Source organism: Bacillus sp. NPDC094106 (genome assembly GCF_044764345.1).
Taxonomy (GTDB): Bacteria; Bacillota; Bacilli; order Bacillales; family Bacillaceae_G; genus Bacillus_A.
This window is the reverse complement of the sequence record NZ_JBIWHY010000004.1, coordinates 166,733-282,075: the sequence shown is the minus strand read 5'-3', so window position 1 is coordinate 282,075 and position 115,343 is coordinate 166,733. Positions and strand designations below refer to the sequence as shown.

General features: G+C 36.4%; 122 protein-coding genes, 1 tRNA gene, 5 pseudogenes, 2 riboswitches and 1 other annotated feature (2 of these 131 running past the window's edge). Of the genes and pseudogenes, 99 read left to right on the top strand and 29 right to left on the bottom strand.

Translation table 11 applies throughout. The features are described 5' to 3' along the window. The 6 genes from adhE to ACIQ7L_RS08275 form a co-directional block, all read left to right on the top strand. A protein-coding gene (gene adhE, locus ACIQ7L_RS08300) for a bifunctional acetaldehyde-CoA/alcohol dehydrogenase (RefSeq protein WP_400568101.1) crosses the window boundary here: on the top strand, positions 1 to 800 show its end. The gene continues 1,804 nt to the left of window position 1, outside the view; the window shows 800 of its 2,604 coding nt (coding positions 1,805–2,604); its start codon lies beyond the left edge, outside the window; it ends in the stop codon at positions 798 to 800. 126 nt (positions 801 to 926) lie between these two features. Then, complete coding sequence (locus tag ACIQ7L_RS08295; protein WP_400568099.1) at positions 927 to 1,154, top strand: YrhC family protein; 228 nt, start codon at positions 927 to 929, stop codon at positions 1,152 to 1,154. 167 nt (positions 1,155 to 1,321) lie between these two features. Next, positions 1,322 to 2,269, top strand: coding sequence for a helical backbone metal receptor (locus ACIQ7L_RS08290; RefSeq protein WP_400568098.1), 948 nt, complete (start codon positions 1,322 to 1,324; stop codon positions 2,267 to 2,269). A 5-nt stretch (positions 2,270 to 2,274) separates the two neighbouring features. After that, on the top strand, positions 2,275 to 3,303 hold the full coding sequence (locus tag ACIQ7L_RS08285) for a FecCD family ABC transporter permease (RefSeq protein ID WP_400568188.1): 1,029 nt from the start codon (positions 2,275 to 2,277) through the stop codon (positions 3,301 to 3,303). Next, complete coding sequence (locus ACIQ7L_RS08280; RefSeq protein WP_400568096.1) at positions 3,290 to 4,108, top strand: ABC transporter ATP-binding protein; 819 nt, start codon at positions 3,290 to 3,292, stop codon at positions 4,106 to 4,108. Before ACIQ7L_RS08285 ends, ACIQ7L_RS08280 begins: the two co-directional genes overlap by 14 nt. Continuing rightward, positions 4,075 to 4,470, top strand: coding sequence for an ankyrin repeat domain-containing protein (locus ACIQ7L_RS08275; protein WP_400568095.1), 396 nt, complete (start codon positions 4,075 to 4,077; stop codon positions 4,468 to 4,470). Before ACIQ7L_RS08280 ends, ACIQ7L_RS08275 begins: the two co-directional genes overlap by 34 nt. Positions 4,471 to 5,023: 553 nt before the next feature. Here ACIQ7L_RS08275 and ACIQ7L_RS08270 read toward each other — a convergent pair. Beyond that, positions 5,024 to 5,779 carry an HAD family hydrolase gene (locus ACIQ7L_RS08270; protein ID WP_400568093.1) on the bottom strand — a complete coding sequence of 252 codons (756 nt, stop codon included), beginning with the start codon at positions 5,777 to 5,779 and terminating at the stop codon, positions 5,024 to 5,026. Between ACIQ7L_RS08270 and ACIQ7L_RS08265 the strand changes: the two genes are divergently transcribed. Together ACIQ7L_RS08265 and ACIQ7L_RS08260 are read left to right on the top strand one after the other, a co-directional pair. Further along, the gene (locus ACIQ7L_RS08265) at positions 5,765 to 6,856 is read left to right on the top strand and encodes a LacI family DNA-binding transcriptional regulator (protein WP_400568092.1); all 1,092 of its coding nucleotides are present in this window, start codon (positions 5,765 to 5,767) and stop codon (positions 6,854 to 6,856) included. The two genes, ACIQ7L_RS08270 and ACIQ7L_RS08265, sit on opposite strands and share 15 nt — an antisense overlap. Before the next feature lie 4 nt (positions 6,857 to 6,860). After that, positions 6,861 to 7,367 carry a GNAT family N-acetyltransferase gene (locus tag ACIQ7L_RS08260; RefSeq protein ID WP_400568090.1) on the top strand — a complete coding sequence of 169 codons (507 nt, stop codon included), beginning with the start codon at positions 6,861 to 6,863 and terminating at the stop codon, positions 7,365 to 7,367. Between the two features lie 11 nt (positions 7,368 to 7,378). On the opposite strand, the gene ACIQ7L_RS08255 is transcribed toward ACIQ7L_RS08260, so the two are convergent. After that, positions 7,379 to 8,146, bottom strand: coding sequence for a CPBP family intramembrane glutamic endopeptidase (locus ACIQ7L_RS08255; protein ID WP_400568088.1), 768 nt, complete (start codon positions 8,144 to 8,146; stop codon positions 7,379 to 7,381). Between the two features lie 72 nt (positions 8,147 to 8,218). Between ACIQ7L_RS08255 and ACIQ7L_RS08250 the strand changes: the two genes are divergently transcribed. Both ACIQ7L_RS08250 and ACIQ7L_RS08245 read left to right on the top strand, forming a co-directional pair. Further along, entirely contained in the window at positions 8,219 to 8,677 is a 459-nt protein-coding gene (locus ACIQ7L_RS08250; protein WP_400568086.1) for a GNAT family N-acetyltransferase, read from the top strand. A gap of 96 nt (positions 8,678 to 8,773) precedes the next feature. After that, entirely contained in the window at positions 8,774 to 9,151 is a 378-nt protein-coding gene (locus ACIQ7L_RS08245) for a MaoC family dehydratase (RefSeq protein WP_400568084.1), read from the top strand. 59 nt (positions 9,152 to 9,210) lie between these two features. Here ACIQ7L_RS08245 and ACIQ7L_RS08240 read toward each other — a convergent pair whose 3' ends face one another. Further along, positions 9,211 to 9,756, bottom strand: coding sequence for a helix-turn-helix domain-containing protein (locus ACIQ7L_RS08240; protein WP_400568082.1), 546 nt, complete (start codon positions 9,754 to 9,756; stop codon positions 9,211 to 9,213). Between the two features lie 156 nt (positions 9,757 to 9,912). Between ACIQ7L_RS08240 and ACIQ7L_RS08235 the strand changes: the two genes are divergently transcribed. Continuing rightward, complete coding sequence (locus ACIQ7L_RS08235) at positions 9,913 to 10,317, top strand: DoxX family protein (protein WP_400568080.1); 405 nt, start codon at positions 9,913 to 9,915, stop codon at positions 10,315 to 10,317. A 22-nt stretch (positions 10,318 to 10,339) separates the two neighbouring features. Continuing rightward, positions 10,340 to 11,197, top strand: coding sequence for a VOC family protein (locus ACIQ7L_RS08230; protein WP_400568079.1), 858 nt, complete (start codon positions 10,340 to 10,342; stop codon positions 11,195 to 11,197). Positions 11,198 to 11,213: 16 nt separating this feature from the next. On the opposite strand, the gene ACIQ7L_RS08225 is transcribed toward ACIQ7L_RS08230, so the two are convergent. Continuing rightward, on the bottom strand, positions 11,214 to 11,528 hold the full coding sequence (locus ACIQ7L_RS08225; RefSeq protein ID WP_400568077.1) for a 4a-hydroxytetrahydrobiopterin dehydratase: 315 nt from the start codon (positions 11,526 to 11,528) through the stop codon (positions 11,214 to 11,216). After that, positions 11,506 to 13,263 (bottom strand): aromatic amino acid hydroxylase, encoded by a 1,758-nt coding sequence (locus tag ACIQ7L_RS08220; protein WP_400568075.1) that lies wholly within the window; start codon positions 13,261 to 13,263, stop codon positions 11,506 to 11,508. The genes ACIQ7L_RS08225 and ACIQ7L_RS08220 overlap by 23 nt, the downstream gene beginning before the upstream one ends. A 161-nt stretch (positions 13,264 to 13,424) precedes the next feature. Beyond that, positions 13,425 to 13,652: a binding site (T-box leader), on the bottom strand. A gap of 96 nt (positions 13,653 to 13,748) precedes the next feature. Between ACIQ7L_RS08220 and ACIQ7L_RS08215 the strand changes: the two are divergent. Then, positions 13,749 to 13,952, top strand: a pseudogene (locus ACIQ7L_RS08215) (translocation protein TolB); the annotation flags it as partial. A 125-nt stretch (positions 13,953 to 14,077) separates the two neighbouring features. On the opposite strand, the gene ACIQ7L_RS08210 reads toward ACIQ7L_RS08215, so the two are convergent. Together ACIQ7L_RS08210 and ACIQ7L_RS08205 are read right to left on the bottom strand one after the other, a co-directional pair. Beyond that, a complete protein-coding gene (locus tag ACIQ7L_RS08210) occupies positions 14,078 to 14,200 on the bottom strand; it encodes a DUF4023 domain-containing protein (RefSeq protein ID WP_097896987.1) in 123 nt (40 codons plus the stop codon). Between the two features lie 202 nt (positions 14,201 to 14,402). Then, entirely contained in the window at positions 14,403 to 14,741 is a 339-nt protein-coding gene (locus tag ACIQ7L_RS08205; protein WP_400568073.1) for a phosphoglycerate mutase, read from the bottom strand. A gap of 128 nt (positions 14,742 to 14,869) precedes the next feature. Here ACIQ7L_RS08205 and ACIQ7L_RS08200 point away from each other — a divergent pair. Beyond that, a pseudogene (locus ACIQ7L_RS08200) lies at positions 14,870 to 15,076 on the top strand (histidine phosphatase family protein); the annotation flags it as partial. Position 15,077: 1 nt separating this feature from the next. Continuing rightward, positions 15,078 to 15,251, top strand: a pseudogene (locus ACIQ7L_RS08195) (DoxX family protein); the annotation flags it as partial. A gap of 41 nt (positions 15,252 to 15,292) precedes the next feature. Here ACIQ7L_RS08195 and ACIQ7L_RS08190 read toward each other — a convergent pair. Both ACIQ7L_RS08190 and ACIQ7L_RS08185 read right to left on the bottom strand, forming a co-directional pair. Beyond that, entirely contained in the window at positions 15,293 to 16,159 is an 867-nt protein-coding gene (locus ACIQ7L_RS08190; RefSeq protein ID WP_400568186.1) for an alpha/beta fold hydrolase, read from the bottom strand. Positions 16,160 to 16,195: 36 nt separating this feature from the next. After that, the gene (locus tag ACIQ7L_RS08185; protein WP_400568071.1) at positions 16,196 to 17,035 is read right to left on the bottom strand and encodes a GNAT family N-acetyltransferase; all 840 of its coding nucleotides are present in this window, start codon (positions 17,033 to 17,035) and stop codon (positions 16,196 to 16,198) included. A gap of 389 nt (positions 17,036 to 17,424) precedes the next feature. On the opposite strand from ACIQ7L_RS08185, the gene ACIQ7L_RS08180 reads away from it, so the two are divergent. Both ACIQ7L_RS08180 and ACIQ7L_RS08175 read left to right on the top strand, forming a co-directional pair. Beyond that, positions 17,425 to 18,810, top strand: coding sequence for an alkaline phosphatase (locus ACIQ7L_RS08180; protein WP_400568070.1), 1,386 nt, complete (start codon positions 17,425 to 17,427; stop codon positions 18,808 to 18,810). A gap of 58 nt (positions 18,811 to 18,868) precedes the next feature. Then, the gene (locus tag ACIQ7L_RS08175) at positions 18,869 to 19,348 is read left to right on the top strand and encodes a Cif family virulence factor (protein WP_400568068.1); all 480 of its coding nucleotides are present in this window, start codon (positions 18,869 to 18,871) and stop codon (positions 19,346 to 19,348) included. A gap of 180 nt (positions 19,349 to 19,528) precedes the next feature. Here ACIQ7L_RS08175 and ACIQ7L_RS08170 read toward each other — a convergent pair whose 3' ends face one another. After that, positions 19,529 to 20,533, bottom strand: a complete 1,005-nt coding sequence (locus ACIQ7L_RS08170; protein ID WP_400568066.1) for a saccharopine dehydrogenase family protein — start codon at positions 20,531 to 20,533, stop codon at positions 19,529 to 19,531. Between the two features lie 347 nt (positions 20,534 to 20,880). After that, positions 20,881 to 21,531, bottom strand: coding sequence for a GTP pyrophosphokinase (locus tag ACIQ7L_RS08165; RefSeq protein ID WP_400568064.1), 651 nt, complete (start codon positions 21,529 to 21,531; stop codon positions 20,881 to 20,883). A gap of 550 nt (positions 21,532 to 22,081) precedes the next feature. Here ACIQ7L_RS08165 and rpmG (ACIQ7L_RS08160) point away from each other — a divergent pair. From rpmG (ACIQ7L_RS08160) to ACIQ7L_RS08145, 4 genes are all read left to right on the top strand, one after another. Next, complete coding sequence (gene rpmG, locus ACIQ7L_RS08160) at positions 22,082 to 22,231, top strand: 50S ribosomal protein L33 (protein WP_001265619.1); 150 nt, start codon at positions 22,082 to 22,084, stop codon at positions 22,229 to 22,231. A gap of 93 nt (positions 22,232 to 22,324) precedes the next feature. Beyond that, positions 22,325 to 23,818 carry a YcdB/YcdC domain-containing protein gene (locus ACIQ7L_RS08155; protein ID WP_400568061.1) on the top strand — a complete coding sequence of 498 codons (1,494 nt, stop codon included), beginning with the start codon at positions 22,325 to 22,327 and terminating at the stop codon, positions 23,816 to 23,818. Between the two features lie 117 nt (positions 23,819 to 23,935). Beyond that, complete coding sequence (gene sigK, locus ACIQ7L_RS08150; RefSeq protein ID WP_400568059.1) at positions 23,936 to 24,649, top strand: RNA polymerase sporulation sigma factor SigK; 714 nt, start codon at positions 23,936 to 23,938, stop codon at positions 24,647 to 24,649. 304 nt (positions 24,650 to 24,953) lie between these two features. After that, positions 24,954 to 25,751 carry a phosphatidylserine decarboxylase gene (locus tag ACIQ7L_RS08145; protein ID WP_400568057.1) on the top strand — a complete coding sequence of 266 codons (798 nt, stop codon included), beginning with the start codon at positions 24,954 to 24,956 and terminating at the stop codon, positions 25,749 to 25,751. 148 nt (positions 25,752 to 25,899) lie between these two features. On the opposite strand, the gene sda is transcribed toward ACIQ7L_RS08145, so the two are convergent. Beyond that, a complete protein-coding gene (sda, locus tag ACIQ7L_RS08140) occupies positions 25,900 to 26,055 on the bottom strand; it encodes a sporulation histidine kinase inhibitor Sda (protein WP_141523183.1) in 156 nt (51 codons plus the stop codon). A gap of 246 nt (positions 26,056 to 26,301) precedes the next feature. On the opposite strand from sda, the gene ACIQ7L_RS08135 reads away from it, so the two are divergent. The 8 genes from ACIQ7L_RS08135 to ACIQ7L_RS08100 all read left to right on the top strand — a co-directional run bounded on the left by ACIQ7L_RS08135 (position 26,302) and on the right by ACIQ7L_RS08100 (position 31,458). Next, complete coding sequence (locus tag ACIQ7L_RS08135; protein ID WP_400568055.1) at positions 26,302 to 26,814, top strand: YqeG family HAD IIIA-type phosphatase; 513 nt, start codon at positions 26,302 to 26,304, stop codon at positions 26,812 to 26,814. A 3-nt stretch (positions 26,815 to 26,817) separates the two neighbouring features. After that, positions 26,818 to 27,924: a ribosome biogenesis GTPase YqeH gene (yqeH, locus tag ACIQ7L_RS08130; RefSeq protein ID WP_400568053.1), complete on the top strand. Its 1,107-nt coding sequence runs from the start codon at positions 26,818 to 26,820 to the stop codon at positions 27,922 to 27,924. A 15-nt stretch (positions 27,925 to 27,939) separates the two neighbouring features. Beyond that, a complete protein-coding gene (gene aroE / locus ACIQ7L_RS08125; RefSeq protein WP_400568051.1) occupies positions 27,940 to 28,773 on the top strand; it encodes a shikimate dehydrogenase in 834 nt (277 codons plus the stop codon). Between the two features lie 4 nt (positions 28,774 to 28,777). Beyond that, complete coding sequence (gene yhbY / locus ACIQ7L_RS08120; RefSeq protein WP_400568049.1) at positions 28,778 to 29,068, top strand: ribosome assembly RNA-binding protein YhbY; 291 nt, start codon at positions 28,778 to 28,780, stop codon at positions 29,066 to 29,068. A gap of 162 nt (positions 29,069 to 29,230) precedes the next feature. Next, the gene (locus ACIQ7L_RS08115) at positions 29,231 to 29,800 is read left to right on the top strand and encodes a nicotinate-nucleotide adenylyltransferase (protein WP_400568048.1); all 570 of its coding nucleotides are present in this window, start codon (positions 29,231 to 29,233) and stop codon (positions 29,798 to 29,800) included. Next, positions 29,790 to 30,359, top strand: a complete 570-nt coding sequence (gene yqeK, locus ACIQ7L_RS08110) for a bis(5'-nucleosyl)-tetraphosphatase (symmetrical) YqeK (RefSeq protein WP_097896967.1) — start codon at positions 29,790 to 29,792, stop codon at positions 30,357 to 30,359. Before ACIQ7L_RS08115 ends, yqeK begins: the two co-directional genes overlap by 11 nt. Then, complete coding sequence (gene rsfS, locus ACIQ7L_RS08105; RefSeq protein WP_400568047.1) at positions 30,356 to 30,709, top strand: ribosome silencing factor; 354 nt, start codon at positions 30,356 to 30,358, stop codon at positions 30,707 to 30,709. The genes yqeK and rsfS overlap by 4 nt, the downstream gene beginning before the upstream one ends. After that, entirely contained in the window at positions 30,709 to 31,458 is a 750-nt protein-coding gene (locus ACIQ7L_RS08100) for a class I SAM-dependent DNA methyltransferase (protein ID WP_400568045.1), read from the top strand. Before rsfS ends, ACIQ7L_RS08100 begins: the two co-directional genes overlap by 1 nt. Positions 31,459 to 31,630: 172 nt before the next feature. On the opposite strand, the gene comER is transcribed toward ACIQ7L_RS08100, so the two are convergent. Beyond that, positions 31,631 to 32,458 carry a late competence protein ComER gene (gene comER / locus ACIQ7L_RS08095; protein WP_400568043.1) on the bottom strand — a complete coding sequence of 276 codons (828 nt, stop codon included), beginning with the start codon at positions 32,456 to 32,458 and terminating at the stop codon, positions 31,631 to 31,633. A gap of 78 nt (positions 32,459 to 32,536) precedes the next feature. Between comER and ACIQ7L_RS08090 the strand changes: the two genes are divergently transcribed. The 3 genes from ACIQ7L_RS08090 to ACIQ7L_RS08080 all read left to right on the top strand — a co-directional run bounded on the left by ACIQ7L_RS08090 (position 32,537) and on the right by ACIQ7L_RS08080 (position 36,285). After that, complete coding sequence (locus ACIQ7L_RS08090; protein WP_400568041.1) at positions 32,537 to 33,136, top strand: helix-hairpin-helix domain-containing protein; 600 nt, start codon at positions 32,537 to 32,539, stop codon at positions 33,134 to 33,136. A gap of 63 nt (positions 33,137 to 33,199) precedes the next feature. After that, positions 33,200 to 33,757, top strand: a complete 558-nt coding sequence (locus tag ACIQ7L_RS08085) for a ComE operon protein 2 (protein ID WP_097896962.1) — start codon at positions 33,200 to 33,202, stop codon at positions 33,755 to 33,757. 173 nt (positions 33,758 to 33,930) lie between these two features. After that, positions 33,931 to 36,285 (top strand): DNA internalization-related competence protein ComEC/Rec2, encoded by a 2,355-nt coding sequence (locus ACIQ7L_RS08080; RefSeq protein WP_400568039.1) that lies wholly within the window; start codon positions 33,931 to 33,933, stop codon positions 36,283 to 36,285. On the opposite strand, the gene ACIQ7L_RS08075 is transcribed toward ACIQ7L_RS08080, so the two are convergent. Then, positions 36,282 to 36,416: a YqzM family protein gene (locus ACIQ7L_RS08075; protein ID WP_001001652.1), complete on the bottom strand. Its 135-nt coding sequence runs from the start codon at positions 36,414 to 36,416 to the stop codon at positions 36,282 to 36,284. The two genes, ACIQ7L_RS08080 and ACIQ7L_RS08075, sit on opposite strands and share 4 nt — an antisense overlap. Positions 36,417 to 36,750: 334 nt before the next feature. On the opposite strand from ACIQ7L_RS08075, the gene holA reads away from it, so the two are divergent. Beyond that, positions 36,751 to 37,761 (top strand): DNA polymerase III subunit delta, encoded by a 1,011-nt coding sequence (holA, locus tag ACIQ7L_RS08070; protein ID WP_400568037.1) that lies wholly within the window; start codon positions 36,751 to 36,753, stop codon positions 37,759 to 37,761. 77 nt (positions 37,762 to 37,838) lie between these two features. Here holA and rpsT read toward each other — a convergent pair whose 3' ends face one another. Further along, positions 37,839 to 38,096 (bottom strand): 30S ribosomal protein S20, encoded by a 258-nt coding sequence (rpsT, locus tag ACIQ7L_RS08065; protein ID WP_001274013.1) that lies wholly within the window; start codon positions 38,094 to 38,096, stop codon positions 37,839 to 37,841. 181 nt (positions 38,097 to 38,277) lie between these two features. Here rpsT and gpr point away from each other — a divergent pair, with 181 nt between their 5' ends. From gpr to ACIQ7L_RS07900, 33 genes and pseudogenes are all read left to right on the top strand, one after another. Further along, positions 38,278 to 39,381: a GPR endopeptidase gene (gene gpr, locus ACIQ7L_RS08060; RefSeq protein WP_400568035.1), complete on the top strand. Its 1,104-nt coding sequence runs from the start codon at positions 38,278 to 38,280 to the stop codon at positions 39,379 to 39,381. A 19-nt stretch (positions 39,382 to 39,400) separates the two neighbouring features. After that, complete coding sequence (locus tag ACIQ7L_RS08055) at positions 39,401 to 39,742, top strand: YqxA family protein (RefSeq protein ID WP_400568033.1); 342 nt, start codon at positions 39,401 to 39,403, stop codon at positions 39,740 to 39,742. Positions 39,743 to 39,952: 210 nt separating this feature from the next. Beyond that, positions 39,953 to 41,776 (top strand): elongation factor 4, encoded by a 1,824-nt coding sequence (lepA, locus tag ACIQ7L_RS08050; RefSeq protein WP_400568031.1) that lies wholly within the window; start codon positions 39,953 to 39,955, stop codon positions 41,774 to 41,776. A gap of 140 nt (positions 41,777 to 41,916) precedes the next feature. Then, positions 41,917 to 42,291, top strand: a pseudogene (locus ACIQ7L_RS08045) (winged helix-turn-helix transcriptional regulator). Between the two features lie 51 nt (positions 42,292 to 42,342). Beyond that, positions 42,343 to 43,482 carry a radical SAM family heme chaperone HemW gene (gene hemW, locus ACIQ7L_RS08040; protein WP_400568029.1) on the top strand — a complete coding sequence of 380 codons (1,140 nt, stop codon included), beginning with the start codon at positions 42,343 to 42,345 and terminating at the stop codon, positions 43,480 to 43,482. A 133-nt stretch (positions 43,483 to 43,615) separates the two neighbouring features. Next, positions 43,616 to 44,647, top strand: coding sequence for a heat-inducible transcriptional repressor HrcA (hrcA, locus tag ACIQ7L_RS08035; RefSeq protein ID WP_400568027.1), 1,032 nt, complete (start codon positions 43,616 to 43,618; stop codon positions 44,645 to 44,647). Between the two features lie 111 nt (positions 44,648 to 44,758). Then, on the top strand, positions 44,759 to 45,328 hold the full coding sequence (gene grpE / locus ACIQ7L_RS08030; RefSeq protein ID WP_400568025.1) for a nucleotide exchange factor GrpE: 570 nt from the start codon (positions 44,759 to 44,761) through the stop codon (positions 45,326 to 45,328). A 26-nt stretch (positions 45,329 to 45,354) separates the two neighbouring features. Beyond that, complete coding sequence (gene dnaK, locus ACIQ7L_RS08025; protein WP_400568023.1) at positions 45,355 to 47,190, top strand: chaperone protein DnaK; 1,836 nt, start codon at positions 45,355 to 45,357, stop codon at positions 47,188 to 47,190. Positions 47,191 to 47,414: 224 nt separating this feature from the next. After that, the gene (dnaJ, locus tag ACIQ7L_RS08020; RefSeq protein ID WP_400568021.1) at positions 47,415 to 48,515 is read left to right on the top strand and encodes a chaperone protein DnaJ; all 1,101 of its coding nucleotides are present in this window, start codon (positions 47,415 to 47,417) and stop codon (positions 48,513 to 48,515) included. A 28-nt stretch (positions 48,516 to 48,543) separates the two neighbouring features. Continuing rightward, entirely contained in the window at positions 48,544 to 49,482 is a 939-nt protein-coding gene (prmA, locus tag ACIQ7L_RS08015) for a 50S ribosomal protein L11 methyltransferase (protein ID WP_097896951.1), read from the top strand. Positions 49,483 to 49,628: 146 nt separating this feature from the next. Next, a complete protein-coding gene (locus ACIQ7L_RS08010) occupies positions 49,629 to 50,378 on the top strand; it encodes a 16S rRNA (uracil(1498)-N(3))-methyltransferase (protein WP_400568019.1) in 750 nt (249 codons plus the stop codon). 6 nt (positions 50,379 to 50,384) lie between these two features. Continuing rightward, positions 50,385 to 51,737 carry a tRNA (N(6)-L-threonylcarbamoyladenosine(37)-C(2))-methylthiotransferase MtaB gene (gene mtaB, locus ACIQ7L_RS08005; RefSeq protein ID WP_400568018.1) on the top strand — a complete coding sequence of 451 codons (1,353 nt, stop codon included), beginning with the start codon at positions 50,385 to 50,387 and terminating at the stop codon, positions 51,735 to 51,737. A gap of 145 nt (positions 51,738 to 51,882) precedes the next feature. After that, positions 51,883 to 52,548, top strand: a complete 666-nt coding sequence (gene deoC / locus ACIQ7L_RS08000; protein ID WP_400568016.1) for a deoxyribose-phosphate aldolase — start codon at positions 51,883 to 51,885, stop codon at positions 52,546 to 52,548. Positions 52,549 to 52,957: 409 nt separating this feature from the next. Then, positions 52,958 to 53,131 carry a 30S ribosomal protein S21 gene (gene rpsU / locus ACIQ7L_RS07995; protein WP_000048061.1) on the top strand — a complete coding sequence of 58 codons (174 nt, stop codon included), beginning with the start codon at positions 52,958 to 52,960 and terminating at the stop codon, positions 53,129 to 53,131. 15 nt (positions 53,132 to 53,146) lie between these two features. Then, positions 53,147 to 53,590 (top strand): GatB/YqeY domain-containing protein, encoded by a 444-nt coding sequence (locus ACIQ7L_RS07990; RefSeq protein WP_400568014.1) that lies wholly within the window; start codon positions 53,147 to 53,149, stop codon positions 53,588 to 53,590. Between the two features lie 108 nt (positions 53,591 to 53,698). Beyond that, the gene (yqfC, locus tag ACIQ7L_RS07985; RefSeq protein WP_097896947.1) at positions 53,699 to 53,992 is read left to right on the top strand and encodes a sporulation protein YqfC; all 294 of its coding nucleotides are present in this window, start codon (positions 53,699 to 53,701) and stop codon (positions 53,990 to 53,992) included. Positions 53,993 to 54,114: 122 nt separating this feature from the next. Further along, positions 54,115 to 55,314: a sporulation protein YqfD gene (gene yqfD, locus ACIQ7L_RS07980; RefSeq protein ID WP_400568012.1), complete on the top strand. Its 1,200-nt coding sequence runs from the start codon at positions 54,115 to 54,117 to the stop codon at positions 55,312 to 55,314. Between the two features lie 3 nt (positions 55,315 to 55,317). Further along, a complete protein-coding gene (locus tag ACIQ7L_RS07975; RefSeq protein ID WP_400568011.1) occupies positions 55,318 to 56,277 on the top strand; it encodes a PhoH family protein in 960 nt (319 codons plus the stop codon). A gap of 260 nt (positions 56,278 to 56,537) precedes the next feature. Further along, a complete protein-coding gene (locus ACIQ7L_RS07970; protein ID WP_400568184.1) occupies positions 56,538 to 58,682 on the top strand; it encodes an HD family phosphohydrolase in 2,145 nt (714 codons plus the stop codon). After that, positions 58,679 to 59,149, top strand: a complete 471-nt coding sequence (gene ybeY, locus ACIQ7L_RS07965; RefSeq protein WP_097896943.1) for an rRNA maturation RNase YbeY — start codon at positions 58,679 to 58,681, stop codon at positions 59,147 to 59,149. Before ACIQ7L_RS07970 ends, ybeY begins: the two co-directional genes overlap by 4 nt. Further along, complete coding sequence (locus ACIQ7L_RS07960) at positions 59,146 to 59,499, top strand: diacylglycerol kinase family protein (RefSeq protein WP_335359209.1); 354 nt, start codon at positions 59,146 to 59,148, stop codon at positions 59,497 to 59,499. Before ybeY ends, ACIQ7L_RS07960 begins: the two co-directional genes overlap by 4 nt. Positions 59,500 to 59,570: 71 nt before the next feature. Beyond that, positions 59,571 to 60,002, top strand: coding sequence for a cytidine deaminase (locus tag ACIQ7L_RS07955; RefSeq protein ID WP_400568182.1), 432 nt, complete (start codon positions 59,571 to 59,573; stop codon positions 60,000 to 60,002). Further along, positions 59,995 to 60,900, top strand: a complete 906-nt coding sequence (gene era, locus ACIQ7L_RS07950; RefSeq protein WP_097896940.1) for a GTPase Era — start codon at positions 59,995 to 59,997, stop codon at positions 60,898 to 60,900. The genes ACIQ7L_RS07955 and era overlap by 8 nt, the downstream gene beginning before the upstream one ends. Positions 60,901 to 61,010: 110 nt before the next feature. Continuing rightward, positions 61,011 to 61,154 carry a YqzL family protein gene (locus ACIQ7L_RS07945; protein WP_000883924.1) on the top strand — a complete coding sequence of 48 codons (144 nt, stop codon included), beginning with the start codon at positions 61,011 to 61,013 and terminating at the stop codon, positions 61,152 to 61,154. A gap of 33 nt (positions 61,155 to 61,187) precedes the next feature. Then, the gene (recO, locus tag ACIQ7L_RS07940; protein ID WP_400568004.1) at positions 61,188 to 61,934 is read left to right on the top strand and encodes a DNA repair protein RecO; all 747 of its coding nucleotides are present in this window, start codon (positions 61,188 to 61,190) and stop codon (positions 61,932 to 61,934) included. Positions 61,935 to 62,041: 107 nt separating this feature from the next. Beyond that, positions 62,042 to 62,674 carry a transcriptional regulator CcpN gene (ccpN, locus tag ACIQ7L_RS07935; RefSeq protein ID WP_097896938.1) on the top strand — a complete coding sequence of 211 codons (633 nt, stop codon included), beginning with the start codon at positions 62,042 to 62,044 and terminating at the stop codon, positions 62,672 to 62,674. 29 nt (positions 62,675 to 62,703) lie between these two features. Next, a complete protein-coding gene (locus ACIQ7L_RS07930) occupies positions 62,704 to 63,516 on the top strand; it encodes a pyruvate, water dikinase regulatory protein (RefSeq protein WP_400568002.1) in 813 nt (270 codons plus the stop codon). 356 nt (positions 63,517 to 63,872) lie between these two features. Further along, positions 63,873 to 64,331 (top strand): YaiI/YqxD family protein, encoded by a 459-nt coding sequence (locus ACIQ7L_RS07925; RefSeq protein ID WP_400568001.1) that lies wholly within the window; start codon positions 63,873 to 63,875, stop codon positions 64,329 to 64,331. 38 nt (positions 64,332 to 64,369) lie between these two features. Beyond that, positions 64,370 to 66,166, top strand: coding sequence for a DNA primase (gene dnaG, locus ACIQ7L_RS07920; RefSeq protein WP_400567999.1), 1,797 nt, complete (start codon positions 64,370 to 64,372; stop codon positions 66,164 to 66,166). 59 nt (positions 66,167 to 66,225) lie between these two features. After that, positions 66,226 to 67,347 carry an RNA polymerase sigma factor RpoD gene (gene rpoD, locus ACIQ7L_RS07915; RefSeq protein WP_097896934.1) on the top strand — a complete coding sequence of 374 codons (1,122 nt, stop codon included), beginning with the start codon at positions 66,226 to 66,228 and terminating at the stop codon, positions 67,345 to 67,347. A gap of 384 nt (positions 67,348 to 67,731) precedes the next feature. Continuing rightward, positions 67,732 to 68,088 carry a cytochrome c550 gene (cccA, locus tag ACIQ7L_RS07910; RefSeq protein ID WP_097896933.1) on the top strand — a complete coding sequence of 119 codons (357 nt, stop codon included), beginning with the start codon at positions 67,732 to 67,734 and terminating at the stop codon, positions 68,086 to 68,088. Positions 68,089 to 68,257: 169 nt separating this feature from the next. After that, positions 68,258 to 68,965, top strand: a complete 708-nt coding sequence (locus tag ACIQ7L_RS07905) for a tRNA (adenine(22)-N(1))-methyltransferase (RefSeq protein ID WP_400567997.1) — start codon at positions 68,258 to 68,260, stop codon at positions 68,963 to 68,965. Then, complete coding sequence (locus tag ACIQ7L_RS07900) at positions 68,962 to 70,083, top strand: Nif3-like dinuclear metal center hexameric protein (RefSeq protein ID WP_400567996.1); 1,122 nt, start codon at positions 68,962 to 68,964, stop codon at positions 70,081 to 70,083. Before ACIQ7L_RS07905 ends, ACIQ7L_RS07900 begins: the two co-directional genes overlap by 4 nt. Positions 70,084 to 70,131: 48 nt before the next feature. On the opposite strand, the gene ACIQ7L_RS07895 is transcribed toward ACIQ7L_RS07900, so the two are convergent. Both ACIQ7L_RS07895 and vrrA read right to left on the bottom strand, forming a co-directional pair. Next, positions 70,132 to 71,082: a 4-hydroxy-3-methylbut-2-enyl diphosphate reductase gene (locus ACIQ7L_RS07895; protein ID WP_400567995.1), complete on the bottom strand. Its 951-nt coding sequence runs from the start codon at positions 71,080 to 71,082 to the stop codon at positions 70,132 to 70,134. An 89-nt stretch (positions 71,083 to 71,171) separates the two neighbouring features. Continuing rightward, positions 71,172 to 71,828, bottom strand: a complete 657-nt coding sequence (vrrA, locus tag ACIQ7L_RS07890; protein ID WP_400567993.1) for a VrrA/YqfQ family protein — start codon at positions 71,826 to 71,828, stop codon at positions 71,172 to 71,174. A 372-nt stretch (positions 71,829 to 72,200) separates the two neighbouring features. On the opposite strand from vrrA, the gene ACIQ7L_RS07885 reads away from it, so the two are divergent. Next, positions 72,201 to 73,511, top strand: coding sequence for a DEAD/DEAH box helicase (locus ACIQ7L_RS07885; RefSeq protein ID WP_400567991.1), 1,311 nt, complete (start codon positions 72,201 to 72,203; stop codon positions 73,509 to 73,511). A 409-nt stretch (positions 73,512 to 73,920) separates the two neighbouring features. Continuing rightward, positions 73,921 to 74,817 (top strand): deoxyribonuclease IV, encoded by an 897-nt coding sequence (locus ACIQ7L_RS07880; RefSeq protein ID WP_097896927.1) that lies wholly within the window; start codon positions 73,921 to 73,923, stop codon positions 74,815 to 74,817. An 18-nt stretch (positions 74,818 to 74,835) separates the two neighbouring features. On the opposite strand, the gene ACIQ7L_RS07875 is transcribed toward ACIQ7L_RS07880, so the two are convergent. Continuing rightward, positions 74,836 to 75,090, bottom strand: a complete 255-nt coding sequence (locus ACIQ7L_RS07875) for a DUF2624 domain-containing protein (RefSeq protein WP_097896926.1) — start codon at positions 75,088 to 75,090, stop codon at positions 74,836 to 74,838. 150 nt (positions 75,091 to 75,240) lie between these two features. Here ACIQ7L_RS07875 and ACIQ7L_RS07870 point away from each other — a divergent pair, with 150 nt between their 5' ends. From ACIQ7L_RS07870 to ACIQ7L_RS07855, 4 genes are all read left to right on the top strand, one after another. Then, positions 75,241 to 76,119, top strand: a complete 879-nt coding sequence (locus ACIQ7L_RS07870) for a YitT family protein (RefSeq protein WP_400567988.1) — start codon at positions 75,241 to 75,243, stop codon at positions 76,117 to 76,119. Between the two features lie 173 nt (positions 76,120 to 76,292). Beyond that, the gene (locus ACIQ7L_RS07865) at positions 76,293 to 77,066 is read left to right on the top strand and encodes a metal ABC transporter ATP-binding protein (protein WP_400567986.1); all 774 of its coding nucleotides are present in this window, start codon (positions 76,293 to 76,295) and stop codon (positions 77,064 to 77,066) included. Next, positions 77,063 to 77,896, top strand: coding sequence for a metal ABC transporter permease (locus tag ACIQ7L_RS07860; RefSeq protein ID WP_400567985.1), 834 nt, complete (start codon positions 77,063 to 77,065; stop codon positions 77,894 to 77,896). Before ACIQ7L_RS07865 ends, ACIQ7L_RS07860 begins: the two co-directional genes overlap by 4 nt. Positions 77,897 to 77,909: 13 nt before the next feature. Continuing rightward, entirely contained in the window at positions 77,910 to 78,323 is a 414-nt protein-coding gene (locus ACIQ7L_RS07855) for a Fur family transcriptional regulator (protein WP_097896922.1), read from the top strand. 181 nt (positions 78,324 to 78,504) lie between these two features. Here the strand turns inward: ACIQ7L_RS07855 and ispG are convergent, their stop codons facing one another. From ispG to ACIQ7L_RS07840, 3 genes are all read right to left on the bottom strand, one after another. Beyond that, entirely contained in the window at positions 78,505 to 79,605 is a 1,101-nt protein-coding gene (gene ispG / locus ACIQ7L_RS07850; RefSeq protein WP_400568180.1) for a flavodoxin-dependent (E)-4-hydroxy-3-methylbut-2-enyl-diphosphate synthase, read from the bottom strand. 165 nt (positions 79,606 to 79,770) lie between these two features. After that, positions 79,771 to 80,118, bottom strand: coding sequence for a hypothetical protein (locus tag ACIQ7L_RS07845; RefSeq protein ID WP_400567984.1), 348 nt, complete (start codon positions 80,116 to 80,118; stop codon positions 79,771 to 79,773). A 64-nt stretch (positions 80,119 to 80,182) separates the two neighbouring features. Then, complete coding sequence (locus tag ACIQ7L_RS07840; RefSeq protein WP_400567982.1) at positions 80,183 to 80,950, bottom strand: DUF1189 domain-containing protein; 768 nt, start codon at positions 80,948 to 80,950, stop codon at positions 80,183 to 80,185. A gap of 326 nt (positions 80,951 to 81,276) precedes the next feature. On the opposite strand from ACIQ7L_RS07840, the gene ACIQ7L_RS07835 reads away from it, so the two are divergent. The 14 genes from ACIQ7L_RS07835 (at position 81,277) to glcK (ending at position 95,339) form a co-directional block, all read left to right on the top strand. Further along, positions 81,277 to 81,350: transfer RNA gene (locus tag ACIQ7L_RS07835), tRNA-Ile, on the top strand. Between the two features lie 224 nt (positions 81,351 to 81,574). Continuing rightward, positions 81,575 to 82,186, top strand: a complete 612-nt coding sequence (gene sodA / locus ACIQ7L_RS07830) for a superoxide dismutase [Mn] (protein ID WP_016116345.1) — start codon at positions 81,575 to 81,577, stop codon at positions 82,184 to 82,186. Between the two features lie 135 nt (positions 82,187 to 82,321). Next, positions 82,322 to 83,599: an MFS transporter gene (locus ACIQ7L_RS07825; protein WP_400567980.1), complete on the top strand. Its 1,278-nt coding sequence runs from the start codon at positions 82,322 to 82,324 to the stop codon at positions 83,597 to 83,599. Between the two features lie 109 nt (positions 83,600 to 83,708). Next, complete coding sequence (locus tag ACIQ7L_RS07820) at positions 83,709 to 85,811, top strand: peptidoglycan D,D-transpeptidase FtsI family protein (protein ID WP_400567978.1); 2,103 nt, start codon at positions 83,709 to 83,711, stop codon at positions 85,809 to 85,811. Between the two features lie 306 nt (positions 85,812 to 86,117). Beyond that, positions 86,118 to 87,035 carry a PstS family phosphate ABC transporter substrate-binding protein gene (locus tag ACIQ7L_RS07815; RefSeq protein ID WP_400567976.1) on the top strand — a complete coding sequence of 306 codons (918 nt, stop codon included), beginning with the start codon at positions 86,118 to 86,120 and terminating at the stop codon, positions 87,033 to 87,035. 27 nt (positions 87,036 to 87,062) lie between these two features. Further along, positions 87,063 to 88,013 (top strand): phosphate ABC transporter permease subunit PstC, encoded by a 951-nt coding sequence (pstC, locus tag ACIQ7L_RS07810; RefSeq protein ID WP_400567973.1) that lies wholly within the window; start codon positions 87,063 to 87,065, stop codon positions 88,011 to 88,013. A gap of 1 nt (position 88,014) precedes the next feature. Next, positions 88,015 to 88,881, top strand: a complete 867-nt coding sequence (pstA, locus tag ACIQ7L_RS07805; protein WP_400567972.1) for a phosphate ABC transporter permease PstA — start codon at positions 88,015 to 88,017, stop codon at positions 88,879 to 88,881. Positions 88,882 to 88,910: 29 nt separating this feature from the next. Continuing rightward, positions 88,911 to 89,726: a phosphate ABC transporter ATP-binding protein gene (gene pstB, locus ACIQ7L_RS07800; protein WP_400567970.1), complete on the top strand. Its 816-nt coding sequence runs from the start codon at positions 88,911 to 88,913 to the stop codon at positions 89,724 to 89,726. 71 nt (positions 89,727 to 89,797) lie between these two features. Continuing rightward, positions 89,798 to 90,454 carry a phosphate signaling complex protein PhoU gene (gene phoU / locus ACIQ7L_RS07795; RefSeq protein WP_400567968.1) on the top strand — a complete coding sequence of 219 codons (657 nt, stop codon included), beginning with the start codon at positions 89,798 to 89,800 and terminating at the stop codon, positions 90,452 to 90,454. A gap of 268 nt (positions 90,455 to 90,722) precedes the next feature. After that, positions 90,723 to 93,077: a sugar phosphate nucleotidyltransferase gene (locus tag ACIQ7L_RS07790; protein WP_400567966.1), complete on the top strand. Its 2,355-nt coding sequence runs from the start codon at positions 90,723 to 90,725 to the stop codon at positions 93,075 to 93,077. 70 nt (positions 93,078 to 93,147) lie between these two features. Beyond that, entirely contained in the window at positions 93,148 to 93,297 is a 150-nt protein-coding gene (gene rpmG / locus ACIQ7L_RS07785) for a 50S ribosomal protein L33 (RefSeq protein ID WP_001265618.1), read from the top strand. Positions 93,298 to 93,455: 158 nt separating this feature from the next. After that, entirely contained in the window at positions 93,456 to 94,034 is a 579-nt protein-coding gene (locus ACIQ7L_RS07780) for a 5-formyltetrahydrofolate cyclo-ligase (protein WP_400567964.1), read from the top strand. Positions 94,035 to 94,135: 101 nt separating this feature from the next. Then, complete coding sequence (locus tag ACIQ7L_RS07775) at positions 94,136 to 94,336, top strand: YqgQ family protein (protein WP_400567962.1); 201 nt, start codon at positions 94,136 to 94,138, stop codon at positions 94,334 to 94,336. 19 nt (positions 94,337 to 94,355) lie between these two features. Beyond that, positions 94,356 to 95,339, top strand: a complete 984-nt coding sequence (gene glcK / locus ACIQ7L_RS07770; RefSeq protein ID WP_400567960.1) for a glucokinase — start codon at positions 94,356 to 94,358, stop codon at positions 95,337 to 95,339. Between the two features lie 109 nt (positions 95,340 to 95,448). Here the strand turns inward: glcK and ACIQ7L_RS07765 are convergent, their stop codons facing one another. After that, the gene (locus tag ACIQ7L_RS07765) at positions 95,449 to 95,622 is read right to left on the bottom strand and encodes a DUF2759 domain-containing protein (protein ID WP_097896906.1); all 174 of its coding nucleotides are present in this window, start codon (positions 95,620 to 95,622) and stop codon (positions 95,449 to 95,451) included. A gap of 169 nt (positions 95,623 to 95,791) precedes the next feature. Here ACIQ7L_RS07765 and ACIQ7L_RS07760 point away from each other — a divergent pair, with 169 nt between their 5' ends. Then, complete coding sequence (locus ACIQ7L_RS07760; protein ID WP_400567958.1) at positions 95,792 to 96,421, top strand: MBL fold metallo-hydrolase; 630 nt, start codon at positions 95,792 to 95,794, stop codon at positions 96,419 to 96,421. 9 nt (positions 96,422 to 96,430) lie between these two features. Then, positions 96,431 to 97,543, top strand: a complete 1,113-nt coding sequence (locus tag ACIQ7L_RS07755) for a class I SAM-dependent methyltransferase (protein WP_400567956.1) — start codon at positions 96,431 to 96,433, stop codon at positions 97,541 to 97,543. A gap of 152 nt (positions 97,544 to 97,695) precedes the next feature. Here ACIQ7L_RS07755 and ACIQ7L_RS07750 read toward each other — a convergent pair whose 3' ends face one another. From ACIQ7L_RS07750 to ACIQ7L_RS07740, 3 genes are all read right to left on the bottom strand, one after another. Continuing rightward, on the bottom strand, positions 97,696 to 97,986 hold the full coding sequence (locus tag ACIQ7L_RS07750) for an ArsR/SmtB family transcription factor (RefSeq protein WP_097896903.1): 291 nt from the start codon (positions 97,984 to 97,986) through the stop codon (positions 97,696 to 97,698). 432 nt (positions 97,987 to 98,418) lie between these two features. Continuing rightward, positions 98,419 to 99,582, bottom strand: coding sequence for a cystathionine beta-lyase (gene metC / locus ACIQ7L_RS07745; RefSeq protein ID WP_400567954.1), 1,164 nt, complete (start codon positions 99,580 to 99,582; stop codon positions 98,419 to 98,421). Continuing rightward, a complete protein-coding gene (locus tag ACIQ7L_RS07740) occupies positions 99,579 to 100,691 on the bottom strand; it encodes a methionine biosynthesis PLP-dependent protein (RefSeq protein WP_400567952.1) in 1,113 nt (370 codons plus the stop codon). The genes metC and ACIQ7L_RS07740 overlap by 4 nt, the downstream gene beginning before the upstream one ends. A 93-nt stretch (positions 100,692 to 100,784) precedes the next feature. Then, a riboswitch (SAM riboswitch) is annotated at positions 100,785 to 100,897 on the bottom strand. Between the two features lie 200 nt (positions 100,898 to 101,097). Continuing rightward, a riboswitch (SAM riboswitch) is annotated at positions 101,098 to 101,208 on the top strand. A 71-nt stretch (positions 101,209 to 101,279) separates the two neighbouring features. On the opposite strand from ACIQ7L_RS07740, the gene ACIQ7L_RS07735 reads away from it, so the two are divergent. The 7 genes and pseudogenes from ACIQ7L_RS07735 to ACIQ7L_RS07705 all read left to right on the top strand — a co-directional run bounded on the left by ACIQ7L_RS07735 (position 101,280) and on the right by ACIQ7L_RS07705 (position 109,896). After that, complete coding sequence (locus tag ACIQ7L_RS07735; protein ID WP_400567950.1) at positions 101,280 to 103,112, top strand: bifunctional homocysteine S-methyltransferase/methylenetetrahydrofolate reductase; 1,833 nt, start codon at positions 101,280 to 101,282, stop codon at positions 103,110 to 103,112. Continuing rightward, positions 103,112 to 106,513, top strand: coding sequence for a methionine synthase (gene metH / locus ACIQ7L_RS07730; RefSeq protein WP_400567949.1), 3,402 nt, complete (start codon positions 103,112 to 103,114; stop codon positions 106,511 to 106,513). The genes ACIQ7L_RS07735 and metH overlap by 1 nt, the downstream gene beginning before the upstream one ends. 19 nt (positions 106,514 to 106,532) lie before the next feature. Next, a pseudogene (locus ACIQ7L_RS07725) lies at positions 106,533 to 107,592 on the top strand (undecaprenyldiphospho-muramoylpentapeptide beta-N-acetylglucosaminyltransferase). Between the two features lie 50 nt (positions 107,593 to 107,642). Beyond that, positions 107,643 to 107,951 carry a DUF3966 domain-containing protein gene (locus tag ACIQ7L_RS07720; RefSeq protein WP_400568178.1) on the top strand — a complete coding sequence of 103 codons (309 nt, stop codon included), beginning with the start codon at positions 107,643 to 107,645 and terminating at the stop codon, positions 107,949 to 107,951. A 96-nt stretch (positions 107,952 to 108,047) separates the two neighbouring features. Continuing rightward, a complete protein-coding gene (locus ACIQ7L_RS07715; protein WP_400567947.1) occupies positions 108,048 to 108,425 on the top strand; it encodes a nucleoside 2-deoxyribosyltransferase in 378 nt (125 codons plus the stop codon). Beyond that, complete coding sequence (locus ACIQ7L_RS07710) at positions 108,425 to 109,402, top strand: HD domain-containing protein (protein ID WP_400567945.1); 978 nt, start codon at positions 108,425 to 108,427, stop codon at positions 109,400 to 109,402. The genes ACIQ7L_RS07715 and ACIQ7L_RS07710 overlap by 1 nt, the downstream gene beginning before the upstream one ends. A 2-nt stretch (positions 109,403 to 109,404) precedes the next feature. Next, positions 109,405 to 109,896, top strand: coding sequence for a hypothetical protein (locus ACIQ7L_RS07705; RefSeq protein ID WP_400567944.1), 492 nt, complete (start codon positions 109,405 to 109,407; stop codon positions 109,894 to 109,896). A 37-nt stretch (positions 109,897 to 109,933) separates the two neighbouring features. On the opposite strand, the gene ACIQ7L_RS07700 is transcribed toward ACIQ7L_RS07705, so the two are convergent. Next, on the bottom strand, positions 109,934 to 110,245 hold the full coding sequence (locus tag ACIQ7L_RS07700; protein ID WP_400567942.1) for a hypothetical protein: 312 nt from the start codon (positions 110,243 to 110,245) through the stop codon (positions 109,934 to 109,936). 251 nt (positions 110,246 to 110,496) lie between these two features. On the opposite strand from ACIQ7L_RS07700, the gene ACIQ7L_RS07695 reads away from it, so the two are divergent. From ACIQ7L_RS07695 to ACIQ7L_RS07685, 3 genes are all read left to right on the top strand, one after another. Continuing rightward, entirely contained in the window at positions 110,497 to 110,700 is a 204-nt protein-coding gene (locus ACIQ7L_RS07695) for a DUF3912 family protein (RefSeq protein WP_400567940.1), read from the top strand. Positions 110,701 to 110,988: 288 nt separating this feature from the next. Further along, the gene (locus ACIQ7L_RS07690) at positions 110,989 to 111,129 is read left to right on the top strand and encodes a hypothetical protein (protein WP_400567938.1); all 141 of its coding nucleotides are present in this window, start codon (positions 110,989 to 110,991) and stop codon (positions 111,127 to 111,129) included. A gap of 115 nt (positions 111,130 to 111,244) precedes the next feature. Further along, positions 111,245 to 112,132, top strand: coding sequence for a DMT family transporter (locus tag ACIQ7L_RS07685; RefSeq protein ID WP_400567936.1), 888 nt, complete (start codon positions 111,245 to 111,247; stop codon positions 112,130 to 112,132). A 90-nt stretch (positions 112,133 to 112,222) separates the two neighbouring features. Here the strand turns inward: ACIQ7L_RS07685 and ACIQ7L_RS07680 are convergent, their stop codons facing one another. The 3 genes from ACIQ7L_RS07680 to ACIQ7L_RS07670 form a co-directional block, all read right to left on the bottom strand. Next, a complete protein-coding gene (locus ACIQ7L_RS07680) occupies positions 112,223 to 113,617 on the bottom strand; it encodes an L-cystine transporter (protein ID WP_335360275.1) in 1,395 nt (464 codons plus the stop codon). Between the two features lie 109 nt (positions 113,618 to 113,726). Further along, positions 113,727 to 113,969, bottom strand: a complete 243-nt coding sequence (locus ACIQ7L_RS07675) for a DUF2626 domain-containing protein (protein ID WP_097896888.1) — start codon at positions 113,967 to 113,969, stop codon at positions 113,727 to 113,729. Between the two features lie 138 nt (positions 113,970 to 114,107). Beyond that, positions 114,108 to 114,803, bottom strand: coding sequence for a helix-turn-helix transcriptional regulator (locus ACIQ7L_RS07670; RefSeq protein ID WP_400567934.1), 696 nt, complete (start codon positions 114,801 to 114,803; stop codon positions 114,108 to 114,110). A 205-nt stretch (positions 114,804 to 115,008) separates the two neighbouring features. On the opposite strand from ACIQ7L_RS07670, the gene comGA reads away from it, so the two are divergent. Then, on the top strand, positions 115,009 to 115,343 hold the 5' portion of the coding sequence (gene comGA / locus ACIQ7L_RS07665; RefSeq protein ID WP_097896886.1) for a competence type IV pilus ATPase ComGA. The gene runs 709 nt beyond the window's last position; only the first 335 of its 1,044 coding nucleotides appear in the window; its start codon is at positions 115,009 to 115,011; the stop codon falls past the right edge of the window.

Below are 115,343 nucleotides of genomic sequence, written 5' to 3'. Positions count from 1 at the left end.
CAACAACATCAGGTACAGGTTCAGAAGTGACACCATTTGCGGTTATTACAGATAAAAAGAACAATATAAAATACCCGCTTGCTGACTATGAATTAACACCAGATGTAGCGATTGTTGATCCGCAATTTGTAATGACGGTACCACCGCATGTAACAGCAGATACTGGAATGGATGTATTAACACATGCCATTGAAGCGTACGTATCTATCATGGCAAATGATTATACAGATGGTTTAGCGTTAAAAGCAATTGATCTTGTGTTTAAATATTTACCAAGAGCATATAAAGATGGCAATGACGAAGAAGCACGTGAGAAAATGCATAATGCTTCAGCAATTGCTGGGATGGCGTTTGCGAATGCGTTTCTTGGTATTAACCATAGCTTGGCACATAAAATTGGACCGGAATTTCATATTCCGCACGGCCGTGCGAATGCAATCTTAATGCCGCATGTCATTCGCTATAATGCAATTAAACCGAGAAAACATGCACTGTTCCCAAAATATGAGCACTTTGTTGCAGATGAGCGTTACGCACATATTGCAAGAATGCTTGGGCTTCCAGCACGTACAGTAGAAGAAGGCGTGGAATCATTAGTACAAGCCATTATTGCTCTTGGAAAAGAATTAAATATTAATATGAGCATTGCTGGACAAGGTGTTGAAAAAGAAGCATTTGAAGCGGTTGTTGATGTACTTTCTGAACGAGCATTTGAAGATCAATGTACAACAGCGAATCCAAAATTACCGCTGATTTCAGAGCTGAAAGAAGTGTATATGCAAGCTTATAAAGGTGTATAGAAAATTTGAAAGAGCCGTTTAGCAGCGGCTCTTTTTACTTTGGAAAACTTTTCCCTTACTGGTTGTATTTACTTGCCTCTGAAACTATTAGAATATGATACAGTGAGAAAGAGGAGTGGTAGATGTATGAAAGAATTACAACAGAAAATAGCAGATTATATTCGCTTCGGTCAAGTTCTTCTTGCAGTAGGAACATTTTTAATGATAGGTTTATTGCTTCCTAATGAGGGAAGAGAAACGATGCAATTCTTGGCGATGATGGGTGTCATTGTTTTGTTTTTAGGTATATCATTTTTCTTTTTCAAACGTGCTAAAGAGTTGCGAAATCGGTTAGAGGAGAGCGAATATGAATAAGATTGATAGATGAAACGCTACAAAAAGAGTGAAACTTTTTGTAGCGTTTTTTTCGTATAAGTAAAATTTTGTAGGAAATGTATACGCTTTATATTGACAATGATAATCGTTATCGATTAAAGTGGAGTAGAAGTTAATGATTATCATTATCAATTAGAGGTGAAGAAATGAAAAAATATATACCGCTGTTTACAGTGATTTGTTCTATTTTCTTCTTACTGATTGGTTGCAGCGCAAAGGACAACGAAAAAGCGTCCGCAACAAAAACAGACAAGGAAAAACAGCAAATCGAGATTACAGACTTCTCGGATAGAAAGATAACATTTGATAAGGCGCCAAAAAGTTTTGCTACGCTGAGTGTCGGTGATATGGATATTATTCATGAATTAGGTGGCAAGGTCATTGGGCGTCCTGATACAAAATTAACACTTTCTGAAGACTTAAAGAAAGCGCAAGTGATTGGGAATGCACATCAACCAAACTTTGAACAGATTGCTAGTTTAAAGCCAGATCTTCTTGTAGCAAATAATGGGTTCCAAAAAAATATCCCAACAGTTGAGGGACAAGGAACAAAAGTAATGATTTCCTCAGCAAATTCTGTAAAAGATATTGAGAAAAGTATTGAAATATACGGAACATTAATGCAGAAGGAAGAGAAAGCAAAAGAATTAAATCAAAAAATAAATGATCAAATGAAGAAATATGAGAAAAAGAGTGATGTAAAATCATTGCTAGTTTACGGAGCACCAGGTACATATTTAGCAGCATTACCAAATTCTTTATCAGGTGATATTTTAGAAAAAACAGGTGGTAAAAATATTGCCGCGGACTTTCCAAAAATGAAAGAATATCCGCAATACGCACAGCTAAGTGTAGAACGTATTATTGAAGCAAATCCAGATGTTATTTTCTTAATTACACACGGCGATCCTGTTGGAGTGAAAAAAGCATTTGAAGGTGAAATGATGAAAAACGAGGCGTGGAGAAACTTAGAGGCGGTGAAACAAAACCGCGTTGTTATTTTACCGCCAGATTTATTCGGCTCAAACCCTGGAACGAAGGTAACTGAGGCAATGGACTTTATGTATAAAAGTATACAAGATGTAAGGAAATGATGGACATGCAGCGTGGTGTAGTAGTGAAAGAAAAGGCACATCCTTTTGCAAAGAAAAGATGGATATTAATGGTTAGTTTAGTTTTATTAACCGCCCTTGCCCTTTTTTATGGAATTATCGCAGGGAGTTTATCCTTTTCATTACAAGACATTGTAACAGGTATACAAGATGAGAGCTCAACGGTACACCGAATTGTGTGGGATCTTCGAATACCGCGTGTACTCGTTGGATTTATTGTAGGGACATGCTTAGCGGCATCGGGATCTTTACTGCAAGGGGTTATGCGAAATCCCCTTGCTGATCCTGGAATCATTGGCGTTTCATCAGGAGCTGGACTCGTTGCGATCATTATTATGATTTTATTTCCACAGCATATGGCATTTCTTCCGCTTGGAGCGTTTTTAGGAGCTTTTATTACAGCGATGGTGATTTATGCTTTATCATGGCAAAAAGGAGCGCCGCCTTCGCGCATTGTATTAGTGGGTGTTTCGATAAATGCCTTAATAGGTGCTGCAACTTCAGCGTTAATGTTACTTCATAGCGATAAAGTGCAATCTGTATTACCATGGCTCGCAGGTGGAATTGGTGGTGTAAGCTGGGCACATTTTAACATGATTATTTATTATGCAATCTTCGCCATTATTTTAGCATTCTTTGGCATTAAGCATATTCGTGTGCTTATGCTTGGAGATGAAATGGCAAAGTTACTTGGGCACAATGTAGAACGTAGTCGTTTTTTCTTAATCGTAGTAAGTACACTATTAGCTGGAATTGCGGTAAGTGTTTCTGGACTTATTGGATTTGTTGGGCTAGTTGTGCCTCACATGTTACGTCTGTTAGTCGGAAATGATTATCGGTATTTATTACCGTTGTCTTGCTTAGGTGGTGGGGTATTACTTGTTTTTGCAGATGCAATTGCAAGGAGTTGGTTTGACCCGATTGAATTACCTGTTGGAATTTTACTATCATTCCTAGGTGGACCATTCTTCTTATATTTAATTCAGAGAGGAGGAAAACAAAGTGCTTTCCGTTAAAACGGTGTTTTATGAGCATTCAGAACGATTTCAAATTCAAAATATGAATGTACATATTAAAGCTGGTGAAATTGTGAGTTTAATTGGTCCAAATGGTTCAGGTAAGTCTACACTGTTACGTTTAATAGCAAGATTGCTTAATCCTGGCACGGGTGAAATTATTTTGGATAGAAAAAACATTCATACAATGAAAAGTGCAGATGTTGCGAGAAAGTTAGCAATGCTGCCGCAAATGCAGGATTATCAGCCAGATTTAACAGTTAAGGAATTAGTGGAGTTCGGAAGACAACCTCACAAATCATGGAACAGTCGTTTAAATAAAGAAGATGAAGACATTGTGAATTGGGCATTGGCTGTTACAAAGTTAGAAGGATATGAATATCGGCTCCTGCAATCTTTATCAGGCGGGGAAAGACAACGTGCTTGGATTGCAATGACACTAGCGCAGCGTACAAATGTATTATTGCTAGATGAGCCGACAACCTTTTTAGATATTGTCCATCAGTTAGAAGTAATGGAGCTTGTTAAACGATTAAATGAAGAGTTTGGGATGACGATTGTAATGGTTCTTCATGATATTAATCAAGCGGCTCAGTATAGCGATCGTTTACTCGTTTTAAAGCAAGGAGAAATCCAATATGATGGAGTACCAGAATGCGTGTTATGTCATCAAATGTTTCAGCATATCTTTGGCATTGAGGCCGATATTTTTCAAGGAAGTGAAAAAATATTTTTTACTCCAAAACGAATTTGTGAAAAAGGAGAAGAACTATGCAAACAGAGAAAAGTATTAACACTGAATTAGTAAGAGAATTTGTTATGGCGGCTCATGGAGACTTTGAAAAAGTACAAGATCTTTTAGAGGAACATCCAAGTTTGCTTCATGCTTCTTATAATTGGGGCGGCGCTGATTGGGAAAGTGCTTTAGGAGCAGCTGCGCATGTAGGCCGCAGAGATATTGCCCTGTATTTATTAGAAAAAGGAGCAAGAATGGATATTTTTGCTGCAGCGATGCTTGGAGAACTGGAAATTATTCAAGCAATTTTAGTGGCGCAACCAGAGGCAGTGCGTACATCGGGTCCGCATGGTATTCCACTTCTTCAGCACGCAAGGATGGGCGGAGAAGAAGCCCATCGTGTTTTCGAATATTTAACAGCTCTTACTTAAATTACTACAAATGCTTCTTATGTGCGGTAAACCTTCCACTTAACAGATTAGAAGGTTTACCGTCCGTTAGAACAGAATACTCTATATATCCATTTTGATTTTCCAACATATAAGTCACGGCTATGAAGAACAAAAGGTGATCTACACTCGTTTTCTCTCTTTGTTTTCACCTGGCATGGGGCAGGAAAAGGATCTGACCGCTTCTATGCATGGCTGGATTCTCTCTCCCACCTAAAAAGAAAGGTTTTATGTCGATTTTTCAATTTGTACTTATATAGTATATAATCGAAAATCTACCCCGCCCTCAGAGTTGTAGTTTTCTTGATACTAGTTATGATATATATAAATCCATTTTCATTTTTCGACATCTAAATCCCTGTGATGCAGAATAAAAAGTAATCTCCACTTGTTTGCTCTTTCTGTTTTTACTTCGCATGTGGCAGAAAAAGGCCCTGACCGCTTCTATGCATGGCCAGATGCTCTCTCCCACCTAAAAAGAGGGGGTTTATGTCGTTTTTTTAATGGATATAGATGCAGTAGACAAATTTTTTGTCTACTGCTTTTTTTTCGTTAAAACTTGTATATCACTATAGTCTGTAATGATAAAATCCGCATAAGGCATTAATTCTTCTATAGCATGCTTATGATTAGCGATACCTACAGCAATACTTCCAGCCTCTTTGGCCATTTTGACATCTACAACAGTATCGCCAACCATCACTAGCTCACTTGGGCGAATATCAAGTTGCTTACATGCTTTTATAATCATTTCTGGATGCGGCTTTCCGTTATCTACATCTTCTGGAGTAAAGAGAAAATGTAGAGGCGGTATGTTAAGTAAATCAATACATTTTTTTGTTCTCAATTTATTATCTGAGGTAAGAATACCTGTATATATTTCTTCTTCTTGTAAGGAATATATACAGTCGGCCGCCCCATGTATAGGATGAAAAGCTTCTGTAACACATAACTGTTCATTGCTATCCTTAAAAATAGTAGTGGCAAGTTCTTTACAACGGTGCCATGGATATTTTGTAATTTGATATAAGAGGCTTGCAACAACAATCATTTCCTCTTCCTCAGATGCGACTGCTAATAGACCTTTGAAATCAACTTGGTTAGGGGGAGTAAATCCAACCGCTTTTTCCCAAAGTAGTTGGTATTCTTCGCCAACAATTTGTGAAAATTTCTGTTTTCGCAGTCTATCAATTTCTTGCCAAAACGGAATAGCTTGAAACAATGTACCATCTTTATCAAAGGCAATCGCTTTTGTTTCAATAACCTCTCCTGAAATTTGAATTTTTCCCATATTTTATGTCACCTCGTTTATAATAGATGTAAAGCTTACCATAAACTGTACACTCTGAAATCCATTACAGGTCAAGGGGGGATTAAGATTTCTACCATTGAAGATATCGCTAAATTAGCTGGAGTGTCTAAAGCAACTGTTTCCCGTGTAATCAATCATCATCCATATGTGCGTCCGGAATTAAGGGCAAGAGTGCAAGCGATTATTGATGAAAAGAATTATGTACCGGTAGCGACAGCGAAAGATTTACGACGTCTGCAAACAAACTTAATCGGTGTAGTTGTACCAAATTTACATCACCCTTTTTTTAGTCAATTAATTCAAGAGTTAAGTGATATTCTAAAAATAGATTGCTATGATATTGTAATCTTACAATCAAATTATGAAATAGAGAGAGAAAGAGAATTTTTACAATATATTAGGACGAAGAAGTTAGATGGACTGATCTTTACTACACTCTCTTTACCAATGAAGGAAATAGAACATGCAATAACTTCAGGAGCAATTGTTATTTGTAATGAACATGTTGAAACAGAAATGGTATCTACGGTTCAATTCGATGAAGAATTAGCGGGATATATAGGAACGAAGCACCTTTTGGAAAAAGGGTATACACGTATAGGATTTTGTTACGATACATTAAAAAGTAAAGCGCAGAGACAAAGATATCAAGGATATAAAAAGGCTTTAAAGGAGTATGGTCTACAGCTACAGCAAGAATGGATATTTCCAAATTGTTTTGGATTGAAGGACGGAAAAAAGGTGATACATAGCATCCATTCCATGCAAAACACGCCAGATGCAATCTTTACAGGCAGTGATGAAATAGCTGCTGGCATGATTATGACAGCACAAAGATTGAACATTTGTATTCCGCAAGATTTTGGTGTTATAGGATTTGATAATCAAGAACTTTCGATGATGATGAATCCTAATATAACGACAATACAAACTTCTATTAAAAGCATGGCCAAAACTTCCATTGCTTTATTGCATAAACAATTACAAGGAGAACCTGTACAACAGATTCGATTGCCTATTTCAGTTATAGTAAGAGAATCTACGAGAAAGGAGTAAGGGAATGTTTCATACAGACCGTTTACAATTTCGTAAGTATACGATGGATGACTTAGAGTTTTACGCTTCCTTATGGCAAAATGAGAAAGTGATGCGCTATATTGGGAGTGGGACTCCCAAAACATATATGCAGTGTAAAAAAAGCCTCGAAAGCTGGGTTCTTCCAGGTTATAAAAATGGTCTAGGATTATTTTTGATGATCGAAAAGGATACGGGGACACCAATTGGGCATGCAGGGCTTGTAAGGCAGCAAGTAGAAGGGAAAGAAGAAATTGAAATTGGCTATTGGTTACTTCCAGAATATTGGGGGAAAGGATATGCAAAAGAAGCAGCGACAGCATTTCGGGATTACGGCTTCCAAGCATTAAGACTAAATAAGCTCATCTCTCTTATTAATCCGGATCATCCGGCTTCTATCTTTGTTGCCCGAAAAACAGGAATGAGTTATGAGAAGACAGCATCATTTCATGGAATAGATGTTCTTGTATATGCAATTAAAAGAACAGGATAAATCCTGCTCTTTTAAAGAATGAGACCACTAAATACCATTAATATATTTAAAACTACATGCCATATAATAGCTGGTATTATACTCTTTGACTTCACAACAATTCCTCCATAAAATACACCAGCTAAAATGAATGCAGTGCAAATACTCCAAGGAAAACCTAAAGAGTAATGTTGTAAACCAAAACCGATGCTTGTAAGTACGACAGCACATTTTTCACCAAGCTGATTTGAAAAATGACGCAGTAAGATTCCTCGCCAAATACATTCTTCTAGTACACCATTGATAATCGAAAACAATAAAGAAAATAACAAAATATGTTGTATGTAAGACCATTCTTTTTGCAGTAGAAAAGGTGTAAAGGTGATGATGTTAATAGAAATTGCGATGATAAGAAACATATAAATTTTCGCTTGATGAGGTCCACTCCAAATAAAAGGCATACGTAAAGTATTATTCCACTGTGGTGGATGCCAATTTAGAGATATCCGCTGTTTGCGTGCAAGAGCATTTAAGAGAAATGGCACAAAAACAAGAAGTAGGCAAAGACGTTTTACAATAATCGTTAGTTCTCTTGAAGAAAATGAAATTTGATTCATAGCAGATAAATAAAGGGAAAATCCAATCCCAAATAAAAGAGCAGTCCATACAAAATGATGATAATGTTGCTTTTTAAGTAAAGGAAGTAATATAAGAAGCCATAGACTAAAAAATACTATATTAGTAGTTTGCACGGTAATCATAAGAAGTGTAAAAGAAAATAAACATAATAATTTCCCCATCTTTTTCTCCTTTTAAAAAGGTAATATTTAACTCTTAAAGAATAGTATATAACAATAAAAGGGGGAATGGGATTGTATATTTATCATAATGGGCTCATTATTCGAGAAGGAACGACAGGTGTACCAGCTTATGCAATTAAAAGTTTATTCGAAGATGCAGGCTGGAGTAACAATAGCATTCCATCTTGGCAAATTGAAAAATTTACGATAGCATTTGAAAATTCCACGTGGGTTTTTACGATTTGGGACGATGAAGAAATGATTGCGATGGTTCGTGTCATTTCTGACCAGATAATGGCTGCCAATATTATGGATTTAGTTGTGAAGTGTGAATATAGAGGAAAAGGATTAGGAAAGAAGCTCGTTTCCCTTTGTATGCAGAAACTACCCCATGGAGATTGGTTCGCCCATACATCTGCTAATAATTTTGATTTTTATCGTAGTTGCGGATTTGAAGTGCGAGATTTATCACAGAATGGGACATGTGCTTATTACGGTTATCATGAAGCGAAAAAGCAGGGACATCGATAGAAAGATTAAAAACTATAAAATGAACAATCATTCATTTTATAGTTTTTTTATGTTAATATTATAAAGAAAATTCAGAAATTTAAAAGGGGGATAAAAATGAATATAAAAGTCGGGGATACATTTCAGTATGAAAGAACATTTACAGAAGAAGAAGTTCTTGAATTTGCTCATCTTACAGGTGATAAAGGAAGACACCATATGGAACATGATGAGCAAGGGCGTTTAATGGTGCATGGTTTATTAACTGCAAGTATAGGAACAAAAATTGGTGGGGACGTACATTACATAGCAAGGGAATTGGTAAGTGAATTCATCAGGCCTGTTTTTGCAGGAGATACAATTACTTGTGATGTAACTCTTACAAGTATCGAACAAATGGAGGGGTATAAAAAGGTATCTATAGAGTCGATGTATCGTAATCAAAAAGGGAAAGAAGTATTAGTAGGATCAAGCCATGGAATTATAAGAGAATAATACAAAAAGCCTGTTTTTCATTTTTGAAAACAGGCTTTTTGTATTGTTTGCATTGCTGTTTAATATACACGCTTTCGATTTTCAGCATGGCTGGAGATAAGTAATAATGCAGATTCTTCGCCAATATTGCGCACAATATGCGGTACACATGCACTCCAGGAAAAAGAATCACCTTCTTCTACAATTGCAATATCTTCTCCGTGCTGCACTTCTAACTTTCCACGTAACACAAGATGACATTCTTCACCTTCATGAGCATTTGGTATGTTTTCTTTTGGGAATCCAACTGGAATTTCTACTAAAGATAAACGAAGACCACCTTGTTCAGCAACATGCTCAATTCTCTGCTCATCTTTTCCGTATACACTGTATTTTCGCTCTTCTTTTTTTACAATTTTCATGCGATCTTTTTGTTCAAGTAACAAATAAGGGAGAGGAACGTTTAAAAAATTAGAAATGGTTTCTAAAGTTGAAATGGATGGCGAGGTTTTATTATTTTCAACCTGACTCATAAAACCTTTAGAAAGTCCTGTTCCTTCACAAATTTGGGCGATTGTGATGCCTCTGCGTTGACGAATTTCACGTATTGCAGAACCAATGTTCATAAAATCAATCTCCTTTTTGTAAACAACTATTTGTATCATAGCAAAAAAATTATATTTTTTCTCAAGAAAAATGAATTGACGAATAAAAAAAATTATTGTATGTTTTGTAATGAGAATAAAAGTTTTGTATTACAAAACAATAAAGGAGAGAAAGAAATGAATCAACAAATTGGTAATTTAATTATTCGTATCGTGTTAGGGATAACATTCTTCATGCACGGTTTAACAAAATTCCAATCAGGAATTGACAATATTGCAGGATGGTTTACAAGTATTGGTTTACCAGGTGGCCTTGCGTATGGCGTAGCAACAGCAGAATTAGTCGGTGGTCTATTATTAATTGTCGGTTTAGGTGTAAGATATATCGGGTTATTATTTGCATTAGTTATGGTTGGAGCGATTATAAAAGTAAAATGGTCAGCTGGTTTACTAGGAGATGGAAAGAATCCTGGATTTGAATTAGAACTTGCATTATTAGCAATGGGTCTTTACTTATTTGTTGCGAAAGCTGATGGTTTTGTAGATAATTTCTTAAAAGCCACTGTATTAAAAAAAGACTAATTGAACCTGGGGGTATAACAATATGAGCTTTCAACTTCATCCAAATACAACACTCGGCGTTGTTCATCTACACGTATCGAATACACAAAAGTCAATTGCATTTTATACAGATGTATTACGAATGAAAGTGATCAAAGAAGAGGAAACGATCGTTACGTTTGGTAATGAAGATAATGAACCCCTTCTTATAATAGAAGAGAAAGAGAATGCTCTTCCAAAGCAAAGAGGCCGCACTGGTTTATACCATTATGCAATCTTATTGCCAAGCAGAAAGGATTTAGCAAACATCCTTCTTCATCTTGTACAAAAGGTATATCCGTTACAAGGCGGAGCAGATCATTACTTTAGCGAAGCTATTTATTTGTCTGACCCGGATGGAAATGGAATTGAAATTTATCATGATCGTCAAAGAGAAGTGTGGCGTGATGAAGAGGGAGAGCTTCCATTTGTTAGTAACCCATTAGATGGTGAAGGATTATTACAACAAGGAAGTGCATGGAATGGGTTTCCAGGTGGTACGGTAATGGGACATGTTCACTTCCATGTAGCTGATTTAGAAGAAGCAAGACGTTTTTATGTGGATGGACTTGGATTTGAAGTAACAATCCCAGCTCGTAATGGTGCATTGTTTGTTTCAGCCGGTGGATATCATCACCATATTGGTTTTAATACATGGCAAGGTGAAGGGATACCACAGCAAATGCCAAATTCTGTTGGCTTGAAATATTTCACAATTGTACTAGCTGATGAGAAAGAAAAAGAGCAAGTATGTGAAAGCTTAAAATATATTGGCGCTATTGCGACGTACAAAGATGGAATACTACAAGTAGAGGATCCATTTGGTCACTGTATTCATTTCATTATAAAAGGAGAAGCCTAAATAAGGCTTCTCCTGTTTATTTTCTTATAATTGCTTTTTCATTTTGTAAAAAGAGTTCATCAAATTGTTTTGCTAGCTCAAAATCAAGTTTTGTTAAGCCTTTTGCATTCCATGATGACAAAGTGATAATGACTGCTTTATACTGGATAAGGATAAATGGATGGTGATTATGTTCTTCTGATAGTTTGGCGGCTTCAGAAACAAATTCGACACCTTTTAAGTAGTCGGAAAACATATATTTTCTTTCAATCCATTTTTCATCTTTCACTGTCCATTTATCTAACTTCATCAATTCCTCTTGTACTTCTTCATCTGTTAGGCGTTGCATCATTTTTCACATCCTTTATTGGAAGTAGGGTAAGTCCATTATGAATTAAACGTTGTACAGATTCGTTTTCTGTAAAAGCAGAGAGCTGCTCTTGTAATGCAGCAGATGTTTCGTGTCCTTTGTTATGTTCTAAAAGCAATTCTAAAATTTCAAGGCGAAGCAACCATTCTTTTGCGTAGAACTTATTTAATACTTCTTGAATGGCTACTAACTGTTCTACATGTGAATCTTGTAATGCTCCTTCGTTTCGAATATCACGAACCGTTTGATACATGCGATCAAGTTCCGTTAATGCAAGTGGCGTGGGTTCTTCTTCTTTTTCTTTATCCATCTGGAAGAATGCGGCTGTATCTGCTGCGCCCGGGAATACAGAAGTAATTTTTGAACCAACTGCCATATCAAATGCTCCCCATGAAGCAGCGAATAATAGACGATCTTTGTAGACAACTGTGCAATCTATAAATGAGATAAGAGCAATCTTCTCATCGTTTTTCACAATGTCTGTTACGGTTCCTTTTACATGAACACCGCTTGTAAAGGAAAGTTCGGCATGATTACCGATAAGAATGCCTAATGATTGTAATGTTTCTGCTGTACAGTCCTCTAATGCGATATTACCTTCTAACAAACCAACCGGTGTGCCAAATCCATCTTGGTGTACAGCTATAGAATGATTCGCTAGTTGTTGATTGTTTAGCGCTAATGCGGTTGGTGTACTTGTTTTCATGTAAATCACTTCACCAGCATCATTTTGAATTGTTTCTGTAAATGTGCCTGTAATTTGTAACCCGCTACTTAGTTCAGCTGTTGCTGTATTTTCAGAGCGGATTGCTTTTTCTAAGCCCTCTGTGTCTCCTGTCTTGAAAGCCATTGTTTCAGAGAACTTTTCAAGCGCTTCTGTTAATTCTTCAAATGACTCACAAACAAATAGTTGAGGCTGCATTTTCGTCACATCATATGTCGTTTTTGTGCAATCCTCAATTGAGAATGGAACCTTTTTTACAGCGTCTGTTAAACAATATTTGCTCTCACCGACGGAGGAAAGAAGGCCAGCACCGTAAATTTTAGGATTATTTATATCTCCAATTAATCCATACTCGACCGTCCACCAGAATAGACGAGAAATTTGTTCTGCCTCTGATAATCCAGAAACAAGTTTTTGTTTTTCGATTACCTTTCTTTCGGCAGCTTCAACTTCTTCAGGTGTAGAAGTTGGACTTTCTTTCACGATTGTTAGCGTACGCACTGCTTCAAAAGCGTCATGTTCTTCCTTTGTTGAGAAAGCTTTTGCTCCAATTTGTCCAAATCGTTTTACATACTTTGCATATGTAGGATCAAGTAAGATTGGTGCATGACCAGCCGCCTCATGAACAATATCAGGAGCTGGTGTATATTCGATATTCTCTACTTTACGAATATCTGTTGCGATCGGTAATAAACCATGACCTTGGAAATCAAAGAATGCTACGCCAGGGATAAGTCCATCAATTGTTACTGCGCCCCAGCCGCTTGGTGCTAAGCATTCATTCATTTCTTCAACCTTTGGAATTGCATCTATATTAATACCAGATGATTGTAGTCCGTTGACATAGGCTGGATGGGCAACATCTTTGAGGAAACTATGATTTTGTCTCATAATGTAACGCCACACAGCGTGGTTAACTGGTGTGTACTGATCATAATGTTGCTTAGATACAAATGGTTTTAAATGTGATGGAATTTCTATTTTCTTTGTCATTGATACATCCTCCTTTTTTATCTGTAAACATTGCTACGGTTTCTTTTGCATATATCACCACCTTTCAATCATTGTAAGCGCTTATAAAATTTTATCATAAGATTCGGAATTATTTAACATTTCTTTTGTGAGAAACAGAAAAAGCCCCTATCGGAAACTCCGATAGGGGCGAAAAAATCGCGGTACCACCCTATTTGTAAGCAAGAATGTGCTTACTTCTCAGTTATTGATAACGGAAAAATCCGTCTCTTCCTTCATGCATAAATAGCACTATGAAAAAGAAGCTCCAGAATTGTAATTCGCACTTGTATATGTACTGATTCACACCAATTATCAGCTCTCTGAGACAGGGATATAAGTTACTACTGCGATTCTTTCAACGCGTAATATATGAATTTGTTTAAAAAATTGTCAACAATAATTTTATTCAAATAAAAAATGCAGGGAATGATAAGGTGGATGAGCGATAGGAGGATCGAAGAAAAATGTGGAAGCACCTTATTGTTTCTATTACCTGCATTTACTGTTTATGTGAAGCTGTGCCTACTGTTCAAGCTGAGGCAAACGAGATAAAAGTAGCATTTATTCGTGGTCATAATCTGTGGTTGAAAATAGATGGAAAAGAAAAACAAATAACAAAAGGAGAGTACATAACAAAGCCAAAATGGTCACATGATGGGAAATGGATTGAAAATATAGATGTACTGGGGAGTTATTATGAGATGTGGAATTGGGATGATGTTGTTTCTATAAAAGAGAACTAAAAAATGGATTCACCTAAAATTATTTTAGGTAAATCCATTTTTGCTGATGATTATTTGTGTGTTTTATTTGGTTTCTTTTTTCCAGGATTCCCTTTACCTTGATGTTTTCTGTTTTGTTCGTCTTTTGCTTGTTTCTCTTGTATTGTGTCTAAAAAGTCGTTTGAGTTACTCATTGATATATCCTCCTCAGAGTTTCGTTTTATCCCGCTATTTGCGGGCAGTAAGACCCCCACCTCAAAATTCAGCAAAAGCAAAGAAGTTAGGTGGGGGATGAAGAAAACCCCCACTGATTAAAGTTTCACTTTATCTCTGTTACTATAACCATTTGGGAGGAAAATCATGAGTTTGAAATGATGGATTAATGGAAGAACAGGCTTAAGCGCTCAATTTTTTTCGATAATACAAATAAAAAACTCCATACATGATGAAAAGTATAATTAAAACTTGTAACTCGACATTTTCTTTTAAAATTGTTGCCAAAGGATCTGGTAAGTAAGGTGATTTTTCTCCTCCACTTAAACCTAATAATTTATTAAAAAGGCTAATTATACAAAACATAAAAATTCCTGACCAACTCGCTATAATTGCTTTATGCTTAATTTTTTGTTCTCGCTCATCATCTTTAATCCAAGGATTAGCAGTTTTATCACTACTAAAAACTCCATTTATGTATCCCCATATCATCATACCGATAAAATAAATAAGCCATTTCATCTTTGTGAACCCTCCTAAAAAAATAAATGATGTAAAAAAGGTTTTACATCATTTATCATAATAATTTCCAAAATGTGTGTCAAATGTTTTTTACATTTGTGTTTACCATTGTACTAAAAAATATTGTGGAAGGAATTCAGAGGATGATAGAGAAGAAAGAATTTAGGAATATTGCAGATCAATTCATCAATTGGTGCTGTACATTAAAGGCAAAAAGAATCTATGTTGTTTCACATGATGGAACAATCACGGCATATAGGCAGTACTTACAAAAGCAAGCGCTAACCAGAGAAGACTTTTTAGAAGAAACGGGTATATATGAAATGAACTTATGAAATGAACTTTTCCTATATGTTTAGTGGGTCTCTAGGTGTAAATCCACAAATGGTTATTTTATCTATGTTCGTTCTTGTCTCTGGTATGAATGCTGGAAAACTTGGAATCGATGGCTGGATTGTACCCAAATTACTAGGTTCAAAAACGCACAGACGACAAAAACCAGCTGCTTAATATATAAAACGGGTATCTCGAAGATGTGATACCCGTTTTTGTTACTTCGTTGTTTGGACTGGATTCTTTTCGAAAAATTCTTTTACATATCCCATAAATTCCTCTGGTTCTTGGCGAAATGGTGCATGATAACCGTTTTCTATAACGTGGAAAGTACTGTTTTTTAAGAACTGATGATAGGATTCGCCTTCTGTAACAGGGACACTATCGTCATGTCTTCCCCAAATAATTAAAGTCGGAGCTTGAATTTCATTAGCATTAATACGAAGACGGTTGGCCCATAGCGTGTTTTTCATTTTTGTATAGTGTTCTGTGTCATCCCGCTTAAATTTTACTTTGCTTTCATCATAATTTGTAATAGAAGAAACTGTATGTAAATCGCTCGATAGCTGAGGCTTTGGTGAGCCTTTTTTATTCGTTAACGATCTAATCCCTGTGGCGTCCGTTAAAATAAGATGGGTCACTGCATCGGGATATAAGTATGTTAAATTTAGAGAAATTTCTCCTCCCATGGAGTGACCAAGGACTGAAAATGTATCGTAGCCTAGTTTTTTCATTAACTTATAATATAAGTTTGCTTGATTTGGGAAAGTATATTGAAAATCCATTGGTTTAGACGAACGCCCAAATCCTAAAATATCAACAGCAATAATGGTATGATCTTTTGCTAATTCGGAATAAATATCACGAAAGCCGTTAGATGATCCGTCGAATCCATGAAGCATAAGCAATGGTGGTTTCTTTTTTCCAATTTGTTTGAAATAAATAGTTTGTCCATCTATTTCGACCATTTTTTCATCGGTAGTTAATTTGGTTGCAATTGTATCTTTTACTTGTTTTGCTTGTTCTACTGGCTTTTCTGCTATACTGCATCCCGCTAATAGGATAAGAGCGAGGCAACTCACCATATAAGATTTCATTCGATTCAAATAGGCGTCCCCTTTCTAACATAACGCTGCATCTATCATAGCAAATAGCATATCGCGATTTCCAGAGAGGTGTCTTCCATTTTTTATCATAAGAGGTGAAAGTAGTGTTTCTTGGAAATTTTCTGCTTGAAGGTATTTACGAAATGTAAATTGTGAATGTGGAACATCAATGCGGATTGCTCCATTCCAAGCGTTACAAAGCATTTGTAATAACCGTATAGCATCTTCCTCCTGTTTGGCAATCATGGGGGTAATGCATAATACATCCCCTTTTTGTGTACATAATGCAAAGGCTTCTATTTTATGGTTTTTTTCTAATTTAAGAGAGAAATTAGCCCTAGATAGTAATAATGAATAGAGATGTGATCGATGAGCGGCTGTTGCCATTTGATCCAGTTCAATGAGAGAGTCAAGATCATGTTGCTCAATTTGCTTTAAGTGAGAGAGATTCGTAGTTGAGTTCGTAACAAGTTTTTCGAATCGATGAATTTTTGTTATTGTCTTAAAACCATATGATTCGTATAAAGGTATACCAGCTTCTGTTGCAATAAGGATAGTAGGAAGAGCAGCCTCGGCTAGCTGCAGACAATGATCTAGCAATACGCGGCCAATTCCTTGTCTCTGAAAGTCAGGGTAAACGATTAACATACCAATGGAAGAAAAGCCGGGTTCAAAAGGAAATACTCCTCCAGTAGCAATTAGTTTGTTGCGGTGGAGACACCCGAATAATGTTCCGACTGAAAGGTACATTTCAAATTGTTTCTTCATAAACGATTCATGCTGTAACCATCCAACAGCCTCACAAAGCGAAAGAAGATCTGGAATACTAGATTCATTTAGTTTTTGTATTTGCATAGAGAATCACCACATTTCTAATTATATATACATCAATTAAAAAAACGACATAAACCCTTCTTTTTAGGTGGGAGAGAGCATCTGGCCATGCATAGAAGCGGTCAGGGCCTTTTTCTGCCACATGCGAAGTAAAAACAGAACGAGCAAACGATAGTAAGAATATTTTATCATAGGAAATGTAAAGATTTTGCTGTGAATTTGCAGAAAATCCAATCCACTCACATGTACTTTGTAAAATCTATGTTTCATAGTAAAAGACAAAGAAATACAAATTATACCTATAATTTACATAACTTAACAAAATATTTACATAGGCCTAACTGTTCCTTAATAGTTTTCCATTAGATTGAGTAGTGGGAACTTAATAACCTATTAGGGGGACAAAAAAAGTGAAAAAGTTTGTAAAGAAAGCATGGCCGTTTGCTGCTGTTGCATCTTTAGCAATTGCTTCAGTAGCAACTTGGAACTTTACGCGTTCGGATGTAGCCAAGGCAGACGGAAAAGAAAATGATACAAAAATTAAGAACGTCATCGTATTAATTGGGGATGGTATGGGACCTTCTTATATGACAGCTCATCGTTATATGAAAGATAATCCGAAAACATTTGAAATGGAGCCGCTAGAATTTGATAAATATCTTGTAGGAACGCAAAAGACATATCCAGAAGATGAACATGAAAATATTACGGACTCGGCATCGGCAGCAACTGCGATGTCAGCGGGAGTGAAAACATATAATGCAGCAATTGCAGTTGATAATGATAAAACAGAAGTAAAAACGGTGCTTGAGCAGGCGAAAGAACAAGGGAAATCAACAGGACTAGTTGCAACTTCTGAAATTACACATGCAACGCCAGCTGCTTTTGGTGCACATGATATTAGTCGTAAAAATATGGATGCAATTGCGAATGATTACTTTGATGAAAAAATTAAAGGTAAGCATAAAATAGATGTTATGCTTGGCGGCGGTGTGAATAACTTCGTAAGAAAGGATCGCAATCTTACAGAAGAATTTAAGAAAGCTGGTTATAGCTATGTAACGGATCGTCAGCAATTATTAAACGATAAAAATGATCAAATTCTTGGTTTATTTGCACCAGGTGGTTTAGATAAAATGATTGATCGTAATGATCAAACACCTTCATTAGAAGAAATGACAAATGCAGCCATTAATCGCTTGAATAAAAATAATAAGGGATTCTTCTTAATGGTCGAAGGTAGCCAAATTGACTGGGCTGGTCATGATAATGATGTAGTGGCAGCGATGAGTGAGATGGAAGACTTTGAAAGAGCGTTTAAAGCAGCAATCGAATTTGCGAAAAAGGATAAGCATACATTAGTCGTTGCAACTGCTGACCATTCTACAGGTGGTTTCTCTCTAGGTGCGAACGGTGAATATAACTTTAAAGTAGATGCAATTAAAGCTGCAAAACGTACACCAGACTTTATGGCAAATGAAATCGTAAAAGGTGCAAATGTAGAAGAAACATTGAAAAAATATATTGATTTAGAATTAACGCCAGAAGAAATTAAAGCTGTTAATGATATTGCTCCATCAAAAGATGTAACGAAAATTGATAATGCAATTGAAGATATCTTTAATAAGCGATCAGTTACAGGTTGGACAACAGGTGGACATACTGGTGAAGATGTAAACGTATATGCATTTGGACCAGGTAAATACTTATTCTCTGGTGTTCAAGAAAATACAAATATAGCAAAACGTGTTTTCGATATTGTTGGCGGTGGTGACCCGAATAAAGGTAGACGCTAATTGCGAAATAAAAAGCGTGGCAGTTTGCCTCGCTTTTTATTTTTTGGGAGGAAATAGGATGCAAAGATTCATTAAGAAATTAGGGGTTGTTATTACAGCTGGATTATTGTTAATGGGATGTCAATCTCAGCAGGAAACACAGAAAAAAGAAGTAGAGAAGAAAGACATCACAGTGAAAAAAGAAGTGAAACTACATATAACACCAGAAGATGAAAAAGAAGCTCGAAATGTAATTGAGGCATTTGTTCAAACAACGAATGACAAAAACCTCGATCAACATATGGCGTTGTTTTCAACCAAAATTGTTGGCGCTGAAGATTTACGGACACAAAAAGAAGCAGCATTTCAAAGAGGAAATAAAAAAATTGAGTTAGAGCATGTTCAGATTAAAGATACGAAAGGTAATTTTGTTATTGCGGAAACAGAAGAAAAAGAAATAGATAGTGGAAAATCTCTTCAGAAAAAGGTGCAGTATGCACTTGGAAAAGAAGAGGAACATTGGAAAATTGAAGAGGTTCGTACAATAGAAAAGAAATAAAAAAGGTTTTGTATTAGGATAAGTAGTTCCGATAACGTGGAGAAAATTTAAATTCACAGTAAAATTTTCGTACCAAAAAACGATACAATTAGTCATAAATTTAGTACATAAAAACGCTTAGATATATCTCCAAGCGTTTTTCAGCGTGTTTATTTTTTGTTCGTAAGCTAATGCCATAATTTATTTTTGAAAAAACTCTTTAAAAGTTACACTTTTACAATTCATTTCAGAAAGTATTTCATCTACACTCGTTAATTCAAACGGAAAAACTATACCTTTTATCTTTTTATTAACTGCTATCTTGGCTAAGGCGGCTGTAACCATAGCCGTTAAATGATAATCGGAAAAGGTAGATAAGGATAAAGTCTTTTTACACTTTGTATCATCAATAATTCCTGTTACTTCCACTGTAAGAAACGCATCTTCATTTTTATTGGGGTTATGTTTAACAATTTTTGAAAGAAACTTGTTATTATTAAGCGTAAGGATAACATCAATTAATCCGAATTTTTTAAGGAAAGAGATTTGTTTGTTAAAGAAAACACTATTCCAAGAAGTCCAATAGTTTATATTTTTAATATGTAGTGCTTTTTGTAGGAATTGTTTTTCAGCATGGTCAATTAGTCTTACTTCTCGATTATTATTTGGTTCAAAGAAATACATTTTTCTTTTTTTTGAAAATCCTGATATTCCAGCTTGTGCATTAGTATTTTGTAGTAGCCCTACATTCACCTCTGTTATTTCATGAAAATTTGAGACTGCTTTTTTAACCATCAATCCAGATAATCCTGGAAAGAATCCAGACATTACGATTGACCCTACTTCATTTTTTTCAGTGTCTTGATGCAATATTTCTATTTTTTCTACAAAGTCAGTAAAGGGTGTAACATCGATACATAGAATATCGTTATTTACACAAGCTTTTTGAATATATGGGTTTTGTTGTTTTAAAACAACTATTACAATGTCAATATTTTTAAGTACTTTCTTTGTATTTTCTTCATTAGTTACATCTAAATATTGAAACATCACTTCCTGATCAAATGACTTTGCTAATTTCATTCCTCTATCAGCTTTATAGTCAGTCACTGTTAATTTAACTTGATTGTTAAATATACGAAGTAGTTCTGTACAAACTAATTTACCAAGAACTCCCGAAGCACCGACAACCATTATTTTTTTCATTGTATCCCCTTCCTCTAAGGATTTATTTTTTTATTCAGTCTGATTCAAGTATTTTGCTCATTCGTTTACATACAACTTCTTGGAATCTATATATCCGTTTATTTTAACATGAAATTTCCATTTACCTTCCAAAAAAAGTTTGCCAATATTAATTAAATCGAATACCTTATCGGTTATACGTAATCATTGAGTGTTATTTCATGTCTTTTTTTGTTTATACATCAAATCATTAAAAACGTTGAAATAACAGCAAAAATAAAAGACCAAATCAATATGTGATTTGGTCTAATAATTTGTAGGCTATTTCTATTGTTTCTCCACAAAAGCTGAATTACTTAGTATTATTTTTAAAATGGTAATAAAATTTGATTTGAACATGCTTCAATTTCATCGATATCCTGGCGGATTGTTGCCATTTTATTATCAAGTTCTTCAGCTTTCATGGCAGCATCGTGAAGTTCATCTTTCAAATAATCGGGAATATTCCCTTCATATTTATAATAGAGCTTGTGCTCTAAACTTGCCCAAAAGTCCATTGCTAGTGTACGTAACTGAATTTCTGCAAAGACATCTTTTGTACCAGAATTCAATGATAATGGATATTTAATAATCATATGCAAACTTTTATAGCCATTTTGCTTTGGATTGGCTATGTAGTCTTTTACTTCTACAATTTGCATGTCTTCACGATTTTCAATAACTTCCTTTAAATGGTAGATATCTTCTACAAAGCAGCATGTAATCCGTATGCCGATAATATCCTGTAAATGTGTTTGGGCATTCTCAATTGTTGGAGCTAAACTTTTACGCTCCAGTTTTTTTATGATGCTTGCAGGTTGTTTTAATCTTGTTTTTATATGTTCAAACGGGTTATAGTCTTCTAAAAATTGAGCTTCCCGGTTCATAATTTCGAATTTTGTTTTTAACTCTTCTAAAGCGAATGTATATGGTAATACAAATGCTTTCCAATAGTTAACAGTTGATTGATTATAGTCCATTTATATACACACCTTTTCATATTTACAAGTCAGGTTGCTTATTATACTAAATACCAAATCATATAAGCACATGCTGCAAATGATGAAATCATAAAACGATATTTAGCTTTCATGTTTTTAACTCCTTTCTAATGAGGTTTCATATATTCATAAATGAGATTTTTAGTAAATTCATTATGTACAAATTTAATAGTAATCGATTGATGTGAATTTCGTATGAACTAATTGTTGCAGTTTTTTGTCTTTTCTGTAATAAATGCTAAAATCATCTTAAAATCAAGATAGTTTAGTCGCTTTTTTTCTATTTATCCCGCTATTTGCGGGTAGTAAGACTCCCGTCTCAAAATTCGGCGAGAGCAAAAAAGTTAGGTAGGAGATAGAACGCCCGTAAAAGTCCGATTGGTGGGGGCTAAATCAGTCGGGGGATGAAGAAAATCCCACTGATTAAAGTTTCACTTCATTATGTAATTGACAAATGAAATTTTAATGTATAATATATAAATCGTAATCATTACGTTTTATTTGCAATCTTTGAAAAGGAGGGCTACATATGCGCGTAAATATAACATTAGCTTGTACAGAATGCGGTGATCGTAATTATATTACAAAGAAGAATAAGCGAAATAACCCAGAACGTATCGAACTAAAAAAATATTGTCCACGATTAAAGCGGGTAACATTGCATCGTGAAACGAAGTAAAACAGCTAGAGAAGTCTAGCTGTTTTTTCCATGGATTGAGGGCCTTTTTCTAGAAAATGATATAATTACCATATCTAGAGATAGGGAGAGGATATGATGAATCAAAAAGATGAAGAAAGAAAAAAGCAAGTAGCACATATTATTGAAATTCCAGCTGAATATCATCTTGTTGTAGATGATCAAACAGTGAATGAACCGTTTCATGTATTATTTTGGGAACATCAAGATAATAACGAGAAGAACATACGAATTTCTTTAAATAGATATACAGGTAAATTAATCGAATTGGATATAGATGATGAAGCATTTTTCCCAAGTAATAATGAAGAGATGAGAGAGGAAACAGCGAAGGAAATTGCTCATTCATTTGTAAAGAAATACGTACCAGCAGAATATGAAGAATACACATATGTGGATGTAAAAGAATGGTGTGGAATGCAAGAAGTTCACTATTCCCAAGAGGTAAATGGATACCCTTTGCCGCATACGGGATGTATTGTGCGAATTCATCCGTCAGGAAATGTTATTGCATTTCGTAATCATAATGGCAAAAAAGAAAAGCCAGTATGGCCCGAAGTGATTGTCGAAAAGGAACAAGTTTTACAGCAGCTGAAAGAGAGACAAGAGATGAAACTTGTGTTTGCACAATTATTTCCTGAATTAGATGAGTATGAGGGTGGAAAAGAGGTAAACGGATATCGACTTGTTTATGAGCCAGAGCCAAGTTCTGCACTGGTTGATGCATGCACAGGGGAAAATTTATTTGAACCAGAACATTATAAGTTACCGTCCACTGTGGCGATAAGCATGCTCCAAAATAATAAGGAACAAGAAAAAGATATTTTCCGTTTACTTGCTTTAGAAGAGAAAGGGTTCATGAAAGTATCTGAAGATGACTGTGGAAATGAAATAAGAATGAGATTTGTTCCAAAGGAAGAATTGCAAAATAAGCAGGGAGCAAAACATACATATTTAATGGATGACTTTTATAAAAAGCACTTACCTATGTTGCGATATAAAAATCATGTGATGGTTGGAATTGATAAAGCAACAAATACATTGCTTCATTATTTCTGCTCACCCTCTGAAAGAGAGGGGAAAGTAATATTATCACGAGAAGAGTGTTTAGAAAAGGCACTGCAGTTTTTAGAACATGTCATTCCGAATGCGGTTGAGTATCTCCGTCTTTGGGATAATCATGATGAAGAGGATAGTCCGGGTAGACTTTGTTTTTCTGTGTATATAAATGGGATTCCAGTTGAGTGTTTATTGGTTATGATTAACATAGATACAGAAACGGGAGACGTTACAATGTATAGTGGTATATCTCAAAGTATAATAGAAGAGTTACTTACTTATGAAACTAGCGCAAAGGTACGAAAAGAGCAGGCGTTAGAAACATATAGAAGTGCTCTTCGTGTTGAATTACAGTGGCATGAAAATCATGATACAGATACACCGAAGTATGAACTCATATATAAACAAATGGCAACTGAGGATAGTGAGGAAGATCAGAAGGATGATGGTGTGTGCCGTAAAATTCGCTATATAGATGCACATACTGGAGAGATAATCTGGAGTAAGTAGGCTTTAAATATTCTACTTGGAAAGTTATGAAGTTTCATATTTAAGCTGTACAGACACAAACAATCATCTGCCCACATACATATAGTAAAGACCACTATTTTGGCGGAGGTGAAGGGTTTGAGTCTATTCGCCGCAATTGGATACATGGTTCGCGAAGTGTTTGTATTTGTTTCTTATGTAAAAAACAATGCATTTCCACATCCATTATCATCAGATGATGAGAAAAAATACTTAGAGCTGATGGAGCAAGGTGATGCTCAAGCGAGAAATCTGTTAATTGAACATAACTTACGGCTTGTGGCTCACATTGTTAAGAAATTTGAAAACACTGGTGAAGATGCGGAGGATTTAATTTCGATTGGAACGATCGGTCTTATTAAAGCGATTGAAAGTTATTCAGCAGGGAAAGGAACGAAGCTTGCAACATATGCAGCGCGTTGTATTGAAAATGAAATTTTGATGCATTTACGTGTGTTAAAGAAAACAAAAAAAGACGTCTCGCTTCATGACCCGATTGGACAGGACAAAGAAGGTAACGAAATATCATTGATAGATATCCTGAAATCTGAGTCCGAAGATGTAATTGATATGATTCAGCTTAGCATGGAATTAGAAAAGATTAAGGAGTATATCGATATTTTAGATGAACGAGAGAAAGAGGTTATTGTAAAGCGATTTGGACTTGGACTTGATAAAGAGAAAACGCAGAGGGAAATTGCAAAGGCACTTGGGATTTCAAGAAGTTACGTATCTCGAATTGAGAAGCGAGCATTGATGAAAATGTTTCATGAATTTGTGCGGGCAGAGAAGGAGAAGAAAGCAAAAGAATAAAATAGGCAAACGGCTGCGGCTTACATCCAGTCGTTTTTCTTTTTTGTAAAAAGGAAATAAAATGAGAAACTCTAAGAAGAAATATACGTTCACTGTTGAAAATGACGGATTCTATCTGTAATATTAGAAGGTGCTAACGAATTTATGAAAGAAATTGTGTTTATTTTTTCTTTTTGTATGATTAGATTGGTTTGTATGTGGAAATAAGAACCATTTTTTTAGGTTTCACTGTATGATATAGAAAGAAAAGAAGGGAAAGCTAAATATAATTGTTATTTTAAGACGGATTAGGAGGTTTCGCGGTTTGCAACGTAGATTATATCGACTTATGATCGAACTGACAAATGGACGGTTTACTTCTTATATGTTACGTAAATTTGCACAGTCTCGCTTAAGTTCCATGATTATTCCATCCTACGCAAAAGTGTTTCAATTAAATCAAGATGAGATGGAAAAGGATTTAAAAGAGTATCGAACGCTGCATGAATTATTTACACGTAAGTTAAAAGAAGGAAAGCGAACAATTGATGCTGAACCATTAAACATTGTTAGTCCTGTTGATGGGGTTTTTGCTGATTCTGGCCCGATTGAAGAAACGAAAACATTTGATATTAAGGGCAAGCGCTATTCAATTGTGGATATGCTAGGTAATGAAGAGAGAGCAAAGCGCTATGCTGGCGGTACATATATGGTTATTTATTTAAGCCCTAGTCATTATCATCGTATTCATAGTCCACTTTCCGGTTCTGTGACAGAGCGATTTGTACTGGGAAGAAAATCATATCCAGTAAACGCAGTGGGCATGAAATATGGAAAAGAACCTTTGTCAAAGAATTATCGTTCTGTCACAGAAGTAGACAGTGAAGGACAACATATGGCACTTGTAAAAGTAGGTGCTATGTTTGTAAATAGTATCGAGCTTCTTCATGAAAGAAACACTGTTCAAAAAGGTGAAGAGATGGCATACTTTACATTTGGTTCAACAGTTGTTTTACTGTTTGAAAAAGGAATGATTGAAACTGTTTCAACGTTAATGAGTGGTCAAGAACTGCGCGTTGGTGAAAAAATCGCAACTCGATTATCTTATGATAATGAGCAGTAAAAGTTTTATCACAAACTTGTGAGGGCTCAAAGAAGCAAGATGGGCTGATGTGCCTAATGAAGGGTTCTCAAGGATGGGAGTTTCATTTTGTTTAAGAGCCATCTTAAGGATGGCTCTTTTTACAAGTGAAGCAGTAATCTATATGTACTCAAGATGATTTGACAAGCTTGTCCTCTAATGAGCGTCTAATAATTTCTTGTTTTATAAGTAAAATGAAGTCGGGATTTAATTTTAGTTCTTTTGCTTTATAATAAGACTCAGTGAGTAACTCAGTAGATAACTGTTCCATATGTTTTGTATTCAAGGTGAGTCACCTCCTATAGTAATAAGGCTAGGTTCTTTATTGCATCTACTGTACCAAAAAAGTATGACAGTCACAAATGGATGATTATCCACATATTACCGTGGATAAATTGTGTATGAATTGTTGATAAATTCCAAATTAACTGAAATATTAATATGGAAAATGTGTACAATTTTATCCACAAGCTGACTATCGAAAAATGCTGTCGAAAAATTTTATGGAAAATCCTCAAAGAGGTGAAAGAAATTGAAATTGTTTTTACCAAATGAATACGTGAAAAACGTATATCATGTTCAACCAGAAGATTTAAAAAAACGTGGAATCAAAGGTATTATTACTGATTTAGACAATACGTTAATTGAATGGGATCGCCCGAATGCAACGCCACAGCTTGAAGAGTGGTTTTTAAAAATGCAAGAATGTGGCATTCAAGTAACGGTTGTTTCCAATAATAATGAGCAACGTGTAAAGGACTTTGCTGATCCACTTGGTATTCCATTTATTCATAGTGCACGTAAGCCACTTGTTCGTGCTTTTAAACGTGCAATGGAACAAATGAATTTAAGCCCTGATGAAGTCGTGGTGATTGGCGATCAAGTGCTGACGGATGTATTGGGAGGAAATCGTGTTGGCCTTTATACGATTTTAGTTGTACCAGTAGCGCAAACAGATGGATTAGTAACGCGCTTTAATCGAAAGATTGAACGAAGAATCATGAGAAATATGAAGAAAAAAGGTTTAATTAACTGGGAGGAATAAAGTTTGACTGAAACGATTAAATGTATTGGTTGCGGTATAGAAATTCAAACAGAAAATAAAAATGAAGTTGGGTATGCACCGGCTTCATCTTTAGAGAAAGAACAAGTAATTTGTCAACGTTGTTTCCGTTTAAAGCATTATAATGAAATTCAAGATGTGTCTTTAACAGATGATGATTTCTTACGTATTTTAAATGGAATTGGACAGTCAAATGCGTTAGTTGTCAAAATTGTAGATATCTTTGACTTCAATGGAAGTTGGTTACCAGGACTACATCGTTTTGTAGGAAACAACAAAGTATTGCTTGTTGGAAACAAAGCGGATTTAATTCCAAAATCAGTAAAGCATGATAAAGTAAAACATTGGATGCGTTATAGTGCGAAGCAACTGGGATTAAAACCAGAAGATGTCTTTTTAATTAGTGCAGCAAAAGGACAAGGTATTCGTGAACTTGCTGAGGGAATTGAACAGTACCGTGATGGTAAGGATGTATATGTTGTAGGTTGTACGAATGTGGGGAAATCTACATTTATTAACCGCATGATTAAGGAGTTTAGTGAAGAAACTGAGAATGTGATTACAACGTCTCATTTTCCAGGAACAACGCTTGATTTAATTGATATTCCATTAGATGAAGCATCTTCTTTATATGATACACCAGGTATTATCAATCATCACCAAATGGCACATTATGTTGGAAAACAAAGCTTGAAACTGATCACACCAACAACAGAAATTAAGCCAATGGTCTTCCAATTAAACGAAGAGCAAACATTATTCTTCGGTGGATTGGCACGTTTTGATTATATTAGTGGTGGTCGCCGTGCGTTCACTTGCCATTTCTCAAATCGTTTAACAATTCATCGTACAAAGCTTGAAAAAGCTGACGAATTATATGAAAAACACGCTGGGGAACTATTAAATCCACCAACTCCAGAAGAACTAGAAAATATGCCTGAGTTTGTGAAATATGAATTTAATATTCGTGAGGCAAAAACAGATGTTGTATTCTCTGGATTAGGTTGGGTTACTGTAAATGAACCAGGGGCAAAGATTGTTGCTCATGTACCAAAAGGAGTTAGTGTTTCATTACGTAGATCTTTAATTTAATATGGAGAGGGATTTATGAAACAATTATATGGTGTAATCGGAAATCCAATTGGACATTCATTGTCACCGCTCATGCATAACGATGCATTTGAGCACTTAAGTATAGATGCTCATTATCATGCGTTTCTTGTAGAAGAAGAGACGTTAGGGGAAGCGGTGAAAGGGTTAAAAGCATTAGGTGCCCTAGGGTTTAATGTAACGACGCCGCATAAAGTTTCAATTATGAAATACTTAGATGAAATTGATCCGTTAGCCAAGCAAATCGGTGCTGTAAATACGGTAGTCCATAAAGATGGAAAACTAATTGGTTATAATACGGATGGAATTGGTTATGTTCGTTCTTTGCAATCCATTAGCAAAGAGCCGCTGCACCAAAAGCGTGTGTTATTACTTGGTGCAGGTGGGGCTTGTCGTGCTATTTACTTTTCACTTGCGGATGTGGGTGTAAAAGAAATTGATATCGCCAACCGAACAGTAGAGAAAGCAGAGCAGCTGATCGCAGGATGTAAAGCGAAAGTTACTTCGCATGCTCTTTCATTAGAGCATGCAACGGAAAAACAAGAGAATTATGATGTTATCATTCATACAACAACGATAGGCATGCATCCCCATGTACAGCATACGCCATTGCAAATTCGCTCTTTAAAGCAAGGAACGATTGTTTCGGATATTATTTATAATCCATTTGAGACAAAACTTTTGCACGATTCGAAAGCAAAAGGGGCAATTGTACAAAATGGAATTGATATGTTTGTTTATCAAGGAGCACTTGCATTTGAAATGTGGACAGGACACATGCCCGATATCGATAGAATGAAACAATTAGTAATGAGAAAGCTTGGAGGCTAATGATATGTTAACAGGAAAGCAAAAAAGATTTTTACGTGCAAAGGCACATCACTTAACACCGATTTTTCAAGTTGGAAAAGGCGGCGTTAATGAAAATATGATTAAACAAATTGCAGATGCATTAGAAGCTCGCGAACTATTCAAAGTGAGCGTGCTCCAAAACTGCGAATTTGATCGTCATGAAGTTGCAGAAGAACTTGCGAAAGGTGCAAGAGCAGAAATCGTTCAAGTAATCGGAGGCACAATTGTTTTATATAAAGAATCAAGAGAAAATAAGCAAATCAAACTTCCATAATAAAACGAGATTTGTATAGGTCGTTTCTGGAGTCGATGCTCGCTATGTAGAGGGTGAAGTGCTCACTAATGAGAGTTGGAACAATTAAGCTTTTACGGGCAGTAGGCTCTCTTCATGTTTTTTGAGGAGAGTTACTGCATGTAAAGTAAGGGGGCGTTTCCTTTGAAAAAGATCGGAATTATTGGAGGTACATTTGATCCGCCTCATTATGGACATTTGTTAATTGCAAATGAAGTATATCATGCACTGGAGCTAGATGAAATTTGGTTTTTGCCAAATCAAATCCCGCCCCATAAACAGGATCGTAATGTTACAAGTGTAGAAAATCGATTGCAGATGTTAGAGTTGGCAACTAAGCAAGAAGCGTATTTTTCTCTTTGTTTAGAAGAGCTAAATAGAGAGGGCCCATCTTATACATATGACACTATGTTACAATTAACAAAGAAGCATCCGGATGTGCAGTTTTATTTTATTATTGGCGGAGATATGGTGGAGTATTTACCAAAATGGTATAACATCGAGAAATTACTTCAGCTTGTGACGTTTGTTGGAGTTGCGAGGCCGGGTTATACATTAAATACGCCTTATGAAATCGTCACTGTAGAGATTCCGGAGTTTGCTGTTTCTTCTTCATTGTTACGAGAGAGATATAAGGAGAAGAAAACGTGCAAATATTTGCTTCCCGAACAAGTACAGGTACATATCGAGAGGAATGGGTTGTATGAATCGTGAGGAAGCACTTGAGATTGTGAAACAACAAATGCATGAAAAACGTTATATACATACAATTGGTGTAATGGAAACGGCAATTGAACTTGCTAAGCTATATGGCGTGGATGAGAAAAAAGCAGAAATGGCTGCTATATTTCATGATTATGCAAAATGTAGACCAATTCAAGAAATGGAAAACATTATTCAGCAGGAAGAGTTGCCGAAAGATTTACTTCAATATAACAAAGAGTTATGGCATGCGCCAGTTGGGGCATACTTAGTAGAAAAAGAAGTGGGTATTACGGATCCTGAAATCTTGCAAGCCATTACATATCATACAAGCGGTCATGAAGAGATGACAATGCTTGATAAAGTTATTTATGTGGCGGATTATATTGAACCTGGCCGCAAGTTTCCAGGTGTGGAAGAAGCGCGCAAATTAGCGCTGGAAGATATAAATAAAGCTTTATTATTTGCATTAAAACGTACGATTCAATTTTTAATGGAAAAGGATCAAACAATTTATCCATTAACATTTCAAACGTACAATGCAGTTTTGAAGGAGGAAATTACTGAATGAAAGATAGAGATTTATTAGTGTTAGCAGCAAAAGCAGCTGATGATAAAAGAGCAGAAGATATGGTTGTACTAAATATGCAAGGTATTTCACCAATTGCAGATTATTTTATTATTTGTCACGGGAATTCAGATAAGCAAGTACAAGCAATTGCACGTGAAATTAAAGCGAAGGCACATGAACTTCAAATTGATGTACAACGTATGGAAGGCTTCGACGAAGCACGCTGGGTTCTAGTGGACCTTGGCGATGTAGTTGCGCATGTATTCCATAAAGATGAGCGTGATCACTATAATTTAGAGCGTCTATGGGGCGATGTGCCACGTGAAGATATTACAGAAGAGTTAAGCTAATGAGATATGAGCAATTTGCATTGTTGTATGATGAACTCATGAATGATGTTCCATATGATAAATGGGTAGAATTCACGGAGGAAAGCCTACAACAGGCAGGTATGAAAGAGGCGAAGATTCTTGATGTAGCTTGCGGGACTGGTAATGTAACGCTTCCACTTGTACGAAAAGGTTATGACATGATTGGGGTCGATCTTTCAGAAGAAATGCTAACGGTTGCCCAGCAAAAATTAGGGGGAGAAGGATATCTTATTCCTTTTTATCAACAGGACATGAGAGAACTGGATGTTCCTGGTGAATTCGACTGTGTGACAATCTTTTGTGATTCATTAAATTATGTATTACAAGAAGAGGGGATACAAGAAACATTCAGACGAGTATTTCACCATTTGCGTCAAGATGGTCTGTTTTTATTTGATGTACACTCTTTATATAAAATTCATCATGTATTTCAAAATGAAACGTACACAGTCAATGGGGAAGAAATAGCTCTCATTTGGAACTGCTTCCCTGGTGAAGAATCAAATAGTGTGGAACATGACCTATCATTCTTTGTTCAGGATGCAGAGGAAGGGGTATACCATCGTTTTGATGAATGTCACGTACAACGTGCTTATTCAGTTGAATTGTTAACACAATGGCTTGAAGAAGCGGGTTTTACAGTGCTTCGTGTAACAGGTGATTTTGAACGGATGGAAGTAACCGAACAAACAGAACGTATCTTTTTTGTGGCAAAAAAGAATGGATAAAATAAAAGCAACCGACAAGGTTGCTTTTATTTTATGGAGAATGTGCTATTTTATTTAGAGAAAAATAGAAGAGTGATAGAGATAAATGATAAAAAGAAAGGTTTTGATGAAAAGACAGTGTGAAAAAGTTTGGAAATAGATGAAAGGATTTTGTCTCATAATGGCGTATTCTTTACGTGTGCTTATTAAATTGTTGTTCCACGCCTTCTAAATCTTCATCGTATTTTTCATGTGTTCGCTCGAATAACTTATGGAACATATCTCCGACGTGTCTCTCCAAAATGCGAATGCCCTCTCCTGTGACCCCGCCCTTTACACATACTTTCTCTTGCAAGGTTGGTAATGTAAAGAGTTCTTTTTCTAGTAATTTTCCCATCCCAATAATCATTTCACTGGCTAAAGTAGTTGCTTCCTCGTGGGTAATATTTGTTTTATCTACAGCAGCATCAATGAAACATTGTAATAAGTAGCTGAAGAATGCTGGCCCGCAGCTGGCAATATCAGATGAAACTCGTGTAATATCTTCACCAATTACAACAGGGGTAGAAATATTTTTAAATAAAAGAAGTAACTTTTGTTTCCATTCTTCCGAACAGTTTTCTCCAAATGTAAATAATGAGGCACCAGAGAACGCTCGGTTTGTGATGCTTGGAATAATACGTGCGACGTGGCAAGATACAATTTTTTCTAATTGTTTTGCTGATATAGGACTAGTAATAGAAATTAAACATTTTTCCTCCGTAAAGTAGGCAACGTGTTTTTTTAAAATTGGATAGATATCTAAAGGTTTGACGCAAATGAAAATAAGCTGAGAGCGCTCAATTACTTCTTGCGCTGTTTTTGCTATATGAACAGAAGGATACTTCTCTTTTATATGATATGCTTTGGCAGGTGTGCGATTAATAATAGTCAGGCACGAAGGTTTGACAGCATGGGTTTCTAAAAATGCATCGATTAATATATTCCCCATGTTTCCTGTCCCTATGATTCCTATGTTCAATGTTTCATCCCTCCTTCGTAACATCTTTCTCCTAAACAATATGAACTATGTTGTGAATTTATGAATTGGAGGTATAAAATGATGTGGAATTTTCAAAAGAAGTGGCTTGCTTTGCTAGGGGGTGTTGGAGTCGTCGTTGTACTCTTTTTATGGCAGACGAAGCAACAAACGGAACAACAAACTGTTAAAATCGATACAACGATGAAGAGTGAAGAGAAAAAGAGTAAATTGAAAGCAACAGATTCAAAAGAGCAGAAAAAAGTAATTATGATTGATATAAAAGGGGCTGTGCATCGAGAAGGGGTCTATGAGATGAGGGAAGGCGAGCGTGTGAAAGATGGGATTGAAAAGGCAGGAGGCTTCTTACCAGAAGCGGACATAGCAAAAGTGAATTTAGCACAAATTGTACAAGACCAAATGCTTCTGCATGTGCCGAGGAAAGGAGAACAAGTACAGGAAACAGCTATATCTTCACAGCAAGGTGGAAAAGTGCAAGTGAATCATGCTTCAAAAGAGCAACTTGAAAAAATAACGGGAATTGGCCCTCGAAAAGCAGAGGCGATTATGAAATATCGAGAAGAACATGGGCCATTTCAAAAAGTGGAAGACTTATTGGAGGTAGATGGTATTGGAGAGAAGTCACTTGAAAAAATAAAAGATCAAATAATTATTCCGTAAAAGATTGACGAGCTTTTTCTTCTTTCGCTACACTACAAGTAGATAAAAAAAGTAGGTGAAGATATGGAACGAATTTCTTGGGACCAATATTTTATGACACAAAGCCATTTATTGTCACTGCGTAGCACGTGTACAAGGCTTGCGGTAGGAGCAACAATTGTCCGTGATAAGAGAATTATTGCGGGTGGCTATAATGGTTCAATTAAAGGTGGTGTTCATTGTATAGATGATGGATGCTATGTGATTGATAATCATTGTGTACGCACAATTCATGCAGAAATGAATGCTTTATTGCAATGTGCCAAATTTGGTGTAAAAACAGAGGGTGCGGAAATTTATGTTACACATTTTCCATGTTTACAGTGCTGTAAGGCGATTATTCAAAGTGGTATTACAGCTGTGTACTATGCGCAGGATTATAAAAACCATCCGTATGCTGTGGAACTATTCGAACAAGCAAATGTCACTGTGAAACATGTTCCGTTAGAATATGATATTACATCGATAGAGCAGCAAGAACGTCATTGGCAATTAAAAGAGCTGTTCTCCTCTTTAGAAAAAGATGATGTAACAATGGATGAACTACAACAAGTATTCGCTAAAGCAAAAAAAATGCTATAAGTGCGTGTTCAAAAAGGAGGATAAAGAGTGCCGAGCAGTTCGAGGCGCAGAAGCCAGGAGGATACGGAGTGTAGATGGAACTACATGAGTACTGGACTGGCAGCGTAACGAAGAAATGTGACAGTTATCTTTACCGGACCTTTTGAATATCCGCTATAAGGGGTGAGTATGAGTTGCGTCGACAATGGGGCTATATTGCAATCTCATTTGTTATGGGGGTTGCAATCGCCTGTTCTTCGTTTCAATTGTTGTCTGTTAGTGTATTTGGTTGCTATGTTTTATTCTGTATATATCGTGCTTCGCATAAAGTCCTCATTTTTTGTATACTGACATGTTTCAGTAGCTTTCTCTATACCTCATATATCGAGCAAGAAAACCAACCGTCTAAAGACCTCCATTCCGAAGTGATAAAAGGAGTAATTCAAAATACGCCTATTATTAATGGAGATCGTCTTTCTTTTCAAATCGAAGATAATCACAAAGATAAGCTGCAACTGTTTTACAAAATTCAATCAGTGAAGGAAAAGGAGCACTTGCGGCAATTATATGCTGGGATGAAGTGCACTTTTAAAGGAGAAATAAAAGAACCGTCTAAAGCGCGTAATGCTCACGGATTTGATTATCAGGATTACTTATATAAGCAACATGTTCATTTTTTATTTGAAGCAACGGAGATTTCAAATTGTAACAAAAATAAGTTGAGTTTTACAGATTGGCTCTTTCACCTACGACAAAATGCAGTTTCGAAAGTTTCAGAAATGTTTCCTGGGCAATCTGGAGCATTTATGAATGCGTTGTTATTTGGTGATCGGCAACAGATGACATTTGAAGTAGAAAAGCAATATCAACAGTTTGGGCTTATTCATCTACTAGCAATTTCAGGATCACATATTGTATTGCTGACCGCAATTGGCTACTTTGTTTTACTTCGGATTGGTGTGACAAGGGAAATGGCGACGATATGTCTTATTGTTTGTATTCCACTGTATATGTTTTTAGCAGGGGCATCTCCATCTGTTATGAGGGCTTCTGTAACAGGGGTTATATTACTATTGGCACTTATCCATTCTGTCCGTGTTTCAAGCTTAGATACCCTTAGTATAACGGCTATATTGATGCTTTTATATGACCCTTATATGGTCTTTGATATTGGGTTTCAATTTTCGTTTGTTGGTAGTTTAGCCTTGCTATTGTCTGCCGATATTTTATTGCGACGTGATCAGGGGCTTGTGCGAAACACAATTTATCTTTCTATTATTTCGCAGCTTGCTAGTACGCCTATTTTGTTATATCATTTTGGTTATTTTTCTCCATATAGTGTCTTTCTCAATCTTATATTTGTCCCATTCTTATCCTGCATTGTATTGCCGTGTAGCATTATTATTTTTATATGTATGATATTTGTTCCTCTTGTAGCGAAATGGATTGCGCATGGATTATCGGTATGTTTAACATTCTCTAATGAATTTCTTCAGTACTGTGAAACCCTCCCGTTTCTAAGCCTTACCTTCGGACAAACACCTCCATTTCTTGTAGCCATATATTGTTTAAGTTTAATTAGTATCTTTATCGTTTGGGAAAGAGCGGTTAGAAAAAAGTTTTTGTTTTTAGCTGTTGGATTGTTTCTTTTCGTATGTACTTGTCATTATATGTCTCCTTATTTTCGCCCGAGCGGAAGTGTTACATTTATTGATGTTGGACAAGGGGATGCAATATTAATTCGCCTTCCGTATGAAAAAGGGGTATATCTTATTGATACGGGAGGAACAATTCCGATTAAAAAAGAGCCTTGGCAACAGAAGAAACATGAGTTTTCTGTTGGATATGATATTCTCCTCCCATTTTTACAAAAGGAGGGGATTCGTACAATTGATAAGCTATTTGTGACGCATGGCGATACGGATCATATGGGAGCGGCTAAAGAATTATTATCCTCTATCGCTGTAAAAGAAATCATATTTGGAAAGAAGCAAGAAGATTCCATATTAGAAAAAGAATTGAAGAAAATTGCGAAGAAAAAAGGTATACAGATAAACGTGGTAGGCGAAGGAGATGGCTGGAAAGTAGATGAAGCGGAATTTACGGTGCTGTCTCCAGAAGGAAAAGAAAAAGATGATAATGATTCCTCCATTGTCCTATGGGCGAAACTAGGAGGGTTTACATGGCTGTTTACGGGGGACTTAGAAGAAAAAGGGGAGAGGCGTATAATAGAGCATTATCCAGAGCTATGTGCGGATATTTTAAAGGTTGGGCATCACGGGAGTAAGACATCATCTTCTGCGTCTTTTTTACATCTTATTCAACCTGAGAAAGCAATTATTTCCGCTGGAGAACATAATCGATATGGGCATCCGCACCAGCAAGTGTTAGAGCGCTTAAGGGAGATGGACATTGAAATATGGCGTACGGATGAGCAAGGGGCCATTTCCTATGTTTTTCAAGGGGGGAAAGGAACGTTTCAGAGTAAGTTGACATATGATGAAACACAGAAAAGATTGAAAAAGAAGGCCGCAAGCAGCAGCCTTTAAGAACCTATAAATTTAATGATTGTTGCTATAATGAAAAGTGTTGCGAAAAAACCAAATGAGACGATAAAGCCTACCCCTGAATCAATAGCGTCATTACGTTTACTTTGAACGTTTTGTTCAAATTCATTCATTTAGAATCCCTCCCCAACAATTCCACTTTAGTATAAAATATTGTCAGAAAAAAATCTACAATTTCCATATGGTGATAAATAGAGTGTGTGGTGGTAAAAGAGGAAAATTTTGATTTCCAAGCATGTTAACAGTTGGCACTTATACTTGAATGACGGTTGTGAATAATAAAAGTAAAGTGGTTACCGCACACCAATAAGAATCCCGGGGCTTATTGCGTGGCGTTTTATATAGATAAAGGAACGGGTAATTGCAGCCTGTTCCTTTGTACTTGTAAAACAAAAGATACCGCATTAGTATAAAGATATATTGCCAAGTTAGGGAGTAGGAAAAAGTATGAGTGATATACATAAGAAAATCAAAAAGAAACAGTTTGCACCACTTTATTTATTATATGGAACGGAAGCTTATTTTATAAATGAAACGATAAAGCTGATAACAACGGAAGCGCTCGTTGAAGAGGATCGTGAATTTAATGTTGTCACATATGATTTGGAAGAGGCATATTTAGAAGATGTAATAGAGGATGCAAGGACGCTTCCTTTTTTCGGAGAACGTAAAATACTATTAATAAAATCGCCATTATTTTTAACATCACAGAAAGAAAAATTGGAGCAAAATATAAAGATTTTAGAAGAATATACTGCTGAACCTTCTCCGTTTTCGATTGTCGTATTTGTAGCTCCTTATGAAAAGCTAGATGAGCGGAAAAAAATCACAAAATTATTGAAGAAAACAGCCGAAGTAGTAGAAGTAAATGAGATGCAAGTACAGGACGTCAGAAAGTGGATTGTAGCCCGTGCAGACGAAGTACATGTGTACATTGAGGATACAGCTGTTAGTTTGCTGTTAGAGCTTGTAGGAAGCAATGTAACGATGTTAGCTAAAGAAATGGATAAGTTGACTCTTTATGTTGGTATGGGCGGTGAAATTACAACAGGGCTTGTGGCAGAACTTGTACCAAAATCTGTTGAACAAAATGTATTTGCTTTAACAGAGAAGGTTGTAAAAAAAGATATTGCAGGAGCGATGCAAATTTTAGACGGCTTATTTACTCAGCAGGAAGAACCGATTAAATTGCTTGCGCTATTAGTAAGTCAATTCCGTTTGCTGCATCAAGTAAAAGAATTACAGCAGCGTGGATACGGACAAAATCAAATTGCTTCACATATTGGGGTTCATCCATACCGAGTAAAGTTAGCGATGAATCAAACGAAATTTTTCTCATTTGAAGAGTTGAAAAAAGTTATTTTAGAGTTAGCTGAAGCTGATTATAGCATGAAAACGGGGAAAATGGATAAGAAGCTTGTTTTAGAATTTTTCTTAATGCGGCTAAATCATATGTAATAAAAAGTTCATGCCATTTGCTGCATGAACTTTTTTGCATATAAAAAAACGACCCAAATGGATCGTTTTTAAACGCCTTACGCGTTTACTTGTTTCGCTAAGCGAGATTTTTGACGAGCTGCAGCGTTTTGGTGGATAAGACCTTTACGAGCTGCTTTGTCAAGTTTTTTAGAAGCAGTTTTGAAAGCTTCTTTAGCATTTTCAAGATCGTTATTAGTAACTAAAGCTTCTACAGTTTTAACAGCTGTACGCATGTCAGACTTAATAGAAGCGTTATGTGCACGACGCTCTTCGCTAAGTTTAGCGCGTTTGATAGCAGATTTGATGTTTGCCATACTTTTCACCTCCCTGGTGCGATCGAGTGACTCGATACTTACATAGAACAAGTGATATTCTATCAAACAGAGAAGAGAATTGCAATAGCGAGATCAATGAAATTTCATGTAAAGGAAAGAATGACCTTATATAGTTTGGGGGAATCTAACTATATTTAGTATGAATTACGGAGGAGATACGATGAAAGAACCACTAGATTTAAGTAAATATAATGTTAGAACAGACCTTGCAGTAGAGGCGCATCAAATGTTACAAGAACGTCAACAAGAACAAAATAGTGTGCAGGGCGTTGTTGTAAAAGAGCGTGAAGAAGAGGGGATTACCATTACAAAAGTGATAATTGATGAAAGTGCTTCTGAATCAATGGGCAAAAAGCCAGGGAATTATTTAACACTTGAAGTACAAGGGATTCGCCAACAAGATACGGAGCTTCAGCAAAAAGTAGAACGTATTTTTGCAAAAGAATTTTCTTATTTATTGGAAGAAATCGGAATAACGAAAGAAGCAAGTTGTTTAATTGTAGGATTAGGGAATTGGAATGTTACACCAGACGCGCTTGGTCCGCTTGTTGTAGAGAATGTGCTTGTGACACGCCACCTTTTTAAATTACAGCCTGAAAGTGTAGAAGAGGGATTTCGTCCTGTCAGTGCGATTCGCCCAGGTGTAATGGGAATTACGGGAATTGAAACGAGTGATGTAATTTACGGCATCATTGAAAAAACAAAACCAGATTTTATTATTGCGATTGATGCACTTGCGGCGCGTTCTATTGCACGGGTAAATAGTACGATACAGATTTCAGATACAGGGATTCATCCTGGCTCAGGCGTGGGAAATAAACGGAAGGAATTGAGTAAAGAGACACTTGGTATTCCAGTTATTGCTATTGGTGTTCCGACAGTTGTTGATGCGGTTTCCATTACGAGCGATACAATCGATTTCATCTTGAAGCATTTTGGCCATGAAATGAAAGAAGGGGATAAACCGTCCCGTTCTTTATTACCAGCTGGTTTTACATTTGGAGAGAAAAAGAAATTAACAGAAGAGGATATGCCAGATGAAAAAAGTCGAAATATGTTTTTAGGAGCAGTGGGCACTTTGGAAGATGAAGAAAAGAGAAAATTGATTCATGAGGTGTTAGCCCCTCTTGGTCACAATTTAATGGTGACACCAAAAGAAGTAGATACATTTATTGAAGATATGGCGAATGTAATAGCGAGCGGTTTAAATGCTGCGCTTCATCATCAAGTTGATCAAGATAATGCAGGTGCATATACGCATTGATGAGAAGGGGCGAGGGTAGTTGAGTCGTTTTACACTCCAGTGTGTGTGCTGTGTTACTCTGCTTTTGTTTGTGATGTTGATTGGGATTGGAATCGCTAATCATGGTTTAAAGAGTATGAAGGGATATCGTCAGCCAACATATGAACAAATTACTCATATGACGGGGACGGAGAGTTCAAGTGTTGAAGCGGAAATTTTAGGTGAGACGTTTTCTGCATGTAAAAAACAAAAACAGTTAGAAAGTCTTAGGAGCTTTAATGTTGTAGAAGGATTTGGGATGGGAATTGCAGAATTGACTCGAAATATTGCTAAGTTTGGGACAGATATAGTGATTGGGAAAATAAAAGAAATTTTTAGCTAATTGGAAGGATAAGAGAAGGTTGTCTTATAGTTTTGTAAGACAACCATTTTTTATTTGAAAAAGGTTTGTCTCTTGCACTTTGCTCGCATAAGATAAAGATAGGATGATTTGTCTTGTAAGCAGCACGAGTTTTCATTGAATCTTTGCTGCTCTATTGATATAATCAGTGCTAGTGTATATTGGCGAGACTATTAGGAGTTGAGAACATAGATGAATAAAGAAGAAAGAGCAAAAAGGCAGTCTAACATTCGTAACTTCTCCATCATTGCTCACATTGACCACGGAAAGTCAACGTTAGCAGACCGTATTTTGGAGAAAACAAACGCTTTAACACAACGTGAAATGAAAGCTCAATTACTTGACTCTATGGATTTAGAGCGTGAGCGTGGCATTACAATTAAATTAAATGCTGTTCAATTAAAGTACACAGCAAAAAATGGCGAAGAATATACGCTTCACTTAATCGATACACCAGGACATGTCGACTTTACGTACGAAGTATCTCGTAGTTTAGCGGCTTGCGAAGGTGCAATCCTTGTTGTCGATGCAGCGCAAGGTATTGAAGCGCAAACATTAGCAAACGTATATTTAGCGCTTGATAACAATTTAGAAATTTTACCGGTTATTAATAAAATCGATTTACCGAGCGCTGATCCAGAACGTGTTCGTCAAGAAGTAGAAGATGTAATCGGTTTAGATGCATCAGAAGCTGTACTTGCTTCCGCAAAAGCTGGCATTGGTATTGAAGACATTTTAGAACAAGTCGTTGAAAAAGTACCAGCTCCAGAAGGTGACCCGGAAGAGCCGCTTCAATGTATGATTTTTGACTCTTTATATGACCCATACCGCGGTGTAATTGCGTATATCCGTGTTGTAAACGGTACAGTAAAAGTTGGCGATAAAGTACGTATGATGGCAACTGGTAAAGAATTTGAAGTGACAGAAGTAGGTGTATTTACACCGAAAACAACGCAATGCGAAGAATTAACAGTAGGTGATGTAGGATTCTTAGCGGCATCTATTAAAAATGTAGGAGACACACGTGTTGGTGATACCATCACACATGCGAAACGTCCAGCGGCGGAGCCGTTACCAGGGTATCGTAAATTAAACCCAATGGTATTCTGTGGTTTATATCCAATCGATTCTGCACGTTATAACGATTTGCGTGATGCGTTAGAAAAACTGGAATTAAATGATTCGGCTCTTGAGTTTGAACCAGAAACATCTCAAGCGTTAGGATTTGGTTTCCGCTGTGGATTCTTAGGTTTACTTCACATGGAAATTATTCAAGAACGTATTGAACGTGAATTCAAGATTGACCTAATTACAACAGCACCAAGCGTTATTTACAAAGTGTATTTAACGAATGGAGAAGATATGATTGTAGATAACCCATCTAATATGCCAGATCCTCAAGCAATCGATCGTGTGGAAGAACCATTTGTAAAAGCGACAATTATGGTTCCAAATGATTACGTTGGGGCTGTAATGGAAATTTGCCAAGGTAAACGTGGTACGTTTATTGATATGCAATATTTAGATGAAACACGTGTTACGTTAACATATGAAATCCCGCTTTCTGAAATCGTATATGATTTCTTCGATCAACTAAAATCAAATACGAAAGGCTATGCATCATTTGATTACGAGTTAATCGGCTATAAACCATCTAGACTTGTGAAGATGGATATTTTATTAAATAATGAACAAGTCGATGCTTTATCATTTATCGTACACCGTGATTCAGCGTACGACCGTGGTAAAGTAATCGTAGAAAAATTAAAAGAATTAATTCCAAGACAACAGTTCGAAGTGCCGATTCAGGCGACTATTGGAAACAAAGTTGTAGCACGTTCTACAATTAAGGCGATGCGTAAAAACGTACTTGCAAAATGTTACGGTGGTGACATTTCTCGTAAACGTAAACTTCTTGATAAACAAAAAGAAGGTAAAAAACGTATGAAGTCTGTTGGTTCTGTAGAAGTACCACAAGAAGCATTCATGGCTGTATTGAAAATGGATGATAACTAATAAGAAAGAAGCCGTTTGTGCGGCTTCTTTTTTATATCGGTATACTTTTTTAGACAACTATACATCTCTCCTTTACAATAGTGAGGATGCTTTTCGTGTAAGGAGAAAAAGAAGATTAATATAGAGTTAGGAGACGAATGATGTCTGGAAATGTTCGGAAAGATATTCAAGAAAAGATACAAAATGGTGATTTTAATTGTGAAAAGGAATTGACTCTTCCTATTATTAGTGGAAAATAGAAAGTTGTAATTTTATGGAATTTAGGTGTAGAAGGACCGCATCGCTTTAGTGAGTTACATCGACTATTTCCAAATATCTCTCACAAAGTTTTGTCAAATCAATTAAAAGAATGAATGGAAGATGGGATTATTGGCCGGACAGTATATCCAGAAGTGCCTCCGCGCATAGAATATTTTATGAAGGATTTAGGCATGACACTTTTACCAATCGTCGAAATGATGTATGATTGGGGGAAAATGCGAATGAAGCAAATTCGCAATGGGTTAGAGAAGTAAAGGAGCCTCCGAAATGCGGAGGTTTTCTTTTTAGAAAGGTAGGAGTAAAGTTTGATGCAAGCTGCATATATTCATATTCCGTTTTGTCAGCACATTTGTCACTATTGTGATTTTAATAAAGTATTTATTGAACGTCAGCCTGTTGTTCAATATTTGGAGTATTTAGAAAAAGAGATAATAAATACAGTGCAAAAGGTACCGTTTGAAAATATGAAAACAATTTTTGTTGGGGGCGGGACACCAACAGCATTAAATATGGAGCAGACGAAAAAACTTCTTGATATTATTAATCGTCGCTTACGTCCGTTTGCTCCAAACTGTGAATTAACGTTTGAAGCGAATCCTGGAGATTTACCGAAAGAAAAGTTGAACCTTCTATTAGAGGGCGGTGTGAACCGAATTAGTTTTGGTGTGCAAACGTTTCGAGATGAACTGTTAGAGAAGATTGGACGTAAGCATACGAGAGAAGATGCGTTTGTAGCAATTCGTGAAGCGCAGGAAGTTGGTTTTACGAATATTAATGTCGATTTAATTTATGCATTGCCAGGGCAAACGATTGAAGATGTGAAAGAAACGTTAGATATCGCTTTCACACTCGGTGTTCAACATTTCTCTGCGTATTCTTTAATTGTTGAACCGAAAACTGTCTTTTACAATTTAATGAACAAAGGGAAATTAAGGCTTCCTGGTGAAGACCATGAGGCGAAGATGTATGAAATGGTAATGGATGAGATGGAGAAACATGGTTACCATCAGTATGAAATTAGTAATTTTTCAAAAGAAGGATATGAAAGTAGACATAATCTCACATACTGGAATAATGAACAGTATTATGGTTTTGGAGCTGGTGCTCACAGTTATGTGAATGGAGAGCGAATCCAAAATGTTGGTCCATTGAAACAATATTTTTCTAAAATTGATGAGACGGGATTCCCTTATCTAGATGTTCATGAAGTGACGAGAAAGGAAAGAATGGAAGAAGAACTATTTTTAGGACTTAGGAAAACAAAGGGTGTTTCTAAACTAGGATTTCAGAAGAAGTTTGGTATAGAAATGGATGGAATCTTTGCGAAGCAGTTGTTACAGGGTAAAGAACATGGGTTGCTTCAGAACAAAGATGACTATGTTTGTTTGACGAGACAAGGTAAGTTATTAGGGAATGAAGTATTTCAATCATTTTTAATTGATTAATGTAATGTCCGCTAGGTGTGAAAAAGTTTCTCTATTTCGTGACGTTTCCGTTGACAATTCAATGTCAATTTTGGTAAGTTATTAATAGATTTAGCACTCGAAGATAAAGAGTGCTAACAGAGGTGATGATGAGATGCTTACGGAACGTCAGCTCTTAATTTTACAAACAATTATTGATGACTTTATTGGATCAGCGCAGCCTGTTGGATCAAGAACGTTGGCTAAAAAAGATGAAATTACATTTAGTTCAGCTACTATTCGAAATGAAATGGCAGATTTAGAGGAACTAGGATTTATTGAAAAAACGCACAGTTCTTCTGGACGGGTTCCTTCAGAAAAAGGGTATCGATTTTATGTAGACCATCTTTTAGCGCCACAGCATTTACCGAATGAGGATATTGTGCAGATTAAAGATTTATTTGCTGAAAGAATTTTTGAAGCGGAGAAAGTTGCACAGCAATCAGCTCAAATTTTATCGGAACTCACAAATTATACGGCGATTGTTCTTGGGCCGAAAGTGAGTACAAATAAGCTTAAAAATGTACAAATTGTTCCGCTGGATCATCAAACAGCAGTCGCGATTATTGTAACGGATACAGGGCATGTACAAAGCAAAACGATTACCGTTCCGGAATCTGTTGATTTATCAGATTTAGAAAAGATGGTTAATATTTTAAATGAGAAGCTATCGGGTGTATCGATGGCAGAATTACACAATAAAATTTTAAAAGAGATTGTGACAGTTCTCCGTGGATATGTCCATAATTATGATAGTGCAATAAAAATATTAGATGGTACATTTCAAGTGCCTTTATCGGAAAAGATATACTTTGGCGGGAAAGCCAATATGCTTTCGCAGCCGGAGTTTCATGATATCCAAAAGGTACGCTCCTTGCTGACAATGATCGATAATGAAGCCGCGTTTTACGATATTTTGCGTAATAAACAAGTCGGTATTCAAGTGAAAATCGGCCGAGAAAATTCTTCGACTGCTATGGAAGATTGTAGTTTAATTTCTGCAACTTATTCCATTGGTGAAGAACAGCTTGGAACAATTGCAATTTTAGGTCCGACGAGAATGCAATATTCTCGTGTGATTAGTCTGTTACAATTGTTTACAAGACAATTTACAGATGGTTTAAACGGAGTGTATAAATCAAAATAATAAATTCGCTCGAGTAATGAACAGAATCATTGCTGGTGTGTAACATAAAAATTTATGCTTGGATGCTCATGCCCAGCGTGAGCTCTAGTGCCTTTTAAGGAGGTGAAAGTTGTGGAAGAGCGTAACGAACAAGTAGTTGAAGAAGCGAAAGAAACGCAAACTGAGGAATCTATTACAGCAGAAAACAATGAAGAACCTGTAGTAGAAGAAAAAAGTGAAGCGGCTCTTTTACAAGAAAAGGTAGATGAATTGCAAGCGAAATTGACGGAAACGGAAGGTCGCACACTACGTCTACAAGCTGATTTTGAAAACTATAAGCGCCGTGTTCAATTGGATAAGCAAGCGGCTGAAAAATATAGATCACAAAGTCTTGTGTCAGATATTTTGCCGGCTCTTGATAACTTTGAAAGAGCGATGCAAGTGGAAGCGAGCGACGAGCAGATGAAGTCCTTACTACAAGGGATGGAAATGGTATATCGTCAATTGCTAGAAGCACTGATTAAAGAAGGTGTTGAAGCGATTGAAGCTGTTGGTAAACAGTTTGATCCGCATGAACATCAAGCTGTTATGCAAGTAGAAGACAGCGAGTTTGAATCAAACGCGGTTGTGGAAGAATTCCAAAAAGGCTATAAGCTGAAAGATCGTGTGATTCGCCCATCAATGGTAAAAGTAAATCAATAATTTACATAAATGTAGGAGGTTTCGCCATGAGTAAAATTATCGGTATTGACTTAGGTACAACAAACTCTTGTGTAGCTGTTATGGAAGGTGGAGAACCAAAGGTTATCCCAAATCCAGAAGGGAACCGTACAACACCTTCTGTTGTAGCTTTCAAAAATGAAGAGCGTCAAGTTGGGGAAGTAGCGAAGCGTCAAGCAATTACGAACCCAAATACAATCATGTCTGTTAAACGTCATATGGGTACAGACTACAAAGTAGAAGTTGAAGGTAAAAACTATACACCTCAAGAAATTTCTGCAATCATTTTACAAAACTTAAAGGCTTCTGCTGAAGCGTACTTAGGTGAAACGGTAACAAAAGCTGTTATCACAGTGCCAGCATACTTTAACGATGCAGAACGCCAAGCAACAAAAGACGCTGGTCGTATTGCTGGTTTAGAAGTAGAACGTATTATTAATGAACCAACAGCAGCTGCGCTTGCTTACGGTTTAGAAAAACAAGACGAAGAACAAAAAATTCTAGTATACGACTTAGGTGGCGGTACATTTGACGTATCTATCCTTGAATTAGCAGATGGAACATTTGAAGTTATTTCGACTGCTGGTGACAATCGTCTTGGTGGTGACGACTTTGACCAAGTTATCATCGATCATTTAGTAGCTGAATTCAAAAAAGAAAATAACATTGATTTAAGCCAAGATAAAATGGCACTTCAACGTTTGAAAGATGCAGCTGAAAAAGCGAAAAAAGATCTTTCTGGTGTAACACAAACACAAATTTCATTACCGTTCATTAGTGCTGGAGCTGCTGGTCCATTACACTTAGAATTAAACTTAACAAGAGCGAAATTTGAAGAGCTTTCAGCTAACCTTGTTGAAAGAACATTAGAACCAACTCGTCGTGCATTAAAAGATGCTGGTTTTGCTCTAAGTGAATTAGATAAAGTTATCCTTGTTGGTGGATCTACTCGTATCCCAGCTGTACAAGAAGCAATTAAACGTGAAACTGGTAAAGAGCCATATAAAGGTGTAAACCCAGATGAAGTTGTAGCATTAGGTGCTGCAGTTCAAGGCGGTGTACTTACTGGTGATGTAGAAGGCGTTCTATTATTAGACGTAACTCCACTTTCTTTAGGTATTGAAACTATGGGTGGCGTATTCACAAAATTAATCGATCGTAACACTACAATTCCAACAAGTAAATCACAAGTATTCTCAACAGCTGCTGATAACCAACCAGCGGTAGACATTCACGTGCTACAAGGTGAGCGTCCAATGTCAGCTGATAACAAAACACTAGGTCGTTTCCAATTAACAGACCTTCCGCCAGCACCACGTGGTATCCCACAAATCGAAGTAACATTCGATATCGATGCGAACGGTATTGTTAACGTACGTGCGAAAGACTTAGGAACAAGCAAAGAGCAAGCTATTACAATCCAATCTTCTTCAGGTCTTTCTGATGATGAAGTAAATCGTATGGTACAAGAAGCAGAAGCAAATGCTGACGCTGACCAAAAACGTAAGGAAGAAGTTGAACTTCGTAACGAAGCTGACCAACTTGTATTCCAAACAGATAAAGTTGTAAAAGATTTAGAAGGTAAAGTAGATGCAGCTGAAGTAGCGAAAGCAACAGAAGCGAAAGAAGCATTACAAGCGGCAATCGAGAAAAACGAACTTGATGAAATCCGTGCGAAAAAAGATGCTCTTCAAGAAATCGTACAACAATTAACTGTTAAATTATATGAGCAAGCTCAAGCTGCTGCAGGGCAAGCAGAAGGTGCACAAGGAGCACAAGACGCTGGCGCGAAAAAAGACAATGTAGTTGACGCTGAGTTTGAAGAAGTAAAAGAAGACAAGTAATAAAGTAAAACAACATAAGTAAGATGACAAAAAGTCAAAGTCAAGCGTGCCTTGGCTTTGGCTTTTTTCACGAATAAGAAAAAGGCTTAGTGTGAACTAAGTCTTTCATGTGAGGGTCTTACGTTTTTCTTTTTGCATACTGTAAGTGAGGAAACTTTGTTGCAAAGCACTTTCTTTCGGTGTTAAAATTACGTTTATGTGAAAGATTCGGGGGTTACAAATTTATGAATAAACGAGACTATTATGAGGTCCTTGGCCTTAGCAAGGGCGCATCTAAAGATGAAATTAAAAAAGCGTATCGTCGTTTGGCAAAAAAGTACCATCCAGACGTAAGTAAAGAAGAAAATGCAATTGAAAAGTTTAAAGAAGTACAAGAAGCATATGAAGTATTAAGTGATGATCAAAAACGCGCGCAGTACGACCAATTTGGTCATGCTGGTCCAAATCAAGGCTTCGGTGGCGGAGACTTTGGTGGAGGTTTCGGATTTGAAGATATCTTTAGTTCATTCTTCGGTGGAGGCGGCAGACGTCGTGATCCGAATGCTCCGCGTCAAGGTGCTGATTTACAATACCAAGTTACTTTAGAATTTGAAGAAGCTATTTTTGGTAAAGAGCTAAACGTTGAGATTCCAGTAGAAGATCCATGTGATACTTGTAAAGGTAGTGGTGCGAAGCCTGGAACTTCAAAAGAAACATGTAACCATTGTTCAGGATCGGGTCAAATAAGTGTAGAGCAAAACACACCATTTGGTCGCATTGTAAATCGTCAAGCGTGTAACCATTGTTCAGGAACAGGCCAAATCATTAAAGAAAAATGTACAACATGTCATGGCTCTGGAAAAGTGCGTAAACGTAAAAAAATTAACGTTAAAATCCCAGCTGGTATCGATAATGGACAACAAATCCGTGTGTCAGGTAAAGGAGAAGCGGGTGTAAATGGTGGGCCAACAGGTGATCTGTATGTTGTTGTTCACGTAAGAAATCATGAATTCTTCGAGCGTGATGGTGATCATATTATTTGTGAAATGCCATTAACATTCACGCAAGTAGCGCTTGGTGCTGAAGTGGAAGTCCCTACAGTTCACGGGAAAGTGAAATTAAAAATTCCAGCAGGGACACAAACTGGAACAGAATTCCGCCTAAAAGGAAAAGGAGCTCCAAATGTACGGGGATATGGTCAAGGTGATCAATACGTAGTTGTTCGTGTTGTTGTACCAACAAAATTAACATCACACCAAAAAGAATTATTACGTGAATTTGCAGGACAAGAAGATCAAGATGGTGGCTTATTCGGAAAGCTTAAACGTGCTTTCAAAGGGGAATAATGGAAATAAAAAATGGAGTTGGTAAATTGTGAAATGGTCAGAAATTAGTATTCATACAACAGAGGAAGCAGTAGAAGCTGTTTCTCATATTTTGCACGAAGCAGGTGCAAGTGGCGTAGCGATTGAAGATCCGGCAGAGTTAACAAAAGAGCGTGAGCAACAGTATGGTGAAATTTATGCGCTTAATCCAGCTGAATATCCAGAGGATGGTGTGTTAATAAAAGCATACTTCCCACAAACGGATTCTTTACATGAAACAGTTGCAAGTGTAAAATCATCTATTGATGTACTTCCATCTTTCGACATCGAAATTGGTACAGGAAATATTACGATTAATGAAGTCGATGAGGAAGACTGGGCTACTGCTTGGAAAAAATATTATCATCCAGTTCAAATTTCTGATACATTCACAATTGTGCCAACATGGGAAGAGTATACACCTTCTTCTGTAGATGAAAAGATTATTGAATTAGATCCAGGTATGGCGTTTGGTACAGGGACACATCCAACAACAACGATGTGTATTCGTGCATTAGAGAAAACAGTTCAGCCTGGTAGTGCAGTAATTGATGTTGGAACAGGTTCTGGTGTACTAAGTATTGCGGCGGCAAAACTGGGTGCAGCATCTGTTCAGGCATATGATTTAGATCCAGTTGCAGTTGAAAGTGCAGAAATGAACGTGCGTTTAAATAAAACGGACGACATCGTATCTGTCGGACAAAATAGTTTGTTAGAAGGTATTGAGGGACCGGTAGATTTGATTGTAGCAAATTTACTTGCGGAAATTATCCTTCTCTTCCCTGAAGATGCAGCTCGAGTTGTAAAACAAGGCGGATTATTTATTACATCTGGTATTATTGCAGCAAAAGAAAAAGTGATTTCTGAGGCGCTGGAAAAAGCTGGATTTACAATTGAAGAAGTGTTAAGAATGGAAGATTGGGTAGCAATCATTGCACGAAATGCGTAATATATAATTTATGATTATAATGAATGGAAGAGTCTCTCGCTATATAAAGTGAGGGACTTGCCGTTTGTTATATTAAAATGATAACGTTTCGTTCTTTTCGTAAGTGTGGACTTACGAAAGGAACGAAACTTTACTAAGGTGATGAGATGCAACGTTATTTTGTAGAAGAGAAATATGTAAATGATGCCAGTATTCGTATTGTAGGTGATGATGTGCATCATATCGCAAGAGTGATGCGTATGTCAGCTGGTGACCACATTTATTGCTGTATAAACGGTAAAACGGCAATGTGTACAATTGCTGAAATTACCAGTGAATTTGTGGATAGTGCTATTGTAGAATGGGTAGAGACGTCAAGCGAACTGCCAGTGTTCGTAACGATTGCGAGTGGACTGCCGAAAGGAGACAAGCTAGAGTTAATTTTTCAAAAAGGAACTGAGCTTGGAGCAGCCGCATTTTTACCATTTCAAGCATCGCGTTCTATCGTAAAATGGGATGCGAAAAAAGCAGATAAAAAAGTTGAGCGTTTGAAAAAAATTGTGAAAGAAGCAGCGGAACAATCACATAGAAGTGAAATTCCAGATGTGCATACTCCAGCATCATTTAAACAATTGCTCGCGATGAGCAGTGAGTATGATGTGTGTCTTGTCGCGTATGAAGAGGAAGCAAAACAAGGTGAAAAAGCGAATTTTGCGAAGGCTTTAGCGACGATTGAGCATGGTCAAAAACTTTTGATTGTATTTGGTCCAGAGGGTGGATTATCTGAGGAAGAAATTTCTGCGCTTTGCGAACATAAATTTGTACCATGTAGTTTAGGACCAAGAATTTTAAGAACAGAAACGGCACCGCTTTATGCGTTAAGTGCCGCTTCTTATCATTTTGAATTGATGGGGTGATGATCAATGGCAACTGTTGCGTTCCATACGTTAGGTTGTAAAGTAAACCACTACGAAACAGAAGCGATTTGGCAATTGTTTAAACAAGGTGGTTATGAAAGAACAGATTTTGAAAAAACAGCAGATGTATATGTAATTAATACATGTACGGTAACAAATACAGGTGATAAAAAGAGCCGTCAAATTATCCGTCGTGCAGTGAGACATAATCCGGATGCGGTTATTTGTGTAACAGGTTGTTATGCACAAACATCTCCAGCAGAAATTATGGCGATTCCAGGCGTGGATATCGTTGTTGGTACGCAAGATCGTGAAAAAATGCTAGGATATATCGAAGAGTATCGTAAAGAGCGTCAACCAATTAATGCTGTCCGCAACATTATGAAAACACGTGTATATGAAGAGCTTGACGTACCGTATTTCACTGACCGTACACGTGCATCTTTAAAAATACAAGAAGGTTGCAATAACTTCTGTACGTTCTGTATCATTCCTTGGGCACGTGGTTTAATGCGTTCTCGTGATGGAAAAGAAGTTATTCACCAAGCACAGCAATTAGTTGATGCAGGCTATAAAGAAATTGTTTTAACTGGTATTCATACAGGTGGATACGGAGAAGACATGAAAAATTACAATTTAGCTGGATTGCTTCGCGATATGGAAGCTGAGGTAAATGGCTTAAAACGTCTTCGTATTTCTTCCATTGAAGCGAGTCAAATTTCAGACGAAGTAATTGAAGTATTAGATAAATCTGAAGTAGTTGTGCGTCACTTACACATTCCGTTGCAATCGGGATCAAACACTGTATTAAAACGTATGCGCCGTAAATATACGATGGAATTTTTCCAGGAACGCTTAGATCGCTTGAAAGAGGCGTTACCAGGCCTTGCAATTACATCAGACGTAATTGTTGGTTTCCCTGGTGAAACGGAAGAAGAATTTATGGAAACATACAATTTCATTAAAGAAAACCGTTTTTCTGAATTACACGTTTTCCCTTATTCAAAACGTACTGGAACACCTGCAGCTCGTATGGATGATCAAATTCCTGAAGAGGTAAAAAATGATCGTGTGCACCGTCTAATTGAATTATCAAATCAATTAGCGAAAGAATATGCTTCTCAATTTGAAGGAGAAGTTCTTGAAATTATTCCGGAAGAACCATTCAAAGAAGGAGACCGTGAAGGATTATATGTAGGTTATACAGATAACTACTTAAAGGTTGTTTTTGAAGGATCTGAAGAATTGATTGGTAAATTGGTAAAAGTGAAAATTACAAAAGCTGGTTATCCATATAATGAGGCTCAATTTGTACGTGTTCTTGAAGACGATGTAAAAAAAGAATCCGCAAGTGCGTAATGAGAAAGCATGCAAAAGAAAAGGGTTTGCATGCTTTTTTCATTGGTGGAGAAGTTAAGATATGAAGTTGTAATATTTCATGCTATAATGCTAACCGTTGCGGTTGTCAGACAACTGTTGAGTGAAGAAAGGGGCATATGAAAAAATGAACTATGCAAAATTAATCGACCACACACTATTAAAACCGGATACAAAAAAAGAAGCAATTGTTACATTATGTGAAGAAGCAAAAGTACATGATTTTGCTTCTGTATGTGTAAATCCTACTTGGGTTGAAACAGCAGCTGAATTATTAAAGGGTACAGATGTAAAAGTTTGTACGGTAATCGGTTTCCCACTTGGGGCAAACACACCAGAAACAAAAGCATTTGAAACGCAAGAAGCAATTGCAAAAGGTGCAACAGAAGTTGATATGGTAATCAACATCGGTGCATTAAAAGATAAAAATGATGAGTTGGTAGAGCGCGATGTTCGTGCAGTTGTAGAAGCAGCAAAAGGAAAAGCACTTGTGAAAATTATTATTGAAACATGCTTATTAACAGAAGAAGAAAAAGTCCGTGCTTGTGAATTATCTGTAAAAGCAGGTGTAGACTTTGTAAAAACATCAACTGGCTTTTCAACAGGTGGCGCAACAGTAGCAGATGTAGCATTAATGAGAAAAACAGTTGGACCAGAGATCGGCGTAAAAGCTTCAGGTGGCGTGCGTAGCGGTGAAGATATGGATGCGATGGTAGAAGCGGGAGCAACGCGCATCGGTACAAGCTCTGGCGTTGCGTTAGTAAGTGGAAAAACAGCAACAACTGATTATTAATTTAAAAGCGGAAGTGCCCTGTTTAGAATCGGCTGTTTAGTCCCATCGGCTAAGGTTCTTTCACGCAGAAGGCGTTCTTTGCCTTCTTGCGTGGCAGATTCTTAGCCGTGAGGGTCTACCGGATAGATGTAAAAGCAGAAGTAATTTTAAGACTTGTGCCATTTATACAAAATAATTAGTTGTATTACATAAATTGGTTCGAATAAAAGGTAAAATAAATATCAGTTATAATACGTAGTTTACATAGACTTTTAAAAAGGAAGGGCACCTACTCTCCTTTTATTCTGTCAAATAGTTGACCTGAAGTGACAAAATGTATTATAATCGTAAAAGACATGCTGAAGAAGTGTTTCTTTTTGCATGCTGAAGTTAGTATGTAAGTGTGATGTTTCGGAGGGAGGGAAAGAGAATGTCAAAAACAGTCGTTCGTAAAAACGAGTCTTTGGAGGATGCACTTCGCCGTTTTAAAAGATCGGTTTCTAAAACTGGTACACTTGCTGAAGCAAGAAAGCGCGAGTTTTATGAAAAACCAAGTGTAAAACGTAAGAAGAAATCTGAAGCGGCAAGAAAGCGTAAATTCTAAGAGAGGGTGTAAGTTATGAGTCTTCTCGGTCGTTTAAACGATGATATGAAACAAGCGATGAAGAATAAACAAAAAGAAAAATTAACCGTTATTCGTATGGTTAAGGCTGCTTTGCAAAATGAAGGTATTAAACTGCAACATACTCTTACTGAAGAAGAGGAATTAACAGTTTTAGCTCGTGAAGTAAAACAGCATAAGGACTCCCTCCTTGAATTTAAAAAAGCGGGTCGTGATGACCTTGTTGATAAACTGCAAAATGAAATTCAGATTTTAAACACGTATTTGCCAGAGCAATTAACAGAGGAAGAGCTTGCGAACGTAATTAAGCAAGTAATTGCTGATGTTGGTGCTGCTTCTAAAGCAGATATGGGTAAAGTGATGAGTGCTATTATGCCGAAAGTAAAAGGTAAAGCAGACGGATCACAAGTGAATAAGCTGGTTGCACAGCTATTAGCATAAAAAAACGTCTCATGAGAAATGAGACGTTTTTTTATGCTTTTTTTCTGTTTGGACGTGATATTACAAGCCCTTTTTTCATACATATGGGATGAGAGGGGGGTCTTGGAGATGAAGAAGTTAGAACAAATGAAAAATTGGCTAACAAAGCAAATAGACCTACCAGTGGATGTGCTAATGGATCTGCCTCGGATTACTCTTGTTGGGCAAGTGCATATTTATATAGAAAATCATCGAGGGTTATTAGTGTTTTCTGATAAAGAAGTACGATTGTTACTAAAACATGGTCAATTATTAATTAAAGGGCAATCGTTTGTCATTAAAACCATTCTTCCGGAGGAGCTGTTACTTGAAGGGGTTATTGAGCAAGTGACATTTTTAGAAAATGAGAAGAAAGAAAAATGAAGTGAAACTTCCTTAAGTGAAGTTTTTCTTCTTATTTTATTTCGTACGAGCTATTTTGATGGTCAAAGCGAAAGAAAGTAGATGCAAATATCTACTTTTGAGAAAGGTAGTGGAGGCGAGCGATGAAGAATCAATGGTTTACAAAGTGGCTTGGATATGTAAAAGTACGAATCGAAGGTAGAGGGATCGAACGTTTTATTAATGAGTGTGTACGCAGAAATTTATTTGTTTGGGATGTAAAGAAGATTGCTGATGAAACATTGGTCTTTTGTATGTTACTGCGGGATGTGAAGAAGTTAAGACCGATTTATCGTAAAAATGAATGTAAGTTATATTTTATAGGACGTTACGGTGCTCCTTTTTGGAATAAGCGCATGCTTAAAAATAGTGGCTTTTTAATTGGCTTCCTTATCTTTTTTTTCGGAATGATCGCGCTGTCAAATATGGTATGGAAAATTGAGATTACAGGGGCGAAACCGGAAACAGAATATATACTTATGAAAGAATTGGATAAAATGGGTATAAAGAAAGGGAGATTACAATTTCAAATGCCTAATGTTGAAGAGATTCAGCGGCATTTGACAGACAAAATTAATGCAATTACATGGGCTGGTCTAGATATACAGGGGACGACATACCATTTTAAAATTGTTGAAAAAAATGAACCGAAGAAGGAAAAAGAACAGAAACCGCAAAATTTAGTAGCGAAAAAAGAAGCGGTTATTACAAAAACATTTGTGGAAGTTGGAAAGCCAGTTGTAATGAAAAATGATTATGTACAAAAGGGGCAACTGCTTGTATCTGGAATGTTTGGAAATGAGGAGAACCCAACAGTTGTTTCCGCTAAAGGAATTGTATATGGGGAAACGTGGTACGAGTCTGAAGTGACAGTTCCTTTGAAAACAACATTCCAAGTATATACAGGAAATTCATATAATGAGCATTTTCTTCGTTTTGGAAGTGGTAAAATAAAAATATGGGGTTTTCAGCATGATAAGTATAAGCGCTCGCGTACTGAAAGTGTAAAACATGATGTGAAATTATTTGGTTTTACACTACCTGTTTCTTATGAAAAAGAAATTGTGCGTGAAGAGGAAGAGGCGAACCGTGAATACACAGAAAAGCAAGCGCTTAAGGTTGCGAAAGAAATGGCAGAAAAAGAACTAAAGAAAAAATTGGATGAACATGCTATGATTGTAAGTGATAAGATTTTGCATAAAGAGGTTGAGGCAGATCATCTAAGAGTAGCATTACATTATACAGTGATTGAAAATATTGCAGAGCCACAACCAATATCTGAATCCGATATTCAAGGAGACTGAGTAATGGCAGAACAATTAGTAGAAATGAATCAACAAGTAGAAAACGACAATGAAGCAATAGCTCTATTTGGAGTGAATGATGCAAATTTAAAAGTAATTGAACGAGAGCTTGCTGTATCTATTGTAACTAGAGGTGAATCTGTTCGTGTATCTGGAACAGATGAAGCGGTGGCGCTCGTTGAAAAAATCTTACAGCAATTACTTGCTGTTATTCGTAAAGGTGTATCAATTACTGAGCGAGATGTTGCATATGCAATTCAGCTTGGTCGCCAAGGGAAAATTGCTCATTTTGAAGAGTTGTATGAAGAAGAAATTTTTAAAACAGCAAAAGGTAAATCGATTCGTGTAAAAACAATGGGACAAAGGCAGTATATTCATGCGCTGAAAAAGAATGATATTGTGTTTGGAATAGGGCCTGCTGGTACAGGGAAAACGTATTTAGCTGTAGTAATGGCTGTAAGAGCATTAAAGCAAGGATATGTAAAAAAAATTATTTTAACAAGGCCAGCTGTAGAAGCAGGAGAAAGTTTAGGATTTTTACCAGGTGATTTAAAAGAAAAAGTAGATCCTTATCTACGTCCCCTTTATGATGCGCTTCATGATATTCTTGGACAAGAATATACGCAGCGTATGATGGAGAGAGGGACGATTGAAATTGCACCTCTTGCTTATATGAGAGGACGTACGCTTGACGATTCTTTTGTCATTTTAGATGAAGCTCAAAATACAACAGGTGCTCAAATAAAAATGTTTCTAACACGTTTAGGTTTTAGTTCGAAAATGGTTGTTACAGGCGATCCTTCTCAGGTTGATTTGCCGAAAGGTGTTAAATCAGGGCTTTCGATTGCTGTGAATGTTTTATCGGGTGTATCAGGGCTTTCGTTTGTTAAATTGGAACAATCGGACGTTGTAAGACATCCACTCGTACAACGAATTATTGAGGCATATGATAAAATGGAATGATCCTATTTGTCAGGATCATTTCTTTTTATATGATAGAGATAGGTGAGTGGGTTGGCGAACAATTCATTTTTTTATATCATTAAAAAGTAGACAAATAAACTACCCATGAATAGGCTGTGAATTTGGAAACGGAAGAAATGAAGTGGGAGATAGCGCCCGAAAAAGCACAATTTGTGTGAATTAGCTTTCTTTTGGATAGGGGGAAATACCAAATGAAAGTAGTTTCACTTTATGCCTGGAGAGGAGAAGGTATTGAAATCATGTCAAGGTCTCAAGAATTTTCTAAGTGGTTTCGTAATATACAGCATTCGAAAAAACTAAGCTGGATTTCTTATATTTTATTAGGAGCAGTGCTATTTTTTGCGCTTATGAACAATGTGAAACCAGAGCAACTAGATGTTGAAGAGTTCTCTATTTCTAAACAAACCATTCATTCTCCTATTAAAATTGAAGATAAAGTAATAACAGATAAAAAGAAGAAGGACGCTGCTATAAAAGTTCAGGATCAATATACATATCGAAGCGAGTATAAGCAAAATAAAGTCGATATAGTAAATTCTGTTTTTGATGTGATAAACGAAGTGAATGCTGAGATAAAGGCTGCTAGTCCTGATGAACAGAAAAAGATTTCTGCTACGGATCGATTAGAAAAATTGAAGAAGAAGTTGCCTACAGATTTAACAAAAAGCTTGTCGGATGAAGTTTTGTTAAATTTTGTTAATGCAGAACAGACACAACTAAATATGGCAAGGGATGCAGCGATAACGGCAATTAATAGTATAATGTCTTCGCCTATTAAAATGGACGAAGAAAATGCTGCAAGAGAACGATTTGTTAGTGAAATAAGTACTGTCAATATAAGTAGCGATTTAAAAGAAGCGCTTAATGCACTTGGGAAATATGCAATTACAGCAAATTATTTCTATGATCCAGTTGTTACAAAAGATAGAAGAAAATTAGCGGAAGATGAAGTTGCGCCAGTTTATATTCTTCAAGGACAAATTCTTGTGAAGGAAGGCGACACGATTACACCAGAAATATACAATCAGTTGAAATTAGTTGGACTCTTGGAGCAAGGGAATACATTTCAACCATTTGTAGGGTTAGCAATTGTGATTGGTGTACTGTTGTTCTTTATGCATAAACAATTTGAATCGTTTTTAAAATTAAAAAGAGAAGAAAAACCTTATATTTTAGCGTATACAACCATTTTAGCTATTACAGTTGTTTTGATGAAAATCATTAGCTTGTTTCAAAAGCTGGAATATGCAGGTATCGCGTATGTTGTTCCGGTTGCAATGGGGACAATATTAGTGAAATTAATGATTGGTGATCGATTTGTTTTTCTAACAAGTATGATTTTTTCGGTATGCGGGAGTATCCTATTTAATGAAGGTGTAACGAGTACATTGAACTATAGTGTGGGCATTTATGTTTTACTAAGCTCGTTATCGGTTAGTATCTTTTTGAAAGAGAAAAATAGACGTACCTTGATTTTGCAAGCGGGTATCCTTGTTTCCGTTTTAAACGTAGTTGTATTAGCGGCTCTATTACTCTTGCGTAATGGGAATTTCTCAGTGCTTGAAATTGGCTCGCAATTATTAATGGCGGCAGCTTCGGGGATTATCTCATCTATTTTAGCTATGGGGATTTTACCATATTTAGAAAGTGGTCTTGGTATTGTGTCAAGTATGAAACTTGTGGAGCTTTCAAGTCCGAATCATCCGCTGCTTCGTAAAATTTTATTGGAAGCGCCAGGTACATACCATCATAGTGTCATGGTTGCTAATCTTTCTGAAGCTGCTTGTGAGGCTGTTGGAGCGAATGGTGTATTGGCGCGCGTTGGTGCGTATTATCATGATATTGGAAAAACTGTACAGCCGCACTTCTTTATTGAAAATCAAATGGGGATTGAGAATCCGCATGATAAATTAGATCCTGAAACGAGTAGAGATATTATTATTGCTCACGTAACGAATGGTGTGAAGATGTTAGAAGAGCATCATATTCCGCAAGAAATTATTGATATTGCTGGGCAACATCATGGAACAACATTACTGAAATATTTTTACTATAAAGCAATAAAAGAAGATAAAGAGAAATATACAGAAGAAATGTTCCGCTATCCAGGATCAAAAGCGACATCTAAAGAATCGGCGATTGTTGGAATTGCGGATAGTGTAGAAGCAGCAGTGCGATCAATGAACCATCCAACGCCAGAGCAAATTAATAATTTAGTGCAAAGTATTATTAAAGATCGTTTACAAGATGGCCAGTTCAGTGAATGCGAGTTGACATTTAAAGAACTACAAATTGTTGGGAAAACATTATGTGAAACATTAAATGGTATTTTCCATTCTCGTATTAAATATCCGGAACCGCCGGAAGAAAAGGGGAAAGAATGAGCTTATTAATTGATTTTTTTGATGAAACAGAAGAAGTAAAAGAAGAATATGTGAATATGATTCGTGAGTTATTAGAGAAGGCTGCACAAATGGAGCGTGTGGAAGAAGGAACAGAGCTGTCTGTTACTTTCGTTGATAATGAACGTATCCAAGAAATCAATCGTGATTATCGTGACAAGGATCAGCCGACAGATGTTATTTCTTTTGCGCTTGAAGATATGGGAGAAGGGGAGATGGAAATCGTAGGTGCGGAGATGCCGCGTATGCTAGGAGATCTTATTATTTCCATTCCAAGAACGAAGGAACAAGCGGAAGAATACGGACACTCTTTTGATCGTGAGCTAGGATTTTTAGCATTGCATGGATTCTTACATTTGCTTGGTTATGATCACATGACAGATGAAGATGAAAAAGAGATGTTTGGAAAACAAAAGGAAATTTTAGAGTCATTTGGATTAGGGCGATGAAAAAAGGAAAACTTATAAAGAGTTTTGGATATGCTATAGCTGGTGTATACTTTTGTCTTCGTCATGAACGAAATATGAAAATTCATCTTTTGGCCGCAGTCATTGTTATATGCTGCGGTTTTTATTTCCATGTTACGACAACAGAATGGTTTGTATTACTCATTACAATTGGGATTGTGATGAGTTTAGAAATGATGAATACGGCAATTGAAAAAACAGTAGATTTAGTAACGACAGACTTTAAGCCGTTTGCGAAAATTGCAAAGGATGTTGCGGCTGGCGCGGTTTTATTATTTGCTATTATAGCTGTTATAATTGGTGCTATTATCTTTTTACCTTATATGGTATAGTTGCATTCCGAAGCTTTTATTACGCTTTGGAGGCGCCGAGAGGGCCTTTTAATAAAAGAATTACTTTATCTATTCACAATTGTGAACAGAAAGGATGCGAGAGCATGAACAGTGAAGAGTTAATTCAAGAAGCAATCGAAGCGCGTAAACAGGCGTATGTACCATATTCTAAGTTTCAAGTTGGTGCAGCTTTATTAACAGAAGATGGAAAAGTGTACCGTGGATGTAATGTAGAAAATGCATCATATGGACTATGTAATTGTGCAGAAAGAACAGCTTTATTTAAAGCGATTTCTGAGGGAGATAAACAGTTCGTAGCCATTGCAGTTGTAGCGGATACGAAACGTCCAGTACCTCCTTGTGGAGCGTGCCGTCAAGTTATGATAGAATTATGTAAACAGGATACGAAAGTATACTTATCAAATTTACATGGTGACATTGAGGAAACAACAGTTGGAGAATTGTTACCAGGAGCATTTTTAGCGGAGGATTTACATGAATAGAAAAGGTTATAAATCAGGTTTTGTCTCTATTATTGGAAGACCGAATGTTGGAAAATCTACATTTTTAAATCGTATTATCGGTCAAAAAATTGCCATTATGAGTGACAAACCGCAAACAACTCGTAATAAGATTCAAGGTGTATATACAGAAAATGATTCACAAGTAATTTTCATTGATACACCAGGGATACATAAGCCAAAGCATAAACTAGGCGACTTTATGGTGAAGATGGCGCAAACGACATTGAAAGAAGTTGATATTGTTCTATTTATGGTCAATGCAGCTGAAGGATTTGGTCGTGGTGAGGAATTCATCATTGAAAAATTACAAGAAACGAAGCAACCGGTATTTTTAGTAATTAATAAAATTGATCAAGTTCATCCAGAACAATTGCTAGAATTGATTGATCAATACCGTAAACTACATGAGTTCGCAGAGATTGTACCGATTTCTGCCTTGGACGGTAATAATGTGGAAGCTTTAATCGGAGCGATTAAGAAATATTTACCGGAAGGGCCACAATACTACCCGGATAACCAAGTGACGGATCATCCAGAGCGATTTATTATTGCTGAGCTTATTCGTGAAAAGGTACTGCATCTAACGCGTGAAGAAGTACCACATTCGGTAGCGGTTGTAATCGATGCGATTCAAAAGCGTGAGGGCGGAGCAGTCTATGTGAACGCGACAATTATTGTCGAACGTCCATCACAAAAAGGGATTGTTATTGGGAAGCAAGGGAAGATGTTGAAAGAGGTTGGGAAGCGAGCTCGTTTTGACATTGAAGCGCTGCTTGGTTCTAAAGTATTTTTAGAAGTATGGGTAAAGGTACAAAAAGATTGGCGTAATAAAATGTCCCAGCTTCGTGATTTAGGCTTCCGTGAAGATGAATATTAATAGAAATTAGGAAAAATTTTTCTCACATGAAAATGGACAAAATGGGTCATTTTAATAACAACAAAAGAAATTGGTTTATATGCTACGCTTATTGAGAAAGGTGGATTCTTATGCTGGATTTTACCTGGAAGTTTTTCTCCAAAACAGGAAGCATTGAGACGTATTTGCTTTTAAAAGAAATGGAAAAAGACGTAAACGATGAGATGGATCAACATGAAGAGGAGCTAGCACATCTAGATTCTCCAATTTCTTGACCCGTTTTGTTCAAACCTTGGATGGTGACGAACATGTTTCAAAAAGTTGAGGGCATTGTCATCCGGACGACAGATTACGGAGAAACGAATAAAATTGTTACAATATTCTCTCGTGAGCTTGGAAAGGTAAGTGCAATGGCAAGAGGGGCGAAAAAACCAAAAAGTAGGTTAGCATCTATTTCGCAACTGATGACGCATGGTCACTTTCTAATTCAAATGGGATCTGGACTCGGAACTTTGCAACAAGGTGAAATGATTTCATCTATGAAAGAAATTCGTGAAGATATATTTTTAACTGCTTATGCATCATTTATCGTTGAATTGACTGATAAAGCAACTGAAGATAAGAAACATAATCCGTATTTATTTGAAATGTTATATCAAACATTACATTATATGTGTGAGGGTGTCGATCCTGAAGTGTTATCACTTATTTATCAAACAAAAATGCTTCCGGTACTAGGGATGCACCCATATTTTGATACATGTGCTATTTGTCACCAAGAAACAGACTTTGTCGCCTTCTCTGTTCGAGAAGGCGGTTTTCTGTGCTCACGTCATGCTGAACAAGACCCGTATCGCATTCCGGTGGGAGAGGCTGTTCATAAATTATTACGTCTTTTTTATCATTTTGATTTAAACCGGCTCGGTAATGTATCTGTGAAGGATGGAACAAAACGACAAATACGTACAGTATTAAATACATATTATGATGAATATTGTGGAATCTATTTGAAATCAAGACGTTTTCTTGAACAACTTGATAAGTTTCAAATATAACGAGGACCATATACAGGTCCTTTTTACATACTTTCTTTTTTGAACAGCATATTTAGTATATAATATTTAAGAGATAGTATAACTTTTTTCGTTTTGTATTGAAGGTGGTGATTATCATAGAACTGAATAAACGGCAAGAACATATCATTCAGATTGTAAAAGATCACGGTCCTATTACAGGGGAGTCAATCGCTGCACAATTAAATTTAACACGTGCGACACTAAGACCAGACTTAGCGATTTTAACGATGGCGGGTTATTTGGAAGCTCGTCCGCGCGTCGGTTATTTTTATACAGGGAAAACTGGTGGGCAGTTATTATCAGAGGCTGTTAAGAAAATTAAAGTGCAAGATTATCAATCTAGACCAGTCGTAATTGATAAAAATGTTTCTGTATACGATGCGATTTGTACCATGTTTTTAGAGGATGTTGGTACTTTATTTGTTGTAGATCAAACTACGTTTTTAGTTGGGGTTGTTTCTCGTAAGGATTTATTACGTGCGAGTTTAGGTAAGCAGGACTTAACGTCTCTTCCGGTTAATATTATCATGACAAGAATGCCAAACATTGCGATGTGTCGTAGAGAAGATTCTCTATATGATATTGCAATGGAATTAATAGAAAGACAGATTGATGCTGTACCGGTTGTAAAAGAAACAAAACAAGGACTAGAAGTAATCGGGCGAATTACAAAAACGAATATTACGCATGCGTTTGTGAATTTAGTAAACAATGAATGAGTGTAATTTGTTTAAAGTGAGGTAATGTAATGGATAATAAAATCGTATATGTCGTATCTGACTCTGTTGGAGAGACGGCTGATTTAGTTGTTCGAGCTGCAATGGGTCAATTTCCATTCGCTCCTGATATTAGACGTGTACCGTATGTAGAAGATACAGGGACATTAAAAGAAGTTATTTCAATTGCAAAGAGTAATCGAGCGCTTATTTGTTTTACATTAGTAAAACCTGAAATGCGTCAATATTTGTTAACAGAAGCGGCAAAAGAGGGTGTAGAGGCTTATGACATTATAGGTCCTCTTATCGATCAAATTGAAGGGATTACAGGACAAGTACCAAGATACGAGCCAGGTGTTGTTCGAAGGCTAGATGAAGAATACTTCAAAAAGATTGAAGCGATTGAGTTTGCTGTTAAATATGATGACGGTAGAGATGCGCGTGGAATTTTGAAAGCTGATATTGTTTTAATCGGGATTTCACGTACATCGAAAACACCACTTTCACAATATTTAGCGCATAATAAACGATTAAAAGTTGCGAACGTACCACTTGTACCAGAAGTGGATCCGCCTGAAGAACTATATCAAGTTGCAAAAGAAAAATGTTTCGGTTTGAAAATTACACCGGATAAGTTAAATCACATTCGAAAAGAACGGTTGAAATCACTTGGGCTAAGTGATGGAGCAACATATGCGAACATCAATCGTATTCAAGAAGAGATTGATCACTTTGAGAAAGTAGTGAGCAAAATAAACTGCCAGGTCATTGATGTATCCAATAAGGCAATTGAAGAAACAGCAAATATTATTGTGAATGCAGTGCAAAACCAAAAAATGTTTTAGCACATTTACCAAAGGTGAATGTGCTTTTTTCGCTCGTGGTAAAGTAAATGCTTTTTTAATCCCGTACTTAGAATGATGCGTTTCGCTGGTTTTGTAGTCACATGAAGGGGTAATTTTGATTATCTATGGATAACATAAGAAAATTTTAGAGGATATGTAGCGAAGTTAAAGAAAATATATTATAATAAAAAATTGTGATAAAAACCTATGTTTTACGTTTAGACTTTAATTTTTCAGAATAAACTAGGGATAGGATTTACGGAAAAAGATATACATTTACGTAAAATCGACAAAAATCTATACAAGAAAACGCACATTATGGAAGGATTCACAGAAGGGATGTAGAATACAGAAATATGCAAAACATCAGTAAGATTCTAGTTGATGCAGATGCATGTCCTGTGAAGGATGAAATTGTGCAAGTTGGAACAAAATTTCATGTCGAAATTTTATTTGTCGCATCCTACGCCCATCGTTCGAGAAAACAGCAAGGAAATTGGGTTTATGTAGATTCTGAGCAAGATGAGGTTGATTTTTATATTTATAAACATGCGAAAGCTACAGATCTCGTGATCACACAGGATATGGGACTTGCTGGTCTTCTTGTCAAAAAAGGAGTATATGTATTATCTCCAAGAGGTACGTTTGTGACAGATGAGCAAATGGATACAATTTTATATAGTCGATATGTATCTGCAAAGTTACGCAGACAAGGGACCTATACGAAAGGTCCAAAATCATTTTCAAAGCATGATCGACAGTGCTTTCTAACAAATTTAGAAAAAATATTGTCGAATTATAAAGGAATCTTTTAATTTGTATCGAATACAAAATACGACACGGAGATGGAGTTATGGGGAATAGAATTCCCGAAGAAGTTGTTGAACAGATTCGGACATCATCTGATATTGTAGAAGTAATTGGTGAGTATGTTCAGCTCAGAAAGCAAGGGCGCAATTATTTTGGGCTTTGTCCATTTCATGGTGAGAATTCTCCCTCATTTTCTGTTTCATCAGACAAGCAAATTTTTCATTGCTTTGGATGTGGAGAAGGTGGAAATGTTTTTTCATTTCTCATGAAGATGGAAGGACTTTCTTTCACAGAGGCTGTACAAAAGCTTGGGGAAAGAAATAACATTGCAGTTGCAGATTATACATCAGGGCAAGAACAGCAAGAAAATATATCTGATGACAATGTCATTATGTTGCAGGCTCATGAACTTCTGAAAAAGTATTACCATCATTTGTTAGTAAATACAGAAGAGGGAAATGAAGCTCTTTCTTATTTATTAAATCGAGGTATTACAAAAGAAATGATTGAGAAGTTTGAAATTGGTTACGCGTCACCAGCTTGGGATGCAGCGGCGAAAATATTACAAAAAAGAGGGTTTTTGCTATCGACCATGGAGCAAGCAGGTCTACTTGTAAGAAGTGAAAAGGATGGTAGTCATTATGACCGCTTCCGCGGAAGAGTTATGTTTCCGATTCATACATTACAAGGAAAAGTAACAGCATTTAGTGGAAGGGCATTAGGGGATGATACCCCGAAATATTTAAATAGCCCGGAAACACCTATTTTTCATAAAAGTAAGTTGCTGTATAACTTCCATCAAGCAAGGCCGTTTATCAGAAAACGTGGGCAGGTCGTCCTTTTTGAAGGCTATGCTGATGTTTTAGCTGCTGTAAAAAGCGGCATTGAAGAAGCTGTCGCAACAATGGGAACGGCTTTAACAGAAGAGCAAGCGAAGCTTCTGCGTCGTAATGTTGAAACTGTTGTTCTTTGCTATGATGGTGATAAAGCTGGACGAGAAGCGACGATGAAAGCGGGGCAATTGTTAGCGCAAGTTGGTTGCCAAGTTAAGGTTACTTCATTGCCAGATAAGCTCGATCCTGATGAATATGTGCAACAATATGGAACAACGGCTTTTGAAAATCTTGTAAAAACGAGTATAAGTTTTATCGGATTCAAAATAAATTATTTGCGTTTAGGGAAAAATTTGCAAGATGAGTCTGGTAAAGAAGAATATGTGAAAAGTGTTTTAAAAGAGTTAGCATTATTGCAAGATGCGATGCAAGCGGAGTCATATTTAAAATCATTATCACAAGAATTTGCATACTCAATGGAAACACTTTTAGGTCAATTGCACCAATATCGCAAAGAACAAAAGATACAGCAAAAACAAACGAAGCAAATTTCTAAGCCATCTCAAATTGTTCAGTCCAAACCGAAATTATCAGGTTTTGAAAGGGCAGAGAGAGAGCTCATTTACCATATGTTGCAAAGCCCAGAAGTTGCAGTGCGTATTGAACCTCATATAGAAGATTTTTATACGGAAGAACATAAAGGGATTTTATATGAACTATACGCATATTATGAAAAGGGAAATGAACCTTCAGTCGGAAATTTCTTAAGTTGGCTCTCTGATGAGAGGTTGAAAAATATTATCACCAATATTTCAACGGATGAGTTTATTAATCCAGAATACACAGATGAAGTACTGCAAGGCAATCTAGAGGCGTTAAGACGCCATAAGGAAAAGCTGAAAAAGATGGAGACCATTTTTACAGTAAAACAAATGGAAAAAGCTGATCCGCTAGAAGCTGCTAAGTTTTATGCAGCATATTTACAAAATCAGAAAGCAAGAAGATAGCTTTTTGTATAAAATTTTATTATAATGAATGTTTGTATCTCGCGTAAGGAGGGGAACAAATGGCTGATAAACCAGCTCGTTCTAAACAAATTGAAACTGAAATGACCCTTGAGCAAGTGAAAGAACAACTCACTGAGCTCGGAAAAAAACGTGGCGTTCTTACATATGAAGAGATTGCAGAACGCATGAGTGGATTTGAAATTGAATCCGACCAAATGGATGAATACTATGAATATTTAGGTGAACAAGGGATTGACTTAGTTGGTGACAATGATGAAGGTCCAAATAATCATCAAATCACAAAGACTGAAGAAGAATTTGATTTAAATGATTTAAGTGTACCACCAGGTGTAAAAATCAATGACCCTGTTCGCATGTATTTAAAAGAAATCGGTCGTGTCGACTTACTATCTGCTGAAGAAGAAATTCGACTTGCTACACGAATTGAAGAAGGCGATGAGGAAGCGAAACGCCGTCTTGCGGAAGCGAATTTACGTCTTGTTGTAAGTATTGCGAAACGATACGTAGGCCGCGGCATGCTTTTCTTAGACTTAATTCAAGAAGGGAATATGGGCCTAATTAAAGCTGTTGAAAAGTTCGATTATCGTAAAGGTTTTAAATTCAGTACGTATGCAACTTGGTGGATTCGTCAAGCAATCACACGTGCTATTGCGGACCAAGCAAGAACAATTCGTATTCCAGTTCATATGGTTGAAACAATTAATAAATTAATCCGTGTACAGCGTCAATTGTTACAAGATTTAGGTCGCGAACCATCTCCAGAAGAGATTGGTGAAGAAATGGATCTTGCTCCAGAAAAAGTACGCGAAATCCTGAAAATTGCCCAGGAGCCAGTTTCTCTTGAAACACCAATTGGTGAAGAGGATGACTCGCATTTAGGTGATTTCATTGAAGACCAAGAAGCAACGTCACCTGCGGACCATGCAGCGTATGAATTGCTAAAAGAACAATTAGAAGATGTGTTAGATACGCTAACAGATCGTGAAGAAAATGTTCTACGTCTTCGTTTTGGTTTAGATGATGGACGAACTCGTACGCTTGAAGAAGTTGGGAAAGTATTCGGCGTAACGAGAGAGCGTATTCGTCAAATTGAAGCAAAAGCGCTTCGTAAATTAAGACATCCAAGCCGTAGCAAACGTCTAAAAGATTTCTTAGAATAGGATTCTTAAAAGTTTACTTCACATTTGTGAAGTGAACTTTTTTATTTTGTTAATTTTTGTTAAAATTTAGTTGTCAGTAACAATTACAATTCTTGTAATTTATTTTACAGAATTGTCTTTTGATTTGCAAATGGTCATTTTTAGATTTTTCGATTAATTTTGTTTATTCTATACAAAAATATATGCAGAAAAACAAAAAATATGATGAGATTCGTTGATTTTTATCAAAATAATATGTGATAAAAGTGAGATGATAAATAGACTAAATTTACGGAATATTCGAAACATCCGGCAGTTTTATCTTTTCTGATGGGTTGTTTTCAAGTACAATGAAAATGACTGAATCATCTAATTATTTAGGGGGATAGAGGGGGGAGAAGAAATATGAAACGTAATCCGTTGATTCCATTCGCTCTTATTGCAGCACTGGGCATTATCATTATGTTTGTATTTTCGTTCCAGGGGTTACATAAATCTAAAGAGCTAGCTGATGCCAAAAATACGGGAAAACCAGCACAAACGGCATCGAAACCAGAGGATATTGTGAAACAAAACTGTACGAGCTGCCATGGTGATCAGTTGCAAGGTGCAGTAGGACCTAATTTACAAAAAATCGGTGGGAAACTTTCGAAAGATGAAATTAAAGAAGTACTTTCAAAAGGGAAAGGCAATATGCCACCGAACTTAATTCCAGCAGATCAAGCTTCTAAAGTAGCCGATTGGTTATCGAAGAAAAAATAAAATTCTATATAACAAGCTCTTTGCTTTTATAGCAAAGGGCTTGTTTTTCTTTTCTTTCTAAAATACGATTAATGATAGAGAAATTGAAATGTTGTTGTTTACTTGCAACAACTACTGTAAATTCATTATCATGGAAACAGACTGACAAGAGAAGGAGTAATGGAAATACATGAATGAAGTGAAGCTTTCAAAAAGGTTAGAAGAAGTAGTACGAGAGATTCCGGTGGGATCTACAGTAGCGGATATTGGCTCAGATCATGCGTACTTACCGTGCTATACAATTATAAATAACATTGCTACAAAAGCGATTGCAGGAGAAGTTGTAGATGGGCCATTTCGCTCTGCGCAGGTAACGGTAGCTGAGAGTGGTTTACAAGAGAAAGTGGATGTTCGTAAAGGGAATGGATTAGCCGTTATTGCGCCAGGAGAAGTCGATGTGATTACAATTGCTGGCATGGGCGGGGCGTTAATTCGTGATATTTTAGAGAATGGAAAAGACAAGTTAAATGGTGTAACACGCTTAATTTTACAGCCAAATATTGCAGCGCATCATATTCGTGAATGGTTTATTGAAAATGACTGGGAACTTATTCATGAAAAGATTATAAAAGAAGACGGTAAAATTTATGAGATTTTAGTTGGAGAAAAAGGTAATCCATTAGCACCTTACCATGAAAATAAACAAGCTGAGTTATTTATTGGACCATTTTTGATGAAAGAAAAAAGTGATGCCTTTATTGAAAAATGGGAAGGCGAATTGAAAAACTTTCAAAATATCTTGAAGCAGCTGGAGCGTGCAACAGAGTCGGAAGATACAAAAGCGAAACGAAATGAAGTAGAAGAGAAAATGAAAATGATAGGAGAGGTTTTATCATGAGTAAAATTCCGAACGGGCATGAATTGATTTCTTTATTTGAAAGCATGTACCCGAAACATCTAGCGATGGAAGGAGATAAGATAGGCTTACAAATTGGAGCACTCAACAAATCGGTGGAGCATGTATTAATTGCACTAGATGTTACAGAGTCGGTTGTAGAAGAAGCGATTCAAATCGGAGCAAATGTCATTATTGCACATCATCCGCTTATTTTTAATCCTCTAAAAGCAATTCATACAGATAAAGCGTATGGGAGAATTATTGAAAAGTGCATTAAACGTGATATTGCTGTGTATGCAGCTCATACAAATGTGGATGTTGCAAAAGGTGGAGTGAATGATTTACTTGCTGAGGCACTGGAATTACAAAATACAGAAGTGCTTGTTCCAACATATGCAGAAGAAATGAAAAAAATTGTTGTATTTGTTCCTGTAACACATGCGGAAGCTGTGCGTAAAGCTCTTGGTGATGCTGGGGCGGGTTATATCGGCAATTATAGCCATTGTACGTTTAGTAGTGAAGGGACAGGTACATTTATGCCTCAAGAGGGGACAAACCCTTATATAGGTGAATCTGGACAGTTAGAGCGTGTGGAAGAGGTAAGGATTGAAACGATTATTCCAGCTTCACTAGAGCGGAAGGTTGTAAAAGCAATGTTAACAGCACATCCATATGAGGAAGTCGCTTATGATGTGTATTTACTTGATAATAAGGGAGAAACATTAGGACTTGGTAAAATTGGATATTTGCAAGAAGAAATGACACTAGGACAGTTTGCTGAACACGTGAAACAATCATTAGATGTAGAGGGTGCGCGAGTTGTTGGGAAACTGGACGATAAAGTGCGAAAAGTAGCGGTACTTGGTGGTGACGGGAATAAGTATATCAATCAGGCGAAATTTAAAGGAGCAGACGTGTATGTAACAGGCGATATGTATTATCATGTTGCTCATGATGCAATGATGCTTGGATTAAATATTGTTGACCCAGGCCATAATGTCGAAAAAGTGATGAAACAAGGTGTGCAAAAGCAATTACAACAAAAAGCAGATGAGAAAAAATTTGCTGTACAAATTCACGCTTCAGAGTTACATACAGATCCATTTACATTTGTATAAGTGAGGTAATAAAAAAATCCGTTGCTAGTGAGCTAGCAACGGATTTTTTTATTGTTGTTTTTTTGCCTTTACACGCGGCAAAATCTTTTGAAGTGGTACGTTTCGTTTTCGCTCCCAAGTAGCTGGATTCATCGGATCGTACTGTTCTAAAAAGGCTATTACTTCTTTTGTAATTGGCGTTGGTGTAGAAGCGCCGGCGGTAATAGCGACATTTTCAACGCCTTGTAGCCACTCTAATTGAATTTCGCTTACATCTGCAACGCGGTATGCCTTTGTACCAGCGATTTCTTCTGATACTTGAGCTAAGCGGTTTGAGTTATTGCTTTTTGGATCGCCAACAACGATCGTTAAATCAGCAACATCAGCCTGTTTAGCCACTGCTTCTTGACGAACTTGTGTTGCTAAACAAATTTCTTTATGAAATTCAGCTGTTGGGAATTTTTTCTGGATGTCTTCCATTAGGTGTTGAACGTCCCATTGACTCATTGTTGTTTGATTTGTAACTAAAATCTTTTCTGTTGGAATTTCGAATGTTTCTAAATCCTCAGCTTTTTCAATAAGATGAACGATATCAGGTGCGATACCAACCGCGCCTTCTGGTTCTGGATGTCCTTTTTTACCGATGTAAATCACATGGTATCCTTCAGCTTTCTTTGCTTCAATGAGGTCATGTGTTTTTGTAACATCTGGACATGTTGCATCAATTGTTGTTAACCCTTTTTCTTTTGCACGTTGTTTGACTTCTGGAGAAACACCGTGTGCAGTGAAAATAACAGTGCCGGAATCGATTTTGTCTAAAATCTCTAATCGACTTGGACCATCTAATGTAATAATTCCATCTTCTTCAAAAGCATCTGTTACATGCTTGTTGTGAACAATCATACCTAAAATATAAATGGGTCTCGGTAATGACTTATCTAGTGCGGCATTGCGTGCGATAACCATCGCGTCAACAACACCGTAGCAATAACCACGAGGGGAAATTTTAACAATCTTCATGTGAGTAATCCTCTCCTTCTAAACAAGGGATCCTTTTGTACATAGTCTTTTTCATTATAAAGGAGGAGGGGACAGAAAACAAAGGATTGTTAGACATATAGTTTTGGTTTTGTTGCCATATGTGGGATATTCTCTTTTGGTAATTCTTTTTCAACAATGGGCTCAAGTATAATTTCCTTCCTTTTTTTCTTTTTAGGAGGTGATGGGGTGGTGATTATTTCCACCTCATCTTTCGATCCTTCAGCCTCACCTTTTTTAGAGGTGAGAATTTTTACGATGCTCGGTATGCTGCGAACAATGGGACCATATTGTTCGACCACAGGCCCGACAGATTGAGCGACTTGTGCGACTTTTTCAATGTTATTTAACATGCCGGTCGGATTGGAAATTAAGTTAGAAAAGAAGCTTCCGATACCACTAGCGCTAGGTGTAATTGATGCCCCTCCGCGCATTTCGTTTGGCTCATTCATCATTTGTGGTTGAGGTGGTATCATTTGTTGTGGCTGCTGTATATAGGACTGATGGTATTGTTGATGATGCGGATGTTGGTGCATGATCGGTTGCCCTTCCATTTGTCGATAGGGAGGAACCATTTGCATAAAAGGCTGAGTAGGATCGTGTTTTTTGAAAAGTTTAGAGAGAAAGCCTTTCTTTTTTTGCATCATTGGTGGTAATTGAGGAATTGGGTATGGTGTATATGGTTGCTGCCCTGGATACATTTGCTGCATAGGGGATTTCGGATACATAAGAGAAATCCTCCTTTCTTTAGTTAGGTATATACACATACAATATGCAAAGGTAAGAAAGAAGGTTAGTTTTTGGAGTGAAAACCGAAACTATATAAATACAAGTTGAGAAATCGACATAAAAATCCCTTTCTTTTTAGGTGAACGAGAGCATCTGGACATGCATAGAAACGGTCAAGGATCTTTTCTGCCACATGCTAGGGTGAAAACAAAGGAAGAAAGCGAGTGCAGGTCATGTTTTATTTTGCATCGCAGCGACTTAAAAATTAAAATGGATTTATATAAAGATGGATTTTACTATTAGATTTCGATATAATGTAGACTTGACTGATTTGTGCGCGCAGTAGAAATTTTAGAAAGAAGGTGTAACTTATGACACTACAAACATTTACACAGTATAATTTTCAGCCATTTTTAATAGATGCAGTTCGTGAACTACGCTTTTCAGAGCCGACAGAAATTCAAAAGAAAATTTTTCCGGTCGTAAAAAAAGGTGTGAGTGTAATTGGACAGTCCCAAACAGGTTCTGGGAAAACACATGCATACTTACTTCCAACTTTAAATAGAATTAATGCAAACCGTGAAGAGGTACAACTTGTCATTACAGCGCCTACTCGTGAGTTAGCACAACAAATTTATCAAGAAATTGTTAAATTAACAAAGTTTTGTGCAGAAGAGCAAATGATTACAGCACGTTGCTTAATTGGAGGTACTGACAAACAACGTTCAATTGAAAAGCTGAAAAAGCAACCTCATATTGTTGTTGGAACACCAGGACGTATTAAAGATTTAGTGGAAGAACAAGCGCTATTTGTTCATAAAGCAGCTACTATTATTGTCGATGAAGCGGATTTAATGCTTGATATGGGGTTCATTCAAGATGTAGATAAAATTGCAGCACGTATGCCTAAAAACTTACAAATGTTGGTCTTTTCTGCAACGATTCCTCAAAAATTAAAGCCATTTATGAAGAAGTATATGGAGAATCCAGAGCATATTCATATTAATCCGAAGCAAGTTGCAGCGGGGAATATTGAGCATTATCTTGTACCTTCAAGACATCGTAATAAGATTGAATTAGTGAAAAATATGTTACTTCAATTTAAGCCGTATTTAGCAATTGTCTTTACAAATACAAAGAAAAAAGCTGACGAAGTGGCAGATGGACTAACAGAACGTGGATTAAAAGTAGGGCGTATACACGGTGATTTATCTCCTCGTGATCGTAAAAAAATGATGAAGCAAGTTCGTGACTTAGAGTTCCAATACATTGTTGCGACGGACTTAGCAGCACGTGGTATCGACATTGAAGGAATTAGCCATGTAATTAACTATGAACTTCCATCTGATTTAGATTTCTTCGTTCACCGCGTTGGAAGAACAGCACGTGCTGGCTATTCAGGTATTGCAGTAACTATTTATGATCCAGCAAACGAGGAAGCACTAGATAACTTAGAAAAACAACGTAATATCACGTTTAAACATGTGGACTTACGTGGGGATGAATGGACGGACTTAGGTGAGCGTCGTCGTCGTAAAAGTCGTAAAAAACCAAATGATGAACTAGATGTTATGGCAACGAAAGTGGTTAAAAAACCGAAAAAAGTAAAGCCTAATTATAAGAGAAAACTTGCGACAGAACGTGAAAAAGTGAAGAAAAAATATAGCAATAAAAAAAGATAAGGGAAATTTTTATCAAAAGCAACAAAAACATTAGAATACTTTGGTATATAAAGAAGTGAACTAGAATGTTACACATTTTAAGAGCGTGTGGTCACGCTCTTTTTTTGTACATAGAAGCGGTCTCAAACTAATTAAGATATCAATTATATAATGTGTAACCTTATATAAGGCGTTGGCATATCAATGCTCAACACCTTTCAAACTTATTTAATATTACAGAGTACTTATCTTTTATCCATCTATCTTTCTGGCTCCCAAATTGAGTGAGAAGTGAAGGGGAGAAGATTCTCACCGATTAAAGTTTTTCTTTGTTTTTTCATAGGGGCTTCTTTTCTGAACAAACAATTCACTACATATTTCTACAAATTATGCTATCATTATAGCTATTGTATATTGAAGAGGTGATTATATGCTAAAGATTGGATCTCATGTTTCAATGAGTGGTAAGAAGATGTTATTAGCAGCAAGTGAAGAGGCTGTTTCGTATGGTGCAACAACGTTTATGATTTATACAGGCGCACCACAAAATACAAGAAGAAAACCAATTGAAGAATTAAATATAGAAGCAGGACGAAAACATATGCAGTTGCATGGAATTGAAGAAATTATTGTCCATGCGCCTTATATTATTAATGTTGGTAATACAACAAAACCGGAAACGTTCCAATTAGGTGTCGATTTCCTACGCATGGAAATTGAAAGAACAGCAGCCCTAGGAGTAGCGAAACAAATTGTACTTCATCCAGGTGCTCACGTTGGGGCAGGAGCTGAAGCTGGTATTGAGCAGATTATTAAAGGTTTAAATGAAGTGTTGACGCCAGAACAGACAGTAAATATCGCATTAGAAACAATGGCTGGAAAAGGTACAGAGTGCGGACGTAGTTTTGAAGAACTTGCAAAGATTATTGACGGTGTAAAATATAACGAAAAACTATCTGTATGTTTTGATACGTGCCATACGCATGATGCAGGTTATGACATCGTGAATGATTTTGACGGCGTATTAAATGAATTTGATAAAATTGTTGGGATTGATCGCTTGCAAGTATTGCATATTAATGATAGTAAAAACGTGCGCGGGGCTGGTAAAGACCGTCATGAAAATATTGGTTTCGGTCATATCGGTTATAAGGCGTTGCATCATATTGTGCATCATCCGCAATTACAGCATGTACCGAAGATTCTTGAAACACCGTATGTAGGTGAAGATAAGAAAGATAAAAAACCACCATATAAATTTGAAATTGAAATGCTCAAGAATGGAACATTTGATGAAGGGATTCTTGAGAAGATTAAGGGGCAATAAGGAGGGGGATTTCCCTCCTTATTTTAATAATTGCTGAAATAATGTATTTACTTGCTGGGCGGTAGCGGGAGAGGTTACTTTTGCGATTTTTTTTAACAGTGCCAGTCTTTCATCGTTATTGTAAATGTTAATATTTTTTCCTTTCATTAAGAGCACAATTTTATCAGCTTGCTCTGTTGTAATAGGGACTTCATAGTCTTTGCTATATTTCAATAATTCTTTTGTTGAAATATGATTTAATTTTTTATTTACGATTTGTTTGATGAGATTCATGATGTAGTCCTCCTTCAAGCGTTCTTATATCGGAATATATGTGCATAGTGCTTGTATATATTCGTATAACAGTGGCTTTTTCCATAAGGAAAAGAACAATATGTTATAATAAAAGAACAAAACTACATAAAAAGCATATAAGGAGGGCTTATGGAAAAAAAACAACATCGAAAAGAAAGTATTATTCATCTATTGTATCGTTTAGTTATGATTGTCTTTGGTGCAGCATGTGCGGCGGTAGCAATTGAACTATTTTTAATGCCAAATAAAATTATTGATGGTGGAATTATTGGCATTTCCCTCATACTAGATTATCTTACTCCTAACATTTGGTGGTTAAGTTTTTCTACTTTGGTTGTCATCCTCAATATACCATTTATGTATTCCGGTTATAAGCAAATTGGAAAGACGTTCATGTTATCTTCTGCTTTTGCGATTGTCGCTTTAGCATTTATTGAGTCAACATTACATTCTATTCAACCATTTACGACAGAGCCGATTTTAGCAACTGTGTTTGGTGGCCTTATTTTAGGGATTGGTGTAGGACTTGTTATTCGTCACGGGGGTTCATTGGATGGAACAGAGATTATGGGAATCTTGTTAACGAAGAAATTACCGTTTTCTGTCGGTGAATTTGTTATGTTTGTGAACTTATTCGTTTTTGCTTGGGCAGCATTTGTATTTGGTGTCGAACAGGCGATGTATTCTGTTATGACATACTATATTGCGTTCAAAACGATCGATACGGTTATTCAAGGATTGGATGAAACGAAAGCAGTTCTTATTGTATCAGATCAATATGAAGAAGTATCAAATGCAATTTTACACCGTCTTGGTCGTGGAACAACAAAGCTTGTTGCTAAAGGTGGCTATACGGATAAAGAGAAAGAAGTTATTTACGCAGTTGTTACACGTCTTGAGGTAACAAAGTTAAAATCAATTGTTCATGAAATTGATGAAAATGCCTTTATTACAATTATGAGTACACAAGAGACAAACGGTGGTAAATTCAAATCAGCAATTCATTAAAAATATGTGTTTAAAAAAGCAGAGAAATTTTCTCTGTTTTTTTGTTATAATAATAAGGTTGCCTGAAATAAAGAAGGTATTTTGGGCAGATTGGTTTACAACTATAATAAGCTATACTATAATTCAAATAGAGATAAATCGGAATCATTCTGAATTAAAATAGGTGAGATGCTATGAAAAATGTATTAGAAATAGAAGGATTGACATTTCGGTATGAAGATCGAAATGTGCTAGAAGATATTAATTTGCAAGTTCCAAAAGGAGCTTTTTTAGGTTTAGTTGGACCGAACGGATCTGGAAAATCAACTTTATTGAAGAGTATATTAGGTGTTTTAAAGCCAAAGAAAGGAAATATCCGATTATTTGGTATTGATAGTAAGAAATTTAAAGAGTGGAATAAAATCGGCTATGTGTCGCAAAAGGCTAACAGTTTTAACTCTGGTTTTCCAGCGACTGTCTTTGAGGTTGTTTCAATGGGGCTTGTTTCGAAAAAAGGCCTATTTCGTTTTTTAACGAAGGAAGATAAAGAGAAGGTAGTAAAGGCAATTGCTGATGTAGGCATGGGCGAATTTCAAAATCGTAACATCGGAGAGCTTTCCGGCGGACAACAGCAGCGTGTATTTATTGCACGTGCACTTGTAAGTAGCCCAGAATTACTTATTTTGGATGAACCTACTGTTGGAATCGATGTAAAGAACGTGGAGAGTTTTTATGAAATACTAGAGGATTTAAATAAAAAACTAGGTATCACATTGATTCTTGTTACGCATGATATGGGCGCTGTAACAGAGAAGGTGACGCATGTTGCATGTTTAAATCAGCATCTGCATTTCCATGGAAATGTAGAGAAATTCCGAGAGCTAGAAGATGCAGAAATGTCGATTTTATATGGACATCATGTTCATCGCTTAGAACATGATCATGAGCATCACGGGAGGATACAATGATACAGGATTTTTTACAATATGATTTTTTACGTAATTCTTTATACGCTGGTATTTTAATAGGACTTGTTGCACCGCTTATCGGTGTATTCGTTGTAATCCGCCGCTTGTCACTTATTGCGGAGGCATTAAGTCATGTGACATTATCAGGAATTGCAGCAAGCTTGTTGCTTGAAAAAACAATTTTTACAGGCGGATTTTTAAATCCATTATATATGGGAATGATCTTTTCAATAGGTGGAGCTTTGCTAATTGAAAAGTTACGAACTGTATACAAACATTATCAAGAATTAGCGATTCCGATTATTCTCTCGGCTGGAATGGGGATTGGCGTTATCTTCATTTCGCTTGCTAACGGATTTAATACAGATTTATTTAGTTATTTGTTTGGTAGTGTAAGTGCTGTAACAAGAACGGATTTAATGATTATTGGTATTGTAGCAATCGTAGTTGTTGCAACGATTATTTTATTATACAAAGAGCTATTTTTATTATCATTTGATGAGGAATACGCTGTATCAACTGGCCTTCGTGCAAAGTGGATTCACTTTGTTTTTATTATTTTAGTTGCGTTAGTAATCGCAGTATCAATGCGTGTTGTTGGGGTTCTTCTTGTATCATCTCTAATGACGTTACCAGTTGCAGCAAGTATCCGCATTGCCAAAGGGTTTAAACAAACTATTTTCTTTTCCGTTTTATTTGGTGAAATTTCCGTAATAGGTGGGATGCTTGCTTCTTATCAACTTGATTTGGCTCCAGGTGGTACAATTGTTATGCTAGCGGTTCTTATTTTAATCGGTGCAATCTTATGGAAAAAGAAAAAAACTGCATAAAGTAGGGATAGTTATGAATCTAACAGAAGCTTTACGCCTTATGAAAGAAAAAGGGTATAAACATACTGGAAAACGTGAAGAAATGCTGCGATTATTTGCGGCTCATAATCGTTATTTAACTGCAAAAGACGTTTTAGAGCATATGAAAGATGATTATCCAGGATTAAGTTTTGATACAATCTATCGAAATTTAACTGTATTTGCTGAGATTGGTGTTTTGGAGCAGACAGAACTAAATGGAGAAAAGAATTTTCGTTTTACATGCTCGGTTATGGAACACCATCATCATTTTATTTGTTTGGATTGTGGTGGGACAAAAGAAATTACTTCCTGTCCAATGGATTTTATGAATAAAGATTTTAAAGGATATGAGGTAACAGGACATAAGTTTGAAATATATGGGCGTTGCCCAAAATGTGCAAAGTAAAGTGAAACCTTAATAAGTGGGTGAGCTTGCTCACTCAACTTAGTTGCTTTTACTGAATTTTGAGATGGGGGTATTACGGTCCGCCAATAGCAAGGGAAGAGCTCGTCAGTTGTGAAACTGACGAGCTCTTCTTTATATAAAAAGAAAAGGCCGCTCACAAAATCTAAGCAGCCTTTTCTTTTTATTCTTGTTCTTGTTTTTCTTTTTCTTGATTTGCAGCCATTTCAGCAGCGATTACATCAATTTCTTTTTTCAGTTCTTCTACCATTGTTTCTTCTGGTACTTTTCGAACTACTTTTCCTTTACGGAATAATAACCCTTCCCCACGCGCGCCAGCAATACCAATATCAGCCTCGCGAGCTTCACCAGGACCGTTTACAGCGCATCCAAGTACAGCAACTTTAATTGGTACTTGTAGTGTAGAGATATATTCTTCAACTTCGTTTGCAATACTGATAAGGTCAATTTCAATGCGACCACAAGTTGGGCAAGAAATAAGTGTTGCGGCGTTCGATGCAAGACCGAATGACTTTAACAGTTCGCGAGCAACTTTCACTTCTTCAACAGGATCAGCACTTAATGAAATACGAAGTGTATTTCCGATACCTTTACTTAAGATTGCTCCAAGACCAGCGGCACTTTTTACAGTTCCAGCAAATAGTGTTCCGGATTCTGTAATACCTAGGTGTAATGGATAATCAAAAGCACAAGCTGCTTTTTCATAAGCTTCGATTGCTAAATTAACATCAGAGGCCTTCATAGATACGATAATATCGTGGAAATCCAAATCCTCTAAAATTTTAATATGATGTAGTGCACTTTCAACCATACCATCAGCAGTAGGGTAGCCATACTTCTCTAAAATATGACGTTCTAATGAACCTGCATTGACGCCGATACGAATTGGAATACCGCGTTCTTTCGCAGCATTTACAACAGCTTCTACTTTATGACGACGCCCGATGTTACCTGGGTTGATACGTACTTTATCAATGCCGCCTTCAATTGCTTTTAAAGCAAGACGATAATCAAAATGAATATCAGCAACAAGTGGGATGTTAATTTGTTTTTTAATATCAGCAATAGCATTTGCTGCACGTTCGTCTGGAACAGCTACGCGGACAATTTGACAACCCGCTTCTTCTAAACGTTTGATCTCAGCAACAGTTGCTTCTACATCATGCGTTTTTGTTGTTGTCATACTTTGTATAATTAATTCATTGTTGCCGCCAATTGTTAAATTACCGACTTTAACAGGACGTGTTTTTGTACGATGAGTCATTTCATTCACGAATAGATCGCTCTCCTTATAAAAGAAGTTTCTTATTTTGTCTCTTATATCAAGTATAGTATATGTGATATAAGGAAATAGAAACCAATATACCTGGTTTCACTTTTACTATTGTATCAGCGCCTTTATGTAATTGACAAGGATTAAGTAATGGGGTCATTGATATAAAGGGAATTTGTAAGACTTCCCAATCTGTATTTTTGTAGAAGATGTATTTTGATTTAATTGTTTAAAATCATCAATTACTTTTTCAATAGAAGGAACTTTTTTCTTATTAATCGCTTCGGTAATTGAGAGAACCGTATCTCCTGTTTTTACTTCAATTGCTTTATACGATGTGTCTGTTTCTTTCTTTTGTTTCGTATCTGTGTCTTCTTTTTTTGCAGTTTGAGCAGCAGTTGTTTTTTTGTATGAACTTAACATTGGTAAAGTACCAATTTTTATATCGTAGTAAAATACATAACAGAGAACAAGCGCAAATAAGAGTATACCTAATCTCTTCATATTCCTCACTCCTTTGCTAGGAATATATGCTTGTCCAAAAAAAAAATGCCTAAATGGCATTTTTTTATAGTTCTTGTTTTTCTTTTGGTTTTGGAACTTCTTTAATTGTTAAGTATAGAACAATTAAAATAACTGCAATGTAGATAAGCGTTGAACTAAGGACGTGTACCTTTAATAAATCCATAATCATAAAGAAGATAGTTGGAATTGTATAACTATAAGCAGTTAACGACCAAACTTGCTTATAAGATAATTTGCGCTGGCCACTCATGGCAGAGCCGATGAAGGCAAGAAGTGTAATACCTAAAAATGTGATAAATAATTGGAACAGATAAACGAAAGCGCCGATAACGAACATTAAAATTGGATAAATGCTATTGAAGAAGGAAATAAAGTCTTGAAGATCCTTTTTCTCAAGAGAAGCACCTAATAGATCATTATAGGAATACGTTTGTGTTTGACCGTTCGCCATAGAGATTACTTTATCTTTGAGGATAAATAAGCCTATTTTATCGTTGTATTTTTGTGTATCTGTTGCGTTTGGGTCAAATACAAAGATGGAATTTCCATCCTCTTTTTCGATTGGCTTATCAATCTTTGCTTTCAGTTCTCCGTTTTCAATTTTAAATTCCGGAATATCTTGTTCAAGTGCTTTGTTTATGATTCCAACACCGTCTTGAATTGCGCTTCCATACAATAAAGTTCTCGGGATGGTAGTGATTAAGCAGAGCAACATGATATACAGAATCGTTTTTCCGATTTTTTGAAAACGGAAAAGCGCCATGTCTTTTGGTGAGTATAGGCTTTTGACAAGTTGTGTAAATATGGACATAGATTCACTTCCTTTTGTTATGTATGTAGATTTATGTATAAAATCATAAAATCATTGTAACGTACGTATCTAGAGAATCACAAGCTATATCGCGTTTCTATACCATATTTAGAGGAATTACTTAATGATTTAAAAAACACGTCTTTTACAAAAAATACAACTTATCAAGGACAAAAATACAATTGACACTTTTCTTTTTCATATGGTAAATTTATCTTACATTTCTTAAGTGATATACCTCATAGCAATTTACCTATGTAGTATTTTGCTGTAGGAATAATCTATGAGAATGCGGTGGTTTCGGCCATAGTCATGTACATAATTCTGGACCCTTAGCTCAGCTGGTTAGAGCAGACGGCTCATAACCGTCCGGTCGTAGGTTCGAGTCCTACAGGGTCCATACCCATTTGGTGTGTTTATAATGCAGAAAAGAGGCTTCCTTGTAGAAGGAAGCTTTTTTTACGAAATATGTGAGCATTTTGTTTGAAAAGAAATGGGGATTTTGCTACGTTAATAATAGCAAGACAATGTGATTTAATTTGTTTTCACCCTATGGCAATTAGGGTAAAATGAAGTTGTATGCCAAATTGTTTTGGCAATACATAAAATGGGAGGAATGTAACAATGGCAAAACATGAATTACCAAATTTACCTTATGCGTATGATGCTTTAGAACCTCACTTTGATAAAGAAACAATGAACATCCATCATACAAAACACCACAACACTTACGTAACAAACTTAAACGCTGCGTTAGAAGGTCATGCAGAATTAGCTGACAAAAGTGTTGAAGAGTTAGTTGCAAACTTAAATGAAGTACCAGAAGCAATTCGTACTGCAGTACGAAATAATGGTGGCGGACATGCAAACCACACTTTCTTCTGGACAATCCTATCTCCAAATGGTGGTGGACAACCAGTAGGTGAACTTGCAGCTGCAATTGAAGCGAAATTCGGTAGCTTTGATGCATTCAAAACAGAATTTGCAAAAGCTGGTGCAACTCGCTTTGGTTCTGGTTGGGCTTGGCTAGTAGTAAACAACGGTGAACTAGAAGTAACAAGCACTCCAAACCAAGACTCACCTTTAACAGAAGGTAAAACGCCAGTTATCGGTTTAGACGTTTGGGAACATGCTTACTACTTACATTATCAAAACCGTCGTCCTGACTACATCGGTGCATTCTGGAACGTTGTAGACTGGAACGCAGCTGAAAAACGTTACCAAGAAGCTAAATAATATTGTTTGTTCTGCTTTATGCAATTTGATACTGAAGAAGCTAGGGGATATTCTCCTAGCTTTTTTGTATGCTTTCTTTTACATAATTGTGCTTGTCTTTGGAAGACTAGAACATGAAGTAAAGGAGAGTTATGTATGAAGTGGAAACATGTAATTGGCGATGTTGAGGTGAATCGCGATTTAGTATTACTACTTATTATGGGGGGATTATATACACTTGCTATTTCTTTATCGAATACCTTTGTTAACATTTATTTATGGAAGCAAACCCAAAACTATGTGAATCTTGGATTATATAACTTAGCAAGTGTTGTATTGCAACTACTCACCTTTCTATTCGCAGGAAAATTGGCAAAGCGAATCGATCGTGCTATTTTACTGCGAATAGGAGTTGGAACATTAGCGACTTTTTTTATCGTTGTTTTACTTACAGGAACACATGCTTCACACTATATTATATTACTTGGTGGACTTCTTGGGATTGGATACGGTTTTTATTGGCTTGCATTTAATTTGCTGACATTTGAAATTACAGAACCGGAAACACGTGATTTTTTTAACGGTTTTCTCGGCCTTCTAACATCTTTTGCTGGAATGATTGGGCCAATAGCAGCTGGATATACAATTTCACGTATGGAGAAGTGGAGCGGCTATACAGTTATCTTTTTTCTTTCATTAACTTTATTTGCAATTGCTGTGGTCATTAGCTTTTTTTTATCGAAAAGGGAATGTGAAGGACGGTATGAAATTGTTCAAGTTTTGAAAGAACGTAAGATTGATAAAAACTGGGGAAGAATTACTCGTGCACACTTTTTTCAAGGATTAAGGGAAGGAACGTTTGTTTTTGTTATCTCGGTATACGTCTATTTAGCATCTGGAAGTGAATTTGCATTAGGGAAGTATAGTTTAGTCAATTCAGCTGTTTCATTTGTATGCTATTACTTGGTTGCACGTATGTTAAAGAAAGAGTGGAGAAAAAAGGCGATTTTACTTGGCGGAATTATCTTATACGCTGTGGTGTTCTTAGTTATTTTCCATGTTACATATGTAAAATTACTCATTTATGCAGCTTGTATTGCAATTGCTTATCCAATCTTACTCGTTCCGTATGGATCGATGACATATGATGTAATCGGAAGAGCAAAACAGGCAAAAGAATGGCGGGTTGAGTATATTGTTGTTCGGGAACTATGGCTAAATAGCGGAAGAATATGTTCAATTTTAAGTTTTTTATGTGCAGTTTCATTTTTCCTGCCGGAAAAAAGTTTACCTGTTTTATTATGTATTCTCGGAGCTGGACATTTTCTTATTTATTTTGCCGTTAAAAATGTCAAATATGACGAGCAAAATATAAATAGGACAAGCGTTGTAGCTGGGGAAACAACACCAAATCGTACTGAACCTGAAGGTTAACTTCTTCTTTGTTTTATGCTAGAATAAAAAGACATGTAAAACAGCTGTGAGGGCACCTGTAACAAGGTGTCCCTTTCACATTACATAGCTGTGGGTAGAGGGGGTTCGTATGAGTAAGAAGAAAAAGAAAAAGACCCACGTTCCGTTTCGGCTAAACGTGTTGTTTTTGTGCGTATTTTTAATGTTCTCCGCGGTTATTGTGAGGCTTGGATATGTACAAATTGTTCATGGTGAGGAGTATAAGAACGAAGTTGAGAAAAAGGAAAACTCAACGATAAGCAATCCAGTCCCACGTGGGAAAATCTTTGATCGATATGGACGTGCTGTTGTAGATAATGATCCTGTTCGGACGATCACATTTACACGAATGAAAGGATCAACTTCAGAGGACCGCCTAAAAACAGCGAAAAAGCTTGCAGAACTCATTGAAGTATCACCAGATAAATTAACAGATCGTGATAAGAAAGATTACTGGCTTTCAATGCATAAAAAAGAAGCAGAAGCGAAAATCACAAAAAAAGATCGTGAAGAACTTAAAGCGAAAAAAATTGATGATAAAGAAATTGACGATCGTCAGCGAAACCGCGTGACAGAAGAAGAACTAAATCAATTAACACCAGCAGATTTAGAAGTGCTTGCAATTAAGAGTAAGATGGACGGCGGATATGCAATGACGCCACAAATTATTAAAAAGCAAGTAACACCAGAAGAATATGCTGTAGTGAGTGAAAACTTAGCGCTATTACCAGGTGTGGATACGAATGTGGACTGGGATCGTAAATATACGTATGATGATATGTTCCGCAGTGTGCTGGGTGGTGTAACAAGCTCGGATGAAGGATTACCAAAAGAGCGATTAGATTATTACCTTGTTCGCGATTATGATCGTAACGACCGGGTTGGGAAAAGTTATATTGAGCAGCAATATGAAGATGCACTTCACGGTACAAAGACAGAAACAAAAAATATTACAGATAAAGATGGTAATATTATAGAAACAGTAAATGTCTCTCAAGGGCAACGAGGAAACGATTTGAATTTAACGATTGATATGGAACTACAAAAGCGTGTAGAAGACATAATTACGAAGAATTTAATGCAATTTAAAGGTTCGGAACCACTGTTAGATCGTGCATTTGTTGTAATGACGAACCCGAAAAATGGTGAAATTTTATCGATGGCTGGAAAACAGCTTGTCGAGGAAAATGGAAAAACAGAAGTGAAAGATTATGCATTAGGAACGATGACAAGTTCCTATGAAATGGGTTCAACGGTGAAAGGTGCAACGCTACTAACGGGATATCAAACAGGTGCAATTAAACCTGGAGATTATCAGTATGATGAACCGATAAAAATAAAAGGTACACCTTTAAAAAGTTCTTGGAAAAATATGGGTTCGATTGATGACCTTACCGCTTTAAAAATGTCTTCTAACGTATATATGTTTAAAACGGCAATGAAAATTGCTGGCGTACAATATCAAAAAGGCGGTACGTTAGATATTCCACAAAAAGCATTTGATGATATGCGTTATTACTTTAGTCAATTTGGACTTGGTGTGAAAACGGGGATTGATTTACCAAATGAGTCGGCTGGACAACGAGGAACAGGTAAGCAACCAGGTTTCTTATTAGACTTAGCAATCGGACAGTATGATACGTATACACCACTCCAACTAGCGCAATATGTTTCGACAATCGCAAATGGTGGTTACCGTATGCAGCCGCAGGTCGTAAAAGAAATTCGTCAGCCACCGGCTAAACCAGATGAAGTGGGAAAAGTGGTTGAGTCAATGGAACCGAAAGTATTGAATCGTGTAGACATGCCTGAAAGTCAGATTGAACGGGTTCAACAAGGTTTTAAACAGGTGTTTAATGATGCTGGTGGTACAGGTTTGAAATATTTTCAAACGGCACCATATAAAGCAGCAGGGAAAACAGGAACTGCACAGGTACCGTATGGCGGTGATAAGGCAATTGGAAGAGATGCAAATGGTAATCGTAAAATCATTTATAATCTAACATTAGTAGGTTATGCTCCGCTTGATGATCCAGAGGTAGCATTCTCTGTTGTCGTTCCATGGATATATGATGATCACTGTGGAATTAACGGAAACATCGGCCGTCAAATTATGGACGCTTACTTTGACTTGAAAAAGCAAGAAGTAACAGGTGAAGCACCGAAAGATGAAAAAGGGAAAAAAGCAGAATAAAAACATGCGAATTTGGCACACTATCTTAAAAGATAGTGTGCTTTTTTGTGCTTTTTATGCATATGTTTTAGTAATTGTGGACGAGCATGTAATATGTACGAACTAGGGTGCTGAAAAATTGCACATTCTTATTTAGGACCGGTCATCTAGTTGATGTAAAGAAAAGGAGGAAAGGATAACGTATTACAATAAAAAAAGTAGAAATTTACAAAACTTTTACAAACAATTAAAACCGAATTAATAGTTTAGCATTATTCTTATACCTGTAATCCTGTTATTTCAGGTTACTTCTAGGAGGAAAAACACGTGAAGTGGATAAGCACATCAGTTAAGGTTTTGGCGGTATCGACATGTTCCATTTTCTTGTACATGTCTACTGCATCTGCTGCAAAGGAAATGGGAGAAGTGAGAGTTGATGGATCCTCAACAGTTTTTCCTATTATGGAAGCAGTAGCAGAGGAATATACAAAGAAGGAACCGCGTGTGAAAGTTTCTATTAGTATTTCTGGAACAGGAGGAGGATTTCATCGTTTTGGAACAGGAGAAGTAGATATTAATAATGCTTCACGCTCGATGAAACAAGTGGAAGAGAAATTTATGAAGAAAAATTCCATCCAGTTTACACCATTTGAAATTGCTTATGATGGTCTCACAATTATTGTGAATCGTCAAAATACATGGGCGGATAATATGACAATAGAAGAGTTACGCCTATTGTGGAGCGAAGATGGGAGAACAAAACGATGGTCATATATACATCCAAAGTGGCCGCATGAAAAAGTGCAATTTTATGCGCCAGGTGTAGATTCTGGTACGTATGATTATTTTCAAAGTGTCGTCTTGCAAAACAATCGCCTTGCAAAAACAGTTTCGTTATCAGAAGACGATCAAGTTATTATGCAAGGGGTAATGAATGATAAAAACGCAATCGCGTTTGTAGGGTATGCCTACTACATGGCCAATCGAGATAAGGTGAAAGCTATAAAAGTAAACAGTGTATTTCCGACAAAGGAAACGATTCAATCTGGTAGGTATAAGCCATTGTCTAGATCGTTGTTTGCGTATGTAAATCATGCTTCGATTCAAAATAAAAGCAGTGTAGCAGATTATGTTGCATTTATGATGAAGCATGTAGGAAAGCTTGCTGAAGAAGTTGGTTATGTGAAGTTACCAGAAGAAAAATATAATGAACAGCTGCGAATGTTAACAGAAATAGAAAGATAATGTCAGGGTGGAAAGGGGTTTTCATCTTTGGCTCGTAATGACAAAAGTCAGATTACATTTTCTGTGCAACATTTGATTGAGAGAAATACAATCAAAAGAAAAAAAACGCAGCGAATCAATCGAATGGTTCCGTTATTATTAAAGGCAATTGCTAGTGTATCTATCCTAACAACAATTGGGATTATTAGTACATTAGCAAATGAAACGATGATGTTTTTTCAAAAAGTATCGTTATATTCTTTTTTAACTGAAAAAGAATGGTTACCTTTTTTTGAAGAGCCTAAGTTTGGGATACTGCCGCTTATATGTGGGACCGTACTGGTAACATCGATCGCCATGGTAGTAGCAATTCCAATTGGCTTAGGGTGTGCCATATTTTTAAATGAGTATGCTTCAAATTTGGCTAGAAAAGTACTAAAACCATTGTTAGAACTACTGGCAGGGATTCCGACAATTGTATATGGTTTTTTTGCCTTAACGATTGTTACGCCGTTCTTGCAGCGAATGATTCCTGATTTACAGTTTTTTAATGCAATTAGTCCAGGGATTGTCGTCGGATTTATGATGATACCAACAATAGCTTCTCTTTCTGAAGACGCGATGGGAGCTGTAGCATCTGGGATAAAGGAAGCTTCAATGGCACTGGGTGCAACCCGTTTGGAAACAGTGAAGCAAGTGATATTTCCAGCAGCGTTTACTGGTATTATGGCTGCGATTGTATTGGCAGCTTCTCGTGCAATTGGTGAAACGATGATTGTTGTCATTGCTGGTGGTTCAACGCCTAATATGTCTTTAGATCCGACGCATTCCATTCAAACGCTAACAGCCTATATTGTACAAGTGAGCCTAGGGGATGCACCTCATGGAACAATTACCTATTACAGCATGTATGCTGTAGGAGCTACACTACTTGTGTTTACATTTATTATGAATATGATTTCGCAGCAAATTATGCGCCGTTTTAGAAAGGTGATATAAGATGCAGATGTTAAATCATAAGAAAATAAAAGAAAATATGGCAGCGCGTTTTTGGAAGGACCAAATATATAAGGTGATTTTTTATATAGCAATGCTATTTTCAATAGCTATACTCTTTGTATTGTTATATCAAATTTTTGAAAAAGGTGTAAGTTACCTTTCAATAGATTTTTTTATGAGCTTTGCTTCACGTAATCCAAAGCAAGCTGGGATTGCTGCGGCATTATCAGGAACAATATTATTTATGAGCATTGTAATACCGGTGTCTTTTATATTCGGGATCGGTACAGCGCTCTATTTAGAGCATTATGCAAAACAATCTATATTTACAAGAATGATAGAAGTAAATATTCAAACGTTAGCGGGTGTGCCATCTGTTGTGTTTGGATTGCTAGGTGTAACGATTTTTGTATATGTTCTTCAGCTAGGTGAGAGTATAGTAGCTGCGGCGCTCACGATGAGTCTTCTTGTATTACCAACTGTTGTTGTGTCGAGTCAAGAAGCGATACGTATGGTACCAAGCCATTTATTAGAAGCTTCATATGGAGTAGGAGCTACAAAATGGCAAACGATGTACCAAGTTGTATTACCAACTGCTCTGCCAGGGATTTTAACGGGATGTATTTTAGCATTATCGAGAGCAATTGGAGAGGCAGCGCCACTATTAGTCATTGGGGCACTCGCTTTTGCGAATTATATTCCGTTTGGTATGTTTGATAGATTTACAGTTTTACCAATTCAAATTTTTAATTGGATGAGTAGACCACAAGAAGAGTTTCAGCATGTAGCAGCAGCAGGCATGATTGTTTTACTAGGATTGTTGCTTATTATGAATGCAGTTGTCTTATGGTTACGAAAGCGTAGATAAGCAGGAAGTGGATGAAAGGGGAATTCAAGATGGTAGCAACAGTAGTAAATGTACAGGTGAAAAATGAAGAGAAGATTGAGGCAGCTCCGAAGAAAATTGTATTCGATACGAAAAATTTGAACTTATGGTATGGAGAAGACCATGCTTTAAAAGACGTGAATTTAAGCATTCATGAGAATGAAGTAACGGCAATCATTGGGCCGAGTGGTTGCGGGAAATCAACGTATTTAAAAACATTGAACCGTATGGTAGAACTAGTACCTATCGTTCGAACAACAGGAGTAATCGAATATCGAGATCGAAATATCTTTGATAAGTCATATCCTGTTGAAGAATTACGTACACATGTTGGCATGGTATTCCAAAAACCAAATCCATTTCCAAAATCCATCTATGAAAATGTTGCATATGGTCCAAAAATTCATGGTATTCGTGATAAGAAGACGCTCGATGCAATTGTTGAAAAAAGTTTACGTGGTGCAGCAATTTGGGATGAATTAAAAGATCGATTACATGACAATGCATATGGCCTATCTGGTGGCCAACAGCAGCGCTTATGTATTGCACGTTGTTTAGCAATTGAACCAGATGTTATTTTAATGGATGAGCCAACATCAGCTTTAGACCCGATTTCTACATTAAAAGTAGAAGAATTAATTCAAGAATTAAAGAAAGATTTTAGTATCGTAATTGTGACGCACAATATGCAACAAGCGGCACGTATTTCAGATAAAACAGCTTTCTTTTTAAGTGGTGAAGTTGTTGAATATACAGATACAAATAAATTATTTACAATGCCTACAGATAAACGTACAGAAGATTATATTACAGGACGATTTGGCTAATAAGAGTAAATGCTCCTCTTAAGAGGGGCATTTGTCATTTTTATGTATGTAATAGATAAGGGGGAAGAAACATGGTACGAGAACAATTTCATTATGATTTACAAGCATTACAGCAAAAAGTAATTGAACTTGGGGAACTAGCAGGAGAAGCCCTTTCACTTTCTATGGAAGGCCTTCAAAAGAGAGATGTGGAGAAAGCATTGGAAGTTATTGATGGTGATTATCGCATGGACAATTTGGAAGAGGAAATCAACGATCTTGCGCTTATGTTAATCACGAAACAACAGCCTGTGGCAAGTGATTTACGAAGAATTTTCGTTTCGATTAAAACAGCAACAGATTTAGAACGTATCGCAGACCATGCAGTAAACATTGCGAAAGCAACGATCCGACTTGGTGGAAAAGAAGCGTCTGTTGACTTGCATAATATAGAGGAAATGTTTACAATCGCTAATGAAATGTTACATTTATCATTGGAAGCATATCAAAAAGAAAATTTAACATCTGCAAAGCAAATTGCAGAAATGGATGATTCGGTTGATGAAATATATGGAAAAGCAATTCGTGAATTTATATCTTCCGTTCCTGAGCATCCTGAGACGATTACACAAATTACACAATTATCTTTTATTGCACGTTATATTGAGCGTGTGGCAGATCACATTACAAATATTGCTGAAAATGTTTTCTATTTGGTGAAAGGAAAACATTATTTATTAAATGAATAAGCGGTAGGTTAAAGCAGATGATGGGAAGTCATCTGCTTTTTTAGTCAAAACATGACAAAAAAAGCTCGTTGTCTCGTTCAATTTATGATGATAAGATGTATCATAATATATGATGGAAAAATAAAACAAATTTGAATTTCATTTTTAAATTATTAGGTAAGCGCTTTCTTTTATAGGGTTCTAAATTGACAAAGTTAATTCATATAGAAGTGACATACATATGGTATACAAAATCGTTCAACATTATAAAAGTGGAGGATGAATGTATATGAAGGGGGTTATTTTAGCCGGTGGAAAAGGAAGACGCCTTAGACCATTAACATGTAATTTTCCAAAACCGATGCTGCCATTACTAGAAAAGCCAGTCTTAGAATATAACATTGAATTGCTCCGGCAACATGGTATTTATGAAATTGCGATTACGGTTCAATATATGAGTACTGCCATCAAACAATACTTTGGAGATGGTAGTAAATGGGGCGTGAACTTGCATTACTTCGAGGATTCACCGCCACTTGGTACGGCAGGGAGTATTAAGCAGGCAGAAGCGTTTTTAGATGAACCGTTTGTAGTAATTAGTGGAGATGCATTAACTGATTTTCAATTGTCGAAAGGAATTGAATTTCATCAATGCAAGAAGAGAATGGTAACGGTGTTTGTGAAAGAAGTGGAAAATCCACTATCTTTTGGTTTAGTCGTGATGAACAAAGAGCAAGAAATTGTACGCTACATAGAAAAACCAAGTTGGAATGAAGTGATCTCTAATATTGTGAATACTGGAATTTATATAATGGAACCAGAAATTTTTTCTTATATTCCATCTGAGCAATTCGTTGATTTTAGTCATCATGTTTTTCCGTTATTAGAAAATAAAAATGCGCTATTTGGATATGTGGCAGAAGGATACTGGCTAGATATTGGTACATTTGCTCAGTATCGGCAAGCTCAGTTTGATTTACTGACAAAGAAAGTGCAAGTACCGATTTCTTATACAGAAGTGCTACCGATGGTTTGGATGGGAGAAGACGTCACAATTGAAAAGGGTACGAAGATTCACGGTCCTTCTTTTATTGGGGAAGGGGCGGTCATTGGAAATGGGGCAATAATTGAACCGTATTCCATTATTGGCAAGCACAGTATTATTTCAAACTACACGCATCTTCAAAAAAGTATTGTTTTTGCACACACATATGTTGGGAAGCATTGTGAACTTCTAGAAACGACTGTTGGAGAAAATACGATGGTTGAAGATGATGTTACATTATTTCAGAAGAGTGTTATAGCAGATCGATGCCGGATTGGAAAAAATACGATAATTAAACAAAATGGGAAAATATGGCCTTATAAAGTGATTGATAGCCATTCTGTAATTTCATCCTCAGGCGTCACGGAAGGTGAACATACAGCAGGATGGTTACAAAAAAGCCAGATAGTAGGTAGAGGTAATATAGAAATAACGCCTCAAGTTATTGTGAAAATTGCAATGGCGTTTGGTTCACTTTTTTCAAAAGGAGATCGTATATTAATTGGGAGTCATGAGAATGCAGAAGCGACTGCTTTTAAAAAATTATTTCTACATGCAATTCATGGTGTTGGAATCAATACGATGGAGTGTCAGGAGATGGATGAATCGCCTTTTCAATATGCGATTCATGAGCTAGAATGCACGGGAGGCGTTTTGGTTCGGTTAGAAAAAGGAAAGGTGATTGTCATACAATTGTATGGTAAAGAAGGATTACGTTTAACGTATAAGCAGCAAAAAGAAATTGAAAGCTTGTATATGTCAGAGGCTTTTCGTTACGCATATGACAAAGAAATAGGGCGAAATAAACCGGTGCAGGTTAGCTTAGAAAATTATGTTGAATCTGTTTTAGAGCATGTAGATATTGCGGAAATACAAAAGCAACAGTTTCATCTTCTTATTAATAAAAGAGATGATATGTCGCAACCATTGCTCATTTCCTTTCTCCAAAAACTTGGATGTTCAATTACGTGGGTGTACGCAAGGGAGCAAAAAGAACATGTTAAATCTTTAATGAAATCTAGTAGAGCAAATATAGCTCTTATGTTTTATGAACAAGGAAATAAGTTTGAACTATATGATAACCATGGTGGTATTTACCAAAATACAAATTTTGAAGAAATAGATGTACCAGATTTACTACTTGAAACGGTAGGGAATACGTATCCGATATCGTTAAAATTAGGAGATTGTTATCTTCTTTTTTATATGCACGGTGAAAAAGATTCGCTTCAAATAAGGTGGCAAAGAGATATTTTATATCGAATTGGAAAATTATTCGAGCTAATGGCTAAGCAAGGAAAAACACTATCAGTTATGTTAGAACAATCACCACCTCTTTATTTATTATGTGATGAGGTTGTATGTTCATGGAAAGAGAAAGGGAAAGTAATGGGAATGTTATTGCAAGATATAGAGAAAAAAGAGATAGAAGTATTAGAGGGGATTCAATTTAAATATACGGAAAAAGAGTGGTCTTATATCGTTTCTGATGCAAAACAACCAAAATTTCTTGTGTATTCACATGCGAGAAATCCAGTCATAGCAAAGGAAAACATGAAAAATCTTATAGAAAAAATTAGACAATATCAAAAGGTGTAGAATTTTTATTTTAAAAGTGGTATTATAGTATAGTCTGATTTAAGTTATTAGTGACTGGAGGGAAATAAGAATGCGTGTGAATATTACTCTAGCATGTACAGAATGCGGAGATCGTAACTATATCTCAAAGAAAAATAAACGTAACAACACGGAGCGCCTTGAGCTTAAAAAGTATTGCAAGCGTGACAAGAAGTCTACGTTACACCGTGAAACAAAGTAAGCAGTAGGAATATTTCCTACTGTTTCTTTTTATTTTGCACAAATGTTTGACTGTGCAGCACGTATTTAAAAATGATAAACTATCTCATAAGAATGTTATTTATTTTTTAGATAAAGGTGTTCAGTAGAATAGAGTATTAGTGCAAGGGGGAAAAGCGTGTGAAAGAAGAGAAGGTGCGTTTACGTAAGCAAATATTGGAACACATGAATTCTTTATCGAAAGAACAGTATAAAACTTTATCAGAACAGATTGTATTTTCTTTATATGAACAAAGGGAGTGGAAAGAAGCTGAAACAATCGGAATTACTCTCTCGATGGAACATGAAGTTAATACATATATCATTATTGAAAAAGCATGGCAGGAAGGCAAAAAAGTTGTTGTACCAAAGTGTAATCGAAAGACAAGAACAATGACTTTTCGTCAAATCGTTAATTTTGACCAATTAGAAACAGTATATATGAATTTACGTGAGCCTATTCCTGTGTTAACAAAAGAAGTAGAGGCAAATGAAATCGATCTTCTTGTTGTACCTGGAGTTGCATATACAAGACGAGGAGAACGTATCGGGTACGGCGGTGGATATTATGATCGCTATCTTGTACGATATAAAGGGAAAACGCTATCATTAGCTTTTGATTTTCAAATTGTGAATGATATTCCGACAGAGCCATTTGATCAAAATGTACAGAAAATTATTACAGAAAAAGAAACAATTGTTCAAAATGGAATTGTATAGACAAATAAAAATTGACGAGACTTTTTCTTGTTGATTATAATAAAATATGTGAACGTTTTCTTATTATATTTCCATAATAAGTGGACATAGAGGGTGATAAAATGATATCAATTTATGATATTCAGCAATTACTAAAAAAATTTGGAACGATCATTTATACAGGTGATCGAATCGCTGATTTACAATTAATGCAAGATGAGCTACGTGAATTAAATCAATCACAGCTGATCGATTCAAAAGACTATCAAACAGCTTTATTTTTAATAAAGCAAGAAATTCAAAAAGAGATGAGTAAGAAATAGTAAAAGGTGGGGTAGCAAAATGGAGGAAAAGTGGTTAGTTGGTGTTGACCTTGGCGGGACAACGATTAAATTAGCATTTATTAATGTATACGGTGAAATTTTACATAAGTGGGAAATCCCAACGAATACAAGTGAGCAAGGAAAACATATTACATTAGATGTAGCAAAAGCAATTGATGAAAAGCTAGAAGAATTAGGAGAATTAAAAAGCAAGTTAATTGGTATTGGTATGGGAGCTCCTGGTCCTGTACATGTCGCTTCTGGAATGATTTATGAAGCAGTTAACTTAGGATGGAAAAACTATCCGTTAAAAGACTTATTAGAAGTAGAAACAGGTTTACCTGTTGTAATTGATAATGATGCAAATTTGGCAGCACTTGGCGAAATGTGGAAGGGTGCTGGTGAAGGAGCAAAAGATTTAATTTGTATGACACTTGGAACTGGCGTTGGTGGCGGTGTGATTGTAAACGGGGAAATCATACATGGTGCAAGTGGTGCAGCTGGTGAAATTGGACATATTACAGTTGTTACAGAGAATGCATTTCCTTGTAACTGCGGAAAATCTGGATGCCTAGAAACAGTAGCTTCGGCAACAGGTATTGTACGTATTGCGATGCAAAAAATACAAGATACAGATAAAGAAAGTGTATTGCGCTCTATGTTAGCAGAAGAGGGACGTATTACATCAAAAGATGTATTTGAGGCGCTTGGACAAGGTGATGTCTTGGCAGGGGAAGTTATAGAAAAAGTAGCTTCTTATTTAGGACTAGCGGTAGCCAACCTGTCTAGTACGTTAAACCCCGAAAAAATCGTAATTGGCGGCGGCGTATCAAAAGCTGGTGATGCACTATTACAGCCAATTCAGCGCTATTTTGAACAATATGCATTTTCACGTGCTGTTAAGAGCACCAAGCTAGCGATTGCAACGCTTGGTAATGATGCGGGTGTAATCGGTGGAGCTTGGCTTGTAAAGAAGTATAAATATGAAGCAAAAACGATATAATTATTGAAGATAATGATGCTTAGTAATTAGTAGAATAATGAGAAGAGGAAGGGAGAACCCCTTCCTCTTTTTATGCAAAATCTTGATGGAGAATAGAACTGTAAGTGAATTAATGAGTTGGCGGGTACCCGCTATTGAGGACAGTCATGACTGTAAACCATCCGAAAACCAGTACAGTTGCAACAGCGAAGCCGCCTGCAAGTAGATTTTTTTCACGTAGCGTTCTAAGGGTTGCGAATACAGCTAACAGAGTGACTAGCCCAAAAATGATAACAAGCCCCATATATGATCCCCCTCTGCTCTCTTATTCTTTTATTTGATTTTTTGCAATATTCCTTCTTTTTCATTGTACATGTTTTAGAAATGGTTGTCGAGATAGCAACATTTCTTTTCTTAAGGGAAAGAAATGTTGTATCATAAAAGTAAGTTCAACAACTGGAGGAGATTTTAAAATGAAGTGGATACAAATGCCGCTAGGACCATTACAAACAAATGCATATATTTTAAGCAATGATCAAAAAGAATGTATTATTTTTGATCCAGGTAGTGAAGGTGAGAAACTTGTAACGTATTTACAAGAAGAACAATTAAAACCATTAGCAGTTTTATTAACACATGCTCATTTCGATCATATTGGTGCAGTCGATGCAGTGAGGGATGCGTTTTGTATCCCGGTATATGTACATAAAGAAGAAGCGGATTGGCTAGGTGATGCGACTGTAAATGGTTCACAAATTTTTATGATGAATCGAAGTATTACAGCAAAGCCGGCAGATCATATCATTGATGGAGAAGGAACGTTAACGATTGGATCTTTTACATTTGAAATGTTTGAGACACCGGGACATTCTCCAGGTAGTATTTCATATTATTGCAAAGAGGCAAATGCTGTATTTTCAGGAGATGTATTATTCCAAATGAGTATTGGCCGTACGGATTTACCAGGTGGAAGCTTTGCAGAATTAATCGGAAGTATTGAAGAAAAATTATTTGTACTACCAGATGACACGGCCGTGTTATGCGGACATGGTCCGGAAACAAATATTGGCTTTGAAAAAGAAAATAATCCGTTTTTACAATAAGGTGCTTTTATGGGGATGGAGCTCGTTTTAAGAGAATGGATGGAAAGAGAGAAGGATTATTCGATTTCATATGGTACATATATGAACCACGCCTTGTATGATGAGGGGTACGGATACTATATGAAAAATCGTGAGAAAATTGGAAGGAAAGGTGATTTTTTCACGAGTAGTAACGTCTCTTCTGTGTTTGCAAGGACATTTGCTCACTTTTTTATTCATCTTGTCCAAAATGGAGAGGTCGCGCCGAACATTTGCGAAATTGGAGGAGGAACTGGGAGATTTGCCTACGATGTTTTGCGGGAATGGAAACAGTTATCTCCAGAAACCTTCACAGATTTACGCTATTCTATTATTGAGTTGAGCCCTTTTCATAGGAAATTACAAAATAATCAACTTGGCTCATTTCTAAATATTTCTCAGCATGAGTCTTATAAAGAGTTAGGAGATTCTTTTACAGGAATTGTTTTTTCGAATGAATTGTTTGATGCTTTTCCTGTTGAGGTAATTGAGAAGCGGAATGATATTTTGTATGAAGTAAGAGTTACATATACAGCAGAAGGAAAGCTTACAGAAGTATTAAGACCGCTAGAAGAAAGACTAAGGGGTTATTTACGAAGACATCATATTCAACTTTTTGAAGGCCAGCGCTTTGAAGTGCCAATAGCAATGGAAAACTATGTACAAGAAGTTGCAAGATGGCTCAAGGAAGGATTATTTATCACGGCTGATTATGGGTATACAAAGGCAGAATGGATGCATCCAGCGCACCGTGAAGGAAGTCTAAGGGGATATTATAACCATAGGCTCATTCGAAATCCCCTTGAGCATTCAGGAGAGATGGATATTACAGCGCATGTCCATTGGGATGAGCTGAAGGAAACAGGGGAAATGCAAGGCCTTGATACAGTATGGCACACAAAGCAAAATGAGTTTTTACTAGCGGCGGGGATACTAAAACAGCTTGCTAGTCATCAAAATCCGGACCCTTTTTCTGAGAAACAGAAAATAAATCGTGCGATTCGCTCTATGATCTTGAATGGAGGAATGGGTGATGTCTTTGATGTTGTTATTCAAAAAAAGGGGATGCAATTTTTAAATTTGAAGCGTTATTTGTCTATATAGAAAAAACAAGACACAGAAAGTTTCTGCGTCTTGTTTTTTAATACGACTTTTAGTATGTAGTATTGTATATTTCCTCTCATGATATATATTTATATTAAAGATATGAGATGAAAAATATAGAATACGCCCTTTTTTTCTCTGTTTAATAATCCCTAACCTAGTAATACGTGAACAAGTTGAATAATTGTTTCATTTTCTACTTTGTAGTAAATTTCTAACCCTTTTCTTTCACTAGAAACGATTTTAGCACTTTTTAATTTTGCTAAATGTTGTGAAATTGTGGATTGTGGCATGTTTAAGCCTGTGTACATTGTAGAAACGTTACTTGGACCTCGTTCAATTAATCCCTTTACAATACATAAGCGAACAGGATGAGCAAGCACTTTCAATAACTCTGCATTACTCTCATATAGTTCTAATTCTTTTTGAAAGGTTTCTAACATGTTTTTTTCCACCTCCGTGTAAGCTGTTATACCATACTATTCATACCAAAAAATTAAAGAAAAGAAAATAGTTGTTGCAGAAAAAACGTTCTAAAGTAAAGAAATTGTAAGAAAAGAGACTCTAGTGTAAATAAAAAAGATAAATTTGTACGTTTTGTAAAAAAGATGTTTTTGATTAGAAATTGTAATACGTTGTAAAATTGGAAAGATACGGATATACTTGTAACATAAGTTTATCATGATTTTTTTGTTCTTTCAAATTAATATACAAAATTTTGAAAATAATACTAAAAGGAATTTTGTACTCTTATATAGAATATGTATCAGCTTAGAAAGATGAGGCGTATAAATATTGCAATACAAAAAAGAACCTGAATTCAGGTTCTTTTTTGTATTGCATCTTCATGCTCAAATGTAGCAAAATCAAAATTTCTATGCATTCACAGGTTCCTCTACATAAGAAAGAGCATTTTCAAAGTCAGAAATTAAATCATTTATATTCTCGAGGCCGACCGATAAGCGAAGTAATGAATTAGAAATACCTCTTTCATCTCGCGCTTCCTGAGACAATGCTGCATGGGACATTTTAGCAGGATAAGAGAGAATCGACTCAACGGCTCCTAGGCTAACAGCAAATACAGGGAGTTTTACTTTAGATAAAAATTGGCGCAGTGCATCTTCTGATTGTAGTGCGAAAGATAGAACAGCCCCAGCAGATTTTGCTTGTGATTGTTGTACGCCATAACCAGGATGTGATTCTAATCCAGGATAATATACATTTTGGATTTTTGAATGCTTTTGTAAATAATAAGCCATTTTATTTGCATTTGCTGCTGAGTACTCGAGACGTACGTGTAATGTTTTCATCCCGCGAAGTACGAGAGAACAATCTTGAGGTCCTAATATAGCACCAAAGGCATTTTGCAAGAAACCAAGTTTTTGAGCAAGATCTTCATCTTTTACAACAGCTAATCCAGCTGTAACATCACTATGCCCAGCAATAAATTTTGTGGCACTGTGGAGTACAATATCTGCTCCAAGCTCAAGGGGTTTTTGGAATAGTGGCGTCAAAAAAGTATTATCAACAAACGTCAGGGCCCCAGCAGACTTTGCTAATTCACAAACAGCACGAATATCAGTTACTTTTAATAGTGGATTGGATGGCGTTTCAACATAAAAGACCTTTGTGTTTGTTCTAATGTTTCGCTTTACCTCTTCTATATTTGTCATGTCAACGAATGTATATGAAATACCGTAACGAGAGAGAACCTCTGTTACAATACGATAAGTTCCGCCGTATACATCTTCTGAGATGAGAACATGATCCCCTTGTGAGAGAAGGAGAAAGGAAGTAGAAATTGCCGCGATTCCAGAGGCAAAGGCAAATCCTTTTGTTCCACCTTCTAGTAAAGCGATGATATCTTCAAGTGCTTCACGTGTTGGATTGCCAGAGCGACTATAGTCGTATTTTCCAAAAGTATCTACATCAGATTGGTGAAATGTTGACGTATTATAGATAGGAACGTTAACAGCCCCAGTTTGTAAATCATGTTTATATTGGTTATGAAGCAAGAGTGTATCTAAGGAATAGCTCATATTCTCACACCTTCTTTTACATGTGTAATAGCTTGCTTTAAGTCTTGAATTAAATCATCACTATTTTCAATGCCAACGGAGAAGCGAAGGAGACGATTACATACACCGCGTGCGGTTCGCACTTCTTCTGGAATATCAGCATGTGTTTGAGTGGCTGGATACGTCATCAGACTCTCAACACCGCCAAGGCTTTCAGCGAATGTAATTAATGATAAAGATTGTAAGAAGGGATTTACCCATTTTTCATCACGAAGGCGAAATGAAACCATACCACCTTTTCCTGGATAAAATACATCAGTTACACCGTCTTCGTTGTTTAAATAAGCAACAATTTTATTCGCATTTTCTTCATGTTGTTTCATACGAAGGGCTAATGTTTTCATCCCGCGAATTAATAGCCAAGAATCAAATGGACTTAATACAGCACCAGAAGCATTATGATAGTGGGCAAGTTTTTCACAGAGTGTTTGGCCTTTTGCGACGACAAGGCCACTTAGTACATCATTATGACCACCTAAATATTTTGTTGCGCTGTGAAGGACAATGTCTGCGCCTTCTGTTAAGGGCTGTTGTATATAGGGAGTATAGAAAGTATTATCAACAATTAGAAGTAATCCATGTCGTTTTGCGATGGCTGAGGCAGCTGCAATATCGGTAACTTGCATTAATGGATTGGTAGGCGTTTCTATAAAAATAGCCTTTGTTTGAGAAGTGATGGCTTGTTCTATTTGGTTAATAGATTGTGCATCTACGTATTTACAGCGAATATTCCACTTTTCTTCATGCTCAGAAAATAAGCGATAAGTACCTCCATATAAGTCTTCTGATACGATAAGTTCATCACCAGAACGGAATAAGGAAAGGACGAGAAGAACCGCTGCCATTCCGGAGCTACAGGCATATCCTTGTTCACCTTCCTCTAAATCAGCAATTGCGTGCTCTAAAAGATTACGTGTTGGATTTCCGGTTCGTGAGTAATCAAATCCGGTAGATTTTCCGATCCCTTCATGGCGATAGGCTGTTGAAAAATAAACAGGGGGATTAACCGTTCCAGTTGTCGTTTCACTTCGATTTCCAATTTGGGCTAGTTTTGTTTCAATTGTTGACATGTAACATTCCTCCTTTATGAAATACTAAGTTTAAAGTGGCATAAAAATAAAAAAGCCTTCTAAGAAGAAGGCTTTCATTCGAATATAGTCTTCTTCTTATCTGTCAAATTTTTTACAATTTGCTGGAATTAGCACCTTATTAACGAATCGCGTTAATGGTTGCTGAGGCGTCGTCGGGCCAGTCCCTCTACCTCTCTGGATAAGAATATTTTGTATGAAATTTTATTATGTTTTTAACTGTACAACAAAAGATAATTAGATTGCAACTTTATTTTAAATATTTTTTATTTTCACTCAAGTTGCGTTGACTTTTATTCTATCAGATGCTAAATTTATTAGAAAATTAACAAACGGTGTTAAAAGGTGAGCGTATTTCCTTTTAATAAAATAAATAGTTAAAGACAAACTCTTATTACGAGCGGTGGAGGGAAAGGCCCTGTGAAACCCAGCAACCTTCAAACAAAATGTTTGAAACGGTGCTAATACCTGCGAAACGAACAGTTTTGCATGATAAGAGGTGGAACGATAATGTCCCCCCTCTTCAAGGTGAAGAGGGGGTTTTTATATTAATAGAAAAGAGGGAGAAAAGTGAAATTACTAGATCTATTATCAAAAGGTATCGTGATAGGTGATGGTGCAATTGGAACGTTATTACATTCACATGGTTTACAAAGTAGTTTTGAAGAATTGAACCTGTCTGACCCAGATTTAATTATATCGATTCACAAACAATACGTAGCTGCTGGTGCAGATGTTATTCAAACAAATACATATGGTGCAAATGAAGCAAAGCTGCGTATGTATGGACTAGAAAATCAAGTTGTTCAAATTAATAAAGCAGCGGTAAAGCTTGCGAAAGCAGCTGTGACAGACAAGAATGCTATTTTAGGGACGATTGGTGGGATGAAGCATATCGGAGCCGTTACAACGACTGATATGGAACGAGAATTTATGCTGCTTGAGCAGGCTGGAGCTTTATTAGAGGAAAAAGTTAATGGGTTATTATTAGAAACATTTTATGATGAATTCGAATTGTTTCATGCAGTAAAAGTGTTACGAAAACAAACGGATATTCCGATTATTGCACAACTAGCGCTTCATGAAGCAGGCACAACGCAAAATGGTAATGATGTAAATGAAATATTAACAGGGCTTTTAGATTACGGTGCAAATGTAGTCGGCTTAAACTGTCAATTAGGACCGCTTCATATGACGGAAGCTTTCAAAATGATATCGATTCCAAAGAATGGTTACTTGTCGGCTTATCCAAACGCAGGTCTTCCAAACTATGTAGAAGGACGTTATCTATACGAAGGGAGCCCTGCTTATTTTGAGGAAATGACACCGAAATTTATTGAACAAGGGATTCGGTTATTGGGAGGTTGTTGTGGTACAACGCCAGCGCATATTAAAGGGATGAAACGTGCAATCACGAATGAAACACCCGTTACAGAGAAACAAATTCTGCAAAGGCCGCAAGTCATTCATACACATGCGAAACGTTCACGCACTCATGTTACTCTCGCAGAGAAAGCAAAAAAGCAAACGACAGTTGTTGTTGAATTAGATCCCCCTAAAACATTGGATACACAGCGCTTTTTTGAAGGTGCTAGATTATTGAAAAGAGCTGGTGCTGATGCGATTACGTTAGCAGATAACTCGTTAGCGTCACCGCGTGTTTCGAACATGGCAATGGGAGCGGTATTAACGAAGCATGATATTCCAGTACTCATTCATTTAACATGCCGAGACCATAATGTGATTGGTTTGCAATCGCATTTGCTTGGATTATCAGCATTAGGGATGGAAGAAGTGCTAGCTTTAACAGGTGACCCAGCCCGTGTTGGTGATTTCCCAGGTGCAACGTCGGTATATGACTTATCATCTATTGAGTTGATTAAAATGATTAAGGAAATGAATGATGGTCGAACCATTTTAGGAAAATCAATTGGTCCTGCGACGAGATTCTCTGTTGGGGGAGCTTTTAATCCGCATGTGAGGCATTTAAAGGCAGCGGTAAAACGGATGGAGAGAAAAATTGCAGCTGGTGCAGAGTACTTCTTAACACAGCCAATTTATGATGTAGCTTTAATTAAAGAAGTGTACGAGGCAACGAAGCATCTAGAACACCCGATTTTTATTGGAATTATGCCTTTAGTAAGCAAGCGAAATGCAGATTTTCTTCATTTTGAGGTGCCAGGCATTACATTGCCGGACGAGGTAAGACAGAGAATGGATGGGCATGAAATACAGGAGGCAGCAATTGAAGAGGGGATTCGTATTTCACAAGAATTAATTGATGCTGCGATGAAATATTTTAACGGTATTTATCTCATCACACCATTTTTAAAATATGAAATTACAGAAAATCTTGTTAAGTATGTGAGAGAAAAGCAAGAAGTGAAAGAGGTAATGAATTAATGAAAACGATAGAAGAAAGATTACAGCATACTATTTTAATATTAGATGGTGCGATGGGAACGATGATTCAGCAAGCAGATTTAACCGCTGAAGATTTTGGTGGTGAAGAATATGAAGGTTGCAATGAATACTTAGTAAAAACAAGACCAGATGTTATTTTAGACATTCATAAAGCTTACATTGAAGCCGGTGCGGATATTATAGAAACAAATACGTTTGGTGCTACAAATATCGTATTGCATGATTATGAATTGTCTCATTTAGATGAAGAGTTGAATGAAAGAGCAGCACTTTTAGCGAAACAAGCTGTAAGAGAATGTGGCAAAGAAGTATATGTAGCAGGCGCGATGGGACCAACGACAAAAGCAATTAGTGTAACTGGTGGGGTAACCTTTGAAGAGTTAATTGAGGCATATACTAGACAAGCAAGAGGGTTATTACGGGGCGGTGTTGATGTATTGCTTGTTGAGACGAGTCAAGATATGAGGAACGCGAAAGCGGCATATTTAGGGATTCAACAAGCGTTTACAGAGGTGAATAAAACAGTACCCCTTATGATTTCAGGAACGATAGAACCAATGGGAACAACTTTAGCTGGTCAAACAATCGAGGCGTTTTACTTATCAGTTGAGCATATGAAGCCATTATCTGTCGGGTTAAACTGTGCGACAGGACCAGAATTTATGCGTGAGCATATTCGTTCTCTTTCTGACTTATCGGAGTGTTATATTTCTTGTTATCCAAATGCGGGTCTGCCAGATGAGGATGGACATTATCATGAATCACCAGCTTCCCTTGCTGAAAAGGTGAAGCGATTTGCTGAAGAAGGGTGGATGAATATAGTTGGTGGTTGCTGCGGGACAACACCAGATCATATAAGGGCGATAAAAACGGCACTTAAATCGCTCAAACCACGCAAGAATCATGGGCGAGCAGGTCACGGGATTAGCGGTTTAGAAGCATTGCAATACGATGATTCTATGAGGCCGTTATTTGTTGGCGAAAGAACCAATGTCATTGGATCACGCAAGTTTAAACGGTTAGTAGCAGAAGGAAACTTTGAAGAAGCTGCTGAAGTTGCGAGGGCGCAGGTAAAGAAAAATGCTCATATTATTGACATTTGTATGGCGGATCCTGACCGTGATGAAGTAGAAGATATGGAAAACTTTTTAGCTGAGGTTACGAAAGTATTAAAGGTTCCAATTATGATTGATTCAACGGATGAAAATGTAATGGCAAAAGCTCTCACATATATACAAGGAAAAGGCGTCATTAACTCGATTAATTTAGAAAACGGGGAGGAACGCTTTGAGAAAGTAACACCGCTCATCCGTAAATACGGTGCTGCTATTGTAGTAGGAACGATTGATGAAGAGGGCATGGCGGTTAGTGCCGAAAGAAAATTAGAAATTGCAAAACGAAGTTATGAATTGTTAACAAAGAAATATGGTATACGTCCATCGGATATTATTTTTGATGCGCTTGTTTTTCCAGTAGGAACTGGTGATGAAGAATATATCGGTTCAGCAGCAGCTACAATTGAAGGAATTCGTCTTATTAAAGAAGCTCTTCCAGAATGTTTAACAATCTTAGGTGTGAGTAATATATCATTTGGTTTACCGCCAGCTGGTCGTGAAGTACTAAACTCGGTCTTTTTATATCATGCAACAAAAGCAGGACTTGATTATGCTATTGTAAACACTGAAAAATTAGAGCGCTATGCGTCGATTCCAGAGGAAGAAAAGGAACTCGCAGACGCGCTATTATTTGAAACAACGAAAGAAGCATTGGAAGAATTCACGAACTTTTACCGGAGTGCGAAGAAGAAAGAAGCTGTTGTACAAGAAACATTAACGCTTGATGAGCGATTAGCAAATTATATTGTGGAGGGAACAAAGCAAGGGTTACAGGAAGATTTAAGTCTTGCGCTTATAGAAGGAAGAAAACCTCTTGCTATTATTAATGGTCCGCTTATGGCTGGAATGGACGAGGTTGGCCGCTTATTTAATAATAATGAGCTGATTGTGGCTGAAGTGTTACAAAGTGCAGAAAGTATGAAAGCTGCTGTGGCCTATTTAGAGCCATATATGGAGTCTAGCGATAGTGCGAAAAAAGGAAAAGTATTGTTAGCGACTGTAAAAGGCGACGTACATGATATTGGTAAAAATCTTGTGGAAATTATTTTATCAAACAATGGCTATGAAATTGTGAATTTAGGAATTAATGTCCGTTCTGATCGTATTGTTCAAGAAGTACAAGAGACGAAACCCGATATTATTGGACTTTCTGGATTATTAGTGAAATCAGCACAACAAATGGTAACAACTGCTGAAGATTTACAGGTGGCAAATATTGATATTCCCATTGTCGTGGGTGGCGCAGCACTCACAAGGAAATTTACAGATAATCGAATTTCTCCCTCTTATAAAGGTCTTGTTTTATATGCGAGCGATGCAATGACAGGACTCGATCTCATTAATCGATTACAAAAAGAAGAAGAACGAGAAAAAATGAAGCAGGACAAAATGGAGCGCCATCTTCATGTTGTGAAACAAGAGGAGAAAAAAATAGCGGTATTCCCAGCTGTAATTGAACCATTGGCGCCAGCGAAGATTATGGTACCCGACTCAACAAAGCGGGTCATACTGCGTGATATTCCGATTTCGCACCTTGCACCATTTTTAAATAGACAAATGTTAATCGGACATCATCTTGGCTTAAAAGGAAATGTGAAAAAACTGCTCAGGGAAGGGGACAAACGAGCGCATGAATTAAACAGTTTAATTGATGAACTACTAAAAGAAGGGGAATCTTGGCTACGACCAAAAGCGGTCTACCAATTTTTCCCTGCTCAAAGTGATGGACAAAATATTATCATTTATGATCCAGAAGATCATACGCGTATAATAGAGAGATTTTCGTTTCCAAGACAAGGGAAAGCTCCGTACCGTACATTAGGAGATTACTTAAGGCCGGCTGGAGATGAAATGGATTATGTGGCCTTTTTGTCGGTTACAGTTGGACAAGGTGTTCGTGATATTGCGGAGGAATGGAAGGAGAAAGGAGATTACTTACGTAGTCATGCCATTCAATCATTAGCGCTAGAACTAGCTGAAGGTCTTGCTGAAAAAACACATATGTTGATTCGCGATCGCTTTGGAATTCCAGATTCACCTGAGATGACGATGGAAGAACGATTCCGCACAAAGTATCAAGGGATTCGCGTTTCTTTCGGTTATCCAGCTTGCCCGGAACTTGCTGATCAAGAGAAATTATTTCGCCTAATTCAGCCGGAGGAAATAGGGATTTCGCTAACAGAAGGATTTATGATGGAGCCGGAAGCATCTGTAACAGCAATGGTATTTGCTCACCCCGAGGCACGATATTTTAGTGTACTATAAATGTAGAAGGGGGAGGAGTATGAAAAGAATAGTTTTTACAGGCGGTGGTTCGGCTGGGCATGTGACACCCAACTTAGCAATTATTCCACATTTGCAAGAAAAGGGCTGGGATATTTCTTATATTGGTTCTCATCAAGGGATTGAAAAAACGATTATTGAGAACGAAGGAATTCCGTATTATGGTATAGCGAGCGGAAAGTTACGCCGTTATTTTGATTTAAAAAATATAAAAGATCCTTTTCTGGTTATGAAAGGTGTAATGGATGCATATGTGCAAATACAAAAATTAAAACCTGATGTTATTTTTTCAAAAGGTGGTTTTGTATCTGTACCAGTGGTAATTAGTGGATGGCTAAACCGTGTTCCAGTCTTGTTGCATGAATCAGATATGACACCAGGACTAGCGAATAAAATCGCACTCCGTTTTGCGTCGAAAATATTTGTTACGTTTGAAGAAGCTGTGCAGCACCTGCCAAAAGACAAGGTAGTGTATACAGGATCACCTGTACGGGAAGAAGTGCTATGTGGAAATCGTGAAAAAGGATTACACTTTCTTAGGTTTCATGCTAGAAAACCAGTCATCACGGTTATGGGAGGAAGTCTAGGAGCAAAGAAAATCAATGAAACAGTTCGAGAAGCATTGCCGCAGCTCCTTAAAAATTATCAAGTTGTTCACTTGTGCGGAAAAGGAAATCTAGATAAGAAGTTACAAACTGCAGAAGGGTATAGGCAATTTGAATATGTGCACGGAGAATTACCAGATGTATTAGGGGGCAACTGATTTTGTCATCTCACGTGCTGGATCCAATGCTGTTTTCGAATTTTTAACATTGCAAAAGCCGATGATTTTAATTCCATTACCAAAAGCTTCAAGCCGAGGAGATCAAATTTTAAATGCACAATCGTTTGAAAGACAAGGGTATGCGGCGGTTTTATATGAAGAAGATATATCAGTGCCATCCCTTATGGAGCATATCGAAGAGCTAAATCATAATTGTGCGAAGTATAAAAAAGAATTAAAAAAGTATAATGGTAAAGAAGCAATACAGACCATTATGAAATATGTTACGGAGGCATGATTTCTAAAAAATCATGTCTTTTTTAGTAGAATGAAAGGTTCGAAGAATTGCTGTATTTATGTTACAATAACAGAGATTTAATAGGGGAATTCCATTTCTTTGAGCGTAAAAATACGGATGGATTAGGAGTGACTGTGTTGGAGCTGAGTCTCTATGAAAATATAGCTCTTATTATATGTTTTGTTTTGTACGTTGGTAGTATTATTGTTTACATTTCAAGAAAATTTTCACAGGAACGAAACTTACAAAAATCAGAAATAACGGCAGAGTTAGATATGTTAGCCGATGAAAGTGATAAAAAGCAAAAAATAAAAGAGGATCATCAAACGCCCCATCATTTAAACGCAAATAAGTTCTAAAGATGGGGATTTCTTTTGGCAAGATCCTTGTTGATTATTATCTGTAACGCTAAAAGGAGTTTCCCTTCAGTCTTTATGAGTAAGGAGCTAATTCATATGAATTTCTATATTGCATCAGGTTTTCAAAATAAACATCTTGTTCAATTTGTAGCAAGTAAACTGAAAGAAATAGGATGGCATCATACATATGATTGGACTCAAAATGAAAGAGCAACAAATAAAGAACAATTACAAATGATTGGTCAAGCAGAAAAGCAGGCGATACAAGAAGCTGATGTTTTTCTGCTTTTACTAGATGGCGGAAATGGAAGCCATACGGAGCTTGGTATGGCGATTGCACTAGAGAAAGAAGTCTATATGTATCATAAAAACAATCCACTTCAAACAACGTTTTATTATTTACCGGAAGTAGATATTTTTCAGGGAGAAGTAGAAGAGTTTGTATCTTATGTCATAAGTAAGGGTGATGTATAATGCAGATTCACGATACGATATACGGTGATTTTGAAATAGATGGTATATTAGAAGAACTTGTGCAAACAGAAGCTATGCAAAGATTGAAAAAGGTTCATCAAGTTGGCGCAAGTTTTTTAGTAAATCCAAAATGGAATGTAACCCGCTTTGAACATTCAATCGGTGTTATGCTTCTTGTAAAAATGCTAGGCGGAAGTGAAGCAGAACAAATTGTGGCACTACTTCACGATGTATCACACACTGCTTTTTCGCACGTTGTGGATCGTGTATTACAGAAAAAAGATGAAGACTATCATGAACATATTTTTGATACGGTCATTGAAAACTCGGATATTCCACTCATTTTGAAAAAGTATGGGTATGATTCTAAAATACTTCAAAACTGGGAACAATGGATGCTGTTGGAACAACCACTACCAGCCCTATGTGCGGATCGAATAGATTATACACTTCGCGATCTATATACATATGGAATGATTTCAAAACAAGAGGTTGTTACGTTTTTAGATCAGTTAATGGTTCATGAACAATTTATTTGTTTAAGTTCTATTGAAGCTGCAGAATGGTTTACAGAGGTGTATTATAAAGAAACAATTGATTTCTTTCTACATCCATTAGGCTCATATAGTTATCATGTATTAACAAAAGTTTTGCAACTTTCGTTAGAAAAACATGTGATACATACTGAAGATTTCTTGTGTGATGATGAGACATTGCTTCAAAAATTGAAATGTTGTCATGATGAAGAGATAACGAGTGTATTGGCTACTTTACATCCAAATGTAATAGTAGAAGAGAATGATCAAGATTATGATATTTGTTATTCAGGTGGGAAGGAACGCTTAATTGATCCACCTGTCTATGTGAATGGTAAAATATATAAGGCGTCTAATTTATCTGAACATGTAAGGTTATGTAATCAAACAGCGAAAGAGAAAAGTAAGCAAAAGATATATTTAAAAATAAAGGAGTTATAAATATGAAATTAGAACAAGGATGGGAAACAAGTTTCTTAGAAGTTGTACAGAAAAGTGAATTCAAAAAGGGTGCCCTTCGCAGTCAGTTACTTTGTATGGACGGAGAAGAAGTAGAAGAGCTTGCAGACGATTACGGATATGACGAAATTGTAAATCGTGAACATGATGAGGAACTAGCAGAAATTTTAGGAGAAGAACTTTTTGCTGAAATGGAGCGCCACGTATTTTTATCTTCGCAACCTGAAGAAAAGCTCATTTCATTTGTAAATGGTTTAGGATTTCATATTTTAGATTGGATCGTTCTTCTTGAAACAGAATTCGGTATAGATAGTGCAGCATTTACATCAGATTCTGTAAAAATACTCGAAAAACGTTTTAGACAGTTCCCATATATAGAAGATGAGACGATTTTTGATATGACAATTGGAGAAGCAATGGATCTATTAGAGTCTGTGACGGGCTTACAGCTGAAAGAGAAGATGAATATACAGTAGTGAAAATGAAAAGAACGTGAAATGATCACGTTCTTTTTTACATAATAATAATTTTGTCAGTTAATTTCTTTTGTCCTGTAAGAAGTGCATTCAAATACTCAACTTTTCGTATACAAGATTGAATGTGTTTTTCAACTTCTTGTAACTCTGCTTGATGGTGCGTTTCAATCGGATGAATTTGCACGTTAAACTTTTCAAATTGACTATTATATGTGATTTCTGCATAGCCGCTCATGATATCAGTTTGATTATGAAATAAGAATTGTTTTGTTTCTTCGCAGTATGTTACATCTTGAAATCCGTATGATTTTAATGCTTCGATTACTTTTGTAATAATTGTTATATCCATTTTTCTCCCTCTTTACGAAGTTCTGCTTTTCCATTATAGCATGAAATAAGTTTAAGAAAGCGTTTCCAAACGCATTTCCCCCGAATCTTTACGTATAATTTATCAAAATGAAACAAAGAAAAAATAATTGTAATAAAGGAAGGACTCTTTTACTGTTTCATCATATATATACAGAAATAGTGCCATGAAAGGAAACTTTCCGATTAGGAGGTAGTATTTCAAAGCTGAGCGCAGTAAAAGAGGTGAGAATCTTGAATTTTGATATTACAGGACAAAAAGCATACGTAAAAGATGGGCCACATCGAAATCGAATTGGAATTATAAAACGAAAAGGACCAAATTTTGTCATTGTTATTGATGGTCAAAACATCGATGTGGAATTGAAAGATATCGTTTTAGTAGGTGTAGATGTGTGGCAATTTCATGAATGGTGCGAGCAAAATGGCTATTTGTAAAAGGGACGGGCTGTGAAGTGTATAGGATGAATAAGAAAATATTCGTTTTGGAACTTCTAGCATGCATCAGTAAATAATAGTAATTAGAGGATATTATGCTCAATATGAGGACATATGTCCTCTTTTTATTTATGTAGTAAAGAAGGTAGGAGTATTATTACGAATGTTTAGAAATATAAGAAAAATAAATTGATATAGTAATAAATCATCAGTAATCTATAAATAGGAGCCTTGTAGTAGTGCCACACTAAAATATTTAAATGAATAATCAAACATGGGGGAAATCAAATGAACTTAATGCAGAAAGCAAGAGATATGGCAGAAATCTATAAACAAAATCCAAAAATAGAAGCAGTTCTTTTAGCTGAGAAACAAATTCCAGAATTAGATTTTTATGAGCAAAGGAAACAAATTTGTTATGCGAAGTAATGGAATGCTTACAATAGAGTGTACTCAAAACTAATGTATAGATTCAATTAGGTATAAAGTGAATTTTGGGAATTATAACATATTTTAAAAACGAAAGACTAACGAGGGAATAGAAATGAGGATGCAATTAAAAGCTGATTTAATGCTATTAATGATTACATTTTTTTGGGGGGCATCGATTTTACTTACAAAAATTGGCCTCAATTACGTACAAGAATATAATTTAATTTCATTGCGTTTTACTATTGCGTTTCTTTTGTCAGGCATAGTATTTTACAAGCATTTAATCAAAATTGATTTTAAAATTATAAAATACGCTTTTATATTAGCTTCTATCTTGTTTATAGTTTATATTTTTGCGACTTTTGGTACAAAGTATACATCTGTTTCTAATGCCGGTTTTTTAATGAGTCTCACAGTTATCTTTATTCCAGCATTATCATCTATATTTTTAAAGCAAAGGCCTGAGAAAAAAGTTATATTGGGAATCGTTTTAACTATAGTAGGAATAGGGCTATTAACATTAAATAGCCAATTAAAGATAAGTTATGGTGATATATTATGTATTTTATGTGCTTTATTTTATGCAGTTCATATCATCGTTACAGGAACAATGACTAAGCATGTTGATTCAATTGCTCTTGGAGTTTTACAGCTTGGTTTTGTTGGTATATTTAGTACCGTTTTCTCAATGTGTATGGAAACACCAAAACTTCCTAACACTTTTGAATCATGGTTTTCAATCTTAGTATTAAGTATATTTTGTACAGCAATAGCTTTCATTGTTCAAATCATTGCGCAGCAATATACTAGTCCTACACATACAGGTCTTATTTTTTCATTAGAGCCTGTTTTTTCAGCAGGTTTTGCTTTCCTTTTCACAGGTGAAACGCTCACATTTAAGGGTTACATAGGTGCAACACTTTTATTATTAAGTGTATTAATTGTAGAACTCGATTTGAAGAGTTTATTGAAACTAAATTATAAGAGAAATATAGAATAAATGGAAAAAAACCCCCCCTAACATATGGAACTAGCATGTTAGGGGGGTTTTTAAAATAGAGTTCTCACTTAGAAATCCAAAGTTGTATTATTAGGAAGCAACTTCCCCAGCTTTTACCTCATCTTGATTATACGTATCATGATCTAATTCACCAAGCCATTTACTAGAAATAAGACCTGCTGTCATGGAACCACTTACGTTTAGAGCTGTTCGCCCCATATCAATTAAGGGCTCAACAGAGATAAGAAGAGCGACAATACCGATTGGTAAGTTCATTGTAGAAAGTACGATTAATGCTGCGAATGTTGCACCGCCACCAACGCCGGCAACTCCGAATGAACTAATAGCGACAACAGCGATTAAAGTTAACATAAATTGTGGTTGTAATGGATCAATTCCTACAGTTGGAGCGACCATCATTGCAAGCATAGCTGGATAAATGCCAGCGCAACCATTTTGACCGATAGATACCCCGAAGGAAGCGGCAAAGTTTGCGATTCCTTCTGAAACACCAAGTTTTTCTTTTTGTGCTTCAATATTTAGTGGCATTGTACCTGCACTAGAGCGAGAAGTGAAGGCGAATGTTAATACTGGGAATACCTTTTTCAAGTATTGAATTGGATTTAAACCAGATAGAGCAATTAATAATAAGTGAATAACAAACATCACGATAAGTGCTACGTAAGAGGCTAGAACAAAGTTACCAAGTTTCAAAATGGAATTTACATCACTGCCAGCGACTGTTTTTGTCATAAGAGCTAATACGCCGTATGGAGTAAGACGTAAAATTAAAGTTACCATACGCATTACAATCGCGTATACAGCATCGAGCATCTTTTTAAATAACTCTGCTTGCTCTGGATACTTTCGTTTCACACCGATAAAGGCGATCCCGATGAAAGCAGCAAAGATTACGACAGAAATTGTTGATGTTGGACGTGCACCTGTTAAATCAAGAAACGGATTTGTAGGCAATAGTTCTAATAATTTTTGTGGAACTGGTGTTTTTTCAATAGAAGTAAATTTCTCTTCCACTAATTTTAAACGAGCAGATTCTGCATCACCCTGTTGTAAGCCAGTTGCTTGAACGTCAAATCCTGCGCTTGCTGCGATACCAACAGCTGCAGCAATTCCAGTTGTAAGAATTAAAATTCCGATAATAAGTCCGCTAATTTTACCAAGGTTTTTTGTTAATTTTAATTTTGTAAACGCTGAGATAATAGAAACTAAAATCAGTGGCATAACAATCATTTGTAGCAATTTCACATAACCACTACCGATTAAGTTAAACCAGTTATTTGATTCAATGATGACTTTAGAAGTAGGATCATAGATAAATTGTAAGATAAGACCAAATGTAATCCCAGCTCCTAAAGCAGTAAATACACGTTTATTAAAAGATACATGCTTTCGTTGCATATAGTACAATACACCGGCTAATATGAGCATGACCGCAACATTAATGCCGATTAGCAGTACATTCATGTTAATTCCCCCTAATTCCAATATGTTATATAAAATATATTTCAAGAAAACCTATAAGTCAACTGGGAAATTGAGAAAAATAAAAAAAGGATGGCAATTTGCCATCCTTTTAATGCCCGACGCCAGGGATAAGTAAAAATGTTGTATAGTATGTAAATCCGATGAAGAAAACAGTTAAATATGCCCCGAATACGTATATATACATACGCTCTGTTAATTTTAAATAACTTAAAAGTACGAAGAATCCTGTTTGTCCTAAAAATAATAGTGCAGTTGTGTACATATCCCCTAAGTAAAACATAACCGAGAAAATTCCAGTCCAAAAGCCGAGAACGCGAAACATGCGCTCCATGCAATCTCCCTCCTTTTCTAAAAAAAGTAAATCTCTCTTCATTATAGTTTATTTTTCTAACTATTGTAAATATTCTATAAAAAGAAAAGAAGCCAAATGAAATTGACTTCTTTTTGATACATTTTCATGTAAGAGCAGTTATAGCTGGATTTTATAGTTGCATGATTTACAGCCATCTAATAAGTTATCGCTTCGCGTTAATTCCATGTTAGGGAATAGGATTTCAAAAATCCCTCTCATCATATCGCCGTGCATATTACAAACTTCATCTGCATGATGAACAGCAATTTCTTTAAATGGGCAGTTATACACGTCATAGAAAATTTTTGTGCCATCCGTACTCAATTCAAATGAAGGAGATAGGCCAGCTGTCGATAATGCCTCTTTGGCAATTTGTACTTTTTGTTCTAGTGTTAATGAAGCCTCAGTAACATTTAAACGCTGCATATGTTGCTCCATTAATTCTTTCCCAAATTGCTTGCCTGTTTCATATAATGCTTTTTCACCAGCTGCACCGAGGCTAAGGAGTGAATTAAAAGCAATTTTTGCTAACAATTGATAGTCGCGAAATGGGAATTGCAGCTGAATTAAGTCTTCAGATAATACATATAATCTGCTTGGTCTGCCGCCTTTTCCTGTTTTCTTCGTTTCTGATTTCAACATATTGACATCTTCTAGTTTTGATAAGTGTAAGCGTGCTACGTTTGGATGAATATTAAATTCATCAGCAATTTCTTGTACAGTTACGTAATTATGTTTTTGAGAAATATATTTATAAATGTAATAACGAGTTGGATCAGATAATACACCTGTAATTTTTAAAGCTTGTTCCATGATGATCTCCACCTTTATCACTTTATCCAAGATATTAACATTATAATACAGATAAAGTTATCTATAGTTAATTTTAGTCAATAATTCAGAAATTGTTCATATTTTCACAAACATATTTTGCCCTTTTTTCGTGGAGAAAATCATAAAGTCACCATTTTTCTTTTATATTTTCTCATGATATATACATAGTGAGGAGGGAAGAAGAATGAACGGTGTTGAACATTTTGCGAATATGATTATGAAAGAAGCGTGCGCAGCGCAAGCATCAGATTTACATATCGTGCCGCGCCAAGAAGATGTAGTTATCCAATTACGTATTGGAAAGGATTTAATTACGAAGCATTGTATTGAAAAAGAATTTGGAGAAAGACTTGTTTCACATTTTAAATTTTTAGCATCTATGGATATAGGGGAAAGGCGTAAGCCGCAAAACGGTTCATTATACTTACAGATTGATGGACAAGAGGTGCACTTGCGGCTTTCTACACTTCCTACTGTATATCTAGAAAGTCTCGTCATTCGTTTACATCTACAAGCATC

Coding starts and splice junctions, on each gene's coding strand:
- ACIQ7L_RS08295 (WP_400568099.1), top strand. CDS start 927: ATGAAAGAATTACAACAGAAAATAGCAGATTATATTCGCTTCGGTCAA.
- ACIQ7L_RS08290 (WP_400568098.1), top strand. CDS start 1,322: ATGAAAAAATATATACCGCTGTTTACAGTGATTTGTTCTATTTTCTTC.
- ACIQ7L_RS08285 (WP_400568188.1), top strand. CDS start 2,275: ATGCAGCGTGGTGTAGTAGTGAAAGAAAAGGCACATCCTTTTGCAAAG.
- ACIQ7L_RS08275 (WP_400568095.1), top strand. CDS start 4,075: ATGCAAACAGAGAAAAGTATTAACACTGAATTAGTAAGAGAATTTGTT.
- ACIQ7L_RS08270 (WP_400568093.1), bottom strand. CDS start 5,779: ATGGGAAAAATTCAAATTTCAGGAGAGGTTATTGAAACAAAAGCGATT.
- ACIQ7L_RS08260 (WP_400568090.1), top strand. CDS start 6,861: ATGTTTCATACAGACCGTTTACAATTTCGTAAGTATACGATGGATGAC.
- ACIQ7L_RS08255 (WP_400568088.1), bottom strand. CDS start 8,146: ATGGGGAAATTATTATGTTTATTTTCTTTTACACTTCTTATGATTACC.
- ACIQ7L_RS08245 (WP_400568084.1), top strand. CDS start 8,774: ATGAATATAAAAGTCGGGGATACATTTCAGTATGAAAGAACATTTACA.
- ACIQ7L_RS08240 (WP_400568082.1), bottom strand. CDS start 9,756: ATGAACATTGGTTCTGCAATACGTGAAATTCGTCAACGCAGAGGCATC.
- ACIQ7L_RS08235 (WP_400568080.1), top strand. CDS start 9,913: ATGAATCAACAAATTGGTAATTTAATTATTCGTATCGTGTTAGGGATA.
- ACIQ7L_RS08230 (WP_400568079.1), top strand. CDS start 10,340: ATGAGCTTTCAACTTCATCCAAATACAACACTCGGCGTTGTTCATCTA.
- ACIQ7L_RS08225 (WP_400568077.1), bottom strand. CDS start 11,528: ATGATGCAACGCCTAACAGATGAAGAAGTACAAGAGGAATTGATGAAG.
- ACIQ7L_RS08220 (WP_400568075.1), bottom strand. CDS start 13,263: ATGACAAAGAAAATAGAAATTCCATCACATTTAAAACCATTTGTATCT.
- ACIQ7L_RS08210 (WP_097896987.1), bottom strand. CDS start 14,200: ATGAGTAACTCAAACGACTTTTTAGACACAATACAAGAGAAACAAGCA.
- ACIQ7L_RS08205 (WP_400568073.1), bottom strand. CDS start 14,741: ATGAAATGGCTTATTTATTTTATCGGTATGATGATATGGGGATACATA.
- ACIQ7L_RS08190 (WP_400568186.1), bottom strand. CDS start 16,159: ATGGTGAGTTGCCTCGCTCTTATCCTATTAGCGGGATGCAGTATAGCA.
- ACIQ7L_RS08185 (WP_400568071.1), bottom strand. CDS start 17,035: ATGCAAATACAAAAACTAAATGAATCTAGTATTCCAGATCTTCTTTCG.
- ACIQ7L_RS08175 (WP_400568068.1), top strand. CDS start 18,869: ATGCAAAGATTCATTAAGAAATTAGGGGTTGTTATTACAGCTGGATTA.
- ACIQ7L_RS08170 (WP_400568066.1), bottom strand. CDS start 20,533: ATGAAAAAAATAATGGTTGTCGGTGCTTCGGGAGTTCTTGGTAAATTA.
- ACIQ7L_RS08165 (WP_400568064.1), bottom strand. CDS start 21,531: ATGGACTATAATCAATCAACTGTTAACTATTGGAAAGCATTTGTATTA.
- rpmG (WP_001265619.1), top strand. CDS start 22,082: ATGCGCGTAAATATAACATTAGCTTGTACAGAATGCGGTGATCGTAAT.
- ACIQ7L_RS08155 (WP_400568061.1), top strand. CDS start 22,325: ATGATGAATCAAAAAGATGAAGAAAGAAAAAAGCAAGTAGCACATATT.
- aroE (WP_400568051.1), top strand. CDS start 27,940: ATGAAACAATTATATGGTGTAATCGGAAATCCAATTGGACATTCATTG.
- yhbY (WP_400568049.1), top strand. CDS start 28,778: ATGTTAACAGGAAAGCAAAAAAGATTTTTACGTGCAAAGGCACATCAC.
- yqeK (WP_097896967.1), top strand. CDS start 29,790: ATGAATCGTGAGGAAGCACTTGAGATTGTGAAACAACAAATGCATGAA.
- rsfS (WP_400568047.1), top strand. CDS start 30,356: ATGAAAGATAGAGATTTATTAGTGTTAGCAGCAAAAGCAGCTGATGAT.
- ACIQ7L_RS08100 (WP_400568045.1), top strand. CDS start 30,709: ATGAGATATGAGCAATTTGCATTGTTGTATGATGAACTCATGAATGAT.
- ACIQ7L_RS08090 (WP_400568041.1), top strand. CDS start 32,537: ATGATGTGGAATTTTCAAAAGAAGTGGCTTGCTTTGCTAGGGGGTGTT.
- ACIQ7L_RS08085 (WP_097896962.1), top strand. CDS start 33,200: ATGGAACGAATTTCTTGGGACCAATATTTTATGACACAAAGCCATTTA.
- ACIQ7L_RS08075 (WP_001001652.1), bottom strand. CDS start 36,416: ATGAATGAATTTGAACAAAACGTTCAAAGTAAACGTAATGACGCTATT.
- holA (WP_400568037.1), top strand. CDS start 36,751: ATGAGTGATATACATAAGAAAATCAAAAAGAAACAGTTTGCACCACTT.
- rpsT (WP_001274013.1), bottom strand. CDS start 38,096: ATGGCAAACATCAAATCTGCTATCAAACGCGCTAAACTTAGCGAAGAG.
- gpr (WP_400568035.1), top strand. CDS start 38,278: ATGAAAGAACCACTAGATTTAAGTAAATATAATGTTAGAACAGACCTT.
- lepA (WP_400568031.1), top strand. CDS start 39,953: ATGAATAAAGAAGAAAGAGCAAAAAGGCAGTCTAACATTCGTAACTTC.
- hrcA (WP_400568027.1), top strand. CDS start 43,616: ATGCTTACGGAACGTCAGCTCTTAATTTTACAAACAATTATTGATGAC.
- dnaK (WP_400568023.1), top strand. CDS start 45,355: ATGAGTAAAATTATCGGTATTGACTTAGGTACAACAAACTCTTGTGTA.
- dnaJ (WP_400568021.1), top strand. CDS start 47,415: ATGAATAAACGAGACTATTATGAGGTCCTTGGCCTTAGCAAGGGCGCA.
- ACIQ7L_RS08010 (WP_400568019.1), top strand. CDS start 49,629: ATGCAACGTTATTTTGTAGAAGAGAAATATGTAAATGATGCCAGTATT.
- mtaB (WP_400568018.1), top strand. CDS start 50,385: ATGGCAACTGTTGCGTTCCATACGTTAGGTTGTAAAGTAAACCACTAC.
- deoC (WP_400568016.1), top strand. CDS start 51,883: ATGAACTATGCAAAATTAATCGACCACACACTATTAAAACCGGATACA.
- rpsU (WP_000048061.1), top strand. CDS start 52,958: ATGTCAAAAACAGTCGTTCGTAAAAACGAGTCTTTGGAGGATGCACTT.
- ACIQ7L_RS07990 (WP_400568014.1), top strand. CDS start 53,147: ATGAGTCTTCTCGGTCGTTTAAACGATGATATGAAACAAGCGATGAAG.
- yqfC (WP_097896947.1), top strand. CDS start 53,699: ATGAAGAAGTTAGAACAAATGAAAAATTGGCTAACAAAGCAAATAGAC.
- yqfD (WP_400568012.1), top strand. CDS start 54,115: ATGAAGAATCAATGGTTTACAAAGTGGCTTGGATATGTAAAAGTACGA.
- ACIQ7L_RS07975 (WP_400568011.1), top strand. CDS start 55,318: ATGGCAGAACAATTAGTAGAAATGAATCAACAAGTAGAAAACGACAAT.
- ACIQ7L_RS07970 (WP_400568184.1), top strand. CDS start 56,538: ATGTCAAGGTCTCAAGAATTTTCTAAGTGGTTTCGTAATATACAGCAT.
- ybeY (WP_097896943.1), top strand. CDS start 58,679: ATGAGCTTATTAATTGATTTTTTTGATGAAACAGAAGAAGTAAAAGAA.
- ACIQ7L_RS07960 (WP_335359209.1), top strand. CDS start 59,146: ATGAAAAAAGGAAAACTTATAAAGAGTTTTGGATATGCTATAGCTGGT.
- era (WP_097896940.1), top strand. CDS start 59,995: ATGAATAGAAAAGGTTATAAATCAGGTTTTGTCTCTATTATTGGAAGA.
- ACIQ7L_RS07945 (WP_000883924.1), top strand. CDS start 61,011: ATGCTGGATTTTACCTGGAAGTTTTTCTCCAAAACAGGAAGCATTGAG.
- recO (WP_400568004.1), top strand. CDS start 61,188: ATGTTTCAAAAAGTTGAGGGCATTGTCATCCGGACGACAGATTACGGA.
- ACIQ7L_RS07930 (WP_400568002.1), top strand. CDS start 62,704: ATGGATAATAAAATCGTATATGTCGTATCTGACTCTGTTGGAGAGACG.
- ACIQ7L_RS07925 (WP_400568001.1), top strand. CDS start 63,873: ATGCAAAACATCAGTAAGATTCTAGTTGATGCAGATGCATGTCCTGTG.
- dnaG (WP_400567999.1), top strand. CDS start 64,370: ATGGGGAATAGAATTCCCGAAGAAGTTGTTGAACAGATTCGGACATCA.
- rpoD (WP_097896934.1), top strand. CDS start 66,226: ATGGCTGATAAACCAGCTCGTTCTAAACAAATTGAAACTGAAATGACC.
- cccA (WP_097896933.1), top strand. CDS start 67,732: ATGAAACGTAATCCGTTGATTCCATTCGCTCTTATTGCAGCACTGGGC.
- ACIQ7L_RS07905 (WP_400567997.1), top strand. CDS start 68,258: ATGAATGAAGTGAAGCTTTCAAAAAGGTTAGAAGAAGTAGTACGAGAG.
- ACIQ7L_RS07900 (WP_400567996.1), top strand. CDS start 68,962: ATGAGTAAAATTCCGAACGGGCATGAATTGATTTCTTTATTTGAAAGC.
- ACIQ7L_RS07895 (WP_400567995.1), bottom strand. CDS start 71,082: ATGAAGATTGTTAAAATTTCCCCTCGTGGTTATTGCTACGGTGTTGTT.
- vrrA (WP_400567993.1), bottom strand. CDS start 71,828: ATGTATCCGAAATCCCCTATGCAGCAAATGTATCCAGGGCAGCAACCA.
- ACIQ7L_RS07885 (WP_400567991.1), top strand. CDS start 72,201: ATGACACTACAAACATTTACACAGTATAATTTTCAGCCATTTTTAATA.
- ACIQ7L_RS07880 (WP_097896927.1), top strand. CDS start 73,921: ATGCTAAAGATTGGATCTCATGTTTCAATGAGTGGTAAGAAGATGTTA.
- ACIQ7L_RS07875 (WP_097896926.1), bottom strand. CDS start 75,090: ATGAATCTCATCAAACAAATCGTAAATAAAAAATTAAATCATATTTCA.
- ACIQ7L_RS07870 (WP_400567988.1), top strand. CDS start 75,241: ATGGAAAAAAAACAACATCGAAAAGAAAGTATTATTCATCTATTGTAT.
- ACIQ7L_RS07865 (WP_400567986.1), top strand. CDS start 76,293: ATGAAAAATGTATTAGAAATAGAAGGATTGACATTTCGGTATGAAGAT.
- ACIQ7L_RS07860 (WP_400567985.1), top strand. CDS start 77,063: ATGATACAGGATTTTTTACAATATGATTTTTTACGTAATTCTTTATAC.
- ACIQ7L_RS07855 (WP_097896922.1), top strand. CDS start 77,910: ATGAATCTAACAGAAGCTTTACGCCTTATGAAAGAAAAAGGGTATAAA.
- ispG (WP_400568180.1), bottom strand. CDS start 79,605: ATGACTCATCGTACAAAAACACGTCCTGTTAAAGTCGGTAATTTAACA.
- ACIQ7L_RS07845 (WP_400567984.1), bottom strand. CDS start 80,118: ATGAAGAGATTAGGTATACTCTTATTTGCGCTTGTTCTCTGTTATGTA.
- ACIQ7L_RS07840 (WP_400567982.1), bottom strand. CDS start 80,950: ATGTCCATATTTACACAACTTGTCAAAAGCCTATACTCACCAAAAGAC.
- sodA (WP_016116345.1), top strand. CDS start 81,575: ATGGCAAAACATGAATTACCAAATTTACCTTATGCGTATGATGCTTTA.
- ACIQ7L_RS07825 (WP_400567980.1), top strand. CDS start 82,322: ATGAAGTGGAAACATGTAATTGGCGATGTTGAGGTGAATCGCGATTTA.
- ACIQ7L_RS07820 (WP_400567978.1), top strand. CDS start 83,709: ATGAGTAAGAAGAAAAAGAAAAAGACCCACGTTCCGTTTCGGCTAAAC.
- pstA (WP_400567972.1), top strand. CDS start 88,015: ATGCAGATGTTAAATCATAAGAAAATAAAAGAAAATATGGCAGCGCGT.
- pstB (WP_400567970.1), top strand. CDS start 88,911: ATGGTAGCAACAGTAGTAAATGTACAGGTGAAAAATGAAGAGAAGATT.
- phoU (WP_400567968.1), top strand. CDS start 89,798: ATGGTACGAGAACAATTTCATTATGATTTACAAGCATTACAGCAAAAA.
- ACIQ7L_RS07790 (WP_400567966.1), top strand. CDS start 90,723: ATGAAGGGGGTTATTTTAGCCGGTGGAAAAGGAAGACGCCTTAGACCA.
- rpmG (WP_001265618.1), top strand. CDS start 93,148: ATGCGTGTGAATATTACTCTAGCATGTACAGAATGCGGAGATCGTAAC.
- ACIQ7L_RS07775 (WP_400567962.1), top strand. CDS start 94,136: ATGATATCAATTTATGATATTCAGCAATTACTAAAAAAATTTGGAACG.
- glcK (WP_400567960.1), top strand. CDS start 94,356: ATGGAGGAAAAGTGGTTAGTTGGTGTTGACCTTGGCGGGACAACGATT.
- ACIQ7L_RS07765 (WP_097896906.1), bottom strand. CDS start 95,622: ATGGGGCTTGTTATCATTTTTGGGCTAGTCACTCTGTTAGCTGTATTC.
- ACIQ7L_RS07760 (WP_400567958.1), top strand. CDS start 95,792: ATGAAGTGGATACAAATGCCGCTAGGACCATTACAAACAAATGCATAT.
- ACIQ7L_RS07755 (WP_400567956.1), top strand. CDS start 96,431: ATGGGGATGGAGCTCGTTTTAAGAGAATGGATGGAAAGAGAGAAGGAT.
- ACIQ7L_RS07750 (WP_097896903.1), bottom strand. CDS start 97,986: ATGTTAGAAACCTTTCAAAAAGAATTAGAACTATATGAGAGTAATGCA.
- metC (WP_400567954.1), bottom strand. CDS start 99,582: ATGAGCTATTCCTTAGATACACTCTTGCTTCATAACCAATATAAACAT.
- ACIQ7L_RS07740 (WP_400567952.1), bottom strand. CDS start 100,691: ATGTCAACAATTGAAACAAAACTAGCCCAAATTGGAAATCGAAGTGAA.
- metH (WP_400567949.1), top strand. CDS start 103,112: ATGAAAACGATAGAAGAAAGATTACAGCATACTATTTTAATATTAGAT.
- ACIQ7L_RS07715 (WP_400567947.1), top strand. CDS start 108,048: ATGAATTTCTATATTGCATCAGGTTTTCAAAATAAACATCTTGTTCAA.
- ACIQ7L_RS07710 (WP_400567945.1), top strand. CDS start 108,425: ATGCAGATTCACGATACGATATACGGTGATTTTGAAATAGATGGTATA.
- ACIQ7L_RS07705 (WP_400567944.1), top strand. CDS start 109,405: ATGAAATTAGAACAAGGATGGGAAACAAGTTTCTTAGAAGTTGTACAG.
- ACIQ7L_RS07700 (WP_400567942.1), bottom strand. CDS start 110,245: ATGGATATAACAATTATTACAAAAGTAATCGAAGCATTAAAATCATAC.
- ACIQ7L_RS07690 (WP_400567938.1), top strand. CDS start 110,989: ATGAACTTAATGCAGAAAGCAAGAGATATGGCAGAAATCTATAAACAA.
- ACIQ7L_RS07685 (WP_400567936.1), top strand. CDS start 111,245: ATGAGGATGCAATTAAAAGCTGATTTAATGCTATTAATGATTACATTT.
- ACIQ7L_RS07680 (WP_335360275.1), bottom strand. CDS start 113,617: ATGAATGTACTGCTAATCGGCATTAATGTTGCGGTCATGCTCATATTA.
- ACIQ7L_RS07675 (WP_097896888.1), bottom strand. CDS start 113,969: ATGGAGCGCATGTTTCGCGTTCTCGGCTTTTGGACTGGAATTTTCTCG.
- ACIQ7L_RS07670 (WP_400567934.1), bottom strand. CDS start 114,803: ATGGAACAAGCTTTAAAAATTACAGGTGTATTATCTGATCCAACTCGT.